Origin of the sequence: Haloplanus sp. GDY1 (assembly GCF_023703775.1) — an archaeon.
GTDB classification, from domain to species: Archaea; Halobacteriota; Halobacteria; order Halobacteriales; family Haloferacaceae; genus Haloplanus; species Haloplanus halophilus.
In genome coordinates this window covers 2083368-2195288 of the sequence record NZ_CP098514.1, presented here as the reverse complement: position 1 = coordinate 2195288, position 111921 = coordinate 2083368, and the positions used below count along the sequence as shown (strand labels likewise).

The window sequence follows — 111921 nt, the reverse complement described above, 5'->3', positions numbered from 1 at the left end:
GGGTGGTCGTCGAGGAACTCCGCGACGGCCATCGCGTTCCCGCAGTGGCGCTCCATCCGCAGAGGCAGGGTCTCCAGGCCCTGCAGGGTGACCCAGGCGTCGAACGGCGACTGCCCGTTGCCGAGGCTCCGGAGCGAGCGGTACCGCGCCGCGGCCGCGAACGCCCGGTCGCCGAACCGCTCGGTGAAGTCGAAGCCGTACGCCGGGTTCTCCCCGGCGAGTTCGGGGTAGTCCGCCTCGGCGTGATCCCAGGGGAAGGCGCCGCCGTCGACCAGGATCCCGCCGAGCGTGGTGCCCGACCCGTGGATCCACTTGGTCGTCGACTCCCAGACGAGGTCCGCGCCGTGTTCGACCGGCCGACACAGGTACGGCGTGGCGAAGGTGTTGTCGACGAACAGCGGGACGGCGTTCTCGTGGGCGATGTCGGCCAGCCGTTCGAAGTCCGGCGTCACCAGCGAGGGGTTGGCGAGCGTCTCGACGTGGACGAACGCGGTGTCGTCGTCGACCGCCTCGGCGTAGGCGTCGTAGTCGAGCGTGTCGACCGGCCGGAACTCGATTCCCCGCCGCGAGGCCATCTTCGAGAAGTAGGTGCTGGTCCCGCCGTACATGTCCGCCGAGGCGACGACGTTGTCGCCGGATTCGGCGAGGATGCTCGTCGCGGCGTCGAGGGCGGCCATCCCGGCCGCGGTGGCGACGGCGTCGGTCCCGCCCGAGAGCGAGGCCAGTCGGCGCTCGAGGGTCCGCACCGTCGGGTTCGAGAACCGCGAGTAGATGTCGTCCTCGACGTCGAGGCTGAACCGCGCCGCGGCGTCGTCGGCGTCGTCGAAGACGTACGACGTGGTCTGATAGATCGGTGGCGCGCGCGCACCCGTCGCCGGGTCCGGCTCCCCCCCGGCGTGGAGGCTTCGGGTGTGAAAGCCGTCGGTCATGTGTACGGTGCATATTTCCGGAGGAACTTATAACCGTGAGGTACGGCGCGCGCGTCGCCGCCCCGCGGGGTCGGTATCAAAAGGACCATGCCGCCTCGTCACGCCGTACCCCGTACGCTGGTGGTTGGCATGACCGAGAAACGCGAATACACGGACGACTACCCCGACAAGACGCTGTACATTCCCGGTCCCACCGAGGTGCGCGCGGACGTCGTCGAGGCGATGGCCCAGCCGATGTTCGGTCACCGCATGGACCGGATGACGGATCTCTACACGACCATCGTGGAGGACACGAAGGACTTCCTGGGCACCGACAACGACGTGATCGTCCTCACGGCGTCGGGCACGGAGTTCTGGGAGGCCTCGACGCTCAACCTCGTCGACGACCGGATACTGGTCCCGACCTGCGGAGCGTTCAGCGAGCGCCACGCCAACGTGGCCGAGCGACTTGGCAAGGACGTCGACCGCCTCGAATACGAGTGGGGCGAGGCGGTCAAACCCGGGGACGTGCGCGAGGCGATCGAGGCGAGCGACGCCGACTACGACGTCGTCGCCTGCGTCATGAACGAGAGTTCGACCGGCGTCCGCAACCCGATCGAGGAGATCGGCGACGTGGTCGCCGAGTATCCGGACACCTACTTCGTCGTCGACGCCGTGTCGGCGCTCGGCGGCGATCACGTCGACATCGACGCCCACGGCATCGACGTCGTCTTCGCCTCGACCCAGAAGGCCTTCGCCATGCCCCCCGGCCTCGCCGTCTGCGTGGTCAGCGACGACGCCTACGAGCGCGAACTCGACACGGACTCGGCCTCGTGGTACGGCGGCTTCCAGCGCTGTCTCGACTACTACGACCGCAAGGGCCAGACCCACTCCACGCCCGCCATTCCGATCATGCTCGCCTACCGCGAGCAGATGAACCACATGCTCGAGGAGGGCCACCGGGAACGCGACCGGCGCCACCGGGAGATGGCCGAGTACACCCGCGAGTGGGCGCGCGAGCACTTCGACCTCTTCCCCGAGGCGGGGTACGAATCGCAGACGGTGAGCTGTATCGCGAACACGCGGGACATCGACGTCGCCGCCACCATCGACGCCGTCTCCGAGCAGTACGACATGGTGTTCTCGAACGGCTACGGATCCATCGGCGAGGAGACGTTCCGCATCGGTCACATGGGCGAACACACGGTCGAGAGCGTCCGGGCACTGACCGACGCCATCGAGGACGTCGCCGGGCTGTGAGCCCGGGCTACAGGTCCGCGTCCCGGAACCACAGCAGGCCGAGCAGCGGCGGCACGAGGATCCACAGCACCAGCATGAGCGTCGCCGACACCTGCATGTTCACGTCGCCCTGGGTGTAGAGTTCCCCCTGCAGGAACGCGTTCGAGACGGTCTTGAACGCCCCCGTCGGGTTGATGAGCGTCAGCATCCGCAACACCTGCTGGCCCGACAGCGGGAGCCACGAGGGGCCGCCGCCCATGCCCAGATAGAGCTGCAGCGGGAACCGGATGGCCCCCCACAGCGGGACGAAGAGGAAGTAGATCCCGATGGCGCCGGCGACCGCCCGCCGGCTCGACGACGCGGCCGCGGAGAACCCGACCGCGATGCTCACGAAGACGACCCCGAGGACCGCCGTCAGCAGCGTGTAGCCGATGTACGAGGCCGCGTCGAAGGTCACCGGCGGCGCGACGAGGAGGATCACCGCCGGCAGGAGGAAGCCCACCGAGATGGGGGCGGCGATGGCGGCCGCCCGGCCGAAGACCTTCCCGAACACCACGTCCGCCCGCGAGTGCGGCAGGGAGAGCAGGAGCTTCAGCGACCCCGACTCCCGCTCGCCGACGACGGCCTTGTACGCGACGATCAGGGCGAGCAGCGGCACGAGCGTCGTCACCAGGGCGTCGCGGACGAACAGCGAGTTGAGGACGGCGTTCGAGCTGATCGTCTCGCCCGGTGCCGGGCGGACGAGGTACGCCGCCGCCGACACCAGCAGGACGAACAGCACCGACAGGCCCGCCACCCACCGCGACCGGATGGCGTCCTCGAAGTCCTTCCGGGCGACCGCGGTCCACGTCATGCCGACACCTCCCCCTTCTCGCCCTCGGTGTAGGCGAGAAAGAGGTCCTCGAGCGAGGTTTCCTCCGTCCGGAAGTCCTGGACCGTCACGCCGGCGTCCTCCAGCGCGGCGATGACCGCCGTCTTCGCGTCGGCCTCACAGGAGACGGTCACCGTCTCCCCGTCGGCCGCGGCGGCGCTCACCCCGTCGACCGCCCGCACCGCGTCGAGGTCCACCTCGCTCGCGTCGTCGACGGTGACCGACAGCGTCTCGCCCTCGTCGACGGCGCCGCGGAGCCCCTCGATGCTGTCCTCGGCGACGAGTTCGCCCGCGCGCATGATACCCACGCGGTCACACACGGCCTCGACCTGCCCCAGGACGTGACTGGAGAAGAAGACGGTGGTGCCGCGGTCGGCCTCGCTCCGGACGATGTCGCGCATCTCGCGGGCGCCGCCCGGATCCAGCCCGGAGGAGGGCTCGTCGAGGACGAGCAGATCCGGCTCGCCGACCAGCGCCATGCCCAGCGCGAGTCGCTGGCGCATCCCCTTCGAGTAGCCACCGGCCTTGCGGTCGGCGGCGTCGGCGAGGCCGACCCGTTCCAGCATCGCCTCGGGGTCGCCCTCCACCTCCTTCGAGCGCATGGCGAATTCGACGTGTTTGCGACCGGTGAGGCGGTGATAGACGTCGTATCCCTCGGGGAGGACGCCCGTCCGCCGCCGCACCGCGACGCTCTCCTCGCCCGCGTCCATGCCGAGGACGCGAACCTCGCCGTCGGTCGGTCGGACGAAATCGAGCAACATGTTGATCGTCGTCGACTTCCCCGCGCCGTTCGGCCCGAGGAACCCGAACACCTCGCCCTCGGGGACCGTGAGGTCGAGGTCGGAGACGGCAGTGACGTCGCCGAATCGCTTGGTCACGCCGTCGAGTTCGATTGCGGCCATGGGGTCCCCTTGGTCCAGTCCCGGCTAAAGAGTTTAGGTGTCCGCCTACACCGTCTCGTCGGGGTCGTGTTCCTCGGCCATCCGCCGTGCCTCCGTCGCGTACCGCTCGCGCAGCGACGCCTCCTCGACCGGCGTGAGCGCGGACGCGTCGACGTCGACGGCGGCGGTGACGCCCCCCGAGCGCTCGACGGCGATGGGCGCCCGCTCGATCCGCCGGACGGCCTCGCCGTCCGTCGTCGCGTACACCAGCGAGATGAGCCCCTTGTCGTCGTACGTCCGCTCGACGAGCCACGTTCGCGTCGTTCCCTCGTCGTCCATGGCCGGTGGGTCGGTGCCGTCGGGGTTATACGCTACGGCCCGCCGGCCCGCGCCTCGCCCGCCCGGAGTTCGTCGACGCTCCGCGAGAGTTCGTCGACCGCCTCGTCGGCCTCGTCGGCCGCGGCGACGATCCGGTCGGCAGCCTCGGCCGTCTCCGCCGCTCGATCCCGGAGCGTCTCGATCGTCGCGGTGAGTTCCTCGCCGGTCGCCGCCTGGTCGTCGGCCGTCCGCGACACCTCGGCGACGCCGTCCGCGACCCGGTCGATGGTTTCCGCGATCTCCTCGAAGGTCTCCAGCACGTCGTCGATCTGCTCGCTCGCCTGCTCGATCCGGTCGACGGAACGGGTCGCGGCGTCGACGGTGTCGTCCGTCTGCGCCTGGAGCGTCTGGATGTCGTCCGTGATCTCCTCGGTGTGTTCGTGGGTCTGCTCGGCCAGCGACTTCACCTCCTCGGCGACGACGGCGAACCCGTCGCCGTCCTCGCCCGCCCGCGCCGCCTCGATGTTGGCGTTCAGCGCCAGCAGGTTCGTCCGGTCGGCCACCTCCGAGATGACCTCGACCACCTCCTCGATGTCGTCCATCCGATCGCCGAGCGCCGTCACGTCGTCGACGAGTTCCTCGCCCACGTCGACGACGCTCTCCGTCGCCTCGCGGGCGTCGGCGCTCGCGTCCAGCCCCTCGCTGGCCGCCTCGCGCGCCTCGTCGGCCGCCGACTCCACCTCGTCGGTCGTCGCCGCCACCTCCTCGATGCTCGCGCTGAACGACTGCATCTCCTCGGCACCCTCCTGCAGCAGGCCGTTCTGGTCGTCGACGTTCTCCGCGATGTCGGCCGCCGCCGTCGCCGTCCGGTCGATGGCGTCCGCCAGGGCCCGCGTCTCGCCGTCGACTTCGCTCGCCAGGCTCTCGAACTCCTCGGCGGTCCGGTTCAACTCCGTGACGACGTCCGCGAGGCGGTCGTCGATGACGTCCTCCTCGACGTCGAACGCGGCGCGGGAGTCGAGGTGGCCCTCCGCGAGGTCGTGGAGCGTCCCCCTGACCTCGTCGACGAGGTTCGCGACCGCCTCCTGCCGTTTCACCTCCTCCGTCCGGTCCCGGATCGCCTGGATGACCGCGACGAACTCGCCGTCCTCGTACAGCGGCATCGACGTGTGACGCAGGTGTCGACGGTCGCCCCAGCGATCCGTCATCGTCTCGTCGGTCGCGTACAGCGACAGCGCCTCGTTCTCGAGTTCCACGCCCTCGCGCTCGTCGGCCGACTCGGGCGACTCCAGGACCGTCTGGGCCAGCATCTCCCGCTCCCGACCCTCGGGATAGAACACCGTACTCGGCGCCGTCGAGCCGATGGCGACGTCGTCCCCGTTTCCGGTCAACTCCTCGATGCTGTGGTTCCACGCCGCGATGGCGCCCTCCCGGTCGAGGACGAACACCGGCATTCCGACGCCGTCGATCAGGACGTCGTCGTCGACGTTCAACTCCACCTCCGCCGTCCCGTTCGTCGCTTCCGACTCTCGCCTCTCGACCGTCGACTCCGTCGATTCGATGGTAACCGAGTCGCCGTTCACGTCGGTCTGGCCACCGTCGGTCCGAACCGCTTCCGGCCGACCGTCGGCTTCCGACGGCTTCGACCCTTGTGAGTCGGGGGCGTGATCCATACGCGGGCCGTCACCAGCGCTCTTCTTAATCGTTTCCGACGATTATCAACGGTGAGAGCGGCGGGCGACGCGTCAGGCTCATCCGTACGGGGTCGCTACGAGGGCGGTGATGGACGCGAGTGCGGTTCGAGCGCGTGCGGCCGACCTCCCCCGCGACCCGGGCGTCTATCTCTTCTACGAGGCCGAGGACGTGCAGTACGTCGGCAAGGCGGTCGACCTCCGGGAGCGCGTCCGCTCCTACGCCGATCCACGGAGCGACCGCATTCGTCGGATGGTCGAGCGTGCCGATCGGATCGACGTCGCCGTCACCGACACCGAGACCCAGGCGCTCCTGCTGGAGGCGAACCTCATCAAGCGCCACCAACCGCGGTACAACGTCCGACTGAAGGACGACAAGTCCTACCCGCTCGTCCAGTTCACCGATCACCCGGTTCCGCGGATCGAGGTGACGCGGGACCCCGACGAGGGGGCGACGGTCTTCGGCCCCTTCACCGAGAAGGGGAGCGTCGAGACGGTCGTCAAGGCGCTCCGCGAGGTGTACGGGCTGCGGGGCTGTTCCGATCACAAGTACCGCGGCCGGGACCGCCCCTGTCTCGACTACGAGATGGGGCTGTGTAGCGCGCCCTGCACCGGCGAAATCGACGATGACTCCTACGCCGAGGACGTCCGGGCAGCGATCCGATTTTTCGAGGGCGAGACGGGCGCGCTGGCCGACCCGCTCCGCCGGGAGATGGAGTCGGCCGCGCAGGATCGATCCTTCGAGCGCGCCGCCAACCTCCGCGACCGACTCGACACCGTCGAGTCCTTCCACGGCTCCGGCGCCGAGGCGGTGGCGTCGCCGGCCGACGAGCGGACCGTCGACGTCCTCGGGGCGTCGGTGGAGGGCGACCGGGCGACGGTCGCTCGCCTCCACAGCGAGCGGGGACAGCTCGTCGACCGCTCCCGACACCGCCTCGACGCGCCCGAGGGCGAGGACCGGGTCGGCGCGCTCCTCGCCGCCTTCGTCCCCCAGTACTACGCCGACCGCGACCTCCCCGACGCCATCCTCTGTTCCGAGCGCCCGGACGACGACGAGGTGCTCGCGTGGCTGGAGGCGGAGGGCGTCGCCCTCCGGGTCCCCGGGGCCGGCCGCGAGGCGAAGCTGGTCGACCTCGCGCTGAAGAACGCCCGCAGTCGCCCCGGGCGGGACGACGGCGGCGCCCGCCTCGCCGACGCCCTCGGCCTCGACGGGCCGGTCGAGCGGATCGAGGGGTTCGACGTGAGCCACAGCGGCGGCCGGGCGGCCGTCGGCAGCGACGTCTGTTTCGTCGACGGGAGCGCGGAGAAGTCGGCCTACCGCCGGAAGAGCCTCACCGACCGGAACGACGACTACGCGAACATGCGCGAACTCGTCCGCTGGCGGGCCGACCGCGCCGTCGCGGGCGAGGACGACCGCCCCGATCCGGATCTGCTGCTGATCGACGGCGGCGAGGGGCAACTGGCGGCCGCCCGCGACGCCCTCGACGGGGCGGGGTGGGACGTCCCCGCCGTGGCGCTCGCGAAGGCCGAGGAGCGGGTGATAACCCCCGACGGCGCCCACGACTGGGACGACGACGCCCCCCATCTCCACCTCCTCCAGCGCGTCCGCGACGAGGCCCACCGCTTCGCCGTCCAGTACCACGGAACCGTCCGCGACGAGGTGTCGACGGCGCTCGACGAGGTGCCGGGCGTCGGGCCCGAGACGCGCCGGCGCCTCCTCCGGCGGTTCGGGAGCGTCGAGAACGTGCGGGCGGCGTCGGCCGCGGACCTCCGGGACGTCGCCGGCGTCGGTGAGAAGACGGCCGAGGCGCTGCGGCGACGGCTGTGAGCGAGCAGGCGGCGCCGGCCGTGGGACGCGGGGCGTGGCGCCGCGCTCCCGCGAGCGCCCCGCGACCGTGGTCAGGTCACGGCGGGCGTGGCCGCGGTATCGCCCAAAAACCTCAGGCGATCTTCCCGTACTGGTCGGCGAGTTTCTCCGCGGCCTCGTCCATCAGGTCCACCTCGTAGTCGTCCAGATCCCACTCGACGACCGCCTCGACGCCGTCGGCGCCGAGTTTGACGGGGACGCCGAAGGCGGTGTCCTCGTGGCCGAACTCGCCGTCGAGGACGATGCTCCCGGGCAGGACTTCGCCGGTGTCGCGGAGGACCGCCTCGACCATGTGGGCGACGCCCGTCGCCGGGCCCCACTCGGTCGCGCCCTTGCGCTCGATGACGTCCATCGCCGACTCCTGGAGGTTGGCGAGGATCTCCTCCCGCTCGTCGGCGGAGAACTCGGGGTCGCGGCCGTCGACCCGGACCTTCGAGAAGACGGGCACCTGCGCGTCGCCGTGTTCGCCGAGGATCGTCGCCTCGACGTTCCGCACGGGGACGTCGAACCGCTGGGAGAGGACGTAGCGAAAGCGCGCCGAATCGAGGCGGCCGCCGAAGCCGATCACCGAGTGCCGGTCGCGGTCGCCCGCCTCGTAGAGGTGGCGGTTCAGCAGGTCCACCGGGTTCGAGGTGGTGATCGACACGAAGTCGTCGTTGTACTCGGCCAGCGAGGAGCCGATGTCCTCCATGATGGGCGCGTTGTCGCCCGCGAGGTCGATCCGGGTCTGCCCCGGCTTGCGGGGGATGCCTGCCGTGATGACGACCACGTCCGACCCCGCGGTCGCCTCGTAGCCGCCCTGCCGGACGACCGTGTTCGAGTCGTAGGCGACGCCGTGGTTGGTGTCCGCGGCCTGTCCCACCGTCTCCGCCTCCATGTCCGGAATGTCGACGAGGACGAGTTCGTCCGCGATGTCGCGGAGCGCGATGTTGTACCCTGCCGCGGCCCCGACGGTTCCCGCCGCGCCGATGACGCTCACTTTCGTCATTTCACGTACCGATGGCCGCGGATTCCGATTAAACGCTTCGGAACCCCCGACGCTCGCCCGCAGTCGGCGTACGGCGGATCGACGACCGTCGAACGTCCCGTGGGGTTTTTCGACCTCGGTCGCCTTCCCTCGCCCATGAGCGGGTTCGACAAGGAGGCCGAACGCGAGCGACTCCGGGAGAAGTACGAACAGGACCAGGAGAAGCGCGCGGCGACACAGCGCATGAGCGAACTCCTCCTGCAGGGAGCGACGATGACCAACGACCACTGCGACTCGTGTGGCGACCCCATCTTCCGCTACGACGGGCGGGAGTTCTGCCCCACGTGCCAGGCCGCGGACGACGCCTCGGGCGAGACGGCGGCCGCCGAGGGGGAGGACGCCTCGGGTGAGAGGGAGGCCGTCGAGGCGGACGCCGTCGAGGCGGACGCGCCCGAGTCCGCGTCCGACCCGGAGGCCGCCACGGGCGCCGAGCCGGCAACCGACGACGCGGCCGACGACGGGCGTCCCTCGCCCCCCGCCGTCGACTCCCGGGAGCGCAGCCTCACCGCCCCCGCCGACCGCGGGACCGAATCGACCGACGCGGGTCGGGGGCGTGACGCCGCCCCGACCGACCGGCGCGCCCGGGGTTCGGAGGACGGCGACGACTCGCTGGCCGACGCCCGCGCGTCGCTCTCGCGGACGCTCCTGAAGTTCTCGCGGGCGGCCGAGGAGGCCGACGACCCGCGTCGCGCGGAGGAACTGCTCGCCGCCGCCCGCGAGGCCGCCGAGACGCTCTCGGCGCTCGACGACTGCCGAATCTAACTGTAGTCGCTCCCGACCACGGTCCGGATGCGGTCGGCGGTCACCTCGCCCACCCCGTCGACCTCCAGCAAGTCCTCCTCCCGCGCCGTCATCACGGCCTCGACGCTCCCGAAGTGTTCCAGCAGTGACCGGGCGGTCACGGGGCCGATGTCCGCGATGGCGCCCACGACGTACTCCTGCTGTTCGCCCAGCGTCTTCGAACTCTTCTCGCCGTGGACGCTGACGCTTCGCTCCCGGGTCGTCTGTTCGCGCCCCGCCAGCACCGCGAGCAGGTCGGCGGTGTCGCCCTCGCCTTCGGTGCGCAGGACGCTCACGCCGAAATCCACCGTGAGCGACGCCAGCGCCCCACGGATGGCGTCGGGGTGGACGTTGCGCTCCTCGTAGAGCCCCTCGCCTTCCAGCAGGACGACCGGCCGGGCGTAGTGTCGGGAGAGGTCGCCCACCTGCTCGAACAGCGAGCGGTCGCTCCCGGTGAGGGTGTCGAGGAAGTCCCCGACGGTCTTGCGCTCGACGGCGACGCGATCCGAGACGACGTAGTCGCCGACCGCCAGCGTCTCCAGTCGGGTCTCGACCCCCTCGCGGGTCGAGAGGTCGCGGGCGATGGCGGAGTCGAGTTCCCGCTGGTCGACGACGATCTCGACCGTCTCGTCGTCGCCCTCGGCCGTCGCGACGACGCCCTCGGAGTCGTCCGCCGCGGCGTCGTCACCGTCTTCGTCGTCGCCCTCGCCGGCCGCCCCGAAGGCCGCCAGTCCGGGCTGGGCGGCCGCGCCGCCGTCGGCCTCCGCGGCGTCGCCGTCGCTCGCCGCCCCGTCGTCGAACGAATCGAGCGCCGTCTGCCCGTCGTCGAGTTCCGCCGACATCTCGTCGGCGACGCCTTTCAGCTCCGCCAGTTCGTCCTCCATCTCCCGCTCGCGCCGGCGGGAGATCCAGAAGAACGCCTCGTCGCGGGTGTCCTCGGCCATGAGGACGACCACCCGGCCCTCGTCCTGTCGCCCCGTCCGCCCCTTCCGCTGGATGGATCGGATCGCCGTGGGGACGGGTTCGTAGAAGAGCACGAGGTCCACCTCCGGGACGTCCAGACCCTCCTCCGCGACGGATGTGGAGACCAGCACCTCGAACTCGCCCGCCCGGAACGCATCGAGCGTCTCGCCCTGTTCCTTCTGGGTCATGCCGTCCGAGCCCTCCTTGTCGCCCTGCCCGACGAACCGCCGAACGTCGAAGCTCTCCGCGAGGAAGTCGGTGAGGGCCTCGGCGGTGTCCCGCGACTCGGTGAAGACGATGACGCGCTCGCCGCCGCCGATGCCGAGCGTCCGGGCCAACAGGACCCGCGTCTGCCGGAACTTCGGGTGGAGGTCGTCGAACGCCTCGGCCTTCCGCATCGCCTCCCGGACCTTCGGCTCCGAGACGAGGCGCTGGCTCGCCTTCGACGCCCCGGAGGCGCGGGCCGCGTTGCGCTGGCGCTCGAAGTACCGCCGCAGCGACTCCACGGACTGCGTCTCCGCGAGTTCCACCGCGCGCCGGAGCTTCATCACCTCCGCGTGGATCGACATGCCCTCGTACCCCTCGGACTGGTCGGCGTCGATGAGTTCCTGTAACTCCCCGCGCATCCGGTTGAGGTCGCGCTGGGAGAGGTCCGGGCTCGTCGTGTTCGTGACGCCGAGTTCCGCAAGCGCCTCCAGACGGTCGACGATCACCTCCTCGAGTGCGTCGCGGATCTCCAGTACCTGCTCGGGGAGCGTCACCCGCTCCCACTCCACCTCGGTGTCGTGGGTGTACTCGTCGACGTCGGCGTCGTCCTCGGTCATCACGGCCACCTCGCGAAGGCCGAGGTTCTCACAGACGGTCATGATCGCCTCCTCGTCGCCGCCGGGCGAGGCGCTCATGCCCGTCACCAGCGGCGCCTCGGCGTCGGCGTGGTAGCGCTCCGCGATGTAGACGTAGGCGTAGTCGCCGGTCGCGCGGTGGCACTCGTCGAAGGTGAGGTGGGTCACGTCCGACAGGGAGATGCGCCCGCCGATCAGGTCGTTCTCCACCACCTGTGGCGTCGCGATGACGACCCGGCTGTCCTCCCAGAGCGCGGCCCGGTCGTCCGGCCGAACCTCGCCGGTGAAGACCGTGATTTCGTCGTCCGGAATCGTCAGCGCGTCGCGGTAGAAGGCGGCGTGTTGCTGGACCAGCGGCTTCGTCGGGGCGAGAAAGAGCGCCGTCCCGCCGGTCTCGTGGAGGCGCTCGGCGGTCACGAGCAGGCTCACCGTCGTCTTGCCGAGGCCGGTGGGGAGACAGACGAGCGTGTGGTCCGCGGCGGCGTCGTCCGCGAGGCGTCGCTGGTACTCCCGGCGCTCGATGACTCCCGACGCGAGCAGGGGATGCTCGACGTACTCGCCGTCGCCGTCGTCGGTGGCCGCCATCGTGCCGGCTTGGTCGGCGGCGGGGTTAAGCGTTGGCGAAGCGCGGTGAAAGTGATACCGCGGCCCGAACGCGACCGGGGTCCGACGACCGGCCCCGGTCGGGACGGGCACCGGCCGGCCTACACGATCTGCTCGCCGTCGTCGTCGTAGAGGCGGATGGCGTCGACGGGGCAGGTGCGCGCGGCGAACTCGGCGTCGAGTGCCGCGTCCGCGGGCACCTCGCGGACGAACAGGTCCGGCTCCCGTTCCTCGCCGCCGGCGAGGTCCGCCTTCCCCTCGTCGCGGTTCTCCTCGAACGCCGTCCACTCCTCGACGCACTGGAACATGCCGATGCAGGTGTCGCGGTCGAACTCGACGTGCATACCGACACGTAGCGCTGTCGCGGGGATAGGTGTGGCGGGTCAGTTGGTCGTCGACTTCGACTCGCCGCCGCCGTCGACTGGGGGCTCGACCCCCTCGACGGCCTCGGCGATCTCCGTCTCCTTCTCCGTGTCGACGTGCCAGCGATCGACGCTGTCCTCGTAGGTGGCCAACCGCTCGCTCACCGCCGCCTTCAGTTCGTCGTCGTTGACGTTCACCTCGAAGATGAACTCGTCCTCGTCGCCGCCGCGTGCCGTCTTCTGGACGTTCGCGCTCACGAGTTCGTTGTCGAAGTAGTACGGGGCCAGTTGGGTCATCACCTTCCGGTAGACGGTGTCCTCGACGGCCCGGAGCGCCTTCCGTCCGGCGGAGTCGGCGGCGCGGGCGACGTAGTTGATCGAGTCCTGCCAGCGCTCGACCGCCCCCTCGTTGTCCCCCTGTTCGGCGCGCTCGTAGGACTCCGAGAGCTTCTCGCCGGCCGTGCGGAGGTCCTCGTCGGGGTTCTTTCCGGCCTTCTCGCCCTCGCCCTCGCCGACGCTGGCCTGTTCGGCCGTCTTCTCGTTGACGTCGTCGCCCAGGCGCTCGTGGGACTTGGGGCGCCACTCGTCCCACTCCTCGAACGCCTCGCCGTCGGCGCCGGCGTCGCGGAGCGCCCGCGTGATGCGCTCACCGTGTTCGACGATTTCGGGCCACGTTCCCCGGCGTTTGAATCCGGACACGCTCTCTTCCATCGCTTGTCAAGTCCCCATGGGATCGGCGTACAAAACAGTTATCGCCCGTACGTCAGGCGGGTGGCGAGCGCGTCGAGACGGCGTTTCACCCGCCCCAGCCACGCCGCCGGCGAGACGGCGCGCAGTTGGCGCTCGTCGACCTCGATGCGGGCGCCGGCGAACGGGTCACGCCCCGACTCGCCGTCCCCCTCGGACGCCACGCCCACGACCGAACTCATGGCACAGCGACCACAGGTCTCGGTGTCTTTGCCGCCCATCGTACCCGCACGTACGGCTACTGACGGATTAAAGCTTGTCGTGTGGGTGACGACGGACTTTTGCCTCCCCCACGACAGTGACTCGGGTATGGGCTACCACGTCGTCGACACCGAGGACGTCGATCCGGACTCCGACCGCCCCTGCACGCGCCGGTCGCTGTCCGGTCCCGCGGGCCTCACGCGAATGGCGATCAACCGCTACACGGCCGACCCGGGCGAGGAACTCCCGCTCGCCTACCACTACCACGACGAACAGGAGGAGGCCTTCTACGTCCTCTCGGGGACGCTCCACGTCGACACGCCCGAGGGGACGCTGGAGGCGGGGCCGGACGCCCTGGTCGCCGTCGAACCGGGGAGCCCGCAGTTCGCGTACAACCCCGAGGACGCCGACGAACCGGTCGACGTCGTCGCCGTCGGCGCCCCGCCGGCCGAGGACGACGTCCACGTCTACGAGCCGTGACCGACGAGGACGCGGGGATCAGGACCGGCACCGACGACGACGGCGGTTCCCCCGAGCGGACCGTCCCCGACGACGTCCCCGAGTGGGACGACGAGTACGTCGACCGGGTGAGCGACCGTCTGATGTTCAACTACGACCTCGAACGCGACTACCGCGTCGACGGCGAGGCGTTCGACCTCTACGGCCGCCTCGAAATCCACACGCAGAAGAAGTTCTTCCACCCCGCCATCACGTACGGCCACCACGTCTCCTTCGAACACCTGTTCCTCCGGCGGATCGAGGGCGTCCGGGTCGCGGACCTCGAACGCCTCGTCGCCCTCGCCGAGGACCTGGCGGACCGCTGGATCGAGGCCGACGAGGAACACTACGCCACGGAGTTCACGTTCGCGGTCGTCGTCCCCGAGATTCCGGACGACGTGCGCGACTTCGTCGCTGGCTTCTCCGGCCGCGAGATGCTGAAGTACGGCTACAACGGCTACTACGAGACCCACCTCGCGGTCGTCGCGCCCGACCGGGAGGCGGTCGTGACGAGTCGGCGGGCCGACGTCGACGACGCGCTCTCCGTCTGGGAGCCCATCGACGCCGCCCGGCCGGGGCCGCTCGAACGGCTCAAGCGCCGGCTGCTGGGCTGAAAAAACGGGTGGCGGACGTCAGTCGTCGTCGTCGGTCGGTTCGCCGCCGTCGGCGACGGCCGCGCCGGTGCCCCGGGCCTTCCGGATGTTGCTGATGCCCATGTAGGCCAGCGAGAGCGCCAGCCAGATCAACACCAGCGCGATCACGATCTGGACGGCCGCGGAGGCCATCGCGATGGTCGTGCCGCCGTCGGCCCAGTTGCCGAGGACGAACTTCTGATAGAGGTTCTGATACAGCGAGAGATACAGCAGGGCGATGGTCGTGATGACCAGCATGAACGCCATCGGCGCGCCGGTGGAGATGAGCTGTTTCTGGTCGTCCCAGTTGGCGAGCCAGATGGTCGCCACCAGCAGCGCCAGCGCCGCGAGCGTCTGGTTCGCGCCGCCGAACAGCGGCCAGAGGTCGGCCCACCGGCCGGAGGCGACGAGGACGTACGCGGGAATCACCTGGAGGCTGGCGTTGACGTAGCGGTTGGCCGCCACCTCCTGGACCTGCGTCTCCGGCGTCCCGACGAGTTCCTCGACCATGTACCGGCCGAGTCGAACCGCCGTGTCGGTGCTGGTGAGCAGGAAGCTCACGAGGACGAGCCCCATGAACGGCGCCGCGAGGGACTCCGGGATCCCGAACCCGATGTTGAGGATCAGCCCGCCGCCGGAGGCGAAGTTCGGGAGCGCGAGCCCGATGCCCCCGCCCGTCGGCACCTCGGCGTACACCGCGACGGTGACGATGGCGACGGTGGCCAGCAGGCCCTCGCCGAGCATCCCGCCGTAGCCGATGGTCCGGGCGTCGGTCTCCTTGTCCAACTGCTTGGCCGTCGTCCCCGAGGAGACCAGCGAGTGGAAGCCGCTGATCGTCCCGCAGGCGATGGTGACGAACAGCAGGGGGAACAGCGGAAGGGTGGTTTCGACGAGCGCCCCGCCCCAGAACCCGGCGTAGGCGGGGACGTTGACGGTGAGTTGCTGGCCGGCACCGGTGACCGTCCCGACGATCACCGCCAGCAGCGTACCGCCGACGCCGGCGTACAGCAGGCTCGACGTGAGGAAGTCGCGCGGCTGGAGCAACACCCAGACGGGCAGGACGCTCGCGACGAAGCCGTAGACGAGGACCACCGGGATCCACGTCGCGATGTTGACGCTGCCCAGCACGGGCGGGAGCGGACTCCCCGACAGCAGGACGATGGTGCCCGCCGGGTAGTCCCCCGGCACCAGCGCGAGGGGGTACTGGACGCCGACCCACACGCCGGCGAAGACGGCGGCGACGAACGCCACCGTCCCCGGCAGGAAGGGCAAGTCGAGCTGGTAGAGATACACCCCGAACACCAACGCGAGGGCGATGTAGACCAGCGACGCCGTCGCCGCCTGCGGATAGGCGTTGAAGACGACGGCGATCACGAGGCCGAACACCGCCACCACGAGGATGATGGTCAGGAACGCGAACCAGAGGATCATGTCCTTGCCGCGCTCGCCGACGTACTCCCCGATGATGTACCCGATCGACTTCCCCTCGTGGCGCATGCTCGACGTCAGCGCCATGAAGTCGTGAACGGACCCGAACAGCGGGTTGCCGATGGCGACCCACAGGAACGCCGGCACCCAGCCCCAGACCACCGTCGCGGTGATCGGGCCGACGATGGGCGCCCCGCCCGCGATGCTCGAATAGTGATGCCCCAGCAACACCGGCTTCTTGGACGGGACGTACTCCTGTCCGTCCTGATACTTGTGCGCCGGCGTCTCACGGTCGTCGTCCAGGTCGACGAACTGCGAGAGGTATCTCGAGTACCCCAGATACGCCACCGTGAACGACACGAGCGTGAGTACCACCAGTGTGATAGCCTGTACCATGTGTGTGACCCAACCTAATTTCAGGAAAAAATATTACTTAAACCTTGGGCATTCCCCGACGAAACCCCCAGATCCGCCGACGGCGTCCACCCGAACGAACGGACGCTCGCGCCGCCTACACCGCGACGTCGAGTTCGTCGGCCACCGCTGCGAGCAGCGATCCCTTCACCTCGCGGACCCGAGTCTCCACCTCCGCGACCACCGGCGGGTCGAACGTCTCGTGGAGTTCGTCGAGGCGTTCGCGCTCGGTCGCCACGCGGTCCCGGAGGTACCGTGCCCCGCGGCCGTCCTCGTCGTCGTCCGGTTCCGGCGTGAGTTTGTTCACCGCCAGCCCCCGGACCGAGAGGCCGTGGTCGGCGAGGCTGTCGATGGCCCGGCGGGTCTCCCTGATCGACAGTTCGTCCGGGTTGACGACGAGGTAGAACGCCGCCTCGTCGCGCAGGGTCTCCTTCGCGAACTCGAACATCTCCTTGCGTTCCTGCAGGCGGGCGATGATCGGGTCGCCGTCCATCATCCGCCGGGGTTCCCGGTTGCCGATGGCCGCACGCTCGTACAGTTCGATGCTCTGCTTGCGCTTGTGGAGCAGGCGGTCGATCCACCCCTCCAGGAACTCCGGGAGCGAGAGGAGACGCAGCGTGCCGCCCGTGGGCGACGTGTCGAAGACGACGCGCTCGTAGGGGTCGGCGTCGCGCATCACGTCGATGAAGCGGTCGAACAGCGCCGCCTCGTAGGCGCCCGGCGTCTGGTGGGCCATCTCGATCTGGCGGTCGATCTCGTTGACCATCGCCGGACTCACCTGATCGCCCATCGCCCGTTTCGTCTCCATCAGGTGCCGTTCGAGTTCCTCGTCCGGATCGATCTCCATGACCGACAGGTTCTCGATCCCCTCGACCGACCGCGGCTCGTCGTCGAACTCCTGGTCGAACACGTCGGCGGTGCTGTGGGCGGGATCCGTCGAGACGACGAGCGTCTCCAGCCCCGACCGCGCGCACTTCTGCCCGTAGGCGCTCGACATCGTGGTCTTGCCGACGCCGCCCTTCCCGCCGAAGAAGACGAACCGCTCCATCAGAAGTGGTACTGCTCGCCCTTCCGTTCGAGTAGCGACCCCCGATTCCACATCCGCCGCTCCCACGCCTCGAACTCGTCTTCGAGATACGGCAGGAGTTCGGCCGTGTAGTACGACACCGGACTCGGGATGCCGAAGGCGTCGGGGAAGCACGCGAGCATGAACGTGTCCTCTTGGTCCTCGGCCTCGTGTTCGATCTTCTCGTAGGCCGGGTGGCTCACCATGCCGTGATACAGCCCCCGGAGCCACTCCTCGGCCACCCGCCGGAAGTGGTCGATCCGTTCCGCGAGGTCCATGCCTCCCCTCCCGTGGGCGCGGAGAAAAACGTGTCGTCGGTCGCCCGCCACGAGCGCACGTCCGCGGGGTTAAGGCCGCCGCCCGCCCACTCCCGTCCATGTCACGGGACGCCATCCCCGTCACCATCCTGTGCGGGAGCCTCGGCGCCGGCAAGACGACGCTGCTCAACCACCTGCTCCGGGAGGCGGGCGAACGCGATATCGCCGTCCTCGTCAACGACATGGGGGAGGTCAACGTCGACGCCGACCTGGTGAGCGGGAACACGGACCTCGCCGTCGACGGCGGCGTGACCGAACTCTCGAACGGCTGTATCTGCTGTGAACTGCAGGACGACCTCGAAACCGCCGTCGTCCGTCTCGCCTCCGACCGCGACTTCGATCAGCTGGTCGTCGAGGCATCGGGCATCTCCGAACCCCGCCCCGTCGCCCGCCTGTTCACGACGGGGTCGCGGGCCGCCGCCCGCTACGACGTGGCCTCCATCGTCGCCGTCGTTGACGCCCGCCAGTTCCACGACGCCTTCGGCGAGGCGGGCGTCGCGACCCGCCGTGGCGACGGCGAGGGGACGCGCCCGCTCTCGGACCTCCTCGTCGAGGACGTCGAGGCCGCGGACCTCGTCCTCCTGAACAAGACGGACCTGGTCGCGCCCGACGAACTCGACGCCGTCGAGGAGATGGTGCGGGCGCTCCGCCCGGACGCCGAGATCCGGCGGACGGAGCACAGCCGCATCGACCCCGAGACGCTCCTGCGGGCGCGCTACGATCCCGGCGCGGTCGAGGCGGCGGGGTGGAAGCGAGCGCTCGACGAGGACGGCGGCGGGCACGACCACGACCACGCGCACGGCGACCACGCCCACCCCGAAGCCGTCTACGGCGTCGCCTCCTTCACGTACCGCCGCCGCCGGCCCTTCCACCCAGAGCGGTTCTCCACCCTGCTGGCCGACCTCCCGTCCTCGGTCGTCCGCGCCAAGGGGACCTGCTGGATCGCCACCGGCGCCGACGTGGCCCACACGATGCACCAGGCCGGCCCCTCGGTTCGGGTCGAGGCCACCGGCCCCTGGATCGCCAGCCTCCCCGAGTTCGAGCAGGACGCCTACCGGCGCAACCGCTCGGACCTCGACTGGGACGGGGAGTGGGGCGACCGGCGGGTCGAACTGGTGTTCATCGGTCGGGAGATGGACGAGGAGGGGCTGATCGCGGCGCTCGACGACTGCCTGCTCACCGACGCTGAGATGGGGGCCGACTGGGGGGCGTTCGCGAGCGAGTTCCCGACCGAGGCCGGTGAGGAGCGGGTGGTCGTCGACCCCTAGCAGGCACACCCGGTCGATCCGGGCGACCGCTCGAACGTCATCGGTTCGTCACAGGCGGGACAGGCCGGCGGGTCGTCGCCCTCGACGTCCAGGTCGAGGAGCCGCTCCTCGCAGTCGTGACACCAGTACGCCCCCTTCGACTCCCCTCGGCCGTCGCCGCGGTTCGTCGACGAGGACGAGGCCGCCAGCGCCGCCGTGATCGTGTCGAGCAATCCCATGGGGGCACTTCACACGCCCTCGGGTAAAGGCTCGCTCGGTTGTCCGCGGGCGACGCACGGCCGCTACGCGTCGTCGTCGCCCTCCAGTTCCGCGACCCGGCGCTCCAGCGCGGCGATGCGGTCCGACCGCGACGCCCAGCGGGCGCCGAGGGCCGCCCCGACGACGACGCCGGCGAGGATGCCGACCGGCCCGAAGACGCCGCCGAGCATCCCGAGGACGCCCGCGAGGACGACGATCACGACGTCGCGCCAGTCCATACCCGTCGGTGGCCGTCCGTCGTCCTATACCTTCCGCCCCTCTACGGGTTCCGTCAGGACCGGTGGTTCGCCGCGACGATCCGGCGATCCACCCGTAACCAGGGCCGACGATCCGCCTCAGGTCGCGGTTTCGGCCACCCCGTCGAGCAGGCGCTCCAGTTCCCCGCGACGCTTCCAGCCCGCCAGCCGGTCGGTCAGGGCCGGCACCGGGAGGCCGAGGCTCACCGCCGACCGGGCGGTCACGCGCGACCCCTCGTCCTCCGACGCGACGGTGAGTTCCGTCGTCATGGCGTCGAAGGGACCCGCGTCGCCGGCCTGCGTGTAGCGGAGGCCGTCCGGCCGCTCCTCGAACCGCAGCGTGAGTTCCAGCCCGCGGGCGCCCGCGACGACGAGCGTCGCGTCCCCCTCGTCGCTCACCTCCCGGACCGTGAAGCTCCCCTCGCGTTCGACCACCGCTTCGGGCGTCAGGGCGCGTTCGACCGCTCGGGGCGGTGCCGGCACGAACCGTGAGACTTCCACCTCGCGCATCGTCCCGTCCAACGCCTCACTGCACCAAAAGCGGGAGGGACAGCGCGACGAGCAGCGCCGCCCCCACGAGCGCCGCGTAGAACAGCCCCCGGATGCGTTGCGCCGTCGGAATCTCCGCCCGGAGGTCCGGCCGGGCGGCGTGGACGAGGCGGCGGTAGGCCACCGCCACGGCGCCGCCGAAGGCGAGGGCGGGGACGCCGATCACCGCCGGCCCCTCAAGCCCCACCGCGATGCAGTAGATGGGGCCGAACGAGAAGGCCACGAGGCCGGCCATCGCCGTCACGACGAGGAAGGGGACGGCGTCGACGGGCGTGCCCTCGCGGTTCCGGAGGCGCATGGGGCCGCTTGGGGACGCGTCGGCAAAACACGCCCGCCGCGTCCCCTTCGAACGGCGTCCGCTCCCCGACCCGACCGTTTAAGGTTCCGCCCGGGGCACCTCGACGTATGGCCGAGGGCGACCCCCGGGTGCTGTTCGTGATGAACCTCGTGCTGTCCTCCGTCTTCGCGACGGTCGTGATCTGGGGGCTGGATTTCATCGACGTCGTCGCGTTCACGCCGTGGAACGTCGCCTCGCTCGCGCTCCTGTTGATGGCGCTGACGTACGCCGTGACCCGCTGAACGGTCCTGCCGCCGCGGATGTCGCCAGTTTAAGGTTCTCGACCCGCGGAGTGGCGTGTATGACCATCGAAGACCGCGACGACGCGTACCTCATCACGCACGCGCTCGCGAAGGACACCCTCTCGAAGATCCGCGACGCCGACACCGAACAGGTCGCCTTCCGGAAGGGGCTGGTGAAGCTCGGCCGCATCTGTGGCTACGAGATCATCGACGGCGCGATGGAGACGGAGTACGTCTCCATCGAGACGCCGATGGCCGAGACGACCGGCGAGCGCGTGAAGGGACTGGACGACGTGGTCATCATCAACGTCCTCCGGGCCGCGACGCCGTTCGTCGAGGGCCTGCTGAAGGCCTTCCCCCGAGCCAAACAGGGCGTCATCAGCGCCGGCCGCGACGAGGAGGCCGGCATGAACGAGGACGGCGAGTTCCCCATCACCGTCGACTACGTGAAACTCCCGGAGATCACGGAGGAGGACACCGTCATCGTCGCCGACCCCATGCTCGCCACGGGGTCGACGATGTGTGCGGTCCTCGAGTACGTCCTCGACGGCCAGGCGGCCCCCGAGAACCTCTTCGTCCTCTCGGCGGTCAGCGCCCCGGCCGGCCTCCTGCGGGTGGGCGAGGCGGTCCCCGAGGCGGACCTGCTGACCGTCGCCATCGACGACCACCTCGACGAGAACGGCTTCATCGTGCCCGGCCTCGGCGACGCCGGCGACCGCGCCTTCCGGACGACGTAACCCCTCTCCTTCACGTCGAAATTCGCACGACTGCGGGCGGTTCGATCCCCAGCGAACCTCCAGTGAAGCGCACCCCCCGAGGGCTCAATAGGCGTCCGTACCGCACCCCAGTTCGACCCGGCCGCCCGTCGCGGACCGCAGGCGGTCCCGGAGCGCGTCGGCCTCGGCGACGGGGACGCGCACCGCGAAGGAGACCCGCTCCTCGTAGGCCGCCTCGAAGTCGACGCCCTCGCTCTCCAGCACCCCGCGGACGGTCCCCGAGTCGTCGTAGTCGACCGTGATCGCGAGTCGCTCGTGTGGCCGCTCCTCGACCACGCCGGCGGCGTCGACGGCGTCGCTCACGCCGCGGGCGTACGCCCGCGCCAGCCCCCCGACCCCGAGGTTGACGCCGCCGTAGTAGCGGGTCACGACCGCGACGACGTTCCGCAGGTCGCGCTGGACGAGGACGTTCAGCGCCGGCTTGCCCGCCGACCCCGTGGGTTCGCCGTCGTCGCTCGCCCACTCCCGGAGCATGTCGCCGCCCTCGGCCGGCACGCGGTAGGCGGGGACGTTGTGGGTCGCGTCGCCGTACGCTTCCCGCACCTCGTCGACGAACCCCTCCGCCGCCGCGACCGATTCGGCGGGCGCGACGTGGCCGACGAACTCCGAGCCCTTCACCTCGAAGTCCGCCCGCGCGCGCTCCCCCACCGTGCGGTACGTCTCGGCCATCAGAACTCGACCCGGCGGACGTACGGCAACTCGCGGATCTCGACCAGCAGGTCCCCCGGGAGCCCCGCGTCGGTGATGACGTACAGTTTGGCGTCGTCGACGAATTCGGGATCCTCGCTGATGACCTGCCGGATCGAGATGCCGCGGTCGGCGATGGCCGTCGTCACGTCGGCGACGATGCCCGGTTCCGTCTCGTCGTCGACCCAGATCGTCAGCACCGAGAGGTCGAGCACCGGCGCCAGGTCCATCAGGCTGGGGATGGCCGTGATGTTCTGGAAGATGCGCCGGAGTTCGGGGTCGTCGAGGATGGCGTCGGTCGTCGAGTCGACGACCCGGCGGTCGACGCCGATCTCGCGGGCGATCCCCGTGTTGGGGATCTCGATCCCGCCGGAGACGACCCGTCCCTCGTCGTTGACGGAGAAGCCCCGTTCGAGGAGGAGTCGGATCACCTCCTGCTGGCTCGGACTCCCCTCGAATTTCTCCATGATCTCGTCGAACATGGCGAACCCTCCGTGTCCCTCGCATAAGCCCTTTGGTGAATCGTGGGGCCGGGGGCGTCGACGCCTCCGAGGGACAGAGTGAAGCGGGGGGATCTACAGGGGACGATATGGGAATCGAGGACCCAGACGTCGATCCGAGCGTGTTTCTCGACGAGGTCGAGATGCGCGTCGGAGAGGTCGTCAGCGCCGAACCCTTCCCCGAAGCCCGAAAGGACGTGTACAAACTGCGCGTCGACTTCGGCGACGAGACGCGCCGGTCGGCCGCCGGTCTCACGGACAACTACGACCCCGAGGACCTGATCGGACGACAGGTGGTCGCGGTCGTGAACCTCGGCACCGTCACCGTCGCCGGCTTCGAGAGTCAGTGCCTGGTCACGGGCGTCGACGACGCGAACGGCGACGTCGTCCATCTGCAACCCGAACGGCGGGTGCCGAACGGGACCGAGGTCTACTAGTCCCGTCCCTCGACGACCTGCCTCCGCCCGTTCGCTCATCGCGCGAGCGCGGCGACGACCGCGGCGTCGCGAAGCGCCCCCCGATCGTGCCGGCTCCGAACCATTTACCACACTCTCTACCCTCCCCCCGACCATGAGCCACACCGTCGTCTTCACCGACCACACGTTCGACGACCTCGACATCGAGCGCGGCATCCTCTCGGAGGTCGACGCCGAGTTGATCGACGGCGAGGCGAGCGACGACCCGCTTCCGGACCTCCTCGCCGACGTCGACCCCGACGCCGTCATCGTCATGTACGAGGAGGTCGACGCCGCCCTCCTCGACGCGATGCCGAACTGCCGGGTCGTCTCCCGGACCGGCATCGGCTTCGACAACGTCGACCTCGACGCCGCCACCGAGCGGGGCGTCTACGTGACGAACGTCCCCGACTACTGCATCCCCGAGGTGTCCACTCACACCCTCGCGCTCCTGCTGGCCCTGGAGCGAAAGATCGTCGAGTACAACGACCGGGCCAGGGAGGGCGAGTGGAACGAACACCTCGGACGGCCGATGCACCGCCTCCACGGGCAGACGCTCGGCCTCGTCGCCTACGGCGACATCGCGCAGGCGGTCGGGCGGAAGGCCCGGGCGTTCGGCATGGACGTGATCGCTCACGACCCCTACGTCGATCCGGCGGACGTGGCCGACGGGGTGACCCTCGTCGACGACCTGTCGACCCTGCTCGCCGACTCGGACGCCGTCTCGATCCACACGCCGCTCACCCCCGAGACGGAGGGGATGATCGGCGCCGACGAACTCGACGCGATGAAGGAGTCCGCCTTCCTCCTCAACGCCGCCCGCGGCGGCATCGTCGACGAGGACGCCCTCGCCGACGCGATCCGTGCGGGGTCCATCGCGGGCGCCGGCCTCGACACCCTCGCCGAGGAACCCCCGTCCCCGGACTCGCCGCTGCTGGATCTGGACGACGTGATCCTCACCCCCCACGCCGCCTACAACTCCGCCGAGAGCGTCGTCGAACTGCGGGAGAAGGCGGCCCGGAACGTGGTCCAGACGCTCGCCGACGAGGTGCCCGAGTACCTCGTGAACGACGCCGTCCTGGAGTAGGCTACGCGGGGTCCGCCACCCGCTCTCGCTCGACCCGCGTCCCGTTCCGATCCGTCAGGACGACCCGATCCGATCCCTCTAGCCGGCGGACCAGCCCCTCCTCGTCCAGATACCGAACCGTCGCCAGCACGGTCATCAGCGGGAGGCGAAGCCGCTCCGCGATCCGATCCGGCGTGGCGTCCCCGACGCGCTGGAGATACAGCACGACGAGCTTCGAGGTGTCGCTGTCGAGCGCTTCGAACGCCTGCATACCCGCCACCTCTCCCCCCGACGGCAAATAACTAACGACGTGCGTCGAAAGACGATACGACAGGGGTTGTATCCGGGCGTCCGCCCGTGCCGCTCAGAGTTCGCCCTTGGTGCTCGGCGTGTCCGACCGCCGGTCGTCGATCCGGGTGGCGTCGTCGAGCGTCCGCGCGAGCGCCTTGAACAGCGCCTCGACCTCGTGGTGGGCGTTCTCCCCCTCGATTTCGGCGTGGAGGGTGAGCCCCGCCGCGGTCGCCAGCGACCGCGCGAAGTGTCTCGCCATCACGCTCGTGAACTCGCCGACGCGCTCCTCGGAGAACTCGCCGTCGAAGCGAACGAGGGGGCGGCCGCTCACGTCGACGACGACGCTCGCCACCGCCTCGTCGAGGGGGACGCGCCGGTCGGCGAAGCGGCGGATCCCGCGCTTCTCGCCCAACGCCTCCGCGAACGCCGCCCCGAGGACGAGCGCCACGTCCTCGACGGTGTGGTGGTCGTCGACGTCCAGGTCGCCGTCGCAGTCGACCGTGAGGTCGAACAGGCCGTGTTTGGCGAACGATTCGAGCATGTGATCGAAGAAGCCGATGCCGGTGTCGACGGCGGCGTCGCCGTCGCCGTCCACGTCGAGCGTCAGGTCGACGGTCGTCTCCGCGGTTTCCCGGCTCCGGGCGGCGGTGCGGTCCATACCCGCACCTCTCGGGGCGTGCGTAAGTCGGTTTTGGGCCGCCATCCGACACCGTTCGGTGGGGCCCCCCTCGCGGCGTCCCGCGAGTCGAGACGCTCGCCCAGCCTTTACCACGGCGGACGCCGACAGTTCGGGCGTGACCGGTCGAGATTCGGACCCGAGCACGCTGGTTCCCATCTCCCCCTCGAAGGTCCCCGACGTGCCGGGCAACGGGCGCACGTGGTTCGCCGTCCTCATGGCGCTGACGCTGCTCACGGGGGTCCTGTTTTCGGCCGCGATCCTGCTCGTCTCCGTGTGGGACGCCCTCGTCACGGCCGTGGGCGTGGGCGCGCTGGGCGGGGTGCTCGCCTGACCGCCTTTCGCCTCCTGCCTCCCGCCTTTCGCCTCCCCCTTCCGCCTCCCCCCTTCCGCCTCCGGTTCCCGGGCCGCGCCGACCGCCTCTACGCCTCCATCGCCGCTTCCAGGGTGAAGGCTCCCTCGTACAGTGCCGTCCCGACGACGACGGCCGCGGCGCCCGCTTCCCGACACGCCCGCACGTCGTCGAGGGTGGCGACGCCGCCGCTGGCGATCACCGGAATCTCGGTCGCTTCCGCGAGGCGTTCGATCCGCTCGGCCCGCACCCCCTCCAGTCGCCCCTCGACGTCGACGTCCGTGTAGAGAACCGCGGCCGCGCCGAGGTCCGCGTACCGCTCTACGGCCTCGACTGGGTCCAGTCCCGTCCCCTCGGTCCACCCCGAGACGACCACCTCGTCGCCCTTCGCGTCGAGGCTCACCACCACGCTCCCGGGGTGGGTCTCGCTGATCTCCGCGACGATCTCCGGCCGCTCGACCGCCGCCGTCCCGAGGATCACCCGGGTCACGCCCCGGTCGAGCAGGTCGGTCGCGTCCGCGACGGTGCGGATGCCGCCGCCCAACTGGACCGGCACGTCCACCGCGTCGACGATCCGTTCGACCGCCGCGGCGTTCGCTCGCTCCCCCTCGAACGCCCCGTCGAGGTCGACCAGGTGGAGCGTCCGCGCGCCCGCCTCGACCCACCGACGCGCCGCTTCCACGGGGTCGCCGTAGCGCTTCTCGGTGCCGCGCTCACCCTGCACCAACTGGACCACCTCGCCGTCCTGCATGTCGACCGCCGGGATCACCTCGAAGTCGGCGAACTGCGTCATGCCGGGACGGAGGGGACGGTGGGGTAAAGGCCGTCCGGTCGGCGCCGCCGGCGCCGGTCACCGCGGTGTGCCGTCGCCATCGCGACACCGCCGGCCCCTCACCGGACCCCCAGCCGAGCGGAACGGATTTGTGCCCCGCGCGACGACCCCCTCCCGAATGCAACTGTTCGGTTCGAGCGGCACGCGCGGGGTTGTCGGCGAGGCGTTCACGCCCGAACTCGTCCGGCGGGTCGCGGCCGCCGCGGCCACCGTCTGGGGCGCCGACCGGGTCGCCGTCGCCCGCGACACCCGCCTCTCGGGTGCCCCCCTCGCCGACGTGGCCGGGGGCACCCTCGCGGCCGCCGGCGCCGACGTGGACCGCCTGGGCGTCGTCCCCACGCCGGGCGTCGCCCACTACTGTGCGACCGAAGCGGTCCCCGCCCTCGTCCTCACCGCCTCCCACAACCCGCCGCAGTACAACGGGATCAAACTCCTCGGCGACGACGGGACGGAACTCGCCGTCGACGCCTACGAACGCGTCGAGGCGCGGATCGACGACGCGGCCCCTCCCGCCCAGTGGGACGAGGTGGGGCGCGCCCGCCGCGTCGACGGCGTCAACGCCGACTACCGCGCGGACCTGCTCGCGGGGGTCGACAGCGAGCGCGTGGCGGACGCCGACCTCACCGTCGCCGTCGACCCCGGCCACGGCGCCGGATCGCTCGTCTCGCCCGACTTCCTCCGGGAACTCGGCTGTGCCGTCCGCACCGTCAACGCCGACCCGGACGGCCACTTCCCCGGCCGCGACCCAGAACCCGTCGCCGAGAACCTGACGGACCTCCGGCGACTCGTCCGCGCCACCGACGCCGACGTGGGCGTCGCCCACGACGGCGACGCCGACCGGGCCATCTTCGTCGACGAGACGGGCGCCGTCGTCGACGGCGACACCTCGTTCGCGGCGCTCGCGGCGGCGGAACTCGACCCCGGCGACGCCGTCGTCTCCGCGGTCAACGTCTCCCAGCGGCTCGTCGACGCCGTCGACGACGCCGGCGCGGAACTCGATCTGACGCCCATCGGCTCCACGCACATCGTCACGCGGGTGCGCGAACGCCAGCGGGCCGGCGACCGGGTGCCCGTCGCCGGCGAGGGCAACGGCGGCGTCTTCTTCCCCGAGTACCGCCTCACCCGCGACGGCGCCTACGTCGCCGCGAAGTTTCTCGAACTCCTGGCGGACGCGGACGGCCCGGCCAGCGACGTCGTCGCCCCCTTCACCGACTACCACTTCGTGCGCGAGAACCTCACCTACGGCGACGCGGCCGAACGCGCCCGCCTCCTCGACGCCGCGGCGGCGTACGCCCGCGAGGCCGACGTCGCCCTCGATACGACCGACGGCTACCGCCTCGACTACGGGGACGCGTGGGTGCTGGTCCGGCCGAGCGGCACCGAACCCAAGGTCCGCATCTACGCCGAGGCGCGGGACGCCGACCGGGCGTCCGCGCTCGCGGCCGACCTGCGCGAGACGCTCGACGCGGCGCGCTATCGTAGCGATTGAAAGTCATTGCACAGCTGATCGTACACCGTACTGCGATCCGCTGTGCAAACAGTTTCAATCGCTACTACAGACCGTCCGTCTCGTCGAGGGCGGCCTCGATCCGCGCTCTCTCGTCGCGGGCGGCCGTCAGTTCCGCCTCGACGGCACCCCGCGACAGCCGCTCGCGCTCCTCCTCGTCGAGTTCGTCCCGGGCGAGCGCCGTCTCCCGGAGGCGCTCGTAGGCCACCCGGTCGGGCAGGTCACGCAGCCGCCGCGCCGCCGCGACGGTCGCCTCGTCCGCGAAGCGCGCGACGACCGAGACGAGTTCCGGCGCCCGGTACCGGAGCCGTTCGGCCGCCGGCGGCGGCCACGACACGGTCAGCGGGGCCGCGTCGAGGCGTTCGAGGTAGGTCCGGTGGGTGCCCACCCGCGTCCGCAGGGCGCCGGGGTCGTCGACGTAGTGTGAGAGCTTCGAGGTGGAGTAGTCGGCGTACTCCAGGAGCGTCGGAATCGACTCTTCGCCCGCCGGCCGGCGCTCGACGTACTCCTCGAGGTCCGGCGGCACCTCGGGGAACGCGGCGAGCGGGTAGGCCTGGCTCGCCTCGACGACGCGGAACACCTCCCGGGCGCTGGCCTCGCGCCGGAACGTCGTCCACGCGTCCCGCACCGCCTCGTTGTAGTCGCTGATCGGGTCGCGCAGGCGCTCGACCGGCGCGTCGAGGTCCGCCTCGCCGAGCCGTCGCAGGCGCTCCAGGGAGTCGATTCGCTCCTCCAGGTCGCGCAGGCGCCGCCGCGCGTCGCGGCGGGCCGCCTCGAAGGCCTCGCGGGCGGCCTCGCGGTCCGCCAGCAGGTCGACGAGGTCGGCCGCCGGCGCCAGTCGCTCGCGCGCCCGCTCGAAGTCGTCCTCGTCGAGGCGCCGCTGGTCGAGCAGGTCGTTCGCCTCCTCGAAGGCCGACCGCGCCGGCAGGTCGTCGTCGAGCCCCTCCGTCAGTTCGACGAAGGCCTCCTGGAACTCGACGAACGCGGCGAAGTCGCCGGTGCCGGTCGCCCGCCCCTCGTAGCGGTCCAGCAGGTCGGTCGCCTCGCGGTGGGCGTCCCGCACCGCCTCCAGGTTCGCCTCGCCCCGCTCCTCGACGGCCGCGCGGGCGTCGAGGAGGTCCTCGTGGGCCGTCCGGAGCCTCGATGCCACGTCGCCCTCCGACGCGTCGCTCCCGCTCATCCCTCGTCGTAGACGTCGTCCGGATCGAAGACCCGTTCGCCGACCGTCTCGCCGTCGGCGGTCCGGTGGAAACAGGAGCGGTAGCCGGTGTGACAGGCGCCGCCCTCCTGCTCGACGAGATAGAGCAGGGCGTCGCCGTCACAGTCCACCCGCACCTCGTCGACGCGCTGGACGTGCCCGCTCGTGGCGCCTTTCTCCCAGAGTTCGTCGCGGCTCCGCGAGTAGTAGTGTGCGCGTCCCGTCTCGCGGGTGCGTTCGAGCGCCGTCGGCGAGACGTACGCCAGCATCAACACCTCGCCGGAGTCGGCGTCCTGTGCGACGGCCGGGACGAGGCCGTCGGTCCCGAAATCCACGTCGACGGTCATGCCCGACTCCAGGTGCCACCTCCCGATAGGTCTTGTGTCACTACGCGACGCCGAGGGCACGAAGCAGGCCGAAGAGGACGTCTCCGTAGGTCAGGGCGATGCAGAGCCCGAGAAAGAGCGGGACGATGAAGGGGACGCCCGGCGAGAGCCACACCGACTCGCGGGTCGTCACCACCGCCAGTCCCTCGCGGAGCGTCTCGGGGGTCGTCCCGTAGGCGCTCCCCTCGATTTCGTCGAGGAACCGCTCGGCGGCCCACGGGTCGTCGAACGCGGCGTCGGCGTCCGCGTCGCCCGCAGCCACGTCGCCGTCCGCTGTCCCGCCCTCGATCCCGGACGCGTCGACGGCCCCGTCGGTCGGGTCCCGGGTCTCGCCCACGCTCTCGGGGTCGCGGTGGGCCGCCGGCGCCGCCCGGAGCGCGGCGAGGCTGGTGTCCCGCCAGCGCAGATACATCCGCAGGGCGTCGACGTCGAGACCGCTCCGCGTGAACCCCTCGGTCGTCTCGAACAGGCGGCCGTGTTCCGTCGGAAGCGCGGTCACGTCGACCCGCCGACCGAGGAACATGACGGGTGCCCGGTCGCCGCGGAGGGCGTTGCGGACGCCGAGGGAGACCGGATACGCGAGGCCGACGAGGACGGCGTTCGTCAGGACGGTCAGGGAGAAGACCCCCACGTTCGTCACCACCGCCGGGTAGGCGCCGGAGGCGAGGTAGAACACCGGGTAGGTGGGAAAGAGCACCGCGAGAGTCATCAGCGCCTTGGCGTCGGCACCGCCGAAGCCGCCGATCCACCAGAGGCCGTAGGCCAGGGGGACGACGACGAGGACGCTGATCCCCACCCGAACGAGAAAGAGGCGGTCGCCGACCGTCGCGACCGGCAGGTGCCCCAGCGCGTCCCACGCCAGGGTCAACAGGCCGAGGGCGCCGAGTGGGTACCACAGCCGGTTCGGGAGCCGGCGGGTGCGGACGTCCCGCCAGGCCGCCCACCCGAGCGCCGGCACCGCGAGCAACCGCAACAGGTCCGTCGTCGCCGCGAGCATTGTCGGGTACCGACGCGCGGAGGAATTAGGGTTTCCGGCTCGGCGGCGCCGCCGCTCGTCGGTTCGAGTCGAAAAAACGCGGATCGAGCCGGCTGCGGGCCGGCGGGGGTCGTCGTCCGGATGGGACGACCGGCGCGCTTAGATGACGCGGTTCTGGAGGTAGTCGAGGTGCTTCGCGTTGTAGACGAGCTGGACCTCGTCGGCGGCCGGGCTGCCGATGCAGGTCAGCCGGACGTTCTTCTCCTCGACCTCCTCGTCGGAGAGGATCTGCTGCATGTCCATGTCGAGGTCGCCCTCCGTGACGATGGCCGCGCAGTTCGCACAGGCGCCGGCACGGCACGAGAAGGGCCAGTCGTAGCCCTGCGCCTCGGCCGCTTCGAGGACGTACTCGCCCTCGTTGACTTCGAGGGTGCCGTAGTCGACGTCGTCGAGGCCGGCGTCGGCGGCCTTCTCGAAGAGGTCGTCGTCGTCCATCTCCCAGCCGTGATCGTCCAGTACTTCGTAATTGAGGTATTCTACCGTGGGCATCGGGCGACTGTTGAGTCGCCACCCCATTAGACTTTGCTGTTCGGCAAAGCCTCGCCGCCCTCACCGTCGTCGAACGTGTTCGATTTCGGGGACGCCGACGCCACTCCCCGGGATAGTGACAGAGTCCGTATGTGTGGTCTGTCGGGGGCTCGACCGGCCGCGCGTAACGACTACCGGTTGAACGAATCGGGCGACCACACCGCCCGGGTTCCCGGTTCGATCGCCGGCCGTAACGACTACCGGTTCAGGGTGTGGATCGCCTGCCCGAGGGCGTTCTCGACGGCCTCCATCGTCGCCTCCGAGAGCGTCGGGTGGGTGTGGATCGTCGACGCCACGTCCTCGAGGCGGGCGCCCATCTCGATCGCGAGGGTCGGCTCCGCGATCAGTTCCGACGCCTCGGGGCCGACGATCTGTGCCCCCAGCAGGAAGCCGTCCTCGCTGGCGACCACGCGGACGAACCCCTCGGTCTCCCCGGTCGTCAGCGCCCGGCCGCTGGCGTTGAAGGGCATCTCGCCGGTCACCGGGTCGTACCCCTCCGCCGCCGCCTCGTCGGCGGTCAGCCCGACCGTCGCGATCTCGGGGTCGGTGAACACCGCCGCTGGAATCGCCTGCGCGTCGAACGCCGCCGGTTCGCCCGCGATGGCCTCCGCGGCGACGATCCCCTCCGCCGAGGCGGCGTGTGCGAGCATCGGGTCGCCCGCCACGTCGCCGACGGCGTAGATGCCGTCCACCGCGGTCTCGCAGCGCTCGTCGGTCTCGAAGAAGCCGTCGTCGTTCGGCTCCAGTCCCGCCGCCTCCGCGTCGAGGGAGTCCGTCACCGGTTCGCGCCCCACGGCGACGAGCACCCGGTCGGCGCCGTAGGTGGACTCCTCGCCGTCCTCGGTTTCGGTGGTCACGACGATCCCCCCGTCGGCGGCGTCGCGCCACCCGCTCGCCCCCTCGCCGAACTCGAAGTCGACGCCCAACGACTCCGCGCGCGTTCGCACCACGCGCGCCACGTCCGCCTCGTACCCCGGGAGGACGTCGTCGAGCATCTCCACGACGGTCACGTCGCTCCCGAGTTTGGCGAACACCGTCGACAGCTCCATGCCGATGTAGCCAGCGCCGACGACGACCAGCCGATCCGGGACCGTCGAGAGCGAGAGCAGGTCGGCCGAGTCCAGGACGGGGTCGTCGTCGAACGAAAAGCCCGGCAACTGGATCGGTCGGCTCCCCGTCGAGACGATGCAGTCCTCGAAGGCGACGGTTTCGGCGCCCTGCCCCTCGCCGTCGTGTTCGACGCGAACCGTCCCCTCGTCGACGAACTTGGCGGTTCCCTCCAGCAGGGTCACCCCGTTCGCCTTGCAGAGCTTCTCGACGCCGCCCGTGAGGCGGTCGACCACGCCCTCCTTCCACTCCAGCATCCCCTCGAGGTCGACGGCGGGGTCGGCGTGGATCCCCATCTCCTCGGCCGTCGCCGCCTCGTGAGCGACGTCCGTCGCCGTGATGTAGGCCTTCGAGGGGATGCAGCCCCGGTTGAGGCAGACGCCGCCGTAGGCGTCGCGTTCCACCAGCGTGACGTCCAGGTCGCGCTGGGCGGCGCGGATGGCGGCGACGTAGCCGCCCGGCCCCGCGCCGATGACCAGTACCTCGGTTCCGGTAGTGACGTCTCCGACGACCATCGTCGATAGGACTCGGGGCGCCCCCGAATATAAAGACCGGCGGGGATCGACGGGCGCTTATTCGTAGACGGGGAACTCGGCACAGAGGCGGTCGACCTCGTCCCGCACCGCGTCCGCCACGGCCGGGTCGTCTGGGCCGTTCAGGCGCTCGACGATCAGTTCGCCGACCGTCTCCATCGCCGCCTCGTCGAAGCCGCGGGTGGTGAGCGCCGGCGTGCCGATCCGGATCCCGCTGGTGACGAAGGGCGACCGCGTCTCGCCGGGGACGGTGTTCTTGTTGACCGTGATCCCCACGTCGTCGAGGGCGTCTTCGGCTTCCTCGCCCGTGAGGTCCGGGTGGGAGTCCCGCAGGTCCAACAGGAGCAGGTGCTTGTCCGTGCCGCCGGAGACGGGGGTGATCCCCGCGTCCGCGAACACGGCAGCGAGCGTCTTCGCGTTCGCGACCACCTGCTCGGCGTAGTCGGTGAACTCGGGGTCGAGCGCCTCGCCGAACCCCACCGCCTTGCCCGCGATGTTGTGCATCAGGGGGCCGCCCTGCCCGCCGGGGAAGATGGCCTTGTCCACCGCCTCGGCGTGCTCGTCGGTCGTCATGATCATGCCGCCGCGGCCGGCGCGGATCGTCTTGTGCGTGCTGCCGGTGACGAAGTCGGCGTCGCCGACGGGGTTGACGTGGACGCCCGCCGCCACCAGCCCCGTGACGTGGGCGATGTCGGCGAGGTGGTGGGCACCCACCTCCGCGGCGATTTCCGAGAGCCGCTCGAAGTCGAACTCGCGGGGGTAGGCCGAGGAGCCGCTGACGATCACGTCGGGGTCGAACTCGGCGGCCTGCTGGGCCACCGCGTCGTAGTCGATGTATCCCGTCTCGGGGTCGACGCCGTACTGTTCGACGTCGTAGAGCTGTCCGGAGAAGTTGACGTGGTGGCCGTGGCTCAGGTGTCCCCCGTGGTTCAGGTCGAGCGAGAGGATCCGGTCGCCGGGCTCCAGGGTCGCGAAGTAGACGCCCATGTTCGCCTGCGTCCCGCTGTGGGGCTGGACGTTGACGTGGTCGGCGCCGAACAGCTCCTTCGCCCGCTCGATGGCGAGGTTCTCGACGGTGTCCATGTGCTGACAGCCGCCGTAGTACCGCTCCCCGGGGTAGCCCTCGGCGTACTTGTTCGTCATGACGCTGCCCTGGGCCTCCATGACCGCCTCGGAGACGTGGTTCTCCGAGGCGATCATCTCGAGGTTGTGCTCCTGGCGGCGCTCCTCGCCCGCGATGGCCTCGGCGACCGCCGGGTCGGTCTCCCGCAGGTGCGAATGGCTCGAAGTCACGCTTCGGTCCACGCGCAACACCCAGTTAAGTAGCGGGGTCAGGACCAAAACCTGCTTAAGTCGTCGGGAACGGAACGGGCCGGAGCGGTCGGCCTACAGGTCGTGCCACGACAGCCGCGGACTCCGAGCGGCCGCCGCCTGATCGATCCGCCGTGCCGTCGTCTCGGACGGCGTCTCCGACAGGGCCTCGGGATCCATCCCCGCGACGGCGTTGAACGCCGCCGCGAGGTCGTCGAGGGTCGCCTTCGACTCCGTCTCCGTCGGCTCCGTCATCAGCGCCTCGTCGACGATTTCGGGCCACTTCGTCGTCGGCGGGTGGACGCCGTGATCCAGCATCGCCTTCGCCACGTCCGCCGCGTCCTCGTCCGCGCTCGCGACGAACTCGTGGTGGAAGGGGCCGTAGGGCACCTCGTACTCGATCCGCGAGGCGAGGTAGTTGGCGTTCAACACGGCCGTCTCGCTGACCCGCTCCAGCCCCTCGTCGCCGTGGCGCAGGATGTAGGCGTAGGCCTTCACCAGCACCAGCCAGTTGCCCACGAACTCGTGGACCCGGCCGATGCTGTGGTCGGGTTCGTACGTCTCGTAGCCGCCCTCGGTCTCCCTGACCTGCGGGGTCGGGAGGAAGGGCGCGAGGTCCGCGCCGACGCCGATGGGTCCCTGTCCCGGGCCGCCGCCGCCGTGGGGTGTCGCGAACGTCTTGTGCAGGTTGAAGTGCATGATGTCGAAGCCCATGTCGCCCGGCCGGGCCTTCCCGAGCAGGGAGTTGAGGTTGGCGCCGTCGTAGTAGAGCAGTCCACCCGCGTCGTGGACGATCTCGGCGATGGCCTCGATGTCACGCTCGAACAGGCCGAGCGTGTTGGGGTTCGTGAGCATCAGGAGCGCGGTGTCCTCGCCGGCGGCCGCCGCCAGGGCGTCGACCTCGACGCGGCCGTCCTCGTTCGAGGGGAGTTCCACCACGTCGTAGCCGGCCATGGCCGCGCTCGCGAAGTTGGTGCCGTGGGCCGACTCGGGGACGATCACCTCGCTTCGCGACCCCTCGCCCTGCCGCTCGTGGTAGGCCTTCGCCACCTGGATGCCCGTGAACTCGCCGGCGGCGCCCGCCGGCGGCTGGAGCGTCACCGCGTCCATCCCACCGATGGACGCGAGCGTCTCCTGCAGTTCGTACAGCAGGTGCAGGATCCCCTGCTTGTCGTCGTCCGCCCGGAGGGGGTGGACCCGGTTGCCCGGGTGGGCCGCCACGTCCTCCGTGAACGAGGGGTTGTACTTCATCGTACACGACCCCAGCGGGATGGGACCGGAGTCGATGCCGTAGTTCATCTGCGAGAGCCGGGTGTAGTGACGCGCCACCTCGGGCTCGGCGAGGTCGGGCAGTTCCAGTTCCTCCCGAGTCAGGTCGTCCGGCAGCGACGACTCCACCGTCACCGTCTCGCTGCTCTTCTCGCTCAACAGGGGTTCGTACCGGTCGCCCGCGTACCACCGCGCCTGCTGGTGGGGGGCGTCGGTCTCCGCCCCGGTCGACTCCGCCGCCGCCCGCTCGTGGCCTTCCTGGCTCATGCGCCACCTCCGTACCCCGCGAGCGCGTCGATCAGGTCGTTGACCCGGTCGCGGTTGGTGTCGGTCACACAGACCGCCAGCCGCTCCCGGCCGGCGTCCTCGACGGTTCGGAGCGCCAGCCCCGCGTGCCGGCAGTGGTCGACCACGTCGGCCGCCGGGGCCGCCGTGTCGACCAGCGCCTCGCGGAAGTGGTGGCCGTCGTAGACGGGGGCGTCGAAGCCGTCGAGGTCGTCGATCCGCTCGCAGGCCTCCGCGATGCCGGTCACGCAGTCCTCGGCGAGGTCGACCAGCCCGCTGGGGCCGAGCCACGCCGCGTGAATGGCCGCCCGGAGCGCCAGCCACGCCTGGTTGGTGCAGATGTTCGAGGTGGCCCGCTCCCGGCGGATGTGCTGTTCGCGGGTCTGCAGGGTCAGCGTGTACGCCCGGTTGCCGGCGTCGTCCTCGCCGGCGCCGACGAGGCGGCCGGGCACCTGCCGGAGGAACTCCTCGCGGCAGGCAAAGAGCCCGAGCCCCATCCCGTAGGTCGTCGGCAGGCCGAGGACGCCCGCGTCGCCGACGACCACGTCCGCCCCGTAGGCGGCCGGCGGTTCGAGCAGCGAGAGCGCGACGGCGTCCGAGCCGACACAGAACAGCGCGCCGTGGTCGTCGGCGAGGTCGCCGACGGCGTCGAGGTCCGGTTCGACGACGCCCCGCGCGTTCGGCGTCGCGGCGTAGACCATGGACACGTCCTCGTCGAGGCAGTCGGCGAGCCCCTCGACGTCGACCGTGCCCTCGCTCGTCGGGTAGGACTCGACGCCGATGTCCGGCCCGTCGGTGTAGTTGTCGAGGACGGCGCGCACCCGGTCGGGCAGGTCCTCGGGGACAAGCACCCGGTCGCCGTCGGTCGCGCGCACCCGGTCCGCGAGCAGGACCGCCTCGCCAAGCGCCGTCGCGCGGTCGTACATCGAGCAGTTGGCGACGCCGAGCCCCGTCAGCTCGACGACGAGCGACTGGAACTCGAACAGCGCTTGGAGAAAGCCCTGCGTGACCTCCGGCTGGTACTGCGTGTAACTCGTCAGGAACTCCGAGCGAAGCGAGAGGTGATCGACCACCGAGGGGACGTAGTGGTCGTAGTGGCCGCCGCCGAGGAACTCGGTCAGGTCGGCCGACTCGTCGAGGATCCCCTCGACGGTCGCTCGCGTCTCCCGCTCCGAGTGTGCCGCGATCCCGTAGTCGCCGTCGAACCGGACGGAATCGGGGATGTCGAACAGGTCGTCGGGGTCCGATACCCCGACCGCGTCGAGCATCGCCGACCGTTCCGCCCCGGAGTGAGTCACGTACGGCATGTCATTCGTCCTCGGGACGCTCGACGTATATATTCGGCGTTGTGAGGCATTCTCCTGGGTCTATCATGTGGGTCACCTCGCGGTTTCGAACGCGCCGTCGAACGCGCGTTCGAGGATGCCCGCCAGGTCGTCCGCGTCGGTCGTTCGGGGGTTTCCCGTGAGGCTGCCGTCCCGGGTCGCCTGCTCCGCGAGTCGCGGGATGGCCTCCCGCTCGGCCGCCGTCTCGGCGAGCGTCTCCGGGATGCGCACGTCCGCCGAGAGACGCCGCACCGCGCGCACCGCCTTCCGACCCTCCGTCCGCGCCGGCTTCGACTCGTCGACGTCCTCGCCGAGGGCCGCCGCCACGGTCACCATCTTCTCGGGCACCTGCGGGAGGTTGTACTCCATCACGTACGGCAGGAGGACGGCGTTCGCGAGGCCGTGGGGCACGCCGAAGGCGCCGCCGACCTGGTGGGAGAGGGCGTGGACGGCGCCCAGCCCCGCGCCGTTGAACGCCATACCCGCCTGCGAACTCGCCTTCGCCATCTTCGACAGCGCCTCCCGGTCGCCGCCGCGGTACTCCACGGCCCGGGGGAGGTACGACCCCACCTTCTCCATGGCGTCGCGGGCCAGCGCCGACGTCCCGCTCTGGGCCCTGATCGACACGTACGCCTCGATTGCGTGGGTCAACACGTCCATCCCGGTCGCCGCCTTCACCGGCGCCGGCGCGCTCGCGGTCAGTTCCGGATCGACCAGCGCGAGGTCCGCGAGCAGGTTCACGTCGCCGATCTCCTCCTTGATCGACGTCTCAGAGTCCTTCACGATGGTCCAGTGACCGACCTCGCTGCCCGTGCCCGCCGTCGTGGGGACGAAGACGGTCGGCGGCGTCGGGTTCGGCACGTTGCCGCTCCCCTCGAAGTCGAGGATGTGCCCGTCGTTGGTGGCGAGGATGCTCGCCGCCTTCGCGGTGTCGATGGAGGACCCGCCGCCGACGCCCAGCATCAGGTCCGCGTCCGCCGCATCGTACGCGTCGGCGGCCTCGTGGACCACCACGTCCGTCGGATCGGGCCGGACGCCGTCGAAGACGTGGTAGTCGCGTCCCGACGCCTCGACCGCGTCGAGCAACGGGTCGAGCACCCCCGCCGAACGGACCCCCTCGTCCGTGACGATCAGGGGTGTCTCGGCGCCGAACTCGTCGAGATACGTTCCGATCTCCTCCGCCGTGCCCCACCCGAAGAGCATCCGGTTCGGGACGTTCCACATATGCTGAGTCGTTGTCATACTATCTGCATCCTGTGTCGTCGGCCGGCCGCCCTGCGGTCGCGTCGCTCCGCGACCGGGTGGCGCCGTTCGCCGTCCGCGGCGTCGACCGTCGTGTGTGTCATACGTTCCCGCTTCCGCGCATGTCCGTTGTGTCCCACATCGACGGGCAGTTAAGTCCCCGCTCCCGGCTACGCGTCGTCGTCCAGCGGATAGATGGGTCGAGGCACGTGTTCGTACGCGAACCCCGAGAGGTCCGGGCTGCACAGCCCCGGCGTCGCCACCTCCCGGATCCCGCCGACAAGCGGTTCGAAGGCCGCCCGGTAGTGGACCGTACTCTTGAGGACGAGCACCCGCTCCCGTTCGGGCGTGATCCCCTGACTCCGGAACGCCTCCGGATCGTACGGCTGCTGGCGGTGCGAGCCGACCAGCACGTCGACGCCGTCGACTTCGAGGAGGGCCGTCCGCCCGAACGAGACTTCGAGCCCGGTCGACATCGGCCCCCGGTTGCGGTAGGTGCCGTCCGAGAGCAGGCGCACCCGCCCCGTCACGTCCAGGGGGTCGCCGTTCGCCTCGGTGTGGCCGCCGAGCGACACCGACACCTCCTCGCCGACGCCCGCCGCGGCCGCCGCCTCGACGGCCGCGGGGTCGTACATCGTCGCCAGGGCCGCGTCCTCGACGCCCGCCTCCAGCAGGGCTTCGAGCAACACGGTCCCGTCCTGTGCGCTCCCGCCGCCGGGGTTGTCCGAGATGTCCGCCAGCAGGAGGGGGTCGTCCCCGTCCCACGCGGCCGCCTCCGCGGCCGCGTCCCCGACGCTCGTGTAGTCGCGGTCGAACGCCCCGCGGCGGTCGTACGCCTCGTCGGCGACGTCGCGGCAGGCCGCCCGCACCGCCTCGGCGCGCTCCCGGTCGGCGACGCCGACGACCGAGAAGCCGGCGTGGTCCACGTCGGCGTAGGCGAAGCCGCCGAAGACCGACACGTCCTCCTCCTCGGCGTCGGCGGCCGCCGCCAGCAGCGACCGCATCGGCTCCGCCGCCGTGCGGAGTTCCGGCAGGGGCGGCAGGAGCGGCGCCCGCTCGACCACCACCTCCGGATCCAGGTCGCCGTCCAGCGTCGCCGCCATCGCCCGCGCCGCCCGCTCCCCCGTGTCGCCGATGTCGACGTGGGGGTAGGTCCGGTAGCCGAAGAGGCCGTCCGCGTGGTCGGCCATCCGATCGGAGACGTTCGCGTGCAGGTCCAGCGACGCCATCACGGGCACGTCGTCGCCGACCGCCCGGCTGACGCGTTCGAGGACGTAGCCGTCGCCGTCACGCGCGGCCTCGCTCACCATCGCGCCGTGGAGCGCCAGCAACACGCCGTCCGGGTTCGACTCCTCGATCCCCGTCAGCACCGCCTCCAGCAGCGTCGACCGGGCGTCCGCGGTGACCGTCCCGCCGGGCGTCGCGTCCGCGGCGACGGTCGGCACGACGTCCCAGCCCTCGTCGTCGGCGACCCGGAGGAACCCCCCGACCGCGGTGTTCGTGCCCGTCAGGTCCGCGATCACGTCCTCGCCGTAGTGCAGCGACGCGTCCGCGAACTCCGCCATCCCCGTCGGCAGCGACGAGAACGTGTTCGTCTCGTGTTCGATCTGCCCGATCAGGACCGTGTGGCTCACCGGAAGGGGTCCTCCATCCCGTCGTGTTCGATCACGACGCTGTCGACGGTCGTGAACGCCTCGGCCCCCTCCAGGCCCCCCTCGCGGCCGATGCCGCTCTCCTTGTTGCCGCCCCACGGGCTCTGCGGCATCGAGACGGGGAAGGTGTTGATGGCGACGAGGCCGTGGTCCAGCCGGTCGGCGACCCGGGTGGCGTCCATCGACTCCGACCAGACCGCGGCCGCGAGGCCGAACGGCGAGTCGTTGGCCACCTCGACGGCTTCGGCCGTCGAGGAGACGGTGACGAAACTCAACACGGGACCGAATATCTCCTCGCGCGCGACGGTCATGTCGGGCGTCACGTCGTCGAAGACGGTCGGCTCGACGAAGTGACCGTCCGCGAGCGCCGGGTCGTCGGGCGTCCCGCCGCCGGTCAGGAGGGTCGCCCCCTCCGCGACCGCCGAGTCGACGTAGCCGAGGACGTCCGCCTTCGCGTCCGCCGAGACGACCGGCCCCACGTCCGTGTCGGGGTCGGTGCCCGCCCCCAGCGTGATGCGCTCGGTCTTCTCGACGACCTTCGAGACGAGTTCGTCGTGGACGTCCTCGTGGACGAGACACCGCGAGGTGGCGACGCAGTTCTGGCCGGCGTTCGAGAAGATGCCGGCGACGACGCCCCGGGCGGCGTTCTCCACGTCCGCGTCCGCGAGGACGATGGCCGGCGCCTTCCCGCCCAGTTCCACGTCCACGGGCGTGACGTTCTCCGCGGCGGCTTCGAGGACACCCTTGCCGACGCCCGTCGACCCGGTGAACGTGATGGCGTCCACGTCCCCGTTGCCGGCGAGTTCCGCGCCCACCTCGCTCCCGGGTCCGGGGACGACGTTGACGACGCCGTCCGGCGTCGCCTCGGCCATGACCTCGCCGACCCACATCGTCGACAGGGGCGCCAGGCTCGGCGGCTTGACGACCAGCGTGTTGCCCGTCGCCAGCGCGCTCGCGAACCCGCGGGTGCCGAGCAGCAGGGGGTAGTTCCACGGCACGACGTGGGCGGTGACGCCGTAGGGACGACGCCGGGTGTAGTTGAGGCGGTTCGGCGCCGTCGGTACCGTGTCGCCCCGAACCTTGTCGGCCGCGCCCGCGTAGAAGCGGAACTGGCCGACCGTCTCCGCCACCTCGCCCTCGGCCGTTCCGAGCGGCTTGCCCGCCTCCGCCGCCAGCAGGCGGGCCAGCGATTCCGACGCCGCCTCGATCCGATCCGCGACCGATCGGAGCGTCGCCTCGCGCTCGCCCGGCGCCGTCCGTTCCCACGCCGTCGCCGCCGCGTCGGCCGCCTCGACGGCCGCCCGCGCGTCGGCCGCGTCGCCGCTCGCTACCTCGCCGACCGTCCCGCCCGTCGCCGGGTTCTCGACGGTCAGCGTCGTCGCCGCCGGCCGTCGCTCCCCGTCGATCAGCAGGTCGTACTCGTGGCTGTCCATGCGGCGACTCCCCCGTCTCCCGGCCTAAGCGTTGTCCACCGAATGTGCGGTCCTTTATCCGTGTCGCCCCCCGCGGCCGGCCGTCACCACCCCTCGCGGCCCACGCCGCATATAATACATCGCAAGTCGCCGGGTGAATCGCTTTGGGGCGGTAGCGTCCTCGGTATCATATCACAATGATCCCTGCCGAGTACGAGCGGGTTCGACTGATCTGGACGGACCTGAACGGCGTCGCGCGCGGCATCTCGCTGTCGCCCGACGAGTTCGACGCGGCCGTCGAGGAGGGCGTCGGCTTCGCCAACGGCGTCGCCGAGTTGACGCTCGAACCGGGGCTGCTCGACGACCCGCGCTACGGGGCCGAGGCCGGCGACATGATGGCCGTCGCCGACCCCGACACGCTCCGGGAGGTGTCGTGGGCCGACGACACCGCCGCCGTCTTCACCGACCTGACGAACGTCGACGGCACGCCCTTCGACCTCTGTTCGCGCGGCGCGCTCCGGCGCGTCGTCGACGACCTGCGGGCCGAGGGGTTCGTCCCCCTCGCCGGCGTCGAGGCCGAGTTCTCGACGCTCGTCCCCGACGGCGACGGGGGCTGGGAGCCCTCGAACACCCGCTGTTCCTACGACATGGACGCCCTCGATCAGGCCGCCGACGTCACCCGCGAGTGGGAGGACGCGATGGAGACGGCCGGGGCGTCGGTGCTCGGCATCCACCAGGAGTCCCAGCCCGGGCAGTTCGAGGTGAACGTCGAGTACGACGACGCCCTCACGACGGCGGACTCCCTCGTGTTCTTCCGGCACGCCGCCAAGGCCATCGCCCGCGACCGCGGGATGAAGGCCTCCTTCATGCCGCGCCCCTACTCCGGCGAGGACGCCAACGGCCTCCACTTTCACCTCTCGCTCTGGGATACCGAGCTAGAGGAGAACCGCTTCGCCAGCCCGACGGGCGACCTGCAGTTCCCGGCCGGCAAGCACCCCGACGACGAGTCGGGGCTCTCCGACACCGCGCGGCACTTCATCGGCGGCCTCCTCGACCACATGCAGGGGTTGACCGCCGTCTGCGCGCCGACGGTCAACTCCTACCGGCGGCTCCTGCCGGGCATCTGGGCGCCCGTCAACGTCGCGTGGGGCCCGGACAACCGCTCGACGGTGCTGCGGGTGCCGCCGGAACTCGGCCCCGCGACCCGGGTCGAACACCGGGTCCCCGACTCCGCCTGTAACCCCTACCTCGGCCTCGCGGCGACGCTCGCGGCCGGCCTCGACGGGATCCGCAACGAGACCGACCCCGGCGAGCCGACGCTCGAAAACGCCTACGAGGAGGCGTACGACAGCCTCCCCCGGACCCTGTGGGCCGCGCTGGCGGAACTCGAAGCCGACGACGTCCTCGTCTCCGCGCTCGGCGAACCGCTGGTCGAGGAGTTCCTGAAGCTCAAGCGCGACGAGTTCGACCGCTACATGGACGCGGTCACCGACTGGGAGCGCGAGGAGTACCGCGACGAGTTCTAGCCGTCCAGCATCGACCCCACGGCTTCGAGGATCTTCGCCTCCGACCGCCGGAGGTGTTCGCCGACCGTCGACGTGTTCGCGTCGTCCATCTCGGCCAGTTCCTCGATGTTGCAGCCCCGCGGCGACTCGTAGTACCCCTCGTCGATGGCCCGCGAGAGCACCTCCATCTGCCGCGGGGAGAGGTCCTGTACCGCCTGTTTGATCTCCGTCAGCCCCGTGAGCAGGCGGCCGAGGTTCGGCTGGCGGAGAGCGTCCACCTCCACCGAGCCGATGTCGCGGAGTTCCTCGTGGGTCCGGCTCACCTCCGCGTGCGTCGAGGCGAGGACGCTCCAGTGTTCCCGGCCGTTCGACACCGTCGCCGGGATGGTCGGGAAGCAGTTGTTCCGCAGGAGGACGTTCAACACCGGCTCCGTGTCGGTGCGGTAGTCGCCCTCGAGGCTGATGAACGCCGTCTGGCGGGCGTCGTGGTAACTGACCAGCTGGGCGGTCGTCATGACCTCGTGGGAGCCGAGCCACGTCACCAGCTCCTCGACCCGCGCTTCGGGCACGTTCGTCGCCTCGATCATCGTGATGCTCGTCCCAGTCAGGCGATACGAGTAGATGATCGTCGCGGCGACGTCGGGGAACTCCTCGTGGACCGTCTCGGTCCAACAGCCGTCGTGTCTGATTCGGAACGTGTACTCGAGCATCGATCCTCCTGTCGCTCCACTCATTTGGGTACCCACATATTTACGGGTTCCGTAGCGCGTGGCGTCGCTACCCGCTCGACTCCTCGCGGAACTCGATCACGAACGCGACGACGACGAGCAGGATCGAGACGTAGAAGATCAGCGACGCGACGGCGGGCACGACGGGCGTGAACCCCTGCGTCATCCGTCCGTGGATCCAGGTGGTGATCGTGCTCTGTGCGCCCGAGAGATAGGAGACGATGTAGTAGTTGTTCCACGACAGCACGAACGCGAAGATGGCGCCGGAGACGACGCCGTCCCAGATCAGCGGGAGCGTCACCTTCCGGTACATGGTGAGCGTGTCCGCGCCGAGGTCGCGTGCCGCCTCCTCGACGTTCGGATCGACGCCGAGGGCGGTGATCGACACCACGAACATCACGATGGGCGAGATCCAGACGAGTTCGCCGATGATCGACGGGACGATGCCGTAGCCCAGGCCGATCACGCTCGTCCACATCGACATCCCCAGTCCCAGCAGGATCAGGGGGAAGAAGATGGGCAGCAGGGCGAGCAGCTTGAACCGCTCCTGGTACGGGAACTCGTAGCGCGTGTACGCGATGGCGCCGCCGGTGCCGATGATCGTGCTGAGGATCGTCACCGGGACCGAGATGCGCACCGTGTTCATGAACGCCGAGCGGATGCTCCCCGACTGGAGGGCCGCCCGGTACCACTCCACGGAGAACTCGTAGTCGACGATGGAGAAAAAGCGCCCGTCGTAGAAGGAGGCGATCACGAGCGAGAACAGCGGCGTCAGGAAGAAGAGCGCGACCAGCGCCACGTAGCCGTACCACACGCCGGCGCCGAGGCGGTCGGTCAGGCTCCGGGACTCGACGCTCATGCGTCACCCCGCGAGGCGATCTCCCGCAGGTCGATCGTCCGGAGGATGATGACCCCGGCGATGAGCGTGATGATGAGCAGGCCGACGGCCTGTGCGGAGCCGAGCGGCCAGTTCTGGCTGTACCCGAACGAGTAGTTGATGTTGCTCGCCATGGTGAAGATGGAGCCGCCGCCGAGGATCTGTGCCTCCACGTCCGCGCCCAGGCTCAGGATGAACACGAACAGCGAGCCGATGATGACGCCCGGCTTGCTCAGGGGTAGGACGATCCGCCGGAAGAGCGTCAGGCGGCCGGCGCCGAGGTCGCGGGCGGCCGCGATCGTCTCGTCGTCGATGGAGAGCAGCGACAGGTAGATCGGGAAGAGCATGAACGGCATGTAGACGTACGTCGTCCCGAGGATGATCGTCCACCGCTGGTACATCATCGTCGGGTAACTGGACACGCCGAACAGGCTCACGATGCTGTCGAGGACGCCGTTGCTGACGAGAAAGAGCGCCCACCCGAACACGCGGATGTTGACGCTGGTGAACAGCGGGATGATCAGGACGAGCAGGAAGACGGTCTTGTACCGCTCGATCTTCCGGGCCAGCGCGTACGCCGCCGGGTAGGAGAACACGAGCGTCACGCCCGTGGTCACCGCGCTGACGGCCGCGGTATTGACGAGGACGTCGCCGTAGACGCCCTCGCCGCTGACCATGCCGCCGACGATCTCGGCGTAATGTTCGAACGTCCACACCGCGGGATTCAGCGAGATGGAGTTGTCCGGCTGCACCGAGAAGACGACGATGGCCAGCAGCGGCCCGACGAACATGACCAGCAGCAGGATCGACAGCGGGAGCAGGAGCACGTACGGCGGGCGCAGGAGCGTCAGGAGCGGGTTGTCACTCCGCGTGGCCGCCCCGACTCGGCTCCGGAGGGTCTCTATCGTGGACATCATTCGGGTACCAGGATCGACTTCTCGGCCTCCCACTGGAGGTACGCCGTGTCGCCGACGGCGACGTCGGCCGCCTCGAAGCGGTCGTAGTCCACCTCGGCGACGTACCCCTCGTCGGTGTCCGTCGAGGAGCACTCGACGAGGACGGTGTTGCCCCGCACGAGGAGGTTGTCGACCTCGACCTCGGCGCCGGCCGCGCGGTCGAGCGTCGACTCCACCACGCAGTCGTCGTAGCGGACGACCAGATACTCGGGGGTGTCGTCGACGTGGGTCGGGACGGTGACCGTCCCCTCGAAGGCGTCGCTGGAGACGGTCGCGGTCGCGCCGTCGTGGTCGACGACCTCGACCCCGAAGACGTTCGCGTCGCCCATGAACTCCGCGATGAACTTGTTGTTCGGCTCGCGGTAGATCTCCTCGGGCGGCCCGGTCTGGATCAGGTCTCCCTCGTCGATGACGAACAGCTGGTCGCTCATCACCAGCGCCGCCTCGAGCGAGTGGGTGACGTAGATGAACGTCATGTCCAACTCGACGTTGAGGTCGGCCAGTTCGCGCTGGAGCTGCTTCTGGAGCACGTAGTCGAGCGACGCCAGCGGCTCGTCGAGCAGGAGGATGTCCGGGTCGTACGCCAGCGACCGCGCGAGCGCGACGCGCTGGCGCTGGCCGCCCGAGAGCTCCGAGACCTGCTTGTCCGCCTGCACCGACGGATCGAGACGCACCTGTTCGAGCAGGTCCTCAACCTGCCCGTCGACCGTCTCGCCCCTGGTTTCGATCGGGAACTCGATGTTCTCCCGGACGGTCATGTGGGGGAAGAGCGCCCACGACTGGAACACGAGGCTCGTGGGGCGCTCCTGCGGTTTCGTGTCGGTGATGTCCGCGCCGTCGAGCGTGATTCGGCCGCCGCTCGGCGTCAGGTGCCCCGCGAGCATGTGCAGTAGCGTGCTCTTGCCGCTGCCGGACGGCCCGACGATGGTCGCGAACTCGCCGGTCTCGATCTCGAGATCGACGTCGTCGACGGCGACGAGCGAGCCATACTCCTTGCGTAGATCGGTTGCCTGTAACATTGATGTTCGCCGCGTCCCGCAGCCTCAGATCCTGCTTTTCGCCTGCCGCCAGATCGGCTCGAACTTCTCCAGATCCGGAATGCCCGTGTAGAACACCGAGCGGTCGATGATGTCGCGCACCTCGTCGACCCGAAGCACCCGCCGCTGTCGGTCGTTGTAGTTCTCCCAGGCCGTCTGGTGGGGGACGACGTTCGTCCCGCCGGAGGTGGGCCACGAGAGCTTCAGCGCGTTCTCGCCGCGCTGCATGTACGCCAGATAGTTGTCCGAGACGGTCGGCTGGTCGCCCTTGACGAAGGCCGTCGTCTCGACCCAGATGACGCTTCCCTCCTCGGGGACGACCGCCTCGAACTGCATGTTGCCGCCGCGGCGGAGGGTGCCGTTGATCCAGTTGCCCGAGATGAAGCCGATGTCGATCTCGCCGGACTTCATCGCCTGGTTCATCGACGCGAAGTCGGGGAGGAGCGTCTTCGCGTTGTCGAACAGTTCGAACGTCGCCTGCTTGACCTGTTCGACCTCCGCCTCGGTGTGCTCCTTGAACGGGTCGATGCCCTCCCGCAGCATGATGATCTGGATGCCCCAGAACATCAGGTCGTAGACGCCCACCTCGAATTCGTCGGACCACGCCGCGTCGTAGCTACTGTAGGCGTCCTCCGGAACCTCGTCCGTGTTCACGACGAAGGAGGCCCACCCGAACCGCTGGGGGGCGCCGTACATCGTGCCGTCGATGTCGAACGAGTAGTCGTCCTCGTTGACGAAGGCGTACTTGTACCCGTTCTCCTTCTTGAACAGGTCGATGTACTGGTCGAAGGTGTAGGGCTTCCACTCCTCGTAGTCGATGGGGCGGATCAGTTCCGCCTCCGCCAGGCGCGGAATCCACGCCATGTCGAAGGTGGCCTGGTGGAACTGCTGCCACTCGCCGGACTCCAGCCGGTTGAACGCCTTCGGGTTCGACGTGAACAGGTCCAGTTGGGTCTGACAGTCGAACTGCTCCCGAAACGGGTCCTGGACGTTCGACGCGTCGTACCCCGTCCACGTGAGGTGGTTGATGGTCTCGCCCGTCTCGTCCTCCTCGCTGGGTTCGTAGAGGGCGCCGTCCGGTTCGGCCGGAACCGTCGCCAGCTCCTGTGTCCGCCAGCTGTTCCCCTCGCTACCGCCACCGCCGCCACCGCCGAGACAGCCGGCCGCTCCGGCCATCCCCGCTCCGACGGTCGCTGCCTGCAGGTATCGTCGCCGAGTGAGCTCGTGATCTTGTGTCATACTCTGGTTGGTCGTGGGCGGGCGCGGCGCGTCGCCGCGGGTTCGTCACCGCCTCACGTCACGGTACAGACTGCAAGAGTGTCACACATCACCATTGCGCCGGCTACGTACGGTTGTTTAAGTACGCCTTCCTCAACGATTGGAATTTGCTATTTGTGGGCAAATTCTGGACGAACGTAGTGTATTCACGCATATATATTCTCGATGTCGGGATGCTTCGCCCTCTTCGATCCCGAACGTTCCGTTCTCCCCGGCTCAGTTCACGCGCTCGACCTCGTAGCCCGCGTCCTCGATCGCGCTCACCACGTTCTCGGCGTGGCCCTCGCCGCTCGTGACCACCTGGAAGACGAGGTAGGCGTCGCCCACCTCCAGGTCCCCGACCGCCCGGTCGTGACGCACCGTCCGGATGTTCGCCCCCTTCTCGCCGATGATGCTCGAGATGCGGCCCATCTCGCCGGGCTGGTCGCGGATGCGGATCCGCAGGCGGAGCAGTTGACTGCGGTCGGTCAGGGCGTGGGTCAACACCGTCTGGAGCATCGACATGTCGATGTTGCCGCCACAGAGCAGGGGGACGACCGTCTCCCCCTCGACGTCCACCTCGTCGCTCAACAGCGCCGCCACCGAGGCGGCGCCCGCCCCCTCGATCAACTGCTTGGCGCGCTCCAGCACCACGAGGATGCTCCGCGCGATTTCGTCGTCGCTCACCGTCACCACCTCGTCGACGTGCTCCTCGATCAGGCCGAGGGTCAGTTCCGAGATGCTCCCCGTGGCGATGCCGTCCGCGATGGTCTTCGGCGACTCCTCGTCGATCGGGATCCCCTTCTTGAGGCTGTCGGGCACCGTCGCCGCCAGATCCGCCTGCACCCCGATCACCCGCACGTCGTCGTCCAGTGCCTTCAGTGCCGTGCTGATCCCGCCGATCAGGCCGCCGCCGCCGATGGGAACGATCACGGTATCGACGTCCGGCACCTGCTCGTAGATCTCCAGCCCCAGCGTCCCCTGTCCGGCGACGATGGCAGGGTCGTCGTACGCGTGGACGAACAGGTAGCCCGGCTCCTCGGCCGTCGCCTGCGCGTAGGACATCGCCTCCCCGAAGGTGGCGCCGTGGAGTTCCACCGTCGCCCCGTAACTCCGGGTCGCGTCCACCTTCGCCTGCGGCGCGTTCTCCGGCATGACGATGGTCGACTCCATCCCCACCGTCGTCGCCGCCAGCGCCACCCCCTGTGCGTGGTTGCCGGCGCTCGCCGCGATGACGTGCTCGTCGCTTCCCTTCTCGGCCTCCCCTTTCAGCTTGTTGTACGCGCCGCGGGTCTTGAACGACCCCGTCCGCTGGAGGTGTTCCATCTTCAGGTTCACGTCGGCGCCCGACATCTCGGAGAGCGAGCGGTTCGTCTCGATGGGCGTCCGTCTCACGATGGCGGGGTCGTCGAACCGCTCCCGCGCGGCCTCGATGTCCGCGAGCGTGACTGTCTCTGTCATGAACAACCACTCACGGACTGTGGGGATAAATGACCGCCTTCAGTATTCAACCAGAAGTCGGGCGGGACTGGCCAGCAACTCCATCACCCGGTTGGTGAAGCGGGCGGCCACCGCGCCGTCGACGACGCGGTGATCGACCGACAGCGACAGCGGCAGGGTGTGACGCGGCACCACCTCGCCGTCGACGACGCGGGGGCGCTGCTTGATCGCTCCCAGCGCCAGGATCGCCACCTCGGGGTAGTTGACGATGGGCGTGGCGTACTCCCCGCCGATCACCCCGACGTTCGTGATGGTGAACGTGCCGCCCTGCATCTCCTCGCGAGCGATGCTCCGGTCGCGGGCCCGTGACACCTTCCGTGCCGTCTCCGCGGCGAGGTCGAGGAGCCCCTTCTCGTCCACGTCCTCGACGACCGGCACCATCAGGCCGGCGTCCGTCGCCGTCGCCACGCCCAGGTTGTACGCGTCGTGGCAGACGATCTCCTCGGCTTCCGCGTCGAGTTCGGCGTTGACTCGCGGGAACTCGGCGAGTGCCCGCGCGACCGCGCGCATCACGAACGGGAGGTAGGTGAGGTCGACCCCCGACTCCGCGGCGTAGGGTTCGAGGTCGGCCTTCGTCTCCACCAGCGCCGTCACGTCCACCTCGTCCGTGTGGGTGACGTGGGGCGCCGTGTACTTCGAGCGCTCCATCTGCTCGCCGATGGAGCGCCTGATCCCGCGGTAGGGGATGCGGTCGCCGGGCCGTGGTTCGTCGGCCGCCGCCCGGTCGTCGGAGCGGGACTCCCCCGCCGCGAACTCCCGAACCATCGCGGCCGTGACGAAGGCGACGCCGTCGCGCTCCCGATCCGTCGGCACCGCGTCGAGGGCCACGCCGAGTTCGTCCGCGAGGCGCCGGGTCGCGGGCGTCGCGAGGGTCCGGTCGCGGTCCGCGCGCTCCCGGCCGCCCGCCCGGCCGACCCCCGCCGCCCCGCGGGACGGCTCCTCGCTCGCGTCGGCCGTCTCGGTCGCCGCCTCGGCCGCCGCCTCGCCGGCGTCCCCGCCGGTCGCCTCCTCGTCGGCCGAGCCCTCGGCCGCCGCGCGCACGTCCGCCCCGGTGATCCGGCCGCCGGCGCCCGACCCCTCGACGCGCCCGAGGGCCACGCCGAGTTCGCGCGCCAGCCGGCGGACGGTCGGCGGCGCGAAGACGCGCCCCGCCGTCCCGTCGTCGGTCGCCGACCCCTCGCTCGCCGTCCCGCTCTCGGCTGCCGACCCCTCGCTCGCCTCTCCCTCCACCTCGACGGAGACGATGACGCTCCCGACGGGCACCATCTCCCCTTCCTCGGCGTGGAGTTCCGTCACCGTCCCCGCGTACGGTGAGGGGAGGTCGACGACGGCCTTGTCCGTCTCCACCTCCGCGAGCGGCTGGTCCTCCTCGATCCGCTCGCCCGGTTCGACCAGCCAGCGGACGAGTTCGCCTTCCGCGACCCCCTCGCCGACGTCGGGGAGTTTGAACGTCTCGACGGTCATGGGAAGTCGACGACCTCCCGGAGCCCCTCCTCGATCCGCGTCGGCGAGGGGAGGTAGTAGTCCTCCAGGGCGTACAGCGGCACGGGCGTGTCGAAGCCCGTGATCCGCTCGACCGGCGCCTCCTGGTAGAGCAGCGCCTCCTCCTGGAGGATGGCGGTGATCTCCCCGCCCAACCCGCCCGTCTTCGGCGCCTCGTGGACCACCGCGGCCCGCCCCGTCTTCTCGAAGGACTCGACGATCGCTTCGCGGTCCAGCGGCGAGAGCGTCCGCAGGTCGACCACCTCGCACTCGACGCCCTCCGAAGCGAGCGTCTCCGCGGCCTCCATGGTCGGTCTGGTCATCGCCCCCCACGTGAACACCGACACGTCGCTCCCCTCGCGCCGGACCGCGGCCTCGCCCAGCGGGACCGTGTGGTCGCCCTCGGGCACGTCCTCGCGGAAGGCGCGGTAGATCAGCTTCGGTTCGAGGAAGATCACCGGGTCGGGATCGCGGATGGCCGACGCGAGCAGCCCCTTCGTGTCGGCCGGCGTCGACGGCACCACCACCTTCAGTCCCGGTTCGTGGACGAAGAAGGCCTCCTTCGACTCCGAGTGGTGTTCCGGCGCGCGGATGCCGCCGCCGTAGGGCGCCCGGACCACCATCGGACAGGTGAAGCGCCCGCGACTCCGGGAGCGGATGCGGGCCGCGTGGCTGACGATCTGGTCGAAGGCGGGGTAGATGAAGCCCATGAACTGGATCTCGGGCACGGGCCGGAGGCCGTAGGCGGCCATGCCGATGGAGGTGCCGACGATGCCCGACTCCGCCAGCGGCGTGTCGATCACGCGGTCCTCGCCGAACGCCTCGTAGAGCCCCTCGGTCGCGCGGAAGACGCCGCCGTTCTTGCCCACGTCCTCCCCGAGGACGATCACGTCCTCGTCGCGGTGCATCTCGGTCTCCAGACCGTCCCGTACCGCCTGTACCAGCGTCAGGTTCTGTGTGTCCGTGGTCATGTCAGTCCCTCAGGAAGCCGTCCTCGCCGTGTCGCTCGCGCAGTCGGTTCAGCGCCGCCCGCTGTCGGTCCAGTTCGCCCCGTCGCTCGGCGTACACGTCGTCGAATATGGACGCCGGATCGGGGCGGGCGGTGGTTTCCGCCCGCTCGATGGCCGCCGTCACCGTCGCGCGAACCTCGTCCTCGATGTCGGCGATCCGGCCGTCGTCGAGTCGCCCCGTCTCGCGGAGGAAGCGTTCGAGTCGGGGGATCGGATCCCGCTTTCGCCACGCCTCGACCTCCGCCTCGTCGCGGTAGACGGACGGGTCGTCGGCGGTGGTGTGGGCGCCGAAGCGGTACTGCACCGCCTCGATCAGCGTCGGCCGCGGGCGCCCGTCCGGGTCGCGGGCCTTCTCCACCGCCGCCCGGGTGACCGCGTACGTCGCCAGCGGATCCATCCCGTCGACCTGCACGCCGTCGATGCCGTACGCGGCGGCCTTGCCCGCGAGGGTCGGACTCGCGGTCTGGCGCTCCCGCGGCACCGAGATGGCCCAGCCGTTGTTGTTGCAGACGAACACCGCGGGCACGTCGAAGACGCCCGCCACGTTCAGCCCCTCGTGGAAGTCGCCCTCGCTCGTCGCGCCGTCGCCGAAGTACGCGACGGCGACCGCGTCGTCGCCCCGGAGCTTCGACGCCAGCGCCATCCCCGTCGCGTGGGGAATCTGGGTCGCGATGGGCACCGCCGCCGGGAAGACGTTCGCCTCCGCACCCCACCCGCCCGCGCCGTGACCCATCCAGTACAGCAGGATGTCGGCGAGGTCGAGGCCGTGGACGTGGACGGCGGCGTGTTCCCGGTAGCTCGGCAGGACCCAGTCGTCGTCGTCGAGGGCGGCCGCGCTGCCGACCTGGGACGCCTCCTGCCCCGCGAGCGGCGGGTAGGTGCCCATCCGCCCCTGTCGCTGCAGGTTGACGGCTCGCTCGTCGAAGTGCCGCGCCAGCCGCATCCACCGGTAGCAGTCGACCAGTTCGGCGTCGGTGAGGTCGGGGACGTCGCCGACGAGTTCGCCCGCCTCGTTCAACACCTGCACGCGGTCGTCGGGAGCGCGGTCGAACAGTCCGTCCGCGTCGCCGCCGCGACCACTCACGGCCGACACCCCTCCATGGACGCCCCCTCGCCGCCCCGCGTCTTATGCGTTCGGGGCACGGCCGATCACGTGGCGGCGTGTGCCTCGCGGCGCGCCTCGTCGACGCTCCGGCCGTCGCGGAGCACCGCGTCGACGAACAGTTCGCCCGCCCGGTACGACGACCGGACCATCGGCCCGCTGGCACAGTAGAGGAAGCCGAGTTCCTCCTCCGCGACCCGGCGCCACGTCTCGAAGGCGTCGGGGTGGACGTACTCGTAGACGTCCAGGTGGGAGCGGGAGGGCTGGAGGTACTGGCCCAGCGTCACCACGTCGACGCCCGCCTCGCGACAGTCCGAGAGCGCGCGATAGACCTCGTGGTCGTACTCCCCCAGGCCGAGCATCAGGCTCGTCTTCGTGTAGACGTCGGCGGTGTCGCCGGCGCGTTCGAGCACCGAGAGGGACTGCTCGTAGCCCGCCCGCCGGTCCCGCACCGGCCACTGGAGCCGCTCGACGGTCTCGACGTTGTGGGCGATCACGTCCGGCCCTGCGTCGACGATCCGGTCGATCAGTTCCGGTTCGCCCCGGAAATCCGGGATGAGCACCTCGACCAGGATGCCGGGGTCGCGTTCCTTGATCGCCTCGACCGTCCGCGCGAAGTGGCCGGCGCCCTGGTCCGGCAGGTCGTCGCGGTCCACGCTCGTCAACACGACGTAGTCGAGGCCGATCTCGCAGACGGCGTCGGCGACGTTCGCGGGCTCCTCCGGGTCCAGTGGCTCCATCCCCCCCGTCGCCACGTCACAGAAGTTACAGCCCCGCGAACACCGGTCGCCCATGAGCATGAACGTGGCCGTGCCGGGGCCGTTGCGACCGCTCCAGCACTCGCCCAGGTTCGGGCAGTTCGCCTCCTCGCACACGGTGTGGAGGTTCCGGTCCCGGAGCGTCTCCTTGATCTCCGTGAACCGCTGCCCCGAGGGTGGCCGCTGTTTCAGCCAGTCGGGCTTGCGCCTGCGTGCCATGCCCGCCCCTTCGGCCCGCCGGGCAAAAACGTGTGGGCTTCCCCGTTCCGCAGGCGAACAGTCCCCCCGACCGACACGTCTTTGTCGGTGGTTCGTCAACCCACGCCGGCATGAGTGACCGGCGGGCGGCCATCGTCGAGGGGTCGATCCCCCGCACGCTCCTCGCCCTCGCGGTCCCGCTCGTCGCCCAGAACGTCGTTCGCGTCGCCCAGCAGGTGATCGACACGTTCTGGCTGGGCCGCCTCGGCGAGACGGCCGTCGCCGCCGTCGGCCTCACCATCCCCGTCATGGGGCTGCTCTTCGCCCTGCTGGTCACCCCCTTCGTCGGCACGCAGATCCTCGTCTCCCAGCGGGTCGGCGCCGAGGACGACGCCGGCGCGCTCCGGACCGTCGTCCACGGCCTCGTCCTCGCGCTCGTCGTCGGCGGCGCCGTCGGCGGCGCCGTCTACCTCGGCGCCGCGCCCATCGTCCGCCTGGTCGGCGCCGGTCCCGACGTGGCGCCCGCCGCCGCCATCTACCTCGGGGTCGTCGCCCTCGGCCTCCCGATGGCGGGCGCGAGCGACGCGCTCGAAGCCGGCTTCGTCGGCCGCGGCGACTCCCGTGCCTCCCTCGCGATCAACGTCGCCACCGTCGCCGTCAACGTCGTCCTCGACCCGTTCCTGATCTTCGGGTGGGGGCCGTTCCCGGCCATGGGGATCCGCGGCGCGGCGCTGGCGACGGTCGCCGGCTACGCCGCCGGCCTCTGTCTCGCGCTCGCGCTCGCGCTCGGCCCCCGAATGCGCCTCTCGCGTCGCCACCTCACCCTCACCGTCGCCGACTTCCGTGCCCTCCTCTCGGTCGGCGCACCCATCACCGGCCGGCAGGTGGTCAGCCAGAGCGTCCGCGTCCTGTTGGTCGGCGTCGTCGCCCTCGCCGGCGGCGCCGCCGGCCTCGCCGCCTACACCGTCGGCGCCCGGGTCGCCAGCGTCGCCGTCCTCCCCTCCCGCGGCCTCGCGCAGGCCGCCCAGAGCATGGTCGGCCAGAACGTCGGCGCCGGGCGCCCGGACCGGGCGGGGCGGACGGCGCGCGTCGGCGTCGGCGTCGCCGTCGTCGCCCTCGCCGCCCTCGGTGCGATCCAGTGGCTCGTCCCCGGCCCCGTCGCGCGCCTGTTCGTCCCCGACCTCTCCGGCGACGGCCTCGCCCTCACGGTCCAGTACCTCACGATCCTCGCGTACGGCTACCCCGCCATCGGCGCCGTCGACCTCCTGCTCGCGGCGTTCAACGGCACGGGGCGCACCCGGACGAGTTTCGTCGCCGACCTGTTGAAATACTGGGCGGTGCGCCTGCCCGTCGCGGCGCTGGCCCTGCCCGCCACCGCGTCGGCGTCGGTCCTCGGCGTCGCCGTCGTCCCCGGGTTCGACCTGGGGATGCCCGCCGTCTTCTGGGCGGTCACGGGGTCGAACGTCGCCGCGGCCGTCGGCGTCGGTGCCTACTACCTCCGCGCGCGCCACCGGGGCCTGTTCGCCGGCGCAGTCGACGAGGGAGGCGCCGAGGACGAGGGCGCCGCGACCACGGACTGACGGCGCCCGCGACGGAAACGCCTTTGCCCACACGGCCCCCGGACTCGCACATGACCCGCCACGGCCGCCGTCCGCCCCGCGCCCGACGGGGGGTGCCGATCGCGTGAAGGTCGCCGACGCCGTCCCGGAGTTCGCCGACGCCTTCGACTTCGAGGAGTTCAACCGGATGCAGCGGGAGGCGCTGCCCGTCCTCGTCGACACCGACCACAACGTCGTCGCGTCGGCGCCGACGGCGAGCGGCAAGACCGCGCTGGCGGAACTCGCCATCTGCAAGACGCTGAGCGAGGGGGGGACCGCCCTCTTCGTCGCCCCGATGCGCGCCCTGACGAACGAGAAGGAAAGCGAGTGGGAGCGCTTCGAGGACCTCGGCTACTCCGTGTACGTCGTCACGGGGGAGCGCGACCTGCACCCGCGGCGGGCCCGCCACGCCGACGTGCTCGTGATGACCCCCGAGAAGGTGGACTCGGCCACCCGCAAACACGACTCCCGGCGCTACGACTTCGTGACCGACGTCGACTGCGTCGTCATCGACGAGGTCCACCTACTCGACTCCGAGGGCCGCGGGGGCGTCCTCGAAGTCACCGTCTCCCGCCTGCGCCGCCTGTGTGATCCACGGTTCGTCGCGCTCTCGGCGACGATGCCGAACGTCGGCGACGTGGCCGACTGGCTCGACGCCCCGCCCGAGGCCACCTTCGCCTTCGGCGACGACTACCGCCCCGTCGACCTGCAGACCGGCGTGAAGACCTACACCCACGGCGAGAACTCGTTTGCCGACAAGTACCGCCGGCTCTACCGCGCGCTCGATCTGGCCGAACCGCACGTCCGCGAGGACGGCCAGGCGCTCGTCTTCGTCGCCTCCCGACAGGACGCCGTCAGCGCCGCCGCCAAGACGCGCGACGAACTCGCCGAACGCGACGTGCCCGTCGGGTCCCGCGGCGACTACGACTTCCACAACGAGACGAAGACGCTGGAGGACGACCGTCTCCGGAAGGCCGTCCTCGACGGCGTGGCCTTCCACCACGCCGGCCTCTCGAAGGCCGACCGCGACCGGATCGAGACGTGGTTCCGCGAGGGGAAGATCGCCGTCCTCTTTTCGACCTCCACCCTCGCGTGGGGGGTCAACCTCCCCGCGCGCTGCGTGATCGTCCGCGACACCAAGTACCACGACCCGCTGGAGGGCGAGGTGGACATCAGCCCGCTCGATCTGCTCCAGATGCTCGGCCGCGCCGGTCGCCCCGGCTACGACGACGTTGGCTACGGCTGGGTGATCTGTGACCGCTCGGACGCGGATCGCTACCGTCGCCTCCTGCGGGAGGGCACGGAGATCGAGTCCCACCTCGCGGCGGACCTCGACGCCCACCTCAACGCCGAGATCGCGATGGGCACCCTCTCCGACCTCGACGACGTCCTCTCGTGGCTGGAGACGACCTACTACTACGTCCGCGCGGCGTCGGAGCCCGCCGCCTACGACTTCGAGGGGCTCCGCGACCGGGTGCGCGAGACGCTCGAATCGCTCGTCGACCGCGGGTTCGTCGAGATGGGATCGGACCTCGCCCTCGACTCCACGCCCCTCGGGCGCCTCGCCTCGAAGTACTACCTCCGGCTCTCGACCGCGCGGGCCTTCCGCGACCTGGCCGACCGCGACCGGATCGACGCCGACGCCGTCCTCGAAACCGTCGCCGCGGCCGCCGAGTTCGACTCCGTCTCCGCCCGGCAGTCCGAAGCGGACGCCGTCGACGCGGTCCTGGGCGACGACGTCCCCGACCTCGACGACGGCGGTCGGAAGGTCCTCGCCATCCTCAAGGCCAGCCGGAGCGACTCCGTCCCCGCCGACCTGCGCAGCGACGCGTGGATCATCCGCCGGAACGCCCTGCGACTGCTGGCGGCGCTCCGGGAGTTCCTCGACCGCTTTTCCGGCCCGCGGGCCGCCAACCTCGCCCGCCGCCTGGAGGCCCGGATCGAACACGGCGTCAGCCGCGACGCCGTCTCGCTCACCGCCGTCGACGGCGTCGGCGCCGGCCGCGCCAGCACCCTCGCGACCGGCGGCCTCTCCCGCCCCGCCGACGTGGTCGCCGCGGGCGCCGACGAACTCGAACGGGCCGGGATCTCGGCCGGCGTCGCCGAGCGACTCGTCGAGTCGGCCGCCGACCTCCCCGACGTCTCGGTGGCCTGGGACGACGTCCCCGGGAGCGTCGCCGCCGGCGAGAGCGAGCTGTGCGAGGTGCGGGTGCGCAACGCCGGCGGCGGCGCCCGCGTCGGCGTTCGCGTCACCGTCAACGGCGTCGAGATGCACGAGAAGACGACCTACCTCTCCGACGTGACGACGGTGCCGGTGGGCGTGTTCGGTGCCGATGCGGACACGCTCGACTTTCGGGTGGAGGTGTCGTTCCCGGAGTTGCCGGTTCGGCCGTTCGTGGCCGAGCGGACGGTGGGCGTGGAGTAGGGGTCGAGTTCTCCCCGTCCGTCCCCGCCGTGAGCCATCGCCCAAAGACCTTCGTCCGGGCGTTTTCACCGGGTGACGCGCCCACCCCGTGTCATGGCAGACGCCATCCGCGCCTTCGCCGGCGACTGCACCGTCGAGACGGACGACCGGACCCACCGGGGCCGCGTGCTCGTCCTCGTCAAGCCCGACCGCACCGTCCTCGTCCACGACGCCGACGGCTACCAGCCGGTGGCGTGGCTCACCCGCGCCGACGCGGTCACCGTCGAGAGCGACGGGCCGGGCTTCGGCCTCACCGCCCGCCTCGACGACCGGACGCTCCGGGTGACCGCCGACCGGATCCGGCGGTCGGTCTACCCCGTCACCGAGGCGGGGGTGCCCGTGGGCACGGCCCCCGACTCCGGCGGGTCGCTGGTCCGCACGGGCGGGGCGGTGGTCGACCTGGAAAGCGGCGCGCGCTACCCGCTGGTCGCCGGGGCGACCGTCCTCGACGACCCGTGCCCGGACTGTGGTCTGCCGCTGATGCGCGCCGACCGCGGCGACACGTTCGAGGTGTGCATCGACCGCGGCTGCGACCCGCTGGACGACGCGGTCCGCGAGCGATTCGACCGGGCGTGGTCCTGCCCGGACTGCGGGTCGGACCTGCGGATCGTCCGCCGTCGCGGCCGCCTGCTCGCGGGGTGTGACGCCTACCCCGACTGCGAGACGGCCCTCACGGTCCCCTCGGGCGTCGTCGTCGACGACTGTCCCTGCGGACTGCCGGTCTTCGAGACGGCGACCGGGCGGCGGTGTCTGGACGGGACGTGTGATCGGTGGTCCGGGTGACGGCGCCCGCCCACCGCAGGCCCTTTATCTCCACCGCGCCCCCTGTCGGACATGCAGGGGACCTTCGAGGACGGCGTCGTTCGCGTCGGGGGCGACGCCAGACAGCGGTTCTACGACGCCCGCGGCTACGGGCGGCCGCTCTCGGGCAACCGCATCGAACTCGCGCCCGTCGAGGCCGCCCACCTCCTCTTTCGCGGCGATCTGGAGGCCGTCGTCGCCGGCGACGACGAACTCGACTTCCGGGCCTTCCTCGTCGCGACGGACGCCGCCCTCGCCTTCGTCGTGTACAAGGACCTGCGGGACCGGGGGTTCTACCTCTCCCCGGCCCGCGAGGGCTGGGTCGACGACCCCGAGGGGATCGACTTCGCCGTCCACCCGCGGGGAAGCGGCCCCGAGGAGGGCGACGTCGCGTATCGGATCCGCGTCGTCGGCGAACGCGAGTCCATCCCCGCCGCCAGCCTCGGTGACGTGACCCTCGCCGTCGTCGACGAGGAGGGGGAACTCACCTACCTGGAGACGGGTCGTCCCGGCGCGGCGGGCGACGCCGGGGACGGCGAGTCGAACGCCCGGTACGACCCCCCGAGCGCCCTCGACGCCGCCCTCCTCGCCGACCGGGCGGTGGTCTGGGACCCGCCGGACGACCTCCACGACCGGGGGTTCTACGGCCAGCGACTCCACGGGCGAACCGCCGAGTCCGGCCCGCTCCAACTGTCGCTCGTGGAGGCGGCGTATCTCGCCCGCCGGGGCGCCCTCGACCTGGCCGAACCCCGCGTCGTCGAGCGTGGCCGGGACGTGGAGGGCGAGCGCTTCGACCGCCGACTCCGCGCCTACGCCGCGCTGCGGGCGGCGGGGAGCGTCCCCAAGAGCGGGTTCAAGTTCGGCGCCGACTTCCGCACCTACGACGAGTTCACCACGGTCGACGAGATGGACCACTCCACCCGGCTGATCCGTGTCGTCTCCCCGGATCACACCTTCCTGCCCCGCGACCTCTCGCTCGACGTGCGCCTCGCGGGCGGGGTCCGGAAGCGAATGGTTTTTGCGCTGACCGACGTGAACGAGGGGATAGACTGGCTCTCGGTCGCCCGACTCACGCCCTAACATGACACGAGACACTCCGGAGGACGCCGACAGCGACCCCCCGACACCCCGCCCCGACGGCGGGAGCGACACCGCGGGCGGCGCGGACGACGTGGCGCTCGACCCCTGGGGCTCCTCGACCGTCTCCGACTACCGCAACCTGTTCGAGGAGTTCGGCATCGAGGCCTTCGACGAGGTGCTCGGCGAGGTTCCCGAGCCCCACTACCTGATGCGCCGGGGCGTCATCTTCGGCCATCGCGACTACCGCCCCGTCGCCCGCGCGCTCCGCGAGGGCGAGGACGCGGCCGTCCTCTCGGGCTTCATGCCCACCGGGGATCCTCACATCGGCCACAAACTCGTCTTCGACGAGATCATCTGGCACCAGGAGCGGGGCGCCGACGCCTACGGGCTGATCGCGGACCTGGAGGCCCACAGCGCCCGCGGGCTCTCGTGGGCGGAGATCGACGAGCACGCCCGCGACTACCTGCTCTCCCTGCTCGCCCTGGGGTTCGACCCCGAGGAGGGGGAACTCTATCGACAGTCCACCAACCGCGAGGTGCAGGATCTCGCCTTCGAACTCGGGTCGAACGCCCGATTCGCGGAGTTCGAGGGCATCTACGGCTTCGACGGCGAAACCTCCGTCTCCCACATGCAGTCGGTGGTCACGCAGATGGCGGACATCCTCTATCCCCAACTGGAGGAGCCGAAGCCGACGGTCATCCCCGTCGGCCCGGACCAGGACCCGCACATGCGCCTCGCCCGGGACGTGGCCGCCCGGATGCGCTACTTCAAGGTGACCGAGGCGTTCGCCTCCTTCGAGGCCGACGCCGCCGAGCGCGACCTCCTGGCGGCCGCCCACGCCGCCCTCGAAGACGACCTCGACACCGTGCGCTGTGCGGACGCGGCCGACTGGCTGGACGCCGAGATGGCGCCGGACGCCGCCCGCGACGCGGCGGTCGAGAAGCTCCGCGCGGCGGGGAAAGAGCCGCTCCGCCCCCGGGTTCGCTTCCTCGACCGCAACGCCACCGACGAGGCGTTCGACGCCCTGGTCGAGGCGATACCGGGCGAGAAGCGCCGCTACGACGAGCACGTCGACGCGTTCGACATGGACCGCGAGGCCGCCGAGGACCTGGCCCGCGAGGTGGAGGTCGACCACGGCGGCTACGGCTTCCTCCCGCCCTCGTCCATCTACCACCGCTTCATGACCGGCCTGACCGGCGGGAAGATGTCGTCGTCCGTCCCCGCGAGTCACATCTCCCTGCTCGACGACCCCGAGGACGGCTACGACAAGGTGCAGTCGGCGACGACCGGCGGGCGGGAGACGGCCGAGAAACAGCGGGAATTGGGCGGCAAGGCCGACGAGTGTCCCGTCTACGAACTCTACGCCTACCTGCTCGCCGGCGACGACGACGAGTTCGCGACCGAGGTGTACGAGGAGTGCGTCGGCGGCGAGCGTCTCTGTGGCGGCTGCAAGGAGCAGGCCGCCGAACTCATGCGCGACTTCCTGGCGGAGCACCAGGAGAAACGCGAGGAGATGGAGGCGGTCCTCGACGACCTGGATATCGACCTCGACTCGGACCGGCGCGGCGTTCCCGGCGACGGCCACTGACCGTGCGACCGGATCCCACGGCTTTCAGAACGCTTTTGGCCCGCGGCGCGCATCGAACGCACATGGCGCCCGAACCCGCCACGACCGACTCGCTCGCCCGCGAAGCGACCGCGCTCGGGTTCGGGTTCTTCTTCGACGCCTGATCGTGGCCGGCGGACTCCGCCCGCGGCGGGCGGACGAAATCGGCCGATTCGGCGGGCTACGGCTCCAGGTGAGCCTTCGGAACCCCTAACTGACCGGCTCGGATGGACGTGAACAAGAACGACGCATGCAACTCCCGGAATCACAGGCCGCGGTGTTGGAAGCCGCGAGCGCGACGGAGGAACGGACCATCGAACAGTTGAGCGACGAGACGGGGCTGAAACCCGAGACGGTGACGGGCGCCGCCTTCGACCTCGAAGACGCGGGGCTCGTCGCCGTCTCCACCGCCGAGGCGGTGTCCCACGCCGTCACCGCGGAGGGCGAGCGGTACGCCGAGGCGGGGCTACCAGAGCTCCGGCTCTACCGCGCCGCGCTCTCGGCCGGCGCGGACGAGGGCCCCGTCTCGATGGGGGCCGTCATCGGCGCCGCCGACCTGGAGGGCGACGCCGTCGACATCGCCCTCGCGAACTACACCCGGAAGGGGTACGGCGACCTCGATTCGGGGCGGATCGCCGCCGACCCGGACGCGGACCCGGACGCCGACGCCGAGGCCGCCGCCCTGGCGTCGCTCGTCGCCGGCGAGGCCGTCGACGACGAGGACGCCCTCGACGGGCTCGTCCGACGCGGCCTCGTCGAGCGACGGGAGCGGGCGATCCGATCGGTCACCCTCACCGACGCGGGCGTGACCGCGCTGATGGAGGGCGTCGAGGCCGCGGAGACGGTCGACCGCCTCACGCCCGAGATGCTCGCCTCCGGCGAGTGGCGGGACGTGGAGTTCAGCGCCTACAACGTCGAGGCCGACGCGCCGGAAGAGCGGGGCGGGAAGGTCCACATCCTCCGCCAGACCGCCGAGCGCGTGAAGGACACGCTCGTCGGGATGGGCTTCCGGGAGATGGACGGCCCACACGCCGACGCGGAGTTCTGGATCAACGACTGCCTGTTCATGCCACAGGACCACCCGGCGCGCACCCACTGGGACCAGTTCGCCCTCGACGTGCCGCCCATGCGGGACATTCCGGAGGATCTGCTGGATCGGGTCCGCTCGGCCCACCTGGAGGGCGTCGGCGACGACGGCGACGGGTATCACTCGCCGTGGACCGAGGAGGTCGCCCGCGAGGTCGACCTCCGGGGCCACACCACCTCGCTGTCGATGCGCTACCTCTCCGGCCACGAGATCGGCGACCTCGAACCCCCGGAGCGCTTCTTCAGCGTCGAGAAGGTGTACCGCAACGACACGCTCGACCCGACGCACCTGCTCGAGTTCTTCCAGATCGAGGGGTGGGTGATGGCCGAGGATCTCTCGGTGCGGGACCTGATGGGCACCTTCGAGGAGTTCTACCAGCAGTTCGGCATCACCGACCTGCAGTTCAAACCCCACTACAACCCGTACACCGAGCCGAGTTTCGAACTGTTCGGCGAACACCCCGAGACGGGCGAGTTGATCGAGATCGGCAACAGCGGGATGTTCCGCGAGGAGGTCCTCCGCCCGCTGGGCGTGGACTGTGACGTGATGGCGTGGGGACTGGCGCTCGAACGACTCCTGATGCTCATGTACGGCTTCGACGACATCCGCGACGTACACGGGACGCTCTGTGATCTCGACCTCCTGCGGACCACGGAGGTGCTGCACTGATGCCCGTCGTCGACGTCGATCCCGACGAACTCCGGGACCTGACGGGTCACGAGGAGAAGAGCGACGAGGAGTTCAAGCAGGACCTGTTCGCCCTCGGCCTGGAGTTCGAGGGGGAGACCGAGGACGGCGACCTGCAACTGGAGTTCGGCCCCGACAGGCTGGATCGCCTCTCGGTCGAGGGGATCGCCCGGTCGCTCCGCTACCAGTACGGCGACGACCGCGGCGTCTACGTGCCGAACACGAACGACCCCGACTGGACGATCGAGGTGGACGAGTCGGTGCCCGAGGAGCGGCCGTACGTCACCGGCGCGGTGATCCGCGGGGTGGACCTCGACGACGACGCGCTGGACTCCCTGATCCAGTTGCAGGAGAAACTCCACGCGACGATGGGGCGCAAGCGCGCCAAGGGCGCCATCGGCATCCACGACCTGACGATGCTGAAGGGCGCGGTCCACGGCGACGAGGGCGGCAACGCCATCGCCTACCGCGGGGTCGACCCCGAGGGCGACCGGTTCGTCCCGCTGGACTCCGACCGGGAGATGACCCCCGCCGACGTGCTGACCGATCACCCGACCGGCGAGACGTACGCCGACATCGTCGAGGGGTACGAGCGCTACCCCGCCATCTACGACGAGATCGGGCTGTTCTCGTTCCCGCCGGTCATCAACGGCCGGCGGACCGAGGTGTCGACCGACTCGCGGGAACTGTTCGTCGAACTCACCGGCACGGATCAGTGGACGATCGACCGGATGTGCAACGTCATCTGTTACGCCCTCGACGCCCGCGGCGCGACGATAGAGGAGGTCGAGGTGGCGTACGAGGACGGCACGCTCGTCCGCCCGGACTTCGAGATCGAGACCAAGACCGTCGCCCACGAACGCATCGAGGGACTGCTCGGCGTCGACCTCGGCGTCGAGGAGACGGTCGACCTGTTCGAGCGGTCGGGGCTGGACGCCGCCGTCGACGAGGAGGAGGGGACGACCTACGAGGTGTCGATTCCCCCCTATCGCACCGACGTGCTTCACCCGCTGGACCTGATCGACGACGTGGGGCGGGCCTACGGGTTCAACGACCTCGATCCCCGATATCCGGACGTGGCGACCGTGGGCGGCCGACACGAGCGCTCGACGCTCGAAGCCGCCGCGCGGACGACCCTCGTCGGCCTCGGCTTCGAGGACCTGCTCGACTTCCACATGATCTCCGAGACGGAGAACTACGAGCGGATGGGCGTCGCCCCGGGATCGGACGTCGTCGGCGGCGGGGAGCCGGTGACCATCACCGAGCCCTACAGCGAGGACTACACCATGCTCCGAACGTGGGCGCTCCCCTCCCTGCTGATGGTGCTGGAGAACAACACCCACCGGGCCTACCCGCAGGACCTCGCCGACATCGGGCTCGCGGCCCGCGCGGACGACGACGAGAACACGGGCGTCGCGGAGCATCGGACGGTCGCCGCGGTCCTCGCGCGCCACGACGCGACCTACGAGGACGCGAAGGCGCGACTCGCCGCGCTGTGTCGTGACTTCGGCGTCGACCTGTCGACCCCCGCGACGGACCACCCGACGTTCATCGACGGCCGGGCTGCCGAGGTGGTGATCGACGGCGAGTCCGTCGGCGTGATCGGCGAGGTGCATCCCCGAGTGCTGGTCGAACACGACCTGGAACTCCCCGTCGCGGCGTTCGAGTTCCGGCTGGACGCGCTGGCGTAGTCGTCGCCGGGAGCGCGTGGCGCCCGATCCGGCGTTCGCCCCAGTTGGCGACGCCGGCCCGCAGCGCGGCCGGTGGGTAACCGAGGCGTTTAACACCGGTCACTCCGGTAGCGTCAGGCGAGCAATGCCGAGCGGAGAATACGACCCGGAGACGGTCGAACGACAGTGGCAGGAGCGGTGGGTCGAGGAGGATCTGTACGCCTACGGCGACGGGGCGGTAGATCCGGACACCGTCTTCTCCATCGACTCGCCGCCGCCGACGGTGTCGGGCAGCCTCCACTGGGGGCACGTCTACGGGTTCACGCTGCAGGACTTCGTCGCCCGGTACAACCGGATGCAGGGCGAGGACGTGTTCTTCCCGTTCGGCTACGACGACAACGGCATCGCCTCCGAGCGCCTCACGGAGGACGAACTCGACGTCCAACACCAGGAGTACGACCGCGACGTGTTCCAGGAGATGTGCCGCGGCGTCTGTGCGAAGTACGAGGCGGACTTCACGGAGAAGATGCAGGCGCTCGGCATCTCCATCGACTGGACCGAGACGTACCAGACCATCGAGCCGCGGGTCCAACGCATCTCGCAGCTCTCCTTCATCGACCTCTACGAGAAGGGACGGGAGTACCGCCAGCGCGCGCCCGCCATCTGGTGTCCGGACTGCGAGACCGCCATCTCGCAGGTCGAGATGGAGGACTCCGAACAGGACTCGCACTTCCACGACATCGAGTTCCCGGTCGCCGGGGCCGACGACTCCTTCACCATCTCGACGACCCGGCCCGAACTTCTCCCGGCCTGCGTGGCGGTGTTCGTCCACCCCGACGACGAGGAGAACGCGTATCTCGTCGGCGAGGAGGCCGAGATTCCGCTCTTCGGCCAGACGGTCCCCATCATCGAGGACGACCGCGTCGACATGGAGACCGGGTCGGGCATCGTGATGTGCTGTACGTTCGGCGACCAGACCGACATCGAGTGGTACCAGGCACACGACCTGCCGCTTCGCATCGCCATCGACGAGTCGGGAACGATGACCGACGTCGCCGGCGAGTACGAGGGGCTGTCCGCGGAGGAGGCCCGCGAGGCGATCGTCGAGGACCTGGACGCGGCGGGCGCCCTGCTCGATCGGCGGCCGATCACCCACGTCGTCAACGTCCACGAACGGTGTGACACGGAGATCGAGTTCCTGGTCACCGAGCAGTGGTACGTCAAACTGCTGGACAAGACCGAGGAGTATCTGGAGGCCGGGCGCTCGATGGAGTGGTTCCCGGAGAAGATGTTCACGCGGTACAAAAACTGGATCGAGGGGCTCCAGTGGGACTGGGCCATCTCCCGCCAGCGGTCGTCGGGCATCCCGTTCCCGGTCTGGTACTGTGGCGACTGCGACGCCGAGATAATCGCGGACCGCGAGCAGTTGCCGGTCGACCCGCTCTCGGACGACCCGCCGGTGGACCGCTGCCCGGAGTGTGGCCACGGCGAACTCGTCCCCGAGGACGACGTGTTCGACACGTGGGCCACCTCCTCGCTGACGCCGCTGATCAACGCGGGGTGGGAGTGGGACGGCTCGGAGATGGCGATCCAGCGACCGGAGCTCTACCCGATGAACATGCGGCCGCAGGGCCACGACATCATCTCCTTCTGGCTGTTCCACACCGTCGTCAAGTGTTACGAGCACACCGGCGAGGTGCCATTTGAGAGCGTGATGATCAACGGGATGGTGCTCGACGAGAACCGGGTGAAGATGTCGAAGTCGCTCGGCAACATCGTCTCCCCGGACGAGGTGCTGGAGGAGTACCCCGTCGACGCCGCGCGCTACTGGGCCGCCGGGAGCGCCGTCGGCGACGACCTGCCCTACAAGGAGAAGGGGCTCCGGGCGGGCGAGCGCCTGATGCGCAAGCTCTGGAACGCGTCGAAACTCGTCGACGACCTGACGCCGGAGAAGCGGCTCTCGCGTCCCGACCTCCGCGAAATCGATCGGTGGCTGCTGGCGGAACTCGACGAGCAGATCGAGACCGTCACCGGCCACTTCGAGCGCCGGGAGTTCTCGAAGGCCCGCGACAGCCTCCGCTCCTTTTTCTGGCACACGTTCTGTGACGACTACCTCGAAATCGCGAAACAGCGGCTCCGCGACGGCGAGGACCGGTCGGCCGCCTACACGCTCCAGACCGCCCACCGGCGGTTCTGCAAGCTGTTCGCGCCCATCCTCGCCCACGTCACCGAGGAACTGTGGCGGGACATGTACGACGGCGGGAGCGTCCACACGACCGACTGGCCGGCCCCGCTGGGAGTCGAGGCCGACCTCGACGCCGGCGAGCGGGCGATGGCCGTCGTGGCGGCGCTCCGGAAGTACAAGACCGACCACCAGCTGTCGATGAACGCCGACGTCGACGCCGTTCGGGTGTACGGCGACGTGGCCGACTTCGCCGACGACATCCGGCGCGTGATGCACGTCGCCGAACTGGAGTCGGTCGACGAGGAGCCGCCGGTCGAGTCCGTCGTGACCGGGATCGACCTCGACTACTCGCTCGTCGGTCCCGAGTTCGGCGAACGCGTCTCCGACATCGAGGCCGCGATCGCCGAGGGCGACTACGAAATCGAGGACGGCCGCCTGTACGTCGCGGACGCCGAACTCGACCCCGAGATGTTCGAGATCGAGGAGGAACGGCAGTACGCGGGCGACGGCGAGATGGTCGAGGCGGGCGAGACGGTCGTCATCGTCCGGAACTGAGCGGGTTCCCGAGTCGCCCCGGGTCGCCACCCCGCGAATCTCCCGTGACGTCCCGGGGGAGCGTTCTCACAGGTCCGCGCCGACGGCCGCCTCGACGGAGTCGAAGCCGTCCCGCTCCAGCAGGTCGAGCAGACCGCGGTTGATGTCGCGCGCGAGGCTCGGCCCCTCGTACACCAGTCCGGTGTACAACTGGACGACGCTCGCGCCCGCCCGGATCTTGCGGTAGGCGCCCGCGGCGTCGGTGATCCCGCCGACCCCGACGACGGGCACGTCGGTGCGCTCCGCGATGAACCTGATCGTTCCGGTGGCGCGCTCCTCGATGGGTTTACCCGAGAGGCCGCCACGCTCGGCCCGGTTCGGGCTTCGGAGCCCCGGCGGCCGGTCGACGGTGGTGTTGGTCGCGACGACGCCGTCGAGGTCCAGGTCGTCGACGACGGCCAGGGCCTCCTCGATGGCCGGGGCCGCGAGGTCCGGGGAGAGTTTCACCAGCAGCGGGTCGGCGCCGGCGTCGACGAGGCCGCCCAGGATCGCTTCGAGCGACTCGCGGTTCTGGAGGTCGCGCAGCCCCGGCGTGTTCGGGCTGGAGACGTTCACGACGAAGTAGTCGCCGGCGTCGGCGACGCGGTCGTAGGTGTAGCGGTAGTCGGCCGGCGCCTCGTCCAGCGGCGTCGACTTCGACTTGCCGATGTTGATCCCGACGGGCGCGTCGGGCAGGTCGGTCCCGTCGAGTCGGGCACCGATCCGGTCGGCGCCCTCGTTGTTGAACCCCATGCGGTTGATCAGGGCGCCGTCCTCCGGGAGGCGAAACAGCCGCGGCCGCGGGTTGCCCGGCTGGCGCTCGGCGGTGACGCCGCCCACTTCGACGTGGCCGAAGCCGAGCGCCGTCAGGACCGACGGCAACTCGGCGTTCTTGTCGAAGCCGGCGGCGACGCCGACGGGGGTGTCGAAGCGGCAGCCGAACGCCTCGGTCGCCAGGCGGTCGTCGTCGACGACGTAGCGGTCACGGAGCCAGTCCTCGACGGACGTCCCCTGTGCGGCGCGAAGCAGTCGGTGGGTGGCCCGATGGGCCGTCTCGGCGGGGAGCGCGAACAGGAGCGGTTTGCACAGGTCGTACCCCCTCATCGCCGTATCGTCCGTCCGCCGCCGCGGTCACGAGCGCTCATCGATTCAGAAGTCGTGTTCGACGTCGTCCGGGTCGGCCTTCTGGATGATGATCTTGCCGTCGCGCACCCGGACGAACACCTCGTCGCCGATCTCCATTCCGGCCACGGCGAGTTCGTCTTCGTGCAGGTTGACGTGGACGTTGTGGTATTCGCCGTTCTCGTCCTTGGCGCCGCTTGGACTGAGCTTCTTTTTCCGGACCATCGGGGGTGTCTAGCCCCCTTTGGCCGCAGGACACACATAAGTGTTGTCTACTGCTGGACGCGACGAGTCGCGCGTCGTCGGGAACGGCCGTTCGGCCGGGGGATTTATATTCGTCGCCCGGACGAGCCCTCGCTTTGCCGATATATTTATGTTGTGGCATGTGTTCGATTCCCATAGAGGTGCAAAATCATGGTACGAGAGGACGGTAAGCGGAACTTCGTGATGCGCGAGGACGGCGAGGAGGACAGCGTGTTCTCGGGGAACATGCCCCGGCAGGCCGCCCTGAAGGCGGCGCGGCGACTCCCTCCGGCGAGTTCGGAGTCGGACGCCGAGGCCAACCCAACCGAAATCCGGCTCCGGGAGAAGGGGACGGACAAGGTACACATCTTCGACGCGTGGGCGTGGGAACAGGACGCGCCGGACGACAAACCCGACTGGATGGGTGACCGGATCACGAAAGGCAACGTCTCGAAGAAAGGCATCGAACACCTCGACGAGTGACGGGCGGACGCGCCGGGAGCGTGCGGGCGAGCAGTGCCGACAGGGCTTTGGCCATGCGCCGAGCACGTCCCGCCGCGCGGCCGCTCCCCGGCGGGACCATCCGTACGAGCGGGGGATGACCGCCCGGTCTCCAGCCGCGCGACATCTCCGTCCTCTCGGCCGACGTCTCGTGGCCCACTCCCATGCAATCGAGTGACGATGCTCCTCCACTTCGACGGTCTTATTTATGCCACCGTTCTCCACAGTAGTACGCGCGTCGTCGGCGCCGATCCGTCGCCCCGGATCCGATCCGGGGTGAGTCGTGATCGGCAGCCGGCGGCGGAACGCTTCCGACGCCCTTAAGTGTATAAGGGGGTTCGGTGGTAATGCGAAGGGCGAGGGCGACGGTGCCCTCGGCCTCACCCGGACCGGTCAGATCGACCGGGGCGATCCCGCGCCCGATCAACGGGCTTATGTGGATCGCCCCCGTCGGTTCAGGTCCGGACGAAACATGAGGATTCCACCCCTGCGGTCCGCCGTAAGCCGGAATCTGATGTGAGCCTTGGTGGTTCGGTGTCACCCGGTCGACGCGGTGACTCGAACCACGGACCTCAGTGGTCTATACGACGCGGAGACTCTCTACGAGTCTCCCCGCCACCCCTCACTCGCAAGAGTGAGCCCATTCCGGTTGATCCTGCCGGAGGCCATTGCTATCGGGGTCCGATTTAGCCATGCTAGTTGTACGAGTTCACACTCGTAGCAAATAGCTCCGTAACACGTGGCCAAACCACCCTACAGAGGCCGATAACCTCGGGAAACTGAGGCTAATAGGTCATACCCGTCTCACGCTGGAATGCCGAGACGCGCAAACGCTCACGCGCTGTAGGACGTGGCTGCGGCCGATTAGGTAGACGGTGGGGTAACGGCCCACCGTGCCGATAATCGGTACGGGTTGTGAGAGCAAGAGCCCGGAGACGGAATCTGAGACAAGATTCCGGGCCCTACGGGGCGCAGCAGGCGCGAAACCTTTACACTGCACGCAAGTGCGATAAGGGGACCCCGAGTGCGAGGGCATACAGTCCTCGCTTTTCAGTACCGTAGGGAGGTACTGGAATAAGAGCTGGGCAAGACCGGTGCCAGCCGCCGCGGTAATACCGGCAGCTCGAGTGATGGCCGATCTTATTGGGCCTAAAGCGTTCGTAGCCGGCCGAGCAAGTCCATCGGGAAATCCGCCAGCCCAACTGGCGGGCGTCCGGTGGAAACTGCCCGGCTTGGGACCGGAAGACCCGAAGGGTACGTCTTGGGTAGGAGTGAAATCCCGTAATCCTGGACGGACCGCCGATGGCGAAAGCACTTCGGGAAGACGGATCCGACGGTGAGGGACGAAAGCCAGGGTCTCGAACCGGATTAGATACCCGGGTAGTCCTGGCCGTAAACGATGTCTGCTAGGTGTGGCTCCCACTACGAGTGGGTGTTGTGCCGCAGGGAAGCCGCTAAGCAGACCGCCTGGGAAGTACGTCCGCAAGGATGAAACTTAAAGGAATTGGCGGGGGAGCACTACAACCGGAGGAGCCTGCGGTTTAATTGGACTCAACGCCGGACATCTCACCAGCATCGACAACGGTAATGACGGTCAGGTTGATGACCTTTCCAGAGCCGTTGAGAGGAGGTGCATGGCCGCCGTCAGCTCGTACCGTGAGGCGTCCTGTTAAGTCAGGCAACGAGCGAGACCCGCACTCCTAATTGCCAGCACCGGGTTCGCCCGGGTGGGTACATTAGGAGGACTGCCGTGGCCAACACGGAGGAAGGAACGGGCAACGGTAGGTCAGTATGCCCCGAATGTGCTGGGCTACACGCGGGCTACAATGGCCGAGACAATGGGTTCCCACCTCGAAAGAGGACGGTAATCTCCTAAACTCGGTCGTAGTTCGGATTGAGGGCTGAAACCCGCCCTCATGAAGCTGGATTCGGTAGTAATCGCGTGTCAGCAGCGCGCGGTGAATACGTCCCTGCTCCTTGCACACACCGCCCGTCAAAGCACCCGAGTGGGGTCCGGATGAGGCCGTCGCACGACGGTCGAATCTGGGCTCCGCAAGGGGGCTTAAGTCGTAACAAGGTAGCCGTAGGGGAATCTGCGGCTGGATCACCTCCTACTGACCGGGACCTCCCACACGGGAGGCCCACCACACGACCACGCAGTCCACGGATCGACCACCGCATCGACCGGGCACCTTAGAACCACCACGGCTCACACTCTCACCCACACCACCGCGTCCCCCTTCTCGGGGACCGGGCCCGTAGCTCAGCGGTAGAGCACCTCCTTTGCAAGGAGGACGCCCTGGGTTCGAATCCCAGCGGGTCCATGCCAGCCCGCCGCGCCGGATCGCACGCCTTAAGTGCGTGACGGCGCTCGGTTGGGCTACGCAAGACCGATGCACCATCCCGTGCGAACGCGGATGGGAAGGGTCGAACGCTCTCGCGTCCACGAGAGCGTGATGAAACCGTATGTACGTGCGATCCAGGCGTCCACTGGACCCGACAGTCAAACCGGGTCACTAGTGTGACAACCATCAATCTGGCTACTGTGCCAGCTGGTGAATGGCTCGGCTCGAGAGCCGACGACGGACGTGCCAAGCTGCGATAAGCCTCGGGGACCTGCATGGAAGGAAAGAACCGAGGATTTCCGAATGGGAATCCCCTCGCAATTGCCTCGCGCAATGGGGAACGCTCCGAATTGAAACATCTCAGTAGGAGCCGGAAGAGAACGCAAACCGCGATCCCGTCAGTAACCGCGAGTGAACGCGGGCCAGCCCAAACCGAATCTCTCACGAGACATGTGGTGTCGGCTGACTCTCAGCGTCCGACCCGTCCCGAGAAGTCTCCTGAAACGGAGCGCGATACAGGGTGACAGCCCCGTATCGGGATGCAGTACGACGTGCGTCAGTCCACGAGTAGCGGGGATTGGATATTCCTCGTGAAGGTCCCAGGCATCAACTGGGAAGGCTAAATACTCCTCGAGACCGATAGCGAACAAGTAGCGTGAGCGAACGCTGAAAAGTATCCCGAGAAGGGAACTGAAATAGAGCCTGAACTCAGCTGGCGATCGAGCGACGGGGCACGAAAGGTCCCTCGACGAACGACCGGAGGGCGACCTCTCAGTAGGACTCGAGGGAAGCCGGTGTTCCGTCGTGCGTTTTGAAAAACGAACCAGGGAGTGCACTTGCTCGGCGAGCCTAACTCGACCATCGAGGAAGGCGCAGGGAAACCGATACGAGCGCAGCATTGCCAGGCTCACCGTGTTCAAGCGCGGGGAGTCGAGCGGGTGCGACCCGAAACCGGGTGATCTACGCGTGGGCAGGGTGAAGCGTGCCGAAAGGCACGTGGAGGCCCGTTAGGGGTGGTGTCCTACAATACCCTCCCGTGACCTATGCGTAGGGGTGAAAGGCCCATCGAACCCGGCAACAGCTGGTTCCAGCCGAAACATGTCGAAGCATGACCTCACCTGAGGTAGTCCGCGAGGTAGAGCCACCGATTGGATGACCCGCCTCCGAGAGGAGTCGGCCATCCTGTCGAACTCCGAACTTGCGGACGCCGCAGACGGTGGGAGTCCGGTGTGCGGGGTAAGCCTGTGCACCGTAAGGGAGACAACCCAGCGGTAGGTTAAGGTCCCCAAGTGTGGATTAAGTGCGATCGAAGGTGGTCCCGAGCCCTAGACAGCCGGGAGGTGAGCTTAGAAGCAGCTACCCTCTAAGAAAAGCGTAACAGCTTACCGGCCGAGGTTCGGGGCGCCCAAAATGATCGGGGCTCAAATCCACCACCGAGACCTATCCGGTCCCATCACAGGGACATCGCGTAGGCTGGCACGCCGCTCGGACGGAAGCGCGGGCGAGAGTTCGCGTGGACCGAGTGGTGACGATAATCCTGGTCACAGTAGCAGCGATAGTCGGGTGTGACACCCGACGGCCTTACGAGCAAGGGTTCCTCGGCACTGCTAATCAGCCGAGGGTTAGCCGATCCTAAGTCCCGCCGTAACTCGACCGGGACAACGGGGAAACTGGTTAACATTCCAGTGCCACCACACGCTGAAAGTCGACGCTTTGGGGACAACCGAGCCGGGTTCTCGCCCGGTCGAATCAGGTACCGCCGTGGAAGCCGTAACGGCAGGAAGCGGCCGAACCCTGAGATAGTGTAAATCGGTCGTACCTAGAGCCCGTGAAAAGACGAGTGTGGTGATCGTACCGAGATCCGACACAGGTGCTCTGCCGGCGAAAGGCAAGGCCCGTCGGGAGCAACCGGCGTTAGGGAATTCGGCAAGTTAGTCCCGTACGTTCGCAATAAGGGATGCCTGCTCTGTGCAAGAGCAGGTCGCAGTGACTCGGGCGCTCCGACTGTCTAGTAACAACATAGGTGACCGCAAATCCGCAAGGACTCGTACGGTCACTGAATCCTGCCCAGTGCGGGTATCTGAACACCTCGTACAAGAGGACGAAGGACCCGTCAACGGCGGGGGTAACTATGACCCTCTTAAGGTAGCGTAGTACCTTGCCGCTTCAGTAGCGGCTTGCATGAATGGATCAACGAGAGCGCCACTGTCCCAACGCTGGGCCCGGTGAACTGTACGTTCCAGTGCGGAGTCTGGAGACCCCCAAGGGGAAGCGAAGACCCTATAGAGCTTTACTGCAGGCTGTCGCTGAGACGTGGTCGCTACTGTGCAGCATAGGTAGGAGGCGGTACACAGGTACCCGCGCTAGCGGGCCACCGAGCCAGCATTGAAATACTACCCGGTAGTGACTGCGACTCTCACTCCTGGCGGAGGACACCGGTAGCCGGGCAGTTTGACTGGGGCGGTACGCGCTCGAAAAGATATCGAGCGCGCCCGATGGTCTCCTCATCCGGGTCGGAAACCCGGAAGAGAGCGCAAGAGCACAAGGAGGCCTGACAGTGTTCTTCCCAACGAGGAACGCTGACGCGAAAGCGTGGTCTAGCGAACCCACGAGGCTCATTCATGGGGCCCGTGGATGACAGAAAAGCTACCTTAGGGATAACAGAGTCGTCACTCGCAAGAGCACATATCGACCGAGTGGCTTGCTACCTCGATGTCGGTTCCCTCCATCCTGCCCGTGCAGAAGCGGGCAAGGGTGAGGTTGTTCGCCTATTAAAGGAGGTCGTGAGCTGGGTTTAGACCGTCGTGAGACAGGTCGGCTGCTATCTATTGGGGGTGTGACGGTACCTGACGGGAACAGGCGTATAGTACGAGAGGAACTCCGCCTGGGTGCCACTGGTGTACCGGTTGTCCGAAAGGGCAGTTGCCGGGCAGCCACGCACCACGGGGTAAGAGCTGAACGCATCTAAGCTCGAAACCCACCTGGAAAAGAGGTACCACCGAGGACACTCGTAGAAGACGAGTTAGATAGACTCGGGGTGTACGCGCCGAGGCAACGAGGCGTTCAGCCCGCGAGCACTAACAGTCCGAGCCACATTCATTGGACATCGCACTGTGATCCGATTTGACTGTCGGGTCCAGGCGCTAACTGGATCGCACGTACATACGGTTTCGGACGGACCGACCCTGGTGTGACGGCGGTTCGATTCCGTCGGTCGGCATGAAGGCGGCCAGAGCGGCGGGGACACACCCGTACCCATCCCGAACACGGACGTTAAGCCCGCCTGCGTATCGAGCAGTACTGGAGTGGGCGACCCTCTGGGAGTCTCGGTTCGCCGCCTCACCACTCATACTGCAGTTTTCGTACCCACGAGCGACGGGGCTCCCCGTCGCCGCCGTTCGACTCCGACAGCGACCGCTAGGCTTAAGCGACGGACGCGGATAGTGTTCGGTGCGCCAAGGTGGCAGAGTCCGGCCTAACGCAGCGGCCTGCAGAGCCGCCCATCGCCGGTTCAAATCCGGCCCTTGGCTTTCCATTCGTCGCAGCACCGCTCGCTTCGAGGACGATGTACGGCTCTCAGGGCCCCCGTCTACTCCGAATCGTCGTCGGACGCGTCGCTCACTTCGAGGATTTTCGCCGCCGCGTCTTCCACGTGCTGCTGGTGGGAAGCCGACGTCCGTACGCTCTGGGCCGCATCGAGTCGGTCGTTGACGACCGCGTTCTGCTGTGGTCCCCACGTCTCGGGGGGCTCGGATTCGATGTATTCGACCCAGCGCTTGATGCTCGGCGGTCTCCTCGTCGATCCGTTCGATGAGGACGTCGACGTCTTCGGTGGACCGGGCCCGCTTTCACTCGGCCGCCTCCTCGTCGGCCATCCACCGCTGCCCGTAGGAGCGGTAGCCGTCGAACTCCCCGCGACCGATCTCGCGCTCGATCTCCTCGCGCGTCTCGTCGCTGATCCGGACGAGGTGACAGAGGGGGTGGCCGGGAAGGGCGACGGGGTTCTCGAGGACGCCGACGATCAGGCCGGTGAAGGGCGCCTCCACCGCGTGTTCCTCGTCCTTGAAGTGATCGGAGATGGTACAGATCGTCTCGCCCGCGTGGACGAGCGGATTCGGCCCCCACGTCATGTCGACCAGTCCCCCCGTATCCGCCCGCAGCCAACGTTTCTCCTCGGTCGGACCGATGACCTTCCGCCAGGCCGGTTCGGTCACGGTCCCGTCGGGATAGACGCCGTACTCGGCGAGGACGCTCTCGACGCCGTCGAGGGCCTTCTCGATCAGGCCTGGCTGGAACCGGTGGGCCTTCCCCATCTCGACGGTGAGCGTCGGGACGCCGTTCCGGGAGGCGACGCCGCGGAGCGACCCCTCGTCACCCTCGCCGGAGAGGATGACGTTGGTGCCGAAGGCCTCGGCGAGTCGTTCGACCGCCGGGTCGTCGACGTCGGCCCGGGCGTGGTACATCGTGGTCCGGTTCCGGGTCGACGTGTGGAAGTCGAGGCCGAGGTCACACTGGCTGACGAACCGCTGATAGACGCGGTGAGCCATCCGCTCGGCGGTGTTCGACCGCTCCTTGCCCGGGAACGAGCGGTTGAGATCCTGATCGTAGATGGGCAGGTATCGCTGCTGAGCGTGGTAGCCGGGGACGTTCACGACGTGGAGGAGGACGAGCGTCCCGTGGAGGTCGCCAGGACGGTAGCGATCCGCGACCTCCTGTAACACCTTGACGCCGTTGAGTTCGTCGCCGTGGATCGCCGCGGTCATGAAGACGCGCGGCCCCGTCGCCGCGCCGTTGATGATCGTCACGGGAAGTTCGACCGGGTCGCCGAGATACGTCTCGCTCACCTCGACGCGGAACTGCCGCTTCTCTCCGGGAGACACCTCGGCGTCGACGCGGAAGGGACGGGGCTGATCGTCGGCCATGCGTCGTCGGACGCGGGGGAGGGTAAAGGGCGTTCCCTCGTCGCCGTCAGGCGCGGTTCTCGTCGAGAGCGCGGTCGATCCCTCGTTCGATCGCCGCGTCCTCGTCGGCGCCGTCGTCGACGGCCGCCTCGTAGCCCGCGGTGAAGGCGTCCATCACGTCCTTCGCGAGTTCGCGGACGTCGGCCTCGGTGGGCTGGACGTTGTCGACGGCCGTCGACTCCCCGGCCTCCTCGTCGACGATCCACACCTCGAAGTCGCCGCTCCGATCGGGCGTGGGCTGGAACTTCACCTCGACCTCGACGGTTCGGTTCTCGTACTCCCGGCGTCCGGTTTTCAGCCAGCCGTCGGGCACTGCTCGGCTCATGGCCGACACTGGGGCCGTAATCGGGATAAGCGTATCCGTCAGTCGTCGGCGACGGTCGCGGTGTCGGACTGGGCGTGCCAGAGGGCGGCGTAGTCGCCCTCGTCGGCGAGGAGGTCGGCGTGTGTCCCCGACTCGACGATTTCGCCGTCCTCCATGACGACGATGCGGTCGGCGTCGCGGATGGTCGAGAGGCGGTGGGCGATGACGAACGCGGTGCGGTCCTCGACGAGGCGGTCGAGGCTCTCCTGGATGCGCTCTTCGGTTTCGGTGTCGACGTCGCTGGTCGCCTCGTCGAAGACGATGATGGCGGGGTCGTTGAGGACGGCGCGGGCGATGGCGAGGCGCTGGCGCTGCCCGCCGGAGAGCTTGACGCCGCGCTCGCCGACGAGCGTGTCGTAGCCGTCGGGGAGGTCCGCGATGAACTCGTGGGCTTCGGCCGCCGTCGCCGCCTCGACGACGCGGTCGCGGGCGGTGTCGTCGTCGCGTCGCTCGGCTTCCAGCGCGTCCCGGTCGCCGTAGGCGACGTTCTCGGCGACGGTCCCCGAGAAGAGGTAGGGATTCTGTTCGACGACGGCGATCTCCTCGCGAAGCGCGCCGAGGTCGTACTCCCGCACGTCGACGCCGTCGATCCGGACGGCGCCCTCGTCGACGTCGTGAAACCGCGGCAGGAGCTTCACGAGCGTCGACTTCCCGGCTCCGGTGGTGCCCGCGAGGCCGACGGTCGCCCCGGCGGGCACGTCGAGGGAGACGTCCCGGAGGACCGGGTCGCGGTCGCCGTAACCGAAGGTGACGTCCTCGACGGCGACGTCGCCGTCGACCCGCTCCGGCCGGTACGGGTCGTCGGGCGTCGTCACCGTGGGCTCGCGGTCGAGGAGGCCGAACACCCGTTCGGCGCTGGACTTCGCGAGCTGGTACTTGTTCGCGGACTTCCCGACACGGCGCATCGGCGAGTAGAGGCGCCGGAGGTAGAGAAAGAAGAGGGCGAAGCTCCCGGCGGTGAGCGCCCCCTCGACGCCGGCGATGTTGTCCATGCCGCCGACGTAGAGGACGAGGACGAACACGACGCCGGTGAGCAGGCGGAGGGTGGCGAAGAAGGCCCGGCGGATCCGGAGGGCGCCGACCTTCTCGTCGTGGTAGTCCTGGCTCCGCTCGGCCACCCGGTCGCGCTCGAAGGCGTAGCGGTTGAACGTCTTGATGACCGCGGCGCCGCCGAGGTTGTTCTCGAGGCGGGTGTTGAGGCGGGCGACGGACTCCCGGATCGACTTGTATCGGGGTTCGATCCAGGTGAGAAAGCGGCCGCTCGCGACGCCGATGAGGGGGACGGGCGCGAGGGCGATCAGGGCGAGTTTCGGCGAGTAGTGCCAGAGGACGACGGCGATGCCCCCGACGGTGGCGACGACGCGGATCACCTGCCGGAACTCGGTATTGAGGAACTGCTCCAACCTGTTGACGTCGCTGTTGAGCACCGACATCATCGCGCCGGTCTGGTGGTCGACGAAGAAGTCCATCGAGAGGTGCTGGAGGTGGTCGTAGGTGTCGTTCCGGAGGTCGCGCTGGATCTTCTGGGCTCCCGACTGGAGGAGGTACCGCGAGCCGAACCGGGTGACCGACCGGACGAGGTAGGCGAGCGCCGCGATGACCACCAGCCGTTCGAGGAGGGCGGTCCGGGCCGCCTCCCCGACGATGGGGTCGGCGGGGAGCAGTCCCAGCCGGGCCAGCAGCCCCGGATCGGTCGGGCCGTTGATGACGCGGTCGATGGCGGTGGCGACGAGAATCGGGGGGACCAGGCGGGCGAAGCGGGTACAGAAGGAGGCGAGGACGCCGGCGGTCAGTCGCGGCCAGTACGGGACGGCGTAGGCCAGCAGGCTCACCATCGGGTGGCCGTCGAGGCTCTCCCGGACGTCCTCGAAGCCCCCGTGTTCGTCGGCCATCGACGCGCGGTACTCGACGGACGGTCAAGTACTGTGGGGTTCAGCCCCGCTGCAGTTCGACGCAGAACACGGCGCCCCTGGGGTCGTTGTCCTCGATCCAGACCGACCCGCCGTACGTGTCGACGAGGTTGTCGACGAGATAGAGGCCGAGACCGCTCCCGGGGCTCTCCAGTCCCTTCTCGCCCCGGCCGAACACCTCGCGCTTGCGCGCGTCGGGGATGCCGGGGCCGTTGTCGGCGACCCGGACGACGACGGTGTCCTCGCGCACCTCGACGTCGACGTCGATTTCGACGTCGGAACTGTCGTTGTGGAAGACGGCGTTGTCGAGGAGGTTGCCGAAGACCGAGGAGAGGACGGCGGTGGCCCGGACGGACACCTCGGGCAGGTCGTCGTCGCCGCGGATCGTGATCGACTGCGAGCGGTAGTCGAAGTTCGAGCGCACGCGGTCGATTTCCGTCCGGAGTATCGCCTCGAGCGACACCGATTCGAGTTCGGGGTCGGTCGTCCCCAGAATCTCGATGAGGTCGCCGACCGCCTCGGTGAGTTCCTTGGTGTGGGTCGCGGCGGTCATGATCCGCTCGAAGGCGTCCTCGTCCTCGGGCGAGATCCGGTCCGCGAGTTCGCCGCCCCACCCCAGCGCGACCGACATGTCGTTGCGGATGTCGTGGCGAACGATCTGATTGAGGAGGGCGAGTCGGTTGCGCTCGGTTTCGAGGTTGCGCTCGGCCCGCTTGCGGTCGGTCACGTCCTGCTGGAAGCCGACGAAGTAGGTTGCGTCGCCGTCCGCACCGAATATCGGGGCGATGGTCACCTGGTTCCAGAACTCCTCGCCGTTGGGACGGTAGTTGCGCACCTCGACGGTCACGGGCTTCCGGTCGGCGACCGCCCGGCGCATCCGGGCGACCGCCTCGGGGTCGGTGTTCGGCCCCTGCAGGAACCGGCAGTTCCGCCCCACCACCTCCTCGACGGGGTAGCCCGTGATGCGCTCGAAGGCGGCGTTGGCGTAGATGACCGGATTGTCGGGCAGCGAGGGGTTCGAGATGGTGATTCCCACCGGCGCCTCGTCCATGGCCCGTTCCTTGAGTCGGAGGTCGACGACCGACTCCGGCCCCGTCCCCGCCTCCCGGTTCAGATCGGCGTGTGCCAGGACGGCGTACCGGTCGCCGTCGTGGGTCAGCGCCGCGAGGTGGACTCGCAGTCCGTCGCCGTCCTCGTCGGCGTGGTACGACAGGTCGGTCCCGGGGTGCCCGGCGCCGTCGAGCAGCGACCGCAGACGGGTGGCGATCACCGGCACCTGGTCGTTCGACGCCCGGGTGATCGCGTCGAGATACGGCCGGTCGCCGTCCCCGGGCACGAGCGGGTGGTCGCGGTTCTCGGCGAACGCACGCCAGGACGCGTTCGACTCGACGATCCGCCCCGACTCGTCGATCACCGCGATCCGGTCGGGGAGGGCATCGAGCACGGCCTGAGTTAGCATGCTTTCGTGGTCACGGGCGGTCCCTGGTGGGCCACCGTATTAGAACTGTTCGCTCGTGGCCGCGCGACCGGCTGACGCGCTCCCGGACGCGTGGAGGGCGGCTCTCGCCCCGTCGTCACGAACGCACGACCGGCGCGGTGCGAGCGGCGGTCGTCGCCGAGGCCGGTGCCGCGTTCCGAGTGGTCGAGCCGTCGGTGCCCGCGCCGCCGGCGACGGATCGGTCGCCGTCGACGCCCTCGGATATCATTTTGGATAATCGTCCACCAGATATATGGGACAGAACGCGAGTTTCGACGGTAACGACGGCGAGACCCATGAGTACACCCGAACAACCCGACCGACAGGTGGCCGAGTTCCCCCTGTCGTTCGACGCGATACTCGGTCGGATCGGCGCGCCCATCTTCGTCCTCGACGCCGATCACGAGGTCGTCCTGTGGAACGGGGGGATGGAGGCGCTGACCGGGAGCAGCGAGGCGGACGCTCGGGCGGCGGACTCGGTCGGCGAGGCCTGGTACCAGGACGGCCGCCGGTCGAAGACCCTCGCGGACAAGGTACTGGAGGCCCCCCACGACGCCCACCGCGAATTCGACGTCGATCGGATCGACGACGGCGACGACCCGGAGTACCGGGATCGGAGCACGTTCACCGACACGCGGGGCGACACTCGTCACATCGTCTTCAGGGCGGCACCGCTGTTCGACGGCGACGAACTGGTCGGCGTCGTCGAACTCGTCAAGGACCGGACCGAGGACGTTCGACGCCGGCGGCGAGTCGAGGAACTCGTCGAGGAGGTCCGCTCGACGATGCACGCGATCCAGGAGGGGGACCTCGGGGCGCGGGCGACCTTCGACGCCGACGAGTACATCGACGAGGAGTTGCTGACGGTCGTCGACTCGCTGAACGAGATGGGCGCGACGCTCGACGACCTCGTGGCGGACGTCGACGAGGGGACCCGCGATCTGCGGGCGATCACCCGAGAGGTCGCGGACAGCGCGACCCGGATGGAGGACATCGCCGCGGAGCAGGCCGACCGCACCGAGGAGGTCGCCGACGAGGTGTCGAACCTCAGCGCCACCGTCGAGGAGGTCGCCTCGACGGCCGACGCCGTCGCCGACACCAGTCGCCGGGCACGCGATCACGCCGAGTCCGGGCGCGAGGTCAGCCAGGAGGCCCGCGACGCGATGTCGGCCGTCCGAACGTCGAGCCGTGAGGTCCGGGACGACGTGGACGAACTCAGCGACACGGTCGACGAAATCGACGAGGTGATCGACGTGATCAACGACATCGCGGACCAGACGAACCTCCTCGCGTTGAACGCCAACATCGAGGCGGCCCGCGCCGACCGCGACAGCGAGGGGTTCGCGGTCGTCGCCGACGAGATCAAGTCGCTCGCCCAGCAGGCCCAGGAGCAGGCCGGGGAGATCGAGTCGATGATCGTCGAGGTCCAGCGCCGCACCGAGGGGACCGTCGACAGCCTCGACACGACCGAGGCGCGGATCGACGACGGGGTCGCGGAGGTCGAGGCGAGCATGGAGCGACTCGACGAGATCGTCGACGCGGTCGAGGACGCCGTCGACGGCATCCAGGAGGTGTCCACGGCGACCGACGAACAGGCGGCGAGCGCGGAGGAGATCGCCGCCATGGTCGACGACGCCCGCGACCGCGCCGACGAGGTCGCCGAGGAAGTCTCGGCTGTCGCCCGCGCGGCCGAGCGCCAGACCGAGACGGTCGCGGAGATCGAGCGCAGCGTCGGGCGGTTGCGCGGCGACGACTAGCGCCCCGTCCGGATTCCCGACAACATCCGCCGGCACCGAAACGCCGTAGTACCACTCAGCCGTCACGTCCGGCCGACCATGGATCGACGCGCCACGCTCGGGATGTCGTTCTCGGAACTGGTGATGGCTCGGATCGGCCACGGGGTCGCCGCCCTCTGTCTGTTCTTCCTGCTCCCGATCCTGCCGTTCGTCGCCGTCGCGGCCGCGGTCTCGGGGCTGCTTCGCCCCGACGCCGACCGGCCCGAGCCCGCCTATCGACCCGACTGGGCGGAGTGAGGGCGGAGCGTCGAGACGCGCGCGTTCTCCTTCAGGTGGAGACCGCCCTCGCTCACCGAGAGCGGCATCCGGGGGAGCGACGTGACGACCCGGGTCGGGTGGGTCGCACCCCGTTCAAGCACCGCCTCGCGGGTCTCGAGACGGAGCGGCCGGTCGGTCGACAGCGACTCGTTGTACTCGATCAGGTACGTGCCGGAATCGAGGAGCCACCACTCGTAGTCGTCGTCCGGGCGGCGAGTGTACGTCCCGTGGGGCTCGGTTCGCGCCGCGTCGAGTTCGTCGCCCCCGAAGTCCACGCGGCCGGGTTCCTCGACGACGGACACGTCCGCGACCGTGAGGTCGACGCCGCCGTCGTGAACCTGCGTCTCCGCGTGCAGGAGGCCGTCGACGGCGTCGACGAGGTCGGTGTCGCTCATGGGCGACACCTGGGTCGCGGGCGACAAAAACCCCGGCCGTCGGGTCGCCGTGTCCGCGGCGGCGACTGCCCGCGCCGAGTCGTGCGTCCCGCGGCGGGACTCGCCGTCCGCCCGCGAGGCGCGCCGTCACCACTCCTTGCAGTCGGCACAGACGAAGCCCTCGCCGTCCCGCCACCGGCGGGCGACGGTCGCGCCACAGGCGACACAGTCGCCGCCGTCGGGCGACCAGCGCATGGTCGCGCGGGCGGGGTCGGGGTCGCTGCCGTCCTCGTCGTCGACGGCCTCGTCGCCGGGTCCCGCCCCGAACTCGTCGAGTGATCGGTCGGACACGGAACGGGGTGGGGCGGCGTCCCCCTTAGCTATTCGGTCGCGCGCTCGTGGGCCGTCGCCGCGAGGTCGACGGCGGCGTCGAGGTCCGGACCCAGCGGCGACCCGACGACGAGGCTGTCGGCGTGGTCGAGGACCGCGGCCATGCGCTCGGCCACGGCGTCGACGGTGCCCGCGATGCAGAAGGCGTCGATCATGGCGGGCGAGACGCGGTCGAAGGCCGTCGAGAAGTCGCCGGCGCTCAACGCCGCCCCGACCTCGTCGGCGCGGTCGGGGTCCACGCCGTGACGGTCGAGCACCGGCGGCGCGGCCCCGGCGGCGATGAAGGCGACGGGGGGCCTGGCGGCCTCGCGGGCGGCGGCCTCGTCGTCGGCGACGCTGACGCTGGCGTAGGCCGCGAGGTCGAACGCCCCGAGGCCGTCGAGGCGGTCCGCGAGGCCGTCCGCGACCTGCTCGCGCGCCCAGCGCAGGTCCGCGGGGTGAGAGCCGTTGAACAGCAGGCCGTCGGCGTGTTTCGCGGCCATCTTGCACATGTGCGGCCCCTCGCCGCCGACGTAGGTCGGAATCGGGGTGGGAACCTCGAAGTTGAGCGCGGCGTCCTCGGCCTCGAAGGTGCCGTCGTGGGAGACGCGCTCGCCGTCCCAGAGCCGCTCGGCGACCTTGAACGCCTCGAGCACGGGCCGCAGTCCCCGGTCGTCCCCGAGGCCGAGATTCGCGAGGGTGGCGGGGTCGCCCGGACCGATCCCGAAGACGGCGCGGCCGTCGCTCGCCTCCGCGACGGTCGCCACCTCGCCCGCGAGGGTCACGGGGTGGCGTTCGAGGGGGTTGACGACGCCCGGCCCGAGACGGATCTCGTCGGTTTCGGCCGCGAGACGGCCGAGGACGGCGAACGGCGAGCGGTTGTTGTAGTGACTGGAGACGAAGGCGGTGTCGTAGCCGGCGCGTTCGGCGGCCGTGCCGAGGTCGACCACCCGGCCGACCGGGTGTTCGGGCGTGAGTTCAATTCCGAACATCAGCGATGCTGGCACCTCGGGGTCGTGGGCGAACGCGCGGTCATCGTCAACCGGTTGGCGCGGACGGTGAAAAGCGGTTCGTCGGTCGCGGGACCTGCCGGTGTCGAAGTCAGTCGAACGACCACTCGTGGAGCGCCTGCCGGACGAAGTCGCCCTCGACGTCCCTGAAGAGGGCGTCGCTGCCGCCGTGGTCGCCGAACTCGAAGTCGCGGACGACGACCACGGGCGTGCCGCCCGCGCCCTCGCCGGCGACGAGGTTGGCCGCGGCGGCGAGTTCGTCGACCACCGCCTGGACGGTGACGCCGAGTTCCCGGCCCTCCCGGTCGCGCTCCCCGCGCCAGTCGCGGGCGGCCGGGGTGCCCGCCCACCCGAGGGCGACGCCGCGCTGGCCGTGACGGAAGGGGCGCCCGCAGGTGTCGGTGACGATCACCCGGTCGGCGCCGAGTCCCGCAGCGATCCGCTCGGCGCTCTCATCCGGCGCCTCGGGCAGGAGCAACAGGTCGCCCCCGCGCACGTTCGAGCGGTCGATGCCCGCGTTGACGGTCACGTGGCCGAAGTGCGTCTCCGTCAGGAGGAAGGGTGCCTCCATCAGGAGGGCCGCGCTCTCCTCGAGCACCGCCTGCGCGAAGCGGGGGTCCTTCTCCTCGCCGGTGGCGCGTTCGAGGCCGGCGGCGAGTTCGCGTGCGCGCGGGCCGGCCGGGAACTCCGAGCGGTCGGCGATCCGGCCCTCGGCCTTCGAGACGACGGTACTGGCGACACAGACCACGTCGTCGGGCCGGAGGTCGACCCGCTCGGCCACGAGCGTCGCGAGCGAGTCGCCCGGGCGCACCTCCGGGAGGTCGGGAACGGCGAAGACCTGCATACCACCCCCTCCGCCGGCAGCGGTGAAAAGCGACGCGCCACGTGCCCCCTACTCGTCGCCGCGGTGAAGTTGCACGTCGAGTTCGCCGCCGTCGACGACGGCGGTCAGCATCGTCGTCTCCGTCGCCGGATCGGCGCCGGTCGCGGAACCCGGGTTCAGGAGGCGCACCCCCTCGTGGACCGTATCGAGGTGTTCGTGGGTGTGGCCGGCGACGCCGACGTCCCCTCCGCCCTCTCGGACGGCGGCGGCGACGCGGTCCTCGTAGCCCATCCGGTCGCCCGTCCCGTGGGTGACCACGAAGTCGACCCCGCCGAGTTCGACGCTCGTCGCCTCGGGGAGGTCGACGCCCGCGGGGTCGACGTTGCCACGGACCGCGGTCAGCGACCCGTCGGCCAGCGCTCGGATCTCGTCGACGACGTCCGGCGTCTCGAAGTCGCCGGCGTGGACGGTGTGGTCGGCCGCCTCGACGCGTTCGCGAACCCAGTCCGGGATCCCGGTCGCGCGGCCGGGGATGTGCGTGTCGCTGATGATCGCCAGTTGCATGCGCCCGGATTGGCAGTCGAGCGGGATATCCCTGTCCCCGCGGCACAAGAGTCGTATCGCCGGCGACCGAAGGGCGACCGTGACCCACGTCGTCACCTGCGTTCTGCGTCACCGCACGGCGATCCTGCTTTGTCGCCGGAGCGACGCCGTCGGCACCTACGCGGGGCGCTGGGCGGGCGTCTCGGGGTACGTCGAGGGCGACCCCGCGGACGCCGAACGCGACGCCCGGCGCGAGGTTCGGGAGGAGACGGGGCTGACGGACGCGACGCTGCTCCGCGCCGGCGACCCCGTCGAGGTCCGTGACGGCGACCGGGAGTGGACCGTCCACCCCTTCCTGTTCGAGGTGGACTCCCGCGACGTCGAGCCGAACGAGGAGCTAGCGGGCCACGAGTGGGTGTCGCCGCTCGCGATCCGCGACCGGGAGACGGTGCCGGGGCTGTGGGCGGTCTACGAGGCCGTCGCGCCGACCGCGGCGACGGTGGCGAGGGACGGAACCCACGGGTCGGCGTGGCTCTCCGTCCGCGCGCTGGAGGCCCTCCGGGACCGGGCGGCGACGGCCGACGACTTCCCGGCGGTCGCGGCCGCGGCCCGCGACCTCCGGGACGCCCGGCCGAGCATGGCCGCCGTCGCGAACCGCGTGAACCGGGTGCTGAGCGAGGCGGCGCGGACGCCCGACGCGGTGTGCGAGCGGGCGGCGGCGGCCGCGGAGGCCGCCCTCGACGCCGACGACGCGGCCGCCGCGCGGGCCGCCGACCTGTGTGGCGAGTCGGTCGTCACCCTCTCGCGGTCGGGCACCGTTCGGGCGGCCCTCGACCGGGCGCGGCCGACGGTGCTGATCGGCGAGTCGCGGCCGGCGCGGGAAGGGGTCGAGGTGGCCACCGACCTGGCCGAGGCGGGACTGGACGTGACGCTCACGACCGACGCGGCGCTGGCCGCGGAACTCGCGGCGCGGGACCCCGACGCGGTCCTCGTCGGCGCGGACTCGGTTCTGTCGGACGGGAGCGTCGTCAACAAGGCCGGCACCCGGGGGCTGGCGCTCGCGGCCGCGCGGGAGGGCGTCCCGACCTACGCCGTCGCCGCCGCGGACAAGGTGCGCCCCGACGACCGGTTCCTCGGCGAGGACGGCGGGGCGGCCGCCCTCTACGACGGCGAGGCGCCGGTGTCGGTGGCGAACCCGGTCTTCGACCGGACGCCCGTCGACCTGGTGAGCGGCGTCGTCACCGAGCGAGGGGTACTCGACGGCGACGACGTGGCGGCGGTGGCGGCCGAACACCGCGACCACGCCGCGTGGGACGACGGGGGGTGAGTGGCGAGCGGACGCGGGATGCGGTCGGGCGGTCGGGTCGCCGGGGTGGCGAGCGTATGGGGGATGGCGAGATCCGCGGGGGTCGGCCGCGCCCGCCCCGTCCCCGATGCCGTGGGTTCTTTAGCTCCCGTGCCCAACGGCCGAGCGGTGGCGATGATGACGGTTACCCCCACTCAGCCCCGTGTGATGACGCCACTCTCCTGAGCCACCGTCGCGGTTCGCAGATAGGCTTTTGCCCCCGGACTCGGTAGCCGCCGCCATGGCAGCGATTTCGACGCTCGGCATCCACGAGTCGGTCGGCGAAGTGTTCCCTCCGTCGGTAATCCGCGACGCCCTCGCGGACGCCGGGCCGGCGGTCCGGATCGTCGGCGACGACGTCGACGTCGACGTCGATGCCCTCGTCACCTTCGCCTACGAGGAGCACTTCCTCGACGCCGGCCTGGAGTGGATCCACTCGATCCAGGCGGGCGTGGATCGGTTCCCGTTCGACGCCCTGGCCGACCGGGGCATCGCCCTGACCAACAGCACGGGCATCCACGGCGACGTGGTGGGCGAGACGGCGGTGGGGATGATGCTCGCGTTCGCCCGCCGCCTGCACGCCCACCGGTCGAACCAGGAGCGCGGCGAGTGGCGGAAGCCGGCGTGGGACGACGCCTTCCCCCTGCGCCGGGAGTCGGCCTGCGTGGTCGGCCTCGGCACCCTCGGGACGGGCATCGCCACTCGCGCGTCGGCGCTGGGGATGGACGTGACGGGCGTGAAGCGAACGCCGACGCCCGTCGACGGCGTCGACGAGGTGTTCCCGCCCGAGGACCTCCACGCGGCCGTCGCCGACGCCCGGTTCGTCGCGCTCGCGGTGCCCCTGACCGACGACACCGAGGCGATGATCTCGACGCCCGAACTCGACGCGATGCGCGAGGACGCCTACCTGATCAACGTCGCCCGCGGCCCGGTCGTCGATCAGGCGGCGCTCGTCGACGCCCTCGAATCGGGCGCCGTCGCGGGCGCGGGGCTCGACGTGTTCGAAACCGAGCCGTTGCCCGCGGACTCGCCGCTCTGGGACCGCGAGGAGGTGATCCTGACGCCCCACGCCGCGGGGTTCAACGACGAGTACTACGACCGGGTGGCGACCATCGTCCGCGAGAACCTGCGCCGACGCCGGGCAGGCGAGTCGCTGACCAACCGCGTGGTGTAGGGCGCTACAGGAACTTCAGCAGGTCGTCGCGCTTCTGCTCGTGGAAGTGGGTTTCGAGGGCGTCGGTCAGGGCGTCGACGTCGCCCCGCTTCGCACAGATGGGGGCGATCGTCTCCCGCCACTGCTGCCACGGCGGGAGGATGCCGAGTCGGTCACAGAGGTCGTCCAGCCGTTCGTCCCGGTCGTCGACCTTGTCCATCTTGTTGACGGCGACGACGGTCGGGATCCCGACGTCCCGCAGGAAGTGGAACAGTTCCACGTCGTGGGGGACCTCGCCCTCGCCGCTGTGGCGGTCGATGATGTCGACGACGCTCTTGCCGTCGACGACGAGGACGCCAGCGAGGATGTCCTCGGCGTTCCCCTCGACGTACCGCACCACGTCCGTCTTGATCCGCTCGCGTCGCTCCTCGGGGACGCCGGACATGAAGCCGAATCCCGGGAGGTCGGTGAACATGAAGCCCTCCGAGGCCCAGTCGAAGTGGTTCGGCTGGCGCGTCACGCCCGGCTTGCGGCCCGTGGGGACCGAGTGCCCGGTCAACTCCCGCATCAGCGTCGACTTGCCCACGTTCGACCGGCCGACGAGTACGACCTCGTCGCGGTCCGGGCGGTCCTCGAACATGGCGAGACGTAGACGGCTCGGGCGGTTAAACTCGGCGTGTCGCGGGCGAGGGACGTATGGGCCTCCGGTGCCGTGATCGACCATGGACAAGGATCGCATCAGGGAGCGCGTCTGGGACGACCTGGAGGCGTCCGGCGAGGCGCGGTTCCCGTTCCCGCCCCACGGCCGCATCCCCAACTTCGCGGGCGCCGACGGGGCGGCCGAGCGACTCGCGGGGACGCCCGAGTGGGACGCGGCGTCGACGATCAAGGCCAACCCCGACGCCCCGCAGTTACCGGCCCGGCGGGCGGCCCTCCGGGCCGGGAAGACCCTGTACGTGGCCGTTCCGCGGCTGCGCGACGAACGGGCGTTCCGCCGGCTCGACCCCGCCGACGTCGACGACGTCGACGACGCGACCACCGTCTCCGGCATCGACGAGTACGGCGTCCCCGTCGGACCCGCGGAGATGGAGCCACTCGACCTGATCGTCAGCGGGAGCGTCGCGGTGACCGAGGCCGGCGGCCGGATCGGCAAGGGCGAGGGGTACAGCGACCTGGAGTTCGCCCTCCTCCGGGAGTTCGGCCTGGTGGACGAGGACACGACGACGGCCACGACCGTCCACGAACGCCAGGTGTTCGACGGTACCCTCCCGACCGCGCCCCACGACGTGCCGATGGATCTGGTCGTGACGCCGGCGCGAACCGTGCGGACGGGGGCGGCCGGGAAGCCGTCGGGCGTCGCGTGGGACGCGCTGTCCGGGGAGCGGATCGAGGCGATGCCGCTGCTGGCGCGACTGGCGCCGGACTGAGCACGGCGTCGACGACAGGCTATATGCCGACGGGGGATGGACATGTTCCCGTGCGACTCGTTCAGGTGATGGTCCCCCCGGGGAAGCGCGACGCCATCCTGCGCACCCTCGACGACGAGGGCATCGACTACGTGGTGGCGGAGGAGACCAGCAACCGCGAGTACACCGCGGCGGTCACCTTCCCGCTCCCGCAGGCGGCGGTCGAACCGGTCCTCGAACGCCTCCGCGAGGCGGGGCTGGATCGGGAGGCCTACACGGTCGTCCTGAACGCCGAGACGGTGATCTCGCGACGGTTCGACGACCTCGTGGAGCGCTACGAGGCGGGCGAGGAGAACGGCGACCGGATCGCCCGGGAGGAACTCGCCGCCCGGGCGCGGTCGCTGGCGCCGAACTGGCGCACGTTCGTCGTGATGACGACGGTGAGCGCGGTGGTCGCCACCGCCGGGTTGCTGCTCGACTCGGCGGCCGTCGTCGTCGGGTCGATGGTCATCGCCCCGCTGATCGGCCCGGCGATGGCGACCAGCACCGGGTCCGTGGTCGACGACCGCGACCTGCTCCTCCGGGGCGTGAAACAGCAGGTCGTGGGGGGCGTGCTGGCCGTCCTCGCGGCCGCGGCCTTCGCCCTCCTGTTGCGAACGGCCCACGTCGTTCCCCTCGAGACGGCCGAGGTGTTCGCCATCGACGAGGTGCGCGAACGCCTCGTTCCGGACGTCCTCTCCCTCGTCATCGCGCTGGGGGCGGGCGCCGCGGGGGCGCTCTCGCTCTCGACCGGCGTCTCCACCGCGCTGGTCGGCGTCATGATCGCCGCGGCGCTCGTGCCGCCCACCGCCGTCGTGGGCATCGGCCTCGCGTGGGGATCGCCCCGCACCGTCTCCGGCGCCCTCGTCCTCGTCCTCGTCAACTTCCTGTCGATCAACTTCGCCGCGCTCGCGGTGCTGTGGGCGACGGGCTACCGCCCGAAGGGCTGGCTCCGCTCCGAGGAGGCGCGGGCCGCGACGCTGAAACGCATCGCCGCGCTCGGGGCCGCGCTGCTCGTCCTCTCGACGCTGCTCGCGGGGGTCACGTACAGCACCTACCGCACCGCGACGTTCGAGGAGGAGACGCGAGCGACCGTCGACGCCGTCCTCGACGACCACGAGGACCTCGAACGCCTCTCGCTCGCGATCTCCTACGAGGAGACGTTCCCATTCACCCGACCGGAGCGGGTGACCGTCGTCGTCGGCCACCCGCCCGGGACCGACACGCCGGCGCTCGCCGAACGCCTCGCGGAGCGCATCGCCCCCATCGCCGAGACGCCCTTCCGCCCCGACCGCCCCGTGACCGTCGAAGTCCAATACGTGGTCGTCGAACGGGCGAACGCGGCGGCGGGCGCTGAGGGGGCGGCACGCGCCGCGCCCGTCGCCCCCGCCGAGGCGGCCCTCCCGGGTCACGCGACGCGCCGGACCTCGCCGTCGACGCCCGTCGCCACCTGACCGCCCCCGAACCGACCGTGAACCGTGTCACCTCGGGGCGACGGAGTAGTTTTTGTCCTCCGGCGTCGTGTGAGGGGTATGAAACGTTTGTTCCCCGCGGCGCTCGCCCTCGTCGTCCTCCTCGCCGGCTGTGCCGGTCCCCTCCAGTCGGGGACGGCGGACGCGAGCGGTGACGGATCGACCATCTCGGTGTCGGCCACGGGCACGGCGAGCGCCGAGGCGGACCTGGCGGTCGTGAGCCTCGGCGTCGAGGTGACCGCGGACGGCGCCGCCGACGCCCGCGAGGCCGTCGCGCGGGACGTGACCAGCGTGCGGTCGGCGCTCGCGGACGCGGGCGTCCCCGACGCGAACGTGACGACGACGTCGTTCGGCATCGCGCCCGTCTACGACTACCTCGACGGCGAACGGGAACTGCGCGGCTACCGCGCGGTCCACTCGCTGGCCGTCGAGACGGCGCCCGCGAACGCGGGTTCGGTCGTCGACGTCGCCGTCGGTGCCGGTGCGACGACCGTCGACGGCGTCCAGTTCACCCTCAGCGACGAGCGCCGCGCCGAACTTCGGTCGACGGCGCTCGACCGCGCGATGGGCGCCGCGCGCACCGACGCCGACGGCATCGCGACCGCCGCGGACCTCTCGGTGACCGGCGTGACGCACGCGACCACCGGCGCGGAGTTCGGTCCCTTCCCCGTCGCCCGGTTCGAGGACGCGGCCGCCGGCAGCGAGACGACCTTCCAGCCCGCGCCGGTGACGGTGACGGCCACCGTCGACGTGACGTACGCGGCCGCCTAGCGGGAGGGCAGATCCGGCTCCCAGTCGACCGTCTCGACCGCCAGATCGAGGACCGCGTCGACGTTCTCCCCCTCGCTCACGCTCATGTAGGCGTCGGCGTCCACGTCCGTCGAGCGGTCGCTCTTGTTACAGATCGTCAGGACGGGGGCGTCGAACCGATCGACGACCGCATCGCGCAGGGCGAGCTGGGCGTCGAGCGGGTAGCCACACTCCTCGCTGGCGTCGACGACGAACACGACGGCGTCGGCGAGGTGGGCGAGCGCGCTCACCGCCTGGCTCTCGATGTCGTTTCGCTCCGCCTCGGGGCGGTCCAGCAGCCCCGGGGTGTCGATGATCTGATAGCGGATGTGGTCCCGCTCGAAGTGACCGATCTGCACCCCGCGGGTGGTGAACGGATACCGGGCGATCTCGTTGTCGGCGCGGGTGACCGCGTTCACGAACGACGACTTGCCGACGTTGGGGTAGCCGGCGACGACGATGGCCGGTTCGTCGGGGCGGACGTCCGGCAGGTCACGGAGCGCGTTCCGGGCGTCGCCCACCCGCCGGAGGTCGTCGGCCACCTCCTCGACCACGTCGGCCATCCGCGCGAACGCCTGCTTGCGGTGCTTGCGTGCCGTCTCCGGGTCCGTCTTCCGGAGCTTCGCGTTGTACTCCCGCTGGATCTCCTCGACCTGGCGACTCGCCCACGTCACCTCCGAGAGGCTGGCGCGGAGGGCGTCCAGTCCGACCTGTTCGGTGCCGTCCTCGGCCGTCCGCGACCCGATCTCCCGCCGCAGGACGGCGTCGGCGAGTTCCCGGTAGAAGGGGTCGACGACGCCGAAGTCCGGCCACTCCGTCACCACGTTCTCCAGGTTGTCCGAGAGGATGTTGCCCGCCGTCTGCAGCATCGACTGCTGGGCCTCCAGCCCCGACTTCGCACGCCCGGAGCGGGCGGCCCGCGAGAAGGCTTTGTCGACGAGTTCCTCCGACCGGGGCGTGGTCGGGAGGCCTTCGAAAATCATTGCCGGGCCTTCGGTACCCGCGGGTAAAAGGCCGTCCGTTCGCGGCGGCGACCGCCGCGGACCCTCACGTCCGGTCTCGGGACGACGGGGTGGGCGGGGCGTCGCCGTCGGTCGTCCCGTCCGCCGTCGCCCGCCAGCCGCGGACGGCGGCGACGACGAGCAACGCCCCGCCCGCGACGAGCAGGAACGGCTCGGCGCCGAGGACGAATCTTGTGGGGCCACCGGACGCAGAAACCTCCACGTAGAGGCCCGGATCGAGGGCGTAGGTCGCCACGGCCCGGAGCGCGTAACACAGGACGACGCCGCCCGTCGCCGCCGGCAGGACGGCGAGCCGTCGCCACCGGAGCGAGCCGACGGCACCGGCCACGCCGAGGGCGCCCAGCCACGCGAGCAGCCGCTCCTCGTGGTTGAGCGTCCGCCCCCAGCCGGTCACTATCGTCCCCTCGTAGCCGGGGGCGACGTGGACGAGTCCCTGGTGGACGCCGACGCCGATGGCCGCGGCGCCGGCGACGGCGGCGGCCACCGGGAGGAGTCGCTGGGACCGCACGTCCCTGTGCCCGGCGCGACCGGCCATCAATCCTTCGCCCGTCCGCGGCCCAGCCCGCCACCGTCGAGGGCGCCCCGGGCGCTACCCGTCGCCGCGGTCCAGATACTCGCCCTGGACCGCCACGACCTCCGCGGAGTCCGCACAGTCGGCGTAGCGCCGCAGGGGCTCGTCGTTGAGTTCGAGGAACGTCCCGCCCCACGTGAACTTCGCGAGGATCCGCTCGGCGTGCGGGCGGTCGCCGAGGATGACGAGCGCCGCCGCCAGCGCCTCCACCGTCGTCAACTCCATCGGCCGGCCGAAGTTGACGGGATTGGCGGCGACCAGGTAGGGGAGCGCCCGGTGGTCGCCGGGCAGGGAGAAGCGCGCCTCGCCCGCGGACTCCCACGAGCAATCGAGGGCGACGAGCCGCTCGGTCCCGGGCGCGTCGGCGGGCGAGAGCGCCCGCTCCGCGTGTGGGTTGAGCACCACCCCGTACGGCGTCGCCCGGTCCGAGCGGTGCAGGTCGGCCAGGTCGAACCGGGCGAGCTTGCGGGCCGTACACTTCTCGGGGTCGTCGTCGCCCGCGTAGCGCACGTGCAGGTCCACGGGCGGTGGCAGGCGGTCGCCGAATAAAGGGGTTGCCGTCGTCGGCTACGCCGGCCCCAGCAGCCGGTGGGCGTCGGGGTCGGCGAGGAAGTCGTCGGCCTGTCGCTCCCCGAGGGCGAGCAGGTCCTCGATGAAGCCCGACCGACGGTCGAGTTTGGACGCCGTCCGGAGGGGTCGCTCGCCGTCGAGGCGGTCCTCGTCCAGTTCGAGTTCGCGGACGGTGACGGGCTTGTAGCGCTCCCGGGGCAGGACGCCGTCGTCGATCCAGTCGTTGACCCGGTCGACGAAGTGGAGTTCCTGTGCCAGCGAGAGGCTGCCCGCCAGTTCGTTGCGCCGGTCGGCGATTTCGGCCAGCGTCGAGAGGCCGTCCCGCCGGACGCGGGGGTTGATGCGGATCAGCCAGATCTCGTCCGGCTTCCGGGCCGCGCGGTCCGGTCCGCCGAGGAGGTTCCGGATCGGGGGGTTCTGCGAGAACAGCCCGTCCCAGTACTCGTGGACCGGGCCGTCCGGTTCGTCCCGCATCCGCACCCCCTCGAACACCGTCGGCACCGACGCGGACGCGAGGACGGCGTCGACCGAGAGGGGTTTTGGCCGCTCCTCGATCCACGACGCGACCGGGTCGTCGGCCCCGTCCGGAGTCGGCTCCGACGGCCGGTCGGTGAAGATCTCGAACGTCCCGTCGGTCGCGTCGACGGCGCTCACGAGGAGTTTGGGCGGCGGCGCCCCGTCCCCGCCCTCGGCGACGAGGTCGGCGAGGACCGCCGGATCGACCTGCGCCTCGATGGCGCGCCGGAGGCGCCGCTTCGCCAGCCGAGCGCCCGGGTTGTACGCCGGGCCGACCTGCGGCATCGGGAACCCGGAGTCGAGGAGGCGGCCCGTGTTCACGACGCCGAAGTTGACGGCGGCGTCGAGCGGCCCGCGCACCTCGATGTCGGCCCAGAGGTCACGGAGGCCGGCCCGCGCGGCCGCGGCGTCCGCGGTTCGGAGCCCGTACCACGCCGTCAGTGCACAGAGCGCGCCGCCGGACGTGCCGGTGAAGGCGACGAAGTCGTACGCCGAGTCCGACGCCGCGAGATATCGTCGGAGGGCACCCGCCGTGAAGGCCGTGTGGCTGCCGCCGCCCTGACAGGCCACGGCCACCGTCGTCGGTTCGTCGCTCATGCCCGTGTCGACGCGTCGAGGGTGTTAAACTGTTGTCACTATCCGGTGCTTCGCCCGGACGGTCCCGTCCCTCGCGACCGGCAGTCGGTCGGGGGCGCACCGACAAAGGGTTACGGGGGTCCCGCCGAAGTGACGGTATGGACCGGCGCGACACGGTGACGGGGTACTACGACGCGATCGACGCTGGGGCGTACGACCGCCTCGCCGGCCTCCTCGATCCGGCGTTCGTCCACCGGCGACCGGACCGGACGCTCGACGGTCGGGAGCGGTTCGTGGCGTTCATGCGCGACGACCGGCCGCGCACCGACACCGAACACGTCCTCGACGAGGTGTGTGTCGGCCCGGAGACGGTGTTCGCGCGCGGACGCCTCCGGGCGGACGACGAGGACCTGTTCGGCTTCGTCGACGTCTTCCGAGTCGCGGACGAACGGATCGAGTCGCTGACCACGTACACCGACTAGCCGAGCGAGGGCGGGTCCTCGTCCCCGGCGACGCTCGTCAGTTCGAGTTCGATCTCCAGTTCCGGCTCCGACCCGCCGACGTACTCGATCTCCAGTTCGACCGGTTCGCGGTAGGCGAAGGGGAGTTCCCAGTCGTCGCCGTCGAGGGTCACGTCCTCGCCCGCCCGCAGGAGTTCGCCCAGGTCGATCAGGAACGCCCCCGCCTCGCTCGCGCTCACCGCGTACGTCTGCTCGAAGTAGTCGTCGGCGACGGTGCTGGTCGGGTCGTCGTCGGGGAGGTCCGGCATGGTGGCCGACGCTACTCGGCCGAGTGACATAATTATGGAGTCGATACCGGTCGGGACAACGCGAACTTCGGAGCCGTTCGCCGACGGTCAGTCCCGTTCGCCCGCGCCGACGGCGACCGCCGTCGACGCGGGCTGGACGCTCTCTCCACGTCCGCCGCGTTCAGTCCCGCTCGCCCGCGCCGACGGCGCTCTCCCCCACCTTCTCGTGTCCCTCGATGACCTCCCGGCCGCCCATGTACGGACGGAGCGCCTCGGGGACGGTGACGGTGCCGTCCTCGTTCTGGTAGTACTCGAGGATGGCGACCATCACGCGGCCCACCGCCGTCCCGGAGGCGTTGAGGGTGTGGAGGTACTCCGCCGACTCGTGGCGCTCCGGACGGTAGCGGATGCCGGCCCGCCGGGCCTGGAAGTCCTCGAAGTTCGAGGCGCTGGAGACTTCGAGCCACCGACCGCCCCGTTCGGGGCCGTCCTCGGCGTCGGTGCCCGGCGCCCACACCTCGATGTCGTAGGTCTTCGCGGACGCGAACGTCAGGTCGCCGGTACAGAGCGTCAGGACCCGGTAGGGGAGGCCGAGACGCCGGAGTACCTCCTCGGACTCGTCGACCAGTCCCTCCAGTCGCTCGTAGCTCTCCGACGGCTCGACGAAGTTGACGAGTTCCACCTTGTTGAACTGGTGGACGCGGACGATGCCACGGGTCTCGGTGCCGTGTTCGCCCGCCTCGCGCCGGAAGTTCGGGGTGTAGGCCTGATGCTTCAGCGGGAGGTCCTCCCGGAGGAGGATGTCGTCGGCGTACATGTTGGTGACGGGCACCTCCGCGGTGGGACAGAGCCAGAGGTCGTCCTCGTCGTAGTCCTCCGTCTCCGACCCGCCGAGGCGGTAGGCGTCGTCCGCGAACTTCGGCAACTGACCGGTCCCCTCCATCGACGTGGAGTTGACCGGAATCGGCGGGAACAGGTCGACGTAGTCCTGTTCGCGGTGGACGTCCATCATGAACTGGATCAGGGCGTGTTCGAGGCGCGCGCCGTCGCCCTTCAGGAAGTAGAAGCCGGCGCCGGTCGTCTTGGCGGCGCGGGCCTCGTCGATGACGTCGAGGTCCTCGCCCAGGTCGTAGTGGGGCGTGACCGTCTCGGGCAGGTCGCGGAGGTCGTCGAAGCCGTGGCGTCGGTCCTCGACGTTGTCGCTCTCGTCCTCGCCGACGGGCACGTCGTCGTGGGGGACGTTCGGAATCTCCATGAGCCCCGCCTCCAGTTCGGCCTCCAGGTCGTCGGCGCGGTCCTCGACGTCCTCCAGACGCGCCTTGAGTTCCTGGGAGCGCTCGATGGCCTCCTCGGCCTCCTCGTCTTTCCCCTCGGCTTTCAGGCGACCGATCCGGTCGCTCACCTGGTTGCGCTCGTGTCGCAGGTCGTCCCCTTCGCTCTTGAGCGAGCGCCACTCCTCGTCGATCTCCAGGAGTCGATCCAGGTCCACGTCGTCGGCCATCCCCCGGTCTTCGAGGGTCCGGCGCACCACGTCCGGGTGTTCCCGGAGGTACTGCCTGCTGAGCATTTGCCCGCACTTCTCGGGGACGAGACAAAACCGTGTCGGGACGCGCCGACAGAACGCTTTTCACCGCCGCCGACGGCCTTCGCCCATGGCCATCGGCGACCTCACCGCCGTCCCCAGTACCGACACCCACTACGTCGACGTCGGCGCCTACGACGTCCCCGGCTACGGGTCCGTCTACCTCGTCGACGCCGAGCGACCGGCCGTGATCGACCCCGGACTGGGGACGAACGTCGACCTCGTGATCGACGCCCTTGACGACCTCGGGATCGACGACCTCGCCTACGTGCTGACGACCCACGTCCACCTCGATCACGCCGGCGGCGCGGGCCTCCTGCTCGAGGAGTTCCCCGAGGCGACGGTGCTCACCCACGAGATCGGCGTCCGCCACCTGATCGATCCCTCCAGACTCGTCGCGGGGACGAAGGCCGCCGTCGGCGACCAGTGGCAGTACTACGTCGACCCGGAACCGGTGCCGGACGACCGGATCGAGGCGCTCGCGGACGGCGACGCCGTCGACCTGGGCGACCGGGTCGTCGACGTGATCCACGCACCCGGCCACGCCCCGCACCAGGTGGTCTTCCACGACCGGGACGACGACGTCCTCTTCTCCGGCGACGCCGGCGGCATCCGACCGGGCGGGACCGGCGACCTCTTTCCCACCTCGCCGCCCGTCAACTTCGACCTGGAGACCTGCCTCGACGACGCGGCGACCATCGCCGAGCGAAACCCCGGGCGGATCTGCTTCGGCCACTTCGGCGACGCCGCCTTCTCCCCCGAACTGATGGACGAGTACGCCGAGACCCTCTCGGCGTGGGTCGAGCGGGTCCGCGAGAAGCGGGCGGAACTCGACGACGACGAGGCCGTCGTCGAGTACTTCGCGGAGACGGCCGACCCGATAGCGCCCTGGGGCGCCCGCAAGACGCGGGCCGAGTACCGCCTCAACGCGCGGGGCGTCCTCGGCTACCTCGACCAGCGAGGCGAGTGACCGTTCGTCGGATTATCCACCGGAACGACGTCGGGTCGGGCGGTTTTTGACGGATAAACCGGCGCCGAAAGGACTGGTTTTATCGTTATCGCACACATCGACGGGGACACGATGGAGGTGTCCCCATGGCCGCTGGAGGCGGTGGACTGATCACGCTGATCGCGGCCCTCATCGGGGTCGGCGTCGTCGCACAGTTGCTCTCGGACCGGTTCCAGATCCCGAGCGTCGTCTTCCTGCTCGCCTCCGGGGTCATCCTCGGTCCGGAGGTGCTCGGCGTCGTCGGCCCCGACTCCTTCGGCAACGCGCTCCCGGCCATCGTCGGCCTCTCGGTGGCGATCATCGTCTTCGAGGGGGCCTTCCACCTGCGGATCGACCGCCTGCGCGAAGCGCCCGCGGCGACGTTCAAACTGGTGACGCTCGGGGCGGCCATCGCGCTCGTCGGGACCATGCTCGCCGTCCACTACGCGCTCGGAACGGGGTGGATGGTCGCCGCGCTGATCGGCGCGTTGCTGGTCGCCACCGGACCGACCGTCATCACCCCCATCCTCGAGGTGGTGCCGGTGCGGAACCGCGTCGGCGCCGCCCTCGAAACCGAGGGGATCGTCAACGACGTGACGGCCGCCATCCTCGCGGTCGTCATCTTCGAGGCGATCATGGAGGACGTACACGCCCCGAGCGAACTGTTCGTCCTCTTCACCCAGCGACTCGGGACCGGCATCGTCGTCGGCCTCGCCGTCGCGGCCGTCGTGTTCTACGCGCTCAAGTACGTCGACCTCTCGCCGGGCAACGCGCCACAGAACGCCCGACTGCTCGTCCTCGGCGGGGCGCTCGTCGCCTACGGGGCCGCCGACGCCGTCGCCACCGAGGCCGGCATCGCCGCCGTCGCCACCGCGGGCATCGTCCTCGGCAACGTGGACGTCCCCTACGAGGACGAGATCACGGACTTCAAGGGCGACGTGACGCTGATCGTCCTCTCCTTCGTCTTCATCGCGCTCGCGGCGCTGCTCCAGTTCGAGTACCTGCTCGGTCTTGGCGTGGGCGGCCTGGTCGTCGCGGCCTTGGTCGCACTCGTCATCCGTCCGCTGCTCGTGTTCCTCTGCACCCAGGGCGACCGGTTCACCCGCGAGGAGCGACTCTTCATGAGCTTCGTCGGTCCGCGGGGGATCATCCCCGCGTCGGTCGCGACGCTCTTTGCCGTCGAGTTCCGCACTCAGGGGATGCCCGAGGCCGCGAGCGTCCTCGTCGGCACCGTCTTCCTCGTCATCTTCCTGACGGTCGCCCTGGAGGCCGGACTCGCCAGACAGATCGCCGAATTCCTCGACGTCATACCCATGCGTGTAATCATCATCGGCGCCGGGAACGTGGGCCGGACCCTCGCCCGACGCCTCGAAGACCGCGGAGAGAACGTCGTCCTCATCGAAGAGGACGCGAACAACGTGGAGAAGTCCAGAAACGAGGGGTTGACCGTCCACCACGGCGACGGGACCGACACGGAGGTGTTGCGCGCCGCCGGGGCGGAGAACGCCAAAATCGTCGCCACGACCACCGGCAACGACGACGTGAACCTGCTGGTCGCCCAGTTGGCGGACTCGAAGTTCTCCCCGGAGACCATCCTCGCGCGGGTGAACAACCCCGACAACGTCGACGCGTTCGAGGACCTCGGAGTGCGGGCCATCTCCGCCGTCGACGCGACGGCGATGGCCTTCGACGACTACATCGAGCGGCCGTCGCTCGTCAACTGGATGAGCGAGATCGGTCACGAGGGCGAAGTGCAGGAGATCGAGGTGACCTCCGAGGAACTCGTCGACAAGACCATCGCGGAGATCGGCCCACAGCTCCCCCCGCGGTGTCTCATCGCGCTGGTGTCCCGCGACGGGCAGACCATCGTCCCGGACGGCGACTGCACGCTCGAACGCGGCGACCGCATCACGTTCATCGGCGACGCCGAGTCCGTCAGGAAGGCGCTCGCCTTCGCCCACCCCGACGACGAGGGCTCGTCCCCCGTGTCGGGATCGCCCGGCGACCCGACGGAGGCCGGCCGACCCCACCACGGCGACGGCGGCGTGGACGGCTAACCCTCGACCGCCCTGGGGGCACGACCGCGGTACCGTCGGGCGTCGCGATCCGCCACACCCCCGGACGGGCCGGCGCGCGCCCGTGCCACCGGGACCGGTGGCGAGCGCGCGAACCGCCGTCCCACGCCGCGTCGATGCCGTTGTGCGATCCGACGACCTTAAACGGCTGCCACGAGAACGGGATAGGGATGACCGACCCGGCTCTCGAAGTCGTGGAGTTTCTCCTGACTGCCCACGTCTATACGAACGACCGGAGCCTCGACGAGAACGACCTGCCGCCGCGGTACCGGCGGGTGTTCTGGGCCGACGAGGACGCGGACGACGACGAGGGCGACGACGAGGCGCCCGCCGGCGGGATCGAGCGACCGCTCGTCGTCACCGAGACCACCGCTCGACAGGCGACCGGGGTCGAACACCCCTGGGACGCCGTCGCCGACCTGCTCTTTACCGAACAGGAGAACTTCTCGGGGCGCATCTCGCTCACCCAACCGGAGATGGCCGTCGACTGGGTGGTCGAGCGCGCCGACCGCGAGCGACTGGCGACCAACCCGACGCTCGCGTCCGCCGTCGCCGACCGCGACGACGTGGACGTGACGCTCGCCGAGGCCCGCGAGCAGACCCGCCCGATCCACGCCGACCGGGTGTGGATCGACAGCCTCCTCGACGCCTACTTCGACGAGGACGAGGACGGCGAGATGCTGGATCTCGTGCAGGTGCGCGCGCCAGAGGAGATCGAGATGACCCTCGACGACCTCGTGCTCACCGAGGACCAGGAGGGCGAGATCCAGAAGATCGTCAAGGCCATCGAACACCGGGAGTATCTGGCCGAGATCGGCCTCCGCGAGATCGGCAAGCTCCTCTTCGTCGGCCCGCCGGGGACCGGCAAGACGACCGCCTCGCGGGCGCTGGCTCACGAACTCGGCCTCCCCTTCGTCGAGGTGAAGCTGTCGATGATCACCAGCCAGTACCTCGGCGAGACGGCGAAAAACGTCGAGAAGACCTTCGAGGTGGCCAAGCGGCTCTCGCCGTGTATCCTCTTCATCGACGAGTTCGACTCGGTGGCCAAGACCCGCCGCTCGGACGAACACGCCGCGCTCAAGCGGGCGGTCAACACGCTACTCAAGAGCATCGACGACATCAGCCTCATCCGGGACGAGGTGCTCCTGATCGGCGCGACGAACCATCCCGACCAACTCGACGCCGCGGCGTGGCGACGCTTCGACGAGATCGTCAACTTCCCCAAGCCCGACCGCGACATGCGCGCCGACATCCTCGACGTCATCACCCGGCGCATGGACATCGCCGAGTTCGACCCCGAGGCCGTCGCCGAGCGCACCGAGGGCCTCACCGGGAGCGACCTCCGGATGGTGCTCCGGGAGGCGGTGCTGGAGGCGCTCACCGAGGAGCGAACGACGCTCACCCAGGAGGACGTCCTCGACGCCGTCGAGGACTTCGAGGAGCGCGACAACCTCAAGAACATGGACATGATCGACGGCGACTCGGACGCCCTCGTCGCCGGCGACGGGGGGCACGCCAGCGACCACGACCACGACCACGATCACTGAACCTCGCTGGCGCGTCGCGTTCCGACCGCCGACGCTCACCCGCGCCGCGGGTGCCGGTCGAACCCGCGGGCGAGGTGTTCCGCCCCGATGGCGAGCACCGTCGGCCGGCCGTGCGGGCAGGCGAACGGCCGGTCGCAGGCGCCGAGGCGGGAGACGAGGGCCGCCGCCTCGTCGTCGCTCGCGTCGTCGCCCGCCTTCAGCGACGGGTGACAGGCCAGGTCCGCGAGGAGCGCGTCCCGGCCCTCGGCGTCGGCGCCGTCGCGGAGGGCGTCGAGCGCGTCCCGGAGCGACTCGGGGGCGGCCACCCGGCCGAACGGCGCCGGGACGGCGCGCACGCGGACGGTCCCGCCGCCGAACGGCGCGGCGTCGAACCCGAGTGCCGCGAGTTCGTCGGCGTGAGCCTCGACGGCGGCGGCCTCGTCGGGCGCGAGCGACAGCGTCGCCGGCGGATCGAGGGGCTTCGAGGGCACCGCCTCCGACTCGACCGCCTCGCGCAGGCGCTCGTAGTTGATCCGCTCGTGGGCGGCGTGCTGGTCGATCACCAGCAACTCGTCGTCGGCGGCACAGAGCAGGTAGCAGTCGCGGAACCGGCCGATGACGTCCACGTCGCCGAGCGCCGACGGCGCCGACTCGACCGGATCGAGCGCGGCGTCCAGGTCCATCGCCACCTCGGCCGACCGACGGAGGTCGGCCGTCGAGAGCGCGTCGGCCACCGCGTCCTCGACCGCGTCGGCCACGGCGTCGCCCCCGCGGAGCGCCACCCGCTCTTTCGTCGGGTGGACGTTCGGATCGACCGCCCGCGCCGGCAGCGACACCGACAGCGCGGCGACGGGGTGGCGGTCGCCGGCGAGGAGCGAGCCGTACCCCCGTTCGACCGCGCGGCGCAGGTCCGGCATCGCGACCGGGCGCCCGTTGACCGCGAGGCGGACGTGATCGGCCGACGCGCGGGTGATCGAGGGGTAGGCCAGCAGCCCCCGGACGCTCACCGTCGCGTCGTCCGCCCCGCCGACGTCGACGCCCGCCTCGGCGTCGAGGGTCGCGCTCTCGCGGGCCACTTCCCGCCCGTAGACCGACAGCGCGGCGTCCGCGAACGACCCCGACCCGGGCGTGGCGAAGGTCCGCCGGTCGTCGTGGTCGAGGCTCGTGGCCACCGCGGGCCTGAGGAGGGCGTACGCGGCGACGCGGTCGCTGATCCGCTCGAACTCGGTCGCCGGCGCGGCCAGCGACTCCCGGCGTGCCGGGCGGTTGTGGAACAGGTCCGTCACCTCGACGGTCGTCCCCCGGCCCCGGCCGGTGGCGTCGACGGTCACCTCGCCGTCCGCGACCCGCACCCGCGTCGCCCGCGGCCCGCCGTCGTTGGTCGTCAGCGAGAGCGTCGCCACGTCCGCGATGCTGGCGAGCGCCTCCCCCCGGAAGCCGAGCGTCTCGACCGCCTCCAACTCCCCCTCGGGGAGTTTGCTCGTCGTGTGCCGCTCGACGGCGAGTTCGGCCTCCTCTCGGCTCATCCCGCGGCCGTCGTCGGCGACGCGGATCCGCTCTGTCCCCCCGCCCGACACCTCGATTTCGATCCGCTCGGCGCCCGCGTCCAGCGCGTTCTCGACGAGTTCCTCGACGACGCGCGCCGGCCGCGTCACCACCTCGCCGGCGGCGATGCGGTCGACCGTCTCCCGGTCCAGTCGCCTCATGGCTCCCCGACCCGCTCTTTCAGGTCAGCGAGCAGGTTCAGCGCCTCGATGGGCGTCGTCGTGGCGAGGTCGGCGTCGCGGAGGGCGGCCGCGACGCTCGGATCGACCCCCGCGGCGTCGCGTGCCGCCCCGTCACGTTCGGCGGCCGTCGTGCCGGTCCCGTCGCCCGCCCGCGCGCCGGTCCCGTCGCCCGCCTGCGCACCGTTCTCGGCCACTCCGCCGACGCCCGACAGGGTCACCTGGGTTCCCCGTTCGTCGTCGTCCGCCCCGCCGTCGACGAGGGCACGCGCCCGCTCGACTACCGGGTCGGGGACGCCGGCCATCAGTGCCACCTCGACGCCGTAGGACGACGAGGCCGGGCCCTCGGCGACCCGGTGGAGGAAGGTGACGTCGTCGCCGTCGCGTTCGGCGGCGAAGTGCAGGTTCCGCACCCGGTCGCGCTCGTCGGCCAACTCCGTCAGGTCGTGATAATGCGTGGCAAAGAGCGTCGTCGCGCCCACCTCGTCGTGGACGAACTCGGCCGTGGCGCGGGCGATGGCCCGGCCGTCCGCGGTGCTGGTCCCGCGGCCCACCTCGTCGAGCAGGATCAGGGAGTCGTCGGTCGCCTCGTGCAGGATCTCGGTGAGTTCGACCATCTCGCGCATGAACGTCGACTGCCCGCCAGCGATGTCGTCGCTCGCGCCGACCCGGGTGAACACCCGGTCGATCACGGGCAGGCGGGCCTCGTCGGCCGGGACGAACCCGCCCGCCTGTGCCAGGACGACGATCAGCGCCACCTGCCGCATGTACGTCGACTTGCCGCTCATGTTCGGCCCCGTCACGAGCGTCACGCTCCCCGGCGGCAGGGCGGCGTCGTTGGGGACGAACCGCTCCTGGGTCGCCTCGACGACCGGGTGCCGGCCCGCCTCGATGTCGATTCCCCCGTCGTGGAAGGTCGGCCGCGCGTAGTCCCGCTCGACGGCGACGGTCGCCAGCGCCCCCAGCGCGTCGAGTTCCGCGAGCGCGTCCGCGAGCGCCTGGAGGCGGTCCGTCTCCGCGGCGACCGTCTCCCGAACCTCCCGGAAGCGCTCGTACTCCAGGGCGTCGGCCCGTTCGGCGGCGCCGATGATCTCGTCCTCGCGGCGCTTCAGCTCGGGCGTGTAGAACCGCTCGGCGTTCTTCAGGGTCTGGCGCCGGGTGTAGTTCTCGGGCACCCGGTCCAGGTTGGGGTCGGTCACCTCGATGTAGTAGCCGTGGACCTGGTTGTGTCCGACCGAAAGCGACTGGATCCCGGTTCGCTCCCGCTCTTTCGCCTCGAGGTCGGCCACCCACTCCCGTCCCTCCCGTTCGGTCGCCCGCAACTCGTCGAGTTCGTCGTCGAACCCCTCGCGAATCACGCCGCCCTCGGTCACCTCGACGGGCGGATCGGGACGGATCGCCCGCTCGATCAGATCCCGAGTGTCGTCGAGGGGGTCGATCCGCTCCCGGAGGTCCCGCAGGCGGGGCGCCTCGGCGCCGTCCAGGGCGTCGACGACGGCCGGCACGGCGTCGAGCGTCGTCGCGAGCGACCGGAGGTCGCGGGCGTTCGCCCGGCCGCGGGAGACGCGGCCGGCGAGGCGTTCGAGGTCGTACACCTCGTGCAGGGCCTCCCGGACGGTCTCGCGGGTGAGCGCCTCGTCGGCGAGTTCGGCCACCGCCTCGTGTCGCGCCTCGATCCGCTCGCGGTCGACGAGCGGTCGGCGGAGCCAGCCGTCGAGTTCGCGGCGGCCGAGCGCGCAGGCCGTCCCGTCGACGACGGAGAACAGCGTCTCGCTCGCGCCGGCGCCGCGGTTCTCGAACAGTTCGAGGCTGCGGATCGCCGTCGCGTCGAGGCCGAGGGCGTCCCGTGGGTCGTACCGCCGGATCCGGGTGACGTACTCCAGCGGTCCGTCGTCTCCCTGCGTCCACTCCGCGTAGCCGAGGACGGCACCGCAGGCCCGACGCTCGGCGGCGGACTCGACGGCCGCCTCCGGACGGGAGACGTACGGTTCCAGCCGGGCCGTCGCCGCCTCGACGTCCATCCCCGCGGCCTCGTGGTCGGTGACCATCGGGTCGACCGACAGCGCCTCGCGGTCGACCGACGCGTCGGGGCCGACGAGCAACTCGGCGGGCGCGAGGCGGTCGAGTTCCGCGGTCAGCCCCGTTTCGTCGTCGACGCTCGTCACCAGACAGTCGCCCGTCGAGGCGTCGACGGCGGCGACGGCCCGGGTCGCCCCCTCGCGCACCACCGCGGCGACGTAGTTCGTGGTCCCCGTCCCCAGGAGTTCGTCGTCGAGGACCGTCCCCGGCGTCACCACCTGCGTCACCGCGCGGTCGACGAGTCCCGACGCCTCCTCGGGCGTCTCCACCTGTTCCGCGACGGCGACCCGGTAGCCCGCGTCGAGCAACCGCTCGACGTAGGTGGCGGCGTTGTCGACGGGGATGCCAGCCATCGGGTAGGAGCCGGTGCTGTCCTCCCGGCGAGTGAGCGTGAGTTCGCACACGCGCGCCACCTCCTCCGCGGCGTCGCAGTAGGTCTGATAGAAGTCGCCGTTCTGGAAGAGGAGGAGGGCGTCCTCGTAGTCGGCACAGCACTCGAAGTACTGACGCAGCATGGGCGTCAGTTCCTCTCGGGCGTCGACCATGCCGTCCGGGGGGCCGGTGACGGCGCTGGCGTCCCCGTCGGCGTCCGTGTCGGCGGCCGCGTTCATACCCGCTACCGGGCGGCCGAGAAATAAAAACCGTCAGGTTGCCGCTAGCCGAACAGCCGTTCGAGCAGCCCCCGATCCCGTTTTCGCTCGGCCAGCAGGACCGAACAGTCCACGTCGTTCACCACGTCGAGGACGAGCGTCCCCCGCACCAGTCGGGAGAGCAGGCCGCGTTCGGTCGCGCCGATGATGAGCATGGTCGCGTCGTCGGTTTCGGCCTCGATGGCGGCCTCCACGTCGCCGGAGCGGACGACGAGTTCGGCGCCTTCCAGGCCGTGTTCGGCCGCCCAGCCCTCGAGGAACGCCTCGCCTTCGGCCACGTCGTCGGCGACGTGGAGGACCCGCACCTCGGCGTCGTTGGTGAGACGGAGGAGTGCCGCCACCTCCGCGGCGAGTTCGGAGTCGGGACCGCCCGCAGTGGGGACGACGATCCGCGAGGGATCGAACCCGCGGTCGTTCAACACCAGCATGTCGCAGGGCAGGGAGCGGACGAGTTCGTCCATCGTCCCCTCGACGCGGCCGGGGGCGCCGTGGGCGCCGGGACTCCAGCCCATCACCACGAGGTCGGCGTCGTGGGTGTGTGCCGCGTCGAAGATGGCTTCGTAGGAGCGATGCGAGAGGATGGTGTGGGTCTCCACCTCGACGCCGAAGGTCTCGGCGTCCTCGCGCGCCCGGTCGAGCAGGTGTTTCGAGGTTTCGTCGATTTCGTCGGAGCGGCCCTTCGCCCGCTCCAGCGCCGTCTGATCCGGCACCGTGATGATGTGGGTGGCGACGACCGTGCCCCCGCGTTCCTTGGCGACGGTGCTCGCGAGTTCGATCAGATCCCGCTCGTGTTCGGGGTTGGCGAGCGGCACCATCACCCGATACTCGCCGCCGTCGGGCTGGACGCTCGTCGCGGCGTCGACCGCGGCGTCGGGCATCCGATCCGCGCGGTCGAGGATGTACTCCGAGAGCACGCCCTGCTTGGTGGCGCGGGAGCGGGCGTAGCCGAAGTACCAGACGATGGCGCCGGCGACGAGGGCGGCACTCAGTGCGATCACGAGCGGCGCGATGAAGACGATCAGCCCGAGTGCCGTGAGCGCGCCGAGGATCGGGACGACCGGGTAGAGCGGAATCGTGTAGTCCGGATCGTAGTCCGAGGGGTCGGCTTCGCGCATCACGATCAAGGCGACGTTGAGGAGGGCGTAGATGACCAGGTGGAGGACGCTGCCCATCGCCGCCAGCGTCTCGACGGTCCCCGCGGCGATGAAGAGGACGATCAGGGCGCCGGTGATGGCGATGGCACGGTAGGGTGTCGCGAACCGGGGGTGGATCTCGTTCAGCGATTCGCTGACGATGCCGTCCCGTCCCATCGCGAAGTTGATGCGCGAGGACGCGAGGATGGAGGCGTTGGCGCTGGAGGCGGTGGCCAGCAGCCCCCCGAGCAGCATGGCGACGGCGCCCGCCGGGCCGAGGAGGAGGCGCGCCACCTCGACGACGGCGATCCGTTCGCTCGGTAGGGCGTTGATGAACCCCTGCTCCACCGCCGCGGCCATCGTCACCAGCACGAGCGCGTAGATGAGCGTCACGAGCAGGACGCTCCCGATGACCGCCCGCGGCAGGTTGACGCCCGGGTTCTTGATCTCCTCGGCGACGCTCGTGATCTGGACGAAGCCGAGATAGGAGACGAAGATGATGCCGGTCACGGCCATCGTGTCCGTGAACGTCGCCGGCGGCGGCAGGTTCGCCGGATCGGCTCGGAGCGCGCCGTAGGCGGTGAAGACGGCGAGGATGCCCACGAGGACGATGACGATGATGTTCTGGAGGCGCCCGGTCTCTTTCGCACCGACGTAGTTGATCGCGATGAACAACACGGCGCCGACGAGGGCGATGATCTTCACCGGATCGAGCGCTATCGGCCCGAACCCGACCGTCCCCGTGAGCCCGAATATCTGCTGGATGTACTGCCCGAAGCCGACCATGTAGAACGCGGAGGCGAAGGCGAGGCCGAGCCAGTTGGCCCACCCCGCGACGGAGCCGAACAGCGGCCCGAGCGCGTGGTTGACGTAGTAGTACGCGCCGCCGGATTTCGGCATCGCCGTCCCGAGTTCGCTCGCGGAGAACGCCGTCAGCAGCGCGATACCGCCGCCGAGGACGAACGCGACGACGGCGAACGAGCCCGCCTGACTGATCGCGGTCCGGGGCAACACGAAGATGCCCGCGCCGATCATCGTCCCGACGCCGATGGTCAGCGCCGCCAGCGGCCCGAGGTCCTTCGCGAGTTCCTCGTCGCTCACTGGTCGTCCTCCGCGTTCGCGTTCGCGTCCGCGTCCTCGGCGCCGGCTCCGGTCGCCGCCGCGTCCTCGGCGTCCGGCAACACCACGACCGGTCGGTCGGCCTTCGTGACCAGCGTCTCGCGCACGTCGCCGGTCAGGAGGTCCAGCCACCACGACCCGCCGCGGGGCTGGAAGACGACGGCGCTGGCGTCGACGGCGTTCGCCGCCTCGATGATCGCCTCGCCCACGTCGGTGCCGTAGATGACGTCGGTCTCGACCTCGAGGTCGTACTCGGCAGCGCAGTCGCGGGCGGCGGCGAAGGCCGCCTCGGCGACCGCCTCCCGCTGCTCGACGCTCGCCTTGTCCGGGGCGCCGCCGGCCTTCTCGACGACGTGGACGACCAGCGGGCGGCCGCCCGCGGCGGCGATGCGGGGAAACGCCGCCCGACAGGTCGCGCTCGCGTCGCCTTCGCTCGCGACCGGGATCAGGGGGCGAGCGAGGAGGGCGTCGCTCATAGCTCCGTCACCCACGCTCGGTAGTCGTCGTCCAGGTCGTAGGTGGCCTGTAGCGCGCGGTCGAGGAACTGGCCGAGACGGCTGGCGTCCGAGCGGGCGGTCACCCGAACGTTCGCGCCCTCGGCCTCGTCGGGGCGTTCGATCCGCTCGATGCGGAACTCCGGGAACTCCGAGAGGAGGTCCTTCAGGCGGCCGAGTTCCGCCTCGGTGCAGTCGAGGTTGAACGTCTCCTCCGCGAACTGGATCCAGGGGATCGGCGCCTCGCCCTCGTCCTCGTCCTCGTCGTCGTCGTCGTCGACACCGGGCGCGTCCGCCGGGTCGACCTCGACGGTGAGAAACGGGCTGCCGCGATTCCGGTGGGCGAGAACCGCCTCCGCGAACAGTTTGCGTCGCCCGGCGGCGTCGGCGGCGTCGAACCGTGTCATGCTCGACTCTTGGACCCCAGCGGCTAAAAGTCGGGCGGGTTTCGCCCAGGTATCCGAACGCCTTTCCCCGTCGGGACCCTCCCTCGGATCGATGAACACGCTGCTGTGGGTGCTCGTCGGCGTCCTCGTCTACTCCCTCGGTGCGAAGGCGCTCCAGATCCGGGGGTATCTCCCGGACGCGATCCGTCTCCAGGGACCCATCGCGACGATCCACACCCGCCGTGGCCGCGCCCTCCTCACCCGCCTCGCCCGCCCCAAGCGGTTCTGGCGCGCGTACAGCAACGTCGGCGTCGGCGTCGCCCTCGTCATCATGGCCGGAATGTTCGTCCTCCTGGTCTTTCAGGCGGTGACCATCCTCCGGAACCCGCCGGCGCCGTCGGCGGTCAACCAGCCACAGAACTTCCTCGTCGTCCCCGGCGTCAACGACTTCCTCCCCCTGGCCGTGGCGCCCGAAATCGTCTTCGGCCTCCTGCTCGGCCTCGTCGTCCACGAGGGCGGCCACGGCCTGCTCTGCCGGGTCGAGGACATCGACATCGAATCCATGGGCGTTGTCTTTCTCGCCGTCCTCCCCGTCGGCGCGTTCGTCGAACCCGACGAGGAGAGCCAGCGCGAGGCCGACCGCGGCGGCCGCACCCGGATGTTCGCGGCCGGCGTCACCAACAACTTCGTGCTGACGGCCGTCGCCTTCGCCCTCCTGTTCGGTCCCGTCATCGGCGCCGTCGGCGTCGCCCCCGGCGTCGCCGTCGACGGCGCCTACGAGGGGTCGCCCGCGGCGACGGCGGGCGTCGAAAACGGTGACCGCATCACGGGCGTCGCCGGGACCGCTGTCGGCAGCGAGGGCGACCTCGACGCCGCCCTCCTCGCCGCCGAGAACCGCACCGTCTCGGTCGAACTCGACGGCGAACGGACGGTTCGCGTCGAGCGCTCGCTCGTCGTCGTCGGGAGCGTCGCGGGCAACCCCGCGAACATCAGCGTCGAGCCAGGGAGCGACCCCATCCGGGTGACGGCCGTCAACGGCACGCCGGTCCACACCCGCGGCGAGTTCCGGGCGGCGACGGCGAACCGCACCTTCGCCCGCCTCGAAACCACCGCCGGCGACGCCGTCGTCCCCGTCGGCGCCTACGTCACGCGCGTCGCCCCCGACGGCCCCATGGCCAACACCAGCACCGCGCCGACCAACACCAGCCTGATCGTCACCGGGATCGACGGCCAGCGCGTCACCTCCTCGGACTCCCTGTCGCGCGTCCTCGACGAGTACGATCCGGGCGACCGGGTCCCCGTCCGGGCGTACGTCGACGGCGAGTTCCGGACGTACGACGTCCGCCTCGGAGAGAACCCCCGCGACGGCCGCGGGTTCCTCGGCGTCGACATCTTCCCCGGGACGAGCGGCCTGCTGATCACCGACTTCGGGGTGCGAAACTACCCGGCGGGCGCCTACCTCGAACTCCTCGGCGGCGACGGCGGTCCGGGGGCGGCCTCGCCGTTCGCCGGGCTGACCGACTCGCCGCTCAGCCTCGTCTACGTCGCGCTCGTCCTCCCGCTCGCCTCCGTCGTCCTCGGCATTCCCAACTTCCCGGGGTTCACCCCCGCGGTGACGAACTTCTACGTCGTCCAGGGGCCGCTCGCCCCGCTCGGCGACGGGGTGTTCATCCTCGCGAACGTCCTCTTCTGGGCCGCGTGGGTGAACCTCCAGCTCGGCCTGTTCAACTGCATCCCGGGCTACCCGCTCGACGGCGGCCGCATCCTGCAGACGTCCACCGAGGCGGTGGTGTCGCGGCTCCCCGTCGGCGACCCCGCGCGGGTCGTCCGGACCATCACCACCGGCGTCGGGCTGACGATGCTCGCGTCGCTCGTGTTGATGATCTTCGGCCCGCAACTGCTGTCCTGACCCGATTGTCGGCCGGCCCGCGGCCGACGCTCACCCGCCCTCGCCGTCGCCGAGCGGGTCGCCACAGTAGTCACACGTCGCCGCGTCGGCCGCCGTGCGGGCGCCACACGCGGGACAGGTGACGCGCTCGTCGCCGTCAGTCGCGTCGCCCCCGTACAGCGCCCGCACCTTCGCGAACTGGAGGGCGAGGGCGGCGACGACGAGGGCGCCGAAGGCGACCAGGAGCGCCAGTCGCTCGACGGCACCGCCGAGCGTGGGCGCGGCGGTCCCGGCGAGCGCCGCGACAGTCCCGTGGGTCATCGTCCCACCCGTCGGCCTCGCGCCCGGAAAACCCGGCGGTCGGGGTCCGCGCCGGGGCCGCCCACGTTCCCGGCGACCGCGAAGACACGCAACTCCCATACCCCAGCGGTCCCAACGGGCGGACATGCGAGAGCCTCCCCGGACGGACGAAGGCTGGTACGTACTGCACGACTTCCGTCGCATCGACTGGGCGGCGTGGCGCGACGCCCCCGAACGGGAGCGCGAGCGGGCCGTCGAGGAGGGCGTGGCGTACCTCCGGGCCCACGAGAACGTCGAGGACGCCGACGACGGCGCCTCCGCCGTCTTCGCCATGCTCGGCCACAAGGCGGACCTGCTGATCGTCCACCTGCGGCCGACGCTCGACGCCCTCTCGACGGCCGAACGGCGCTTCGACCGCACGGCCCTCGGCGCCGTCACCGAGCAGTCCACCTCCTACGTCTCCGTCACCGAGGTGAGCGGCTACGTCTCCGACGCCTACTTCGCCGACGAGGAGGAGGAGGTCGACACCGGCCTGAAACGCT

At 70.2% G+C, this 111921-nt stretch carries 105 protein-coding genes, 2 tRNA genes and 3 rRNA genes (2 of these 110 running past the window's edge); 41 read left to right on the top strand and 69 right to left on the bottom strand.

The features are described from left to right. A protein-coding gene (locus NBT67_RS11775; RefSeq protein ID WP_251341907.1) for an O-acetylhomoserine aminocarboxypropyltransferase/cysteine synthase family protein crosses the window boundary here: on the bottom strand, positions 1-929 show its 5' portion. It extends 337 nt beyond the left edge of the window; 929 of the gene's 1266 nt are visible here — the first part of the coding sequence; it begins with the start codon at positions 927-929; the stop codon falls past the left edge of the window. Positions 930-1058: 129 nt separating this feature from the next. Here NBT67_RS11775 and NBT67_RS11770 point away from each other — a divergent pair, with 129 nt between their 5' ends. Beyond that, positions 1059-2168 (top strand): pyridoxal-phosphate-dependent aminotransferase family protein, encoded by a 1110-nt coding sequence (locus NBT67_RS11770; RefSeq protein ID WP_251341906.1) that lies wholly within the window; start codon positions 1059-1061, stop codon positions 2166-2168. Between the two features lie 7 nt (positions 2169-2175). Here the strand turns inward: NBT67_RS11770 and NBT67_RS11765 are convergent, their stop codons facing one another. The 4 genes from NBT67_RS11765 to NBT67_RS11750 are packed head-to-tail and all read right to left on the bottom strand — an operon-like array spanning position 2176 to position 5890. Continuing rightward, positions 2176-3000 carry an ABC transporter permease gene (locus tag NBT67_RS11765; protein WP_251341905.1) on the bottom strand — a complete coding sequence of 275 codons (825 nt, stop codon included), beginning with the start codon at positions 2998-3000 and terminating at the stop codon, positions 2176-2178. Next, positions 2997-3920 carry an ABC transporter ATP-binding protein gene (locus NBT67_RS11760; RefSeq protein WP_251341904.1) on the bottom strand — a complete coding sequence of 308 codons (924 nt, stop codon included), beginning with the start codon at positions 3918-3920 and terminating at the stop codon, positions 2997-2999. Before NBT67_RS11760 ends, NBT67_RS11765 begins: the two co-directional genes overlap by 4 nt. 45 nt (positions 3921-3965) lie before the next feature. Next, the gene (locus NBT67_RS11755; protein WP_251341903.1) at positions 3966-4238 is read right to left on the bottom strand and encodes a DUF7967 family protein; all 273 of its coding nucleotides are present in this window, start codon (positions 4236-4238) and stop codon (positions 3966-3968) included. A gap of 32 nt (positions 4239-4270) precedes the next feature. After that, entirely contained in the window at positions 4271-5890 is a 1620-nt protein-coding gene (locus tag NBT67_RS11750; protein ID WP_251341902.1) for a methyl-accepting chemotaxis protein, read from the bottom strand. Positions 5891-5999: 109 nt separating this feature from the next. Between NBT67_RS11750 and NBT67_RS11745 the strand changes: the two genes are divergently transcribed. After that, positions 6000-7736, top strand: a complete 1737-nt coding sequence (locus NBT67_RS11745) for an excinuclease ABC subunit C (RefSeq protein WP_251341901.1) — start codon at positions 6000-6002, stop codon at positions 7734-7736. A 112-nt stretch (positions 7737-7848) separates the two neighbouring features. On the opposite strand, the gene mdh is transcribed toward NBT67_RS11745, so the two are convergent. Further along, entirely contained in the window at positions 7849-8763 is a 915-nt protein-coding gene (gene mdh / locus NBT67_RS11740; RefSeq protein ID WP_251341900.1) for a malate dehydrogenase, read from the bottom strand. A gap of 135 nt (positions 8764-8898) precedes the next feature. Between mdh and NBT67_RS11735 the strand changes: the two genes are divergently transcribed. Further along, complete coding sequence (locus NBT67_RS11735; protein ID WP_251341899.1) at positions 8899-9564, top strand: Sjogren's syndrome/scleroderma autoantigen 1 family protein; 666 nt, start codon at positions 8899-8901, stop codon at positions 9562-9564. Here NBT67_RS11735 and NBT67_RS11730 read toward each other — a convergent pair. The 4 genes from NBT67_RS11730 to NBT67_RS11715 all read right to left on the bottom strand — a co-directional run bounded on the left by NBT67_RS11730 (position 9561) and on the right by NBT67_RS11715 (position 13320). Further along, positions 9561-11972 (bottom strand): DEAD/DEAH box helicase, encoded by a 2412-nt coding sequence (locus tag NBT67_RS11730; RefSeq protein ID WP_251341898.1) that lies wholly within the window; start codon positions 11970-11972, stop codon positions 9561-9563. The two genes, NBT67_RS11735 and NBT67_RS11730, sit on opposite strands and share 4 nt — an antisense overlap. A gap of 119 nt (positions 11973-12091) precedes the next feature. Beyond that, positions 12092-12334: a ferredoxin gene (locus tag NBT67_RS11725; protein ID WP_251341897.1), complete on the bottom strand. Its 243-nt coding sequence runs from the start codon at positions 12332-12334 to the stop codon at positions 12092-12094. A 39-nt stretch (positions 12335-12373) separates the two neighbouring features. Beyond that, positions 12374-13063, bottom strand: a complete 690-nt coding sequence (locus NBT67_RS11720; RefSeq protein ID WP_251341896.1) for a DUF5828 family protein — start codon at positions 13061-13063, stop codon at positions 12374-12376. A 38-nt stretch (positions 13064-13101) separates the two neighbouring features. Next, positions 13102-13320, bottom strand: a complete 219-nt coding sequence (locus NBT67_RS11715) for a DUF8007 family protein (RefSeq protein WP_251341895.1) — start codon at positions 13318-13320, stop codon at positions 13102-13104. Positions 13321-13408: 88 nt separating this feature from the next. On the opposite strand from NBT67_RS11715, the gene NBT67_RS11710 reads away from it, so the two are divergent. Next, on the top strand, positions 13409-13780 hold the full coding sequence (locus NBT67_RS11710; protein ID WP_251341894.1) for a cupin domain-containing protein: 372 nt from the start codon (positions 13409-13411) through the stop codon (positions 13778-13780). Next, positions 13777-14412, top strand: a complete 636-nt coding sequence (locus NBT67_RS11705) for a DUF8052 family protein (RefSeq protein WP_251341893.1) — start codon at positions 13777-13779, stop codon at positions 14410-14412. The genes NBT67_RS11710 and NBT67_RS11705 overlap by 4 nt, the downstream gene beginning before the upstream one ends. A gap of 18 nt (positions 14413-14430) precedes the next feature. On the opposite strand, the gene NBT67_RS11700 is transcribed toward NBT67_RS11705, so the two are convergent. The 3 genes from NBT67_RS11700 to NBT67_RS11690 form a co-directional block, all read right to left on the bottom strand. Beyond that, a complete protein-coding gene (locus NBT67_RS11700; RefSeq protein ID WP_251341892.1) occupies positions 14431-16254 on the bottom strand; it encodes a carbon starvation CstA family protein in 1824 nt (607 codons plus the stop codon). Positions 16255-16369: 115 nt separating this feature from the next. Then, positions 16370-17320, bottom strand: a complete 951-nt coding sequence (locus NBT67_RS11695; RefSeq protein WP_251341891.1) for an ArsA family ATPase — start codon at positions 17318-17320, stop codon at positions 16370-16372. Beyond that, the gene (locus NBT67_RS11690; protein ID WP_251341890.1) at positions 17320-17616 is read right to left on the bottom strand and encodes a DUF7990 family protein; all 297 of its coding nucleotides are present in this window, start codon (positions 17614-17616) and stop codon (positions 17320-17322) included. The genes NBT67_RS11695 and NBT67_RS11690 overlap by 1 nt, the downstream gene beginning before the upstream one ends. A 98-nt stretch (positions 17617-17714) precedes the next feature. Between NBT67_RS11690 and NBT67_RS11685 the strand changes: the two genes are divergently transcribed. Continuing rightward, a complete protein-coding gene (locus NBT67_RS11685; protein WP_251341889.1) occupies positions 17715-18923 on the top strand; it encodes a CobW family GTP-binding protein in 1209 nt (402 codons plus the stop codon). On the opposite strand, the gene NBT67_RS11680 is transcribed toward NBT67_RS11685, so the two are convergent. The 4 genes from NBT67_RS11680 to NBT67_RS11665 all read right to left on the bottom strand — a co-directional run bounded on the left by NBT67_RS11680 (position 18920) and on the right by NBT67_RS11665 (position 20264). Beyond that, entirely contained in the window at positions 18920-19141 is a 222-nt protein-coding gene (locus NBT67_RS11680) for a hypothetical protein (RefSeq protein ID WP_251341888.1), read from the bottom strand. The two genes, NBT67_RS11685 and NBT67_RS11680, sit on opposite strands and share 4 nt — an antisense overlap. 63 nt (positions 19142-19204) lie before the next feature. Further along, complete coding sequence (locus tag NBT67_RS11675; protein WP_251341887.1) at positions 19205-19399, bottom strand: hypothetical protein; 195 nt, start codon at positions 19397-19399, stop codon at positions 19205-19207. Positions 19400-19516: 117 nt separating this feature from the next. After that, complete coding sequence (locus NBT67_RS11670) at positions 19517-19927, bottom strand: SRPBCC family protein (RefSeq protein ID WP_251341886.1); 411 nt, start codon at positions 19925-19927, stop codon at positions 19517-19519. A gap of 16 nt (positions 19928-19943) precedes the next feature. Next, on the bottom strand, positions 19944-20264 hold the full coding sequence (locus tag NBT67_RS11665; RefSeq protein ID WP_251341885.1) for a hypothetical protein: 321 nt from the start codon (positions 20262-20264) through the stop codon (positions 19944-19946). A gap of 107 nt (positions 20265-20371) precedes the next feature. Here NBT67_RS11665 and NBT67_RS11660 point away from each other — a divergent pair, with 107 nt between their 5' ends. Together NBT67_RS11660 and upp are read left to right on the top strand one after the other, a co-directional pair. After that, positions 20372-20545, top strand: a complete 174-nt coding sequence (locus tag NBT67_RS11660; protein ID WP_251341884.1) for a DUF8107 family protein — start codon at positions 20372-20374, stop codon at positions 20543-20545. A gap of 59 nt (positions 20546-20604) precedes the next feature. After that, entirely contained in the window at positions 20605-21282 is a 678-nt protein-coding gene (gene upp, locus NBT67_RS11655; protein WP_251341883.1) for a uracil phosphoribosyltransferase, read from the top strand. Positions 21283-21366: 84 nt separating this feature from the next. Here the strand turns inward: upp and NBT67_RS11650 are convergent, their stop codons facing one another. Both NBT67_RS11650 and trpY read right to left on the bottom strand, forming a co-directional pair. Then, positions 21367-21990, bottom strand: coding sequence for an IMPACT family protein (locus NBT67_RS11650; RefSeq protein ID WP_251341882.1), 624 nt, complete (start codon positions 21988-21990; stop codon positions 21367-21369). Beyond that, positions 21990-22490 (bottom strand): TrpY family transcription regulator, encoded by a 501-nt coding sequence (gene trpY / locus NBT67_RS11645; RefSeq protein WP_251341881.1) that lies wholly within the window; start codon positions 22488-22490, stop codon positions 21990-21992. The genes NBT67_RS11650 and trpY overlap by 1 nt, the downstream gene beginning before the upstream one ends. A gap of 107 nt (positions 22491-22597) precedes the next feature. On the opposite strand from trpY, the gene NBT67_RS11640 reads away from it, so the two are divergent. After that, complete coding sequence (locus NBT67_RS11640; protein WP_251341880.1) at positions 22598-22945, top strand: tRNA-binding protein; 348 nt, start codon at positions 22598-22600, stop codon at positions 22943-22945. A 133-nt stretch (positions 22946-23078) separates the two neighbouring features. Next, positions 23079-24050 (top strand): C-terminal binding protein, encoded by a 972-nt coding sequence (locus NBT67_RS11635; RefSeq protein ID WP_251341879.1) that lies wholly within the window; start codon positions 23079-23081, stop codon positions 24048-24050. A gap of 1 nt (position 24051) precedes the next feature. Here the strand turns inward: NBT67_RS11635 and NBT67_RS11630 are convergent, their stop codons facing one another. Together NBT67_RS11630 and hisB are read right to left on the bottom strand one after the other, a co-directional pair. Beyond that, a complete protein-coding gene (locus tag NBT67_RS11630) occupies positions 24052-24300 on the bottom strand; it encodes a hypothetical protein (protein ID WP_251341878.1) in 249 nt (82 codons plus the stop codon). Between the two features lie 93 nt (positions 24301-24393). After that, positions 24394-24978 (bottom strand): imidazoleglycerol-phosphate dehydratase HisB, encoded by a 585-nt coding sequence (gene hisB, locus NBT67_RS11625; protein ID WP_251341877.1) that lies wholly within the window; start codon positions 24976-24978, stop codon positions 24394-24396. A gap of 136 nt (positions 24979-25114) precedes the next feature. Between hisB and NBT67_RS11620 the strand changes: the two genes are divergently transcribed. After that, positions 25115-25330 (top strand): hypothetical protein, encoded by a 216-nt coding sequence (locus NBT67_RS11620; protein WP_251341876.1) that lies wholly within the window; start codon positions 25115-25117, stop codon positions 25328-25330. 88 nt (positions 25331-25418) lie between these two features. Here the strand turns inward: NBT67_RS11620 and hisA are convergent, their stop codons facing one another. Further along, the gene (gene hisA, locus NBT67_RS11615; protein WP_251341875.1) at positions 25419-26141 is read right to left on the bottom strand and encodes a 1-(5-phosphoribosyl)-5-[(5-phosphoribosylamino)methylideneamino]imidazole-4-carboxamide isomerase; all 723 of its coding nucleotides are present in this window, start codon (positions 26139-26141) and stop codon (positions 25419-25421) included. Positions 26142-26298: 157 nt separating this feature from the next. Between hisA and glmM the strand changes: the two genes are divergently transcribed. Beyond that, positions 26299-27669, top strand: coding sequence for a phosphoglucosamine mutase (glmM, locus tag NBT67_RS11610; RefSeq protein ID WP_251341874.1), 1371 nt, complete (start codon positions 26299-26301; stop codon positions 27667-27669). Between the two features lie 64 nt (positions 27670-27733). On the opposite strand, the gene NBT67_RS11605 is transcribed toward glmM, so the two are convergent. From NBT67_RS11605 to NBT67_RS11555, 11 genes are all read right to left on the bottom strand, one after another. Beyond that, positions 27734-28867, bottom strand: coding sequence for a DUF7118 family protein (locus NBT67_RS11605; RefSeq protein ID WP_251341873.1), 1134 nt, complete (start codon positions 28865-28867; stop codon positions 27734-27736). Next, the gene (hisI, locus tag NBT67_RS11600) at positions 28864-29232 is read right to left on the bottom strand and encodes a phosphoribosyl-AMP cyclohydrolase (protein WP_251341872.1); all 369 of its coding nucleotides are present in this window, start codon (positions 29230-29232) and stop codon (positions 28864-28866) included. The genes NBT67_RS11605 and hisI overlap by 4 nt, the downstream gene beginning before the upstream one ends. 40 nt (positions 29233-29272) lie before the next feature. Beyond that, positions 29273-30268, bottom strand: a complete 996-nt coding sequence (locus NBT67_RS11595) for an A24 family peptidase (RefSeq protein WP_251341871.1) — start codon at positions 30266-30268, stop codon at positions 29273-29275. A 138-nt stretch (positions 30269-30406) separates the two neighbouring features. Then, positions 30407-30796: a ferredoxin Fer gene (gene fer, locus NBT67_RS11590; protein WP_251341870.1), complete on the bottom strand. Its 390-nt coding sequence runs from the start codon at positions 30794-30796 to the stop codon at positions 30407-30409. A gap of 236 nt (positions 30797-31032) precedes the next feature. Beyond that, positions 31033-32457 carry a dihydrolipoyl dehydrogenase gene (gene lpdA / locus NBT67_RS11585; protein WP_251341869.1) on the bottom strand — a complete coding sequence of 475 codons (1425 nt, stop codon included), beginning with the start codon at positions 32455-32457 and terminating at the stop codon, positions 31033-31035. A gap of 57 nt (positions 32458-32514) precedes the next feature. After that, positions 32515-33768 (bottom strand): serine hydroxymethyltransferase, encoded by a 1254-nt coding sequence (locus NBT67_RS11580; protein ID WP_305881846.1) that lies wholly within the window; start codon positions 33766-33768, stop codon positions 32515-32517. Between the two features lie 93 nt (positions 33769-33861). After that, positions 33862-35322 (bottom strand): aminomethyl-transferring glycine dehydrogenase subunit GcvPB, encoded by a 1461-nt coding sequence (gene gcvPB / locus NBT67_RS11575; RefSeq protein WP_251341868.1) that lies wholly within the window; start codon positions 35320-35322, stop codon positions 33862-33864. Continuing rightward, positions 35319-36647, bottom strand: coding sequence for an aminomethyl-transferring glycine dehydrogenase subunit GcvPA (gcvPA, locus tag NBT67_RS11570; protein WP_251341867.1), 1329 nt, complete (start codon positions 36645-36647; stop codon positions 35319-35321). Before gcvPA ends, gcvPB begins: the two co-directional genes overlap by 4 nt. A gap of 72 nt (positions 36648-36719) precedes the next feature. Further along, positions 36720-37889 carry an iron-containing alcohol dehydrogenase family protein gene (locus NBT67_RS11565; RefSeq protein WP_251341866.1) on the bottom strand — a complete coding sequence of 390 codons (1170 nt, stop codon included), beginning with the start codon at positions 37887-37889 and terminating at the stop codon, positions 36720-36722. A gap of 188 nt (positions 37890-38077) precedes the next feature. Then, positions 38078-39541, bottom strand: a complete 1464-nt coding sequence (locus NBT67_RS11560; RefSeq protein WP_251341865.1) for a M81 family metallopeptidase — start codon at positions 39539-39541, stop codon at positions 38078-38080. Next, positions 39538-40992 (bottom strand): aldehyde dehydrogenase family protein, encoded by a 1455-nt coding sequence (locus NBT67_RS11555; RefSeq protein WP_251341864.1) that lies wholly within the window; start codon positions 40990-40992, stop codon positions 39538-39540. Before NBT67_RS11555 ends, NBT67_RS11560 begins: the two co-directional genes overlap by 4 nt. A 176-nt stretch (positions 40993-41168) precedes the next feature. On the opposite strand from NBT67_RS11555, the gene NBT67_RS11550 reads away from it, so the two are divergent. Continuing rightward, entirely contained in the window at positions 41169-42497 is a 1329-nt protein-coding gene (locus NBT67_RS11550) for a glutamine synthetase family protein (RefSeq protein ID WP_251341863.1), read from the top strand. Here the strand turns inward: NBT67_RS11550 and NBT67_RS11545 are convergent. The 10 genes from NBT67_RS11545 to lipA form a co-directional block, all read right to left on the bottom strand. After that, on the bottom strand, positions 42494-43186 hold the full coding sequence (locus tag NBT67_RS11545; protein ID WP_251341862.1) for a helix-turn-helix domain-containing protein: 693 nt from the start codon (positions 43184-43186) through the stop codon (positions 42494-42496). The two genes, NBT67_RS11550 and NBT67_RS11545, sit on opposite strands and share 4 nt — an antisense overlap. A 67-nt stretch (positions 43187-43253) precedes the next feature. Beyond that, positions 43254-44063: an ABC transporter permease gene (locus NBT67_RS11540; protein WP_251341861.1), complete on the bottom strand. Its 810-nt coding sequence runs from the start codon at positions 44061-44063 to the stop codon at positions 43254-43256. Next, the gene (locus tag NBT67_RS11535; RefSeq protein WP_251341860.1) at positions 44060-44995 is read right to left on the bottom strand and encodes an ABC transporter permease; all 936 of its coding nucleotides are present in this window, start codon (positions 44993-44995) and stop codon (positions 44060-44062) included. Before NBT67_RS11535 ends, NBT67_RS11540 begins: the two co-directional genes overlap by 4 nt. Then, positions 44995-46056 carry an ABC transporter ATP-binding protein gene (locus NBT67_RS11530; protein WP_251341859.1) on the bottom strand — a complete coding sequence of 354 codons (1062 nt, stop codon included), beginning with the start codon at positions 46054-46056 and terminating at the stop codon, positions 44995-44997. Before NBT67_RS11530 ends, NBT67_RS11535 begins: the two co-directional genes overlap by 1 nt. 24 nt (positions 46057-46080) lie before the next feature. After that, complete coding sequence (locus tag NBT67_RS11525) at positions 46081-47313, bottom strand: ABC transporter substrate-binding protein (RefSeq protein WP_251341858.1); 1233 nt, start codon at positions 47311-47313, stop codon at positions 46081-46083. A 255-nt stretch (positions 47314-47568) separates the two neighbouring features. Further along, complete coding sequence (ilvA, locus tag NBT67_RS11520; RefSeq protein WP_251341857.1) at positions 47569-48792, bottom strand: threonine ammonia-lyase; 1224 nt, start codon at positions 48790-48792, stop codon at positions 47569-47571. Positions 48793-48831: 39 nt separating this feature from the next. After that, positions 48832-50295 (bottom strand): dihydrolipoamide acetyltransferase family protein, encoded by a 1464-nt coding sequence (locus NBT67_RS11515; RefSeq protein WP_251341856.1) that lies wholly within the window; start codon positions 50293-50295, stop codon positions 48832-48834. Next, positions 50292-51284: an alpha-ketoacid dehydrogenase subunit beta gene (locus NBT67_RS11510; RefSeq protein WP_251341855.1), complete on the bottom strand. Its 993-nt coding sequence runs from the start codon at positions 51282-51284 to the stop codon at positions 50292-50294. Before NBT67_RS11510 ends, NBT67_RS11515 begins: the two co-directional genes overlap by 4 nt. Before the next feature lies 1 nt (position 51285). Then, positions 51286-52407 (bottom strand): pyruvate dehydrogenase (acetyl-transferring) E1 component subunit alpha, encoded by a 1122-nt coding sequence (gene pdhA / locus NBT67_RS11505; protein ID WP_251341854.1) that lies wholly within the window; start codon positions 52405-52407, stop codon positions 51286-51288. Between the two features lie 65 nt (positions 52408-52472). Then, entirely contained in the window at positions 52473-53402 is a 930-nt protein-coding gene (gene lipA / locus NBT67_RS11500) for a lipoyl synthase (protein WP_251341853.1), read from the bottom strand. Positions 53403-53512: 110 nt separating this feature from the next. Here lipA and NBT67_RS11495 point away from each other — a divergent pair, with 110 nt between their 5' ends. The 9 genes from NBT67_RS11495 (at position 53513) to NBT67_RS11455 (ending at position 67114) form a co-directional block, all read left to right on the top strand. Beyond that, on the top strand, positions 53513-54961 hold the full coding sequence (locus NBT67_RS11495) for an MATE family efflux transporter (protein ID WP_251341852.1): 1449 nt from the start codon (positions 53513-53515) through the stop codon (positions 54959-54961). A gap of 103 nt (positions 54962-55064) precedes the next feature. After that, positions 55065-57404, top strand: a complete 2340-nt coding sequence (locus NBT67_RS11490) for a DEAD/DEAH box helicase (RefSeq protein WP_251341851.1) — start codon at positions 55065-55067, stop codon at positions 57402-57404. Between the two features lie 93 nt (positions 57405-57497). After that, positions 57498-58226 (top strand): Sjogren's syndrome/scleroderma autoantigen 1 family protein, encoded by a 729-nt coding sequence (locus NBT67_RS11485; protein ID WP_251341850.1) that lies wholly within the window; start codon positions 57498-57500, stop codon positions 58224-58226. Positions 58227-58277: 51 nt separating this feature from the next. Further along, the gene (gene endA / locus NBT67_RS11480) at positions 58278-59324 is read left to right on the top strand and encodes a tRNA-intron lyase (RefSeq protein WP_251341849.1); all 1047 of its coding nucleotides are present in this window, start codon (positions 58278-58280) and stop codon (positions 59322-59324) included. A gap of 1 nt (position 59325) precedes the next feature. Then, positions 59326-60912, top strand: a complete 1587-nt coding sequence (locus NBT67_RS11475; RefSeq protein WP_251341848.1) for a tryptophan--tRNA ligase — start codon at positions 59326-59328, stop codon at positions 60910-60912. A gap of 2 nt (positions 60913-60914) precedes the next feature. Beyond that, on the top strand, positions 60915-61055 hold the full coding sequence (locus NBT67_RS11470; RefSeq protein ID WP_251341847.1) for a hypothetical protein: 141 nt from the start codon (positions 60915-60917) through the stop codon (positions 61053-61055). Positions 61056-61180: 125 nt separating this feature from the next. Further along, positions 61181-62686, top strand: a complete 1506-nt coding sequence (gene pheS / locus NBT67_RS11465) for a phenylalanine--tRNA ligase subunit alpha (RefSeq protein ID WP_251341846.1) — start codon at positions 61181-61183, stop codon at positions 62684-62686. Next, entirely contained in the window at positions 62686-64395 is a 1710-nt protein-coding gene (gene pheT, locus NBT67_RS11460; RefSeq protein ID WP_251341845.1) for a phenylalanine--tRNA ligase subunit beta, read from the top strand. Before pheS ends, pheT begins: the two co-directional genes overlap by 1 nt. Positions 64396-64519: 124 nt before the next feature. Then, positions 64520-67114 (top strand): valine--tRNA ligase, encoded by a 2595-nt coding sequence (locus tag NBT67_RS11455; RefSeq protein ID WP_251341844.1) that lies wholly within the window; start codon positions 64520-64522, stop codon positions 67112-67114. A gap of 66 nt (positions 67115-67180) precedes the next feature. Here the strand turns inward: NBT67_RS11455 and NBT67_RS11450 are convergent, their stop codons facing one another. Beyond that, positions 67181-68236 (bottom strand): quinone-dependent dihydroorotate dehydrogenase, encoded by a 1056-nt coding sequence (locus NBT67_RS11450; RefSeq protein ID WP_251341843.1) that lies wholly within the window; start codon positions 68234-68236, stop codon positions 67181-67183. 45 nt (positions 68237-68281) lie between these two features. Beyond that, entirely contained in the window at positions 68282-68479 is a 198-nt protein-coding gene (locus tag NBT67_RS11445) for a hypothetical protein (RefSeq protein WP_114584771.1), read from the bottom strand. A 189-nt stretch (positions 68480-68668) separates the two neighbouring features. Here NBT67_RS11445 and NBT67_RS11440 point away from each other — a divergent pair, with 189 nt between their 5' ends. The 6 genes from NBT67_RS11440 (at position 68669) to NBT67_RS11415 (ending at position 74873) form a co-directional block, all read left to right on the top strand. Continuing rightward, on the top strand, positions 68669-68980 hold the full coding sequence (locus NBT67_RS11440) for a non-histone chromosomal MC1 family protein (protein ID WP_251341842.1): 312 nt from the start codon (positions 68669-68671) through the stop codon (positions 68978-68980). Positions 68981-69640: 660 nt separating this feature from the next. Then, positions 69641-71111: ribosomal RNA gene (locus tag NBT67_RS11435) — 16S ribosomal RNA — on the top strand. 139 nt (positions 71112-71250) lie between these two features. Beyond that, positions 71251-71322, top strand: a tRNA-Ala gene (locus tag NBT67_RS11430). Between the two features lie 207 nt (positions 71323-71529). Continuing rightward, positions 71530-74442: ribosomal RNA gene (locus tag NBT67_RS11425) — 23S ribosomal RNA — on the top strand. Positions 74443-74564: 122 nt separating this feature from the next. After that, a 5S ribosomal RNA gene (rrf, locus tag NBT67_RS11420) occupies positions 74565-74686 on the top strand. Together the 16S, 23S and 5S rRNA genes with 2 tRNA genes alongside form the textbook arrangement of a ribosomal RNA operon. Before the next feature lie 111 nt (positions 74687-74797). Continuing rightward, positions 74798-74873: transfer RNA gene (locus tag NBT67_RS11415), tRNA-Cys, on the top strand. Between the two features lie 59 nt (positions 74874-74932). Here the strand turns inward: NBT67_RS11415 and NBT67_RS18265 are convergent. From NBT67_RS18265 to NBT67_RS18005, 6 genes are all read right to left on the bottom strand, one after another. Beyond that, complete coding sequence (locus NBT67_RS18265) at positions 74933-75103, bottom strand: DUF8150 family protein (RefSeq protein ID WP_484494554.1); 171 nt, start codon at positions 75101-75103, stop codon at positions 74933-74935. 88 nt (positions 75104-75191) lie between these two features. Further along, positions 75192-76265 (bottom strand): succinylglutamate desuccinylase/aspartoacylase family protein, encoded by a 1074-nt coding sequence (locus NBT67_RS11410; RefSeq protein WP_251341841.1) that lies wholly within the window; start codon positions 76263-76265, stop codon positions 75192-75194. A gap of 46 nt (positions 76266-76311) precedes the next feature. Then, positions 76312-76629 carry a hypothetical protein gene (locus NBT67_RS11405; RefSeq protein ID WP_251341840.1) on the bottom strand — a complete coding sequence of 106 codons (318 nt, stop codon included), beginning with the start codon at positions 76627-76629 and terminating at the stop codon, positions 76312-76314. Positions 76630-76667: 38 nt separating this feature from the next. Then, a complete protein-coding gene (locus tag NBT67_RS11400) occupies positions 76668-78560 on the bottom strand; it encodes an ABC transporter ATP-binding protein (RefSeq protein ID WP_251341839.1) in 1893 nt (630 codons plus the stop codon). A gap of 40 nt (positions 78561-78600) precedes the next feature. Continuing rightward, positions 78601-80037, bottom strand: coding sequence for a receiver/sensor box histidine kinase (locus NBT67_RS11395; protein ID WP_251341838.1), 1437 nt, complete (start codon positions 80035-80037; stop codon positions 78601-78603). 115 nt (positions 80038-80152) lie between these two features. Continuing rightward, a complete protein-coding gene (locus NBT67_RS18005; protein ID WP_256474640.1) occupies positions 80153-80284 on the bottom strand; it encodes a hypothetical protein in 132 nt (43 codons plus the stop codon). A gap of 67 nt (positions 80285-80351) precedes the next feature. Between NBT67_RS18005 and NBT67_RS11390 the strand changes: the two genes are divergently transcribed. Together NBT67_RS11390 and NBT67_RS11385 are read left to right on the top strand one after the other, a co-directional pair. Further along, positions 80352-81812: a methyl-accepting chemotaxis protein gene (locus NBT67_RS11390; protein WP_251341837.1), complete on the top strand. Its 1461-nt coding sequence runs from the start codon at positions 80352-80354 to the stop codon at positions 81810-81812. A 78-nt stretch (positions 81813-81890) separates the two neighbouring features. After that, the gene (locus NBT67_RS11385; RefSeq protein ID WP_251341836.1) at positions 81891-82088 is read left to right on the top strand and encodes a hypothetical protein; all 198 of its coding nucleotides are present in this window, start codon (positions 81891-81893) and stop codon (positions 82086-82088) included. Here the strand turns inward: NBT67_RS11385 and NBT67_RS11380 are convergent. The 5 genes from NBT67_RS11380 to NBT67_RS11360 all read right to left on the bottom strand — a co-directional run bounded on the left by NBT67_RS11380 (position 82064) and on the right by NBT67_RS11360 (position 85249). After that, complete coding sequence (locus NBT67_RS11380) at positions 82064-82504, bottom strand: dCTP deaminase/dUTPase family protein (RefSeq protein ID WP_251341835.1); 441 nt, start codon at positions 82502-82504, stop codon at positions 82064-82066. The genes NBT67_RS11385 and NBT67_RS11380 overlap by 25 nt on opposite strands. Before the next feature lie 126 nt (positions 82505-82630). Continuing rightward, positions 82631-82834, bottom strand: a complete 204-nt coding sequence (locus tag NBT67_RS11375; RefSeq protein ID WP_251341834.1) for a DUF7573 domain-containing protein — start codon at positions 82832-82834, stop codon at positions 82631-82633. Positions 82835-82863: 29 nt separating this feature from the next. Beyond that, positions 82864-83844 (bottom strand): 5,10-methylenetetrahydromethanopterin reductase, encoded by a 981-nt coding sequence (locus tag NBT67_RS11370; protein WP_251341833.1) that lies wholly within the window; start codon positions 83842-83844, stop codon positions 82864-82866. Between the two features lie 109 nt (positions 83845-83953). Further along, complete coding sequence (locus NBT67_RS11365) at positions 83954-84706, bottom strand: coenzyme F420-0:L-glutamate ligase (RefSeq protein ID WP_251341832.1); 753 nt, start codon at positions 84704-84706, stop codon at positions 83954-83956. A 48-nt stretch (positions 84707-84754) separates the two neighbouring features. After that, the gene (locus NBT67_RS11360; protein ID WP_251341831.1) at positions 84755-85249 is read right to left on the bottom strand and encodes a metallophosphoesterase family protein; all 495 of its coding nucleotides are present in this window, start codon (positions 85247-85249) and stop codon (positions 84755-84757) included. Positions 85250-85328: 79 nt separating this feature from the next. Between NBT67_RS11360 and NBT67_RS11355 the strand changes: the two genes are divergently transcribed. Continuing rightward, positions 85329-86555, top strand: a complete 1227-nt coding sequence (locus NBT67_RS11355) for an eIF2B alpha/beta/delta subunit family protein (protein ID WP_251341830.1) — start codon at positions 85329-85331, stop codon at positions 86553-86555. A 259-nt stretch (positions 86556-86814) separates the two neighbouring features. Beyond that, complete coding sequence (gene ddh, locus NBT67_RS11350) at positions 86815-87747, top strand: D-2-hydroxyacid dehydrogenase (RefSeq protein WP_251341829.1); 933 nt, start codon at positions 86815-86817, stop codon at positions 87745-87747. 4 nt (positions 87748-87751) lie between these two features. Here the strand turns inward: ddh and engB are convergent, their stop codons facing one another. After that, on the bottom strand, positions 87752-88366 hold the full coding sequence (gene engB / locus NBT67_RS11345) for a GTP-binding protein EngB (RefSeq protein ID WP_251341828.1): 615 nt from the start codon (positions 88364-88366) through the stop codon (positions 87752-87754). Between the two features lie 82 nt (positions 88367-88448). Between engB and NBT67_RS11340 the strand changes: the two genes are divergently transcribed. The 3 genes from NBT67_RS11340 to NBT67_RS11330 all read left to right on the top strand — a co-directional run bounded on the left by NBT67_RS11340 (position 88449) and on the right by NBT67_RS11330 (position 91414). Next, entirely contained in the window at positions 88449-89153 is a 705-nt protein-coding gene (locus NBT67_RS11340) for a 5-formyltetrahydrofolate cyclo-ligase (RefSeq protein ID WP_251341827.1), read from the top strand. Positions 89154-89203: 50 nt separating this feature from the next. Further along, a complete protein-coding gene (locus tag NBT67_RS11335; RefSeq protein WP_251341826.1) occupies positions 89204-90625 on the top strand; it encodes a TIGR00341 family protein in 1422 nt (473 codons plus the stop codon). Positions 90626-90703: 78 nt separating this feature from the next. After that, entirely contained in the window at positions 90704-91414 is a 711-nt protein-coding gene (locus NBT67_RS11330; protein WP_251341825.1) for an SIMPL domain-containing protein, read from the top strand. Here the strand turns inward: NBT67_RS11330 and NBT67_RS11325 are convergent. The 4 genes from NBT67_RS11325 to NBT67_RS11310 all read right to left on the bottom strand — a co-directional run bounded on the left by NBT67_RS11325 (position 91411) and on the right by NBT67_RS11310 (position 94708). Continuing rightward, positions 91411-92415, bottom strand: coding sequence for an NOG1 family protein (locus NBT67_RS11325; protein WP_251341824.1), 1005 nt, complete (start codon positions 92413-92415; stop codon positions 91411-91413). The genes NBT67_RS11330 and NBT67_RS11325 overlap by 4 nt on opposite strands. 64 nt (positions 92416-92479) lie before the next feature. Beyond that, positions 92480-92989, bottom strand: a complete 510-nt coding sequence (locus tag NBT67_RS11320; protein ID WP_251341823.1) for a hypothetical protein — start codon at positions 92987-92989, stop codon at positions 92480-92482. Between the two features lie 54 nt (positions 92990-93043). Then, positions 93044-93547, bottom strand: a complete 504-nt coding sequence (locus NBT67_RS11315; protein ID WP_251341822.1) for a DUF367 family protein — start codon at positions 93545-93547, stop codon at positions 93044-93046. 45 nt (positions 93548-93592) lie between these two features. Next, entirely contained in the window at positions 93593-94708 is a 1116-nt protein-coding gene (locus NBT67_RS11310) for a patatin-like phospholipase family protein (protein ID WP_251341821.1), read from the bottom strand. Positions 94709-94845: 137 nt separating this feature from the next. On the opposite strand from NBT67_RS11310, the gene NBT67_RS11305 reads away from it, so the two are divergent. Next, the gene (locus NBT67_RS11305) at positions 94846-95169 is read left to right on the top strand and encodes a nuclear transport factor 2 family protein (RefSeq protein WP_251341820.1); all 324 of its coding nucleotides are present in this window, start codon (positions 94846-94848) and stop codon (positions 95167-95169) included. On the opposite strand, the gene NBT67_RS11300 is transcribed toward NBT67_RS11305, so the two are convergent. Both NBT67_RS11300 and serS read right to left on the bottom strand, forming a co-directional pair. Beyond that, positions 95166-95456, bottom strand: coding sequence for an amphi-Trp domain-containing protein (locus NBT67_RS11300; protein ID WP_251341819.1), 291 nt, complete (start codon positions 95454-95456; stop codon positions 95166-95168). The genes NBT67_RS11305 and NBT67_RS11300 overlap by 4 nt on opposite strands. A gap of 160 nt (positions 95457-95616) precedes the next feature. Continuing rightward, positions 95617-97002: a serine--tRNA ligase gene (serS, locus tag NBT67_RS11295; protein ID WP_251341818.1), complete on the bottom strand. Its 1386-nt coding sequence runs from the start codon at positions 97000-97002 to the stop codon at positions 95617-95619. Positions 97003-97087: 85 nt separating this feature from the next. Between serS and NBT67_RS11290 the strand changes: the two genes are divergently transcribed. From NBT67_RS11290 to NBT67_RS11280, 3 genes are all read left to right on the top strand, one after another. Continuing rightward, positions 97088-97987 (top strand): MBL fold metallo-hydrolase, encoded by a 900-nt coding sequence (locus NBT67_RS11290; protein WP_251341817.1) that lies wholly within the window; start codon positions 97088-97090, stop codon positions 97985-97987. Between the two features lie 125 nt (positions 97988-98112). Further along, positions 98113-100062 (top strand): cation:proton antiporter domain-containing protein, encoded by a 1950-nt coding sequence (locus tag NBT67_RS11285; protein ID WP_251341816.1) that lies wholly within the window; start codon positions 98113-98115, stop codon positions 100060-100062. A gap of 188 nt (positions 100063-100250) precedes the next feature. Beyond that, a complete protein-coding gene (locus tag NBT67_RS11280; RefSeq protein WP_251341815.1) occupies positions 100251-101627 on the top strand; it encodes an ATP-binding protein in 1377 nt (458 codons plus the stop codon). 35 nt (positions 101628-101662) lie between these two features. On the opposite strand, the gene mutL is transcribed toward NBT67_RS11280, so the two are convergent. Genes mutL through NBT67_RS11255 form a run of 5 tightly spaced genes read right to left on the bottom strand, consistent with a single transcriptional unit; the run spans position 101663 to position 109212 of the window. Then, positions 101663-103312: a DNA mismatch repair endonuclease MutL gene (gene mutL, locus NBT67_RS11275; RefSeq protein ID WP_251341814.1), complete on the bottom strand. Its 1650-nt coding sequence runs from the start codon at positions 103310-103312 to the stop codon at positions 101663-101665. Then, entirely contained in the window at positions 103309-106020 is a 2712-nt protein-coding gene (gene mutS, locus NBT67_RS11270; RefSeq protein ID WP_251341813.1) for a DNA mismatch repair protein MutS, read from the bottom strand. Before mutS ends, mutL begins: the two co-directional genes overlap by 4 nt. Before the next feature lie 44 nt (positions 106021-106064). Further along, the gene (locus tag NBT67_RS11265; protein WP_251341812.1) at positions 106065-108293 is read right to left on the bottom strand and encodes an amino acid permease; all 2229 of its coding nucleotides are present in this window, start codon (positions 108291-108293) and stop codon (positions 106065-106067) included. Next, positions 108290-108787, bottom strand: coding sequence for a universal stress protein (locus tag NBT67_RS11260; RefSeq protein WP_251344374.1), 498 nt, complete (start codon positions 108785-108787; stop codon positions 108290-108292). The genes NBT67_RS11265 and NBT67_RS11260 overlap by 4 nt, the downstream gene beginning before the upstream one ends. Beyond that, positions 108784-109212, bottom strand: coding sequence for a DUF7975 family protein (locus NBT67_RS11255; RefSeq protein ID WP_251341811.1), 429 nt, complete (start codon positions 109210-109212; stop codon positions 108784-108786). Before NBT67_RS11255 ends, NBT67_RS11260 begins: the two co-directional genes overlap by 4 nt. Positions 109213-109303: 91 nt before the next feature. Here NBT67_RS11255 and NBT67_RS11250 point away from each other — a divergent pair, with 91 nt between their 5' ends. Continuing rightward, on the top strand, positions 109304-111100 hold the full coding sequence (locus NBT67_RS11250) for a site-2 protease family protein (protein ID WP_251341810.1): 1797 nt from the start codon (positions 109304-109306) through the stop codon (positions 111098-111100). Positions 111101-111130: 30 nt separating this feature from the next. Here the strand turns inward: NBT67_RS11250 and NBT67_RS11245 are convergent, their stop codons facing one another. Beyond that, positions 111131-111400 (bottom strand): zinc ribbon domain-containing protein, encoded by a 270-nt coding sequence (locus tag NBT67_RS11245; RefSeq protein WP_251341809.1) that lies wholly within the window; start codon positions 111398-111400, stop codon positions 111131-111133. Positions 111401-111524: 124 nt separating this feature from the next. On the opposite strand from NBT67_RS11245, the gene NBT67_RS11240 reads away from it, so the two are divergent. Further along, on the top strand, positions 111525-111921 hold the start of the coding sequence (locus NBT67_RS11240) for a heme-binding protein (protein ID WP_251341808.1). It continues 1103 nt past the right edge of the window; only the first 397 of its 1500 coding nucleotides appear in the window; its start codon is at positions 111525-111527; its stop codon lies off the right edge, out of view.

Excerpts from the sequence above, each read along its gene's own strand:
- NBT67_RS11770 (WP_251341906.1), top strand. The coding sequence starts at position 1,059 with ATGACCGAGAAACGCGAATACACGGACGACTACCCCGACAAGACGCTG.
- NBT67_RS11765 (WP_251341905.1), bottom strand. The coding sequence starts at position 3,000 with ATGACGTGGACCGCGGTCGCCCGGAAGGACTTCGAGGACGCCATCCGG.
- NBT67_RS11760 (WP_251341904.1), bottom strand. The coding sequence starts at position 3,920 with ATGGCCGCAATCGAACTCGACGGCGTGACCAAGCGATTCGGCGACGTC.
- NBT67_RS11755 (WP_251341903.1), bottom strand. The coding sequence starts at position 4,238 with ATGGACGACGAGGGAACGACGCGAACGTGGCTCGTCGAGCGGACGTAC.
- NBT67_RS11750 (WP_251341902.1), bottom strand. The coding sequence starts at position 5,890 with ATGGATCACGCCCCCGACTCACAAGGGTCGAAGCCGTCGGAAGCCGAC.
- NBT67_RS11745 (WP_251341901.1), top strand. The coding sequence starts at position 6,000 with ATGGACGCGAGTGCGGTTCGAGCGCGTGCGGCCGACCTCCCCCGCGAC.
- mdh (WP_251341900.1), bottom strand. The coding sequence starts at position 8,763 with ATGACGAAAGTGAGCGTCATCGGCGCGGCGGGAACCGTCGGGGCCGCG.
- NBT67_RS11735 (WP_251341899.1), top strand. The coding sequence starts at position 8,899 with ATGAGCGGGTTCGACAAGGAGGCCGAACGCGAGCGACTCCGGGAGAAG.
- NBT67_RS11730 (WP_251341898.1), bottom strand. The coding sequence starts at position 11,972 with ATGGCGGCCACCGACGACGGCGACGGCGAGTACGTCGAGCATCCCCTG.
- NBT67_RS11725 (WP_251341897.1), bottom strand. The coding sequence starts at position 12,334 with ATGCACGTCGAGTTCGACCGCGACACCTGCATCGGCATGTTCCAGTGC.
- NBT67_RS11720 (WP_251341896.1), bottom strand. The coding sequence starts at position 13,063 with ATGGAAGAGAGCGTGTCCGGATTCAAACGCCGGGGAACGTGGCCCGAA.
- NBT67_RS11715 (WP_251341895.1), bottom strand. The coding sequence starts at position 13,320 with ATGGGCGGCAAAGACACCGAGACCTGTGGTCGCTGTGCCATGAGTTCG.
- NBT67_RS11710 (WP_251341894.1), top strand. The coding sequence starts at position 13,409 with ATGGGCTACCACGTCGTCGACACCGAGGACGTCGATCCGGACTCCGAC.
- NBT67_RS11700 (WP_251341892.1), bottom strand. The coding sequence starts at position 16,254 with ATGGTACAGGCTATCACACTGGTGGTACTCACGCTCGTGTCGTTCACG.
- NBT67_RS11695 (WP_251341891.1), bottom strand. The coding sequence starts at position 17,320 with ATGGAGCGGTTCGTCTTCTTCGGCGGGAAGGGCGGCGTCGGCAAGACC.
- NBT67_RS11690 (WP_251341890.1), bottom strand. The coding sequence starts at position 17,616 with ATGGACCTCGCGGAACGGATCGACCACTTCCGGCGGGTGGCCGAGGAG.
- NBT67_RS11685 (WP_251341889.1), top strand. The coding sequence starts at position 17,715 with ATGTCACGGGACGCCATCCCCGTCACCATCCTGTGCGGGAGCCTCGGC.
- NBT67_RS11680 (WP_251341888.1), bottom strand. The coding sequence starts at position 19,141 with ATGGGATTGCTCGACACGATCACGGCGGCGCTGGCGGCCTCGTCCTCG.
- NBT67_RS11675 (WP_251341887.1), bottom strand. The coding sequence starts at position 19,399 with ATGGACTGGCGCGACGTCGTGATCGTCGTCCTCGCGGGCGTCCTCGGG.
- NBT67_RS11670 (WP_251341886.1), bottom strand. The coding sequence starts at position 19,927 with ATGCGCGAGGTGGAAGTCTCACGGTTCGTGCCGGCACCGCCCCGAGCG.
- NBT67_RS11665 (WP_251341885.1), bottom strand. The coding sequence starts at position 20,264 with ATGCGCCTCCGGAACCGCGAGGGCACGCCCGTCGACGCCGTCCCCTTC.
- NBT67_RS11660 (WP_251341884.1), top strand. The coding sequence starts at position 20,372 with ATGGCCGAGGGCGACCCCCGGGTGCTGTTCGTGATGAACCTCGTGCTG.
- upp (WP_251341883.1), top strand. The coding sequence starts at position 20,605 with ATGACCATCGAAGACCGCGACGACGCGTACCTCATCACGCACGCGCTC.
- NBT67_RS11650 (WP_251341882.1), bottom strand. The coding sequence starts at position 21,990 with ATGGCCGAGACGTACCGCACGGTGGGGGAGCGCGCGCGGGCGGACTTC.
- trpY (WP_251341881.1), bottom strand. The coding sequence starts at position 22,490 with ATGTTCGACGAGATCATGGAGAAATTCGAGGGGAGTCCGAGCCAGCAG.
- NBT67_RS11640 (WP_251341880.1), top strand. The coding sequence starts at position 22,598 with ATGGGAATCGAGGACCCAGACGTCGATCCGAGCGTGTTTCTCGACGAG.
- NBT67_RS11635 (WP_251341879.1), top strand. The coding sequence starts at position 23,079 with ATGAGCCACACCGTCGTCTTCACCGACCACACGTTCGACGACCTCGAC.
- NBT67_RS11630 (WP_251341878.1), bottom strand. The coding sequence starts at position 24,300 with ATGCAGGCGTTCGAAGCGCTCGACAGCGACACCTCGAAGCTCGTCGTG.
- hisB (WP_251341877.1), bottom strand. The coding sequence starts at position 24,978 with ATGGACCGCACCGCCGCCCGGAGCCGGGAAACCGCGGAGACGACCGTC.
- hisA (WP_251341875.1), bottom strand. The coding sequence starts at position 26,141 with ATGACGCAGTTCGCCGACTTCGAGGTGATCCCGGCGGTCGACATGCAG.
- glmM (WP_251341874.1), top strand. The coding sequence starts at position 26,299 with ATGCAACTGTTCGGTTCGAGCGGCACGCGCGGGGTTGTCGGCGAGGCG.
- NBT67_RS11605 (WP_251341873.1), bottom strand. The coding sequence starts at position 28,867 with ATGAGCGGGAGCGACGCGTCGGAGGGCGACGTGGCATCGAGGCTCCGG.
- hisI (WP_251341872.1), bottom strand. The coding sequence starts at position 29,232 with ATGACCGTCGACGTGGATTTCGGGACCGACGGCCTCGTCCCGGCCGTC.
- NBT67_RS11595 (WP_251341871.1), bottom strand. The coding sequence starts at position 30,268 with ATGCTCGCGGCGACGACGGACCTGTTGCGGTTGCTCGCGGTGCCGGCG.
- fer (WP_251341870.1), bottom strand. The coding sequence starts at position 30,796 with ATGCCCACGGTAGAATACCTCAATTACGAAGTACTGGACGATCACGGC.
- lpdA (WP_251341869.1), bottom strand. The coding sequence starts at position 32,457 with ATGGTCGTCGGAGACGTCACTACCGGAACCGAGGTACTGGTCATCGGC.
- gcvPB (WP_251341868.1), bottom strand. The coding sequence starts at position 35,322 with ATGAGCCAGGAAGGCCACGAGCGGGCGGCGGCGGAGTCGACCGGGGCG.
- gcvPA (WP_251341867.1), bottom strand. The coding sequence starts at position 36,647 with ATGCCGTACGTGACTCACTCCGGGGCGGAACGGTCGGCGATGCTCGAC.
- NBT67_RS11565 (WP_251341866.1), bottom strand. The coding sequence starts at position 37,889 with ATGTGGAACGTCCCGAACCGGATGCTCTTCGGGTGGGGCACGGCGGAG.
- NBT67_RS11555 (WP_251341864.1), bottom strand. The coding sequence starts at position 40,992 with ATGGACAGCCACGAGTACGACCTGCTGATCGACGGGGAGCGACGGCCG.
- NBT67_RS11550 (WP_251341863.1), top strand. The coding sequence starts at position 41,169 with ATGATCCCTGCCGAGTACGAGCGGGTTCGACTGATCTGGACGGACCTG.
- NBT67_RS11545 (WP_251341862.1), bottom strand. The coding sequence starts at position 43,186 with ATGCTCGAGTACACGTTCCGAATCAGACACGACGGCTGTTGGACCGAG.
- NBT67_RS11540 (WP_251341861.1), bottom strand. The coding sequence starts at position 44,063 with ATGAGCGTCGAGTCCCGGAGCCTGACCGACCGCCTCGGCGCCGGCGTG.
- NBT67_RS11535 (WP_251341860.1), bottom strand. The coding sequence starts at position 44,995 with ATGTCCACGATAGAGACCCTCCGGAGCCGAGTCGGGGCGGCCACGCGG.
- NBT67_RS11530 (WP_251341859.1), bottom strand. The coding sequence starts at position 46,056 with ATGTTACAGGCAACCGATCTACGCAAGGAGTATGGCTCGCTCGTCGCC.
- NBT67_RS11525 (WP_251341858.1), bottom strand. The coding sequence starts at position 47,313 with ATGACACAAGATCACGAGCTCACTCGGCGACGATACCTGCAGGCAGCG.
- ilvA (WP_251341857.1), bottom strand. The coding sequence starts at position 48,792 with ATGACAGAGACAGTCACGCTCGCGGACATCGAGGCCGCGCGGGAGCGG.
- NBT67_RS11515 (WP_251341856.1), bottom strand. The coding sequence starts at position 50,295 with ATGACCGTCGAGACGTTCAAACTCCCCGACGTCGGCGAGGGGGTCGCG.
- NBT67_RS11510 (WP_251341855.1), bottom strand. The coding sequence starts at position 51,284 with ATGACCACGGACACACAGAACCTGACGCTGGTACAGGCGGTACGGGAC.
- lipA (WP_251341853.1), bottom strand. The coding sequence starts at position 53,402 with ATGGCACGCAGGCGCAAGCCCGACTGGCTGAAACAGCGGCCACCCTCG.
- NBT67_RS11495 (WP_251341852.1), top strand. The coding sequence starts at position 53,513 with ATGAGTGACCGGCGGGCGGCCATCGTCGAGGGGTCGATCCCCCGCACG.
- NBT67_RS11485 (WP_251341850.1), top strand. The coding sequence starts at position 57,498 with ATGGCAGACGCCATCCGCGCCTTCGCCGGCGACTGCACCGTCGAGACG.
- endA (WP_251341849.1), top strand. The coding sequence starts at position 58,278 with ATGCAGGGGACCTTCGAGGACGGCGTCGTTCGCGTCGGGGGCGACGCC.
- NBT67_RS11475 (WP_251341848.1), top strand. The coding sequence starts at position 59,326 with ATGACACGAGACACTCCGGAGGACGCCGACAGCGACCCCCCGACACCC.
- pheS (WP_251341846.1), top strand. The coding sequence starts at position 61,181 with ATGCAACTCCCGGAATCACAGGCCGCGGTGTTGGAAGCCGCGAGCGCG.
- pheT (WP_251341845.1), top strand. The coding sequence starts at position 62,686 with ATGCCCGTCGTCGACGTCGATCCCGACGAACTCCGGGACCTGACGGGT.
- NBT67_RS11455 (WP_251341844.1), top strand. The coding sequence starts at position 64,520 with ATGCCGAGCGGAGAATACGACCCGGAGACGGTCGAACGACAGTGGCAG.
- NBT67_RS11450 (WP_251341843.1), bottom strand. The coding sequence starts at position 68,236 with ATGAGGGGGTACGACCTGTGCAAACCGCTCCTGTTCGCGCTCCCCGCC.
- NBT67_RS11445 (WP_114584771.1), bottom strand. The coding sequence starts at position 68,479 with ATGGTCCGGAAAAAGAAGCTCAGTCCAAGCGGCGCCAAGGACGAGAAC.
- NBT67_RS11440 (WP_251341842.1), top strand. The coding sequence starts at position 68,669 with ATGGTACGAGAGGACGGTAAGCGGAACTTCGTGATGCGCGAGGACGGC.
- NBT67_RS11410 (WP_251341841.1), bottom strand. The coding sequence starts at position 76,265 with ATGGCCGACGATCAGCCCCGTCCCTTCCGCGTCGACGCCGAGGTGTCT.
- NBT67_RS11405 (WP_251341840.1), bottom strand. The coding sequence starts at position 76,629 with ATGAGCCGAGCAGTGCCCGACGGCTGGCTGAAAACCGGACGCCGGGAG.
- NBT67_RS11400 (WP_251341839.1), bottom strand. The coding sequence starts at position 78,560 with ATGGCCGACGAACACGGGGGCTTCGAGGACGTCCGGGAGAGCCTCGAC.
- NBT67_RS11395 (WP_251341838.1), bottom strand. The coding sequence starts at position 80,037 with ATGCTAACTCAGGCCGTGCTCGATGCCCTCCCCGACCGGATCGCGGTG.
- NBT67_RS18005 (WP_256474640.1), bottom strand. The coding sequence starts at position 80,284 with ATGATATCCGAGGGCGTCGACGGCGACCGATCCGTCGCCGGCGGCGCG.
- NBT67_RS11390 (WP_251341837.1), top strand. The coding sequence starts at position 80,352 with ATGAGTACACCCGAACAACCCGACCGACAGGTGGCCGAGTTCCCCCTG.
- NBT67_RS11385 (WP_251341836.1), top strand. The coding sequence starts at position 81,891 with ATGGATCGACGCGCCACGCTCGGGATGTCGTTCTCGGAACTGGTGATG.
- NBT67_RS11380 (WP_251341835.1), bottom strand. The coding sequence starts at position 82,504 with ATGAGCGACACCGACCTCGTCGACGCCGTCGACGGCCTCCTGCACGCG.
- NBT67_RS11370 (WP_251341833.1), bottom strand. The coding sequence starts at position 83,844 with ATGTTCGGAATTGAACTCACGCCCGAACACCCGGTCGGCCGGGTGGTC.
- NBT67_RS11365 (WP_251341832.1), bottom strand. The coding sequence starts at position 84,706 with ATGCAGGTCTTCGCCGTTCCCGACCTCCCGGAGGTGCGCCCGGGCGAC.
- NBT67_RS11360 (WP_251341831.1), bottom strand. The coding sequence starts at position 85,249 with ATGCAACTGGCGATCATCAGCGACACGCACATCCCCGGCCGCGCGACC.
- ddh (WP_251341829.1), top strand. The coding sequence starts at position 86,815 with ATGGCAGCGATTTCGACGCTCGGCATCCACGAGTCGGTCGGCGAAGTG.
- engB (WP_251341828.1), bottom strand. The coding sequence starts at position 88,366 with ATGTTCGAGGACCGCCCGGACCGCGACGAGGTCGTACTCGTCGGCCGG.
- NBT67_RS11340 (WP_251341827.1), top strand. The coding sequence starts at position 88,449 with ATGGACAAGGATCGCATCAGGGAGCGCGTCTGGGACGACCTGGAGGCG.
- NBT67_RS11330 (WP_251341825.1), top strand. The coding sequence starts at position 90,704 with ATGAAACGTTTGTTCCCCGCGGCGCTCGCCCTCGTCGTCCTCCTCGCC.
- NBT67_RS11325 (WP_251341824.1), bottom strand. The coding sequence starts at position 92,415 with ATGATTTTCGAAGGCCTCCCGACCACGCCCCGGTCGGAGGAACTCGTC.
- NBT67_RS11320 (WP_251341823.1), bottom strand. The coding sequence starts at position 92,989 with ATGGCCGGTCGCGCCGGGCACAGGGACGTGCGGTCCCAGCGACTCCTC.
- NBT67_RS11310 (WP_251341821.1), bottom strand. The coding sequence starts at position 94,708 with ATGAGCGACGAACCGACGACGGTGGCCGTGGCCTGTCAGGGCGGCGGC.
- NBT67_RS11305 (WP_251341820.1), top strand. The coding sequence starts at position 94,846 with ATGGACCGGCGCGACACGGTGACGGGGTACTACGACGCGATCGACGCT.
- NBT67_RS11300 (WP_251341819.1), bottom strand. The coding sequence starts at position 95,456 with ATGCCGGACCTCCCCGACGACGACCCGACCAGCACCGTCGCCGACGAC.
- serS (WP_251341818.1), bottom strand. The coding sequence starts at position 97,002 with ATGCTCAGCAGGCAGTACCTCCGGGAACACCCGGACGTGGTGCGCCGG.
- NBT67_RS11290 (WP_251341817.1), top strand. The coding sequence starts at position 97,088 with ATGGCCATCGGCGACCTCACCGCCGTCCCCAGTACCGACACCCACTAC.
- NBT67_RS11285 (WP_251341816.1), top strand. The coding sequence starts at position 98,113 with ATGGCCGCTGGAGGCGGTGGACTGATCACGCTGATCGCGGCCCTCATC.
- NBT67_RS11280 (WP_251341815.1), top strand. The coding sequence starts at position 100,251 with ATGACCGACCCGGCTCTCGAAGTCGTGGAGTTTCTCCTGACTGCCCAC.
- mutL (WP_251341814.1), bottom strand. The coding sequence starts at position 103,312 with ATGAGGCGACTGGACCGGGAGACGGTCGACCGCATCGCCGCCGGCGAG.
- mutS (WP_251341813.1), bottom strand. The coding sequence starts at position 106,020 with ATGAACGCGGCCGCCGACACGGACGCCGACGGGGACGCCAGCGCCGTC.
- NBT67_RS11260 (WP_251344374.1), bottom strand. The coding sequence starts at position 108,787 with ATGAGCGACGCCCTCCTCGCTCGCCCCCTGATCCCGGTCGCGAGCGAA.
- NBT67_RS11255 (WP_251341811.1), bottom strand. The coding sequence starts at position 109,212 with ATGACACGGTTCGACGCCGCCGACGCCGCCGGGCGACGCAAACTGTTC.
- NBT67_RS11250 (WP_251341810.1), top strand. The coding sequence starts at position 109,304 with ATGAACACGCTGCTGTGGGTGCTCGTCGGCGTCCTCGTCTACTCCCTC.
- NBT67_RS11245 (WP_251341809.1), bottom strand. The coding sequence starts at position 111,400 with ATGACCCACGGGACTGTCGCGGCGCTCGCCGGGACCGCCGCGCCCACG.